Raw genomic sequence first — 115,343 nt, forward strand, 5'->3', positions numbered from 1 at the left:
CGCGGGCAGTACGCGGCCGGATGGCAGGGTTCGGAATACGTTAAGGGCCTGCGAGAAGAAGAAGGCTTCGACCCTAATTCCAGCACCGAGACGTACGCGGCCTGCACGCTGGAGGTCAATTCCCGCCGTTGGGGAGGCGTGCCGTTCTACCTACGCACCGGCAAGCGTTTGGGGCGCCGCGTCACCGAGATCGCCTTGGTATTCAAGGAAGCCCCCCATCAGCCGTTTAGCGACGGCCAGACCGGCGCACTTGGCCAAAATGCCGTGGTCATCCGCGTCCAACCCGATGAGGGCGTAACCATGCGCTTTGGCTCAAAGGTGCCCGGCTCCGCGATGGAGGTCCGCGATGTAAATATGGACTTTGCGTACACGGAGGCGTTCACGGAGGAATCCCCGGAGGCCTACGAGCGCCTGATCTTGGATGCCCTATTGGATGAGTCTTCACTCTTCCCCACCAACGAAGAGGTAGAACAGTCCTGGGCAATCCTGGACCCAATCATCAAGTACTGGGCCAGCGCCGGCCAGCCGGAAGAATACCCGGCCGGTACGTGGGGCCCAGAGTCCGCCGACAAGATGCTGCGCCGCCGTGGACACACGTGGCGCCGCCCCTAGGAATGAACAGGAGAATTTACCACCGTGATTATTCCTTTACCGCAGACCAACACGCGGACCATCGTCAAAGAGCTCACTTCGGCGCAGGAACATTACACCCATGCCACCGGACGCGTGCTCACGCTCATCGTGGTCGCCTCGGCCTCCGATGATATCGATAACATCCTCGACTCCGTGCGTACCGCGTCCCACGAGCACCCATCGCGCGTCTTGGTAGTCATCGCCAACCCGGATAACCCGCAAACCTCCATCGATGCCGAATTGCGCGTGGGCGGTGAGGCTGGCTCGTCAGAGATTGTGGTCATGCAGCTCCATGGCGCGCTGGCCGGTCAGGCTGAGGCCGTGGTGACTCCGCTGCTCCTGCCCGATACACCTATCGTCGCGTGGTGGCCTACCCGCGCCCCGCATAACCCGGCACAGGACCCCATCGGCCGCATCGCCCAACGCAGAATTACCAACGTCCTGCATGAGGCGTCCAGCGGCCGGGAGGCCCTGCAGAGCGTGGCATCGGGATACTCCCCGGGCGATTCCGATATGGCGTGGGCCGCTATCACCCTGTGGCGGGGCATCGTCGCCTCGGCTTTAGATCGCTACCCGCAGGAGCCGGTCATCTCGGCCACGATTGCGGGTCCTGCGGCGGCCCCCGCAGTGGATATCGCCGCGGGTTGGTTAGCGGACCGCCTGGGTGTGGAGGTTAACCGTGAGTACCGCGAGGCTACCGCCGGGCGCCAGGGTTTTCCCATCGAAGGCCTGCACTTTGAGCGCGATTCGTCCAACGTCACCATCAAGGTCGTAGACAACGATACCGTCAAGGTCTCAGTGCCGGGTTCCCCAGCCTCGCTGGTGGCGCTTAACGTGCGCACCCAGGCCGAAATGCTCTCCGAGGAACTGCGCCATCTCGATACGGACCATGCCTACGCGCATGCCCTGCGAGCCCTCGGGCGAGTCACCTATGGAGAAAGTTAATTACCGTGGTAAACATCATTCGAGTCCGTGACCAAAAAGAGCTCATCAACACCGCGGCGCTGCGGTTTACCGATGCCATTGTCGCCGCCCAGAATCCCGGTGGCGGGGTTCACGGTGACGGCGTAGCCCGAGTAGTCCTCACCGGCGGCGGGGCCGGGATAGGCCTTTTGCGTCAGCTCGCAGACCTTGACTACGCGGCACGGCGGCAGGGGGACCAATTCCCCGCTTTAAGCGTCGATTGGTCCCGGGTACACGTATTTTTCGGCGATGAGCGCAACGTGCCGGTAGACCATCCGGACTCCAACGAGGGGCAGGCCCGCGAGGCGCTGCTCAATCACGTGGGTATTCCGGAGGCCAACATCCATGGTTATGGACTGGGCGCCTTGCCGATGGAAGAAGCGGCCCGCGCCTATGCGGAGACGCTTAGCGAACACGCGCCGCACGGGTTCGATCTCCATCTCCTAGGCATGGGTGGTGAAGGCCACATCAACTCCCTGTTCCCACACTCCGCCGCAACCGCCGAGGCGGAACGCCTCGTGACGGTAGTCAACGATTCGCCCAAGCCGCCGGCTGAACGGCTTACCTTAACGTTGCCTGCAATCCGCCGCGCGAAGAGGGTCTGGCTACTCGTCTCTGGAGCCGAAAAGGCTGAGGCTGCCAAGCATGTTGCTGACGGTTCGCCCGCTGCAGACTGGCCTGCCTCCGGCGCGCAGGGCGCGGAGGAGACGCTGCTCTTCCTCGCCGAAGACGCCGCGGCCCTACTATAGCCCTTCCCTTTAACTTCCTAGCGCGGGCTAGACAGCAAAAGGCGCCGGCGACCATACGGTGACCGGCGCCTTTTCGCTAGTAGCTTAGACTGTGAAAGCCTCGATCAGGTTCAGGCCCACGATGCAGGCCAGCCAGATGATCACCATGAAAATGGTGACACGATCCAAGTTCTTTTCCACCACGGTGGAACCGGACAGATTAGACTGCACACCGCCGCCAAAGAGGCTAGACAGTCCGCCGCCTTTACCCTTGTGCAGCAGGACAAAGATAGTCATGAGGACAGCGGAGGCTACGAGAAAAATCTCGAGTGCGAGAACCATTCTGGGCTTCCTTACAAAAGTCTGATTGGGGTTAAAAAATTTGCGGGGCAATGAGCCAGATTCGAAACTGCATTGCCACGTTCTCTTATTCGATTGTCGCAGGTGATTCAACGCCGCGAGTGCTCGGACCAATGCTACACCATCGCGGCCGCAAAAAGCATTTATACCCTCCGCGTCGCCCGCGATGGCGCAGCTGACACTACTGCCGAAGTACCGGCCGATTAGCTCACCGCGTTGGCGGCGTTGGCGGCCAGCTTAGCGAAGTCCTCGCCAACAAGGGAGGCGCCACCGATGAGGCCGCCGTCGACGTCCGGCTTGCCAACAATCTCGCCGACCGAATCGACCTTGACGGAGCCACCGTAGAGTATGCGGATGCCCTCTGCTACCTCTTCTCCGGCGAGCTCCTTTACCAATTCACGGATAGCGGCGCATACTTCCTGCGCATCCTCAGCGGAAGCTACCTTGCCCGTGCCGATTGCCCATACGGGCTCATAGGCGATAACGGTCTTGGAGAGGTCTTCTGCGGACAAACCGGCAAGGGACGCGCGGGTCTGTTCCACCACGTAATCAACATGGGTACCAGCCTCGCGAATTTCCAAAGGCTCGCCTACGCAGACGATCGGGGAAATGCCGTTCTTCAATGCCGCGGCAGCCTTAGCTGCCACGACCTCATCAGTTTCTCCGTGGTACTCGCGACGCTCGGAGTGACCCACGATAGCCCAGGTGCAGCCGAGTTTAGCCAGCATCTGCCCTGAGACTTCACCGGTGTATGCGCCCGAATCGTGCTGGGAGATGTCCTGTGCGCCGTAGGTTATCTTGAGCTTGTCCCCCTCAACCAGAGTCTGGGCGGTACGAATATCGGTAAACGGTACGATAAACGCAACGTCAACCTTCTCGTAGTACTCCTTCGGCAGGGAGAAATCGAATTTCTGGATGGTGCCCACGGTCTGCATGTGATCGTGGTTCATCTTCCAGTTACCCGCAATGAATGGGGTACGTGCCATAGGTGGCACTCCTTTCAAGTAGTGAAAAGTCTTTACTAGGCCTCGAGTACCGCCACGCCGGGGAGCTCCTTGCCCTCGAGGAATTCGAGGGAAGCTCCGCCGCCGGTGGAAATGTGGGAGAAGCCTTCTTCATCCAGGCCAAGCACGCGAACGGACGCGGCGGAATCGCCGCCACCCACGACGGTGAAAGAACCGTTCTTAGCGGTTGCGTCAATAATCGCCTGAGCTACGCCTGCGGTGCCCTTGGAGAATGGTTCCATCTCGAATACGCCCATTGGGCCGTTCCAGAACACGGTCTTGGATTCAGCGAGGATGCCTGCGAATTTCTCGACGGACTTAGGGCCGATATCGGTAGAAAGCCAGCCCTCTGGGATTCCGTCCAGCTCCACGGTCTTAACCTCAGCGTCGGCCGAGAACTCGGAAGCCGCGACCAGGTCAACCGGGAGTACCAACTTGTCACCGAAGCGCTCAAGCAGGCCCTTGCACGTGTCGATCATTTCCTCTTGCAGGAGGGACTTCTGCACGTCGTAGCCCTGTGCTGCCAGGAAGGTGTAGCACATTCCGCCGCCAATGATGACGTGGTCAGCCTTGTCTGCCAGCGCCTCGATAACGCCTAGCTTGTCGGACACCTTGGAACCACCCAGCACTACCACGTATGGGTGCTCAGGTTCCTTGGCCACTGAGGACAGAACGTCCAGCTCTTTTTGTACCAACTTGCCAGCGTAAGCGGGCAAACGCGTGGCTACGTCATACACGGAGGTCTGGGCGCGGTGTACAACGCCGAAGCCGTCGGAAACAAATGCGCCGTTATCGGCGGCCAGGGCCACGAGCTCGTCGGCGAATGCGCCGCGCTCGGACTCGTCCTTAGAGGTCTCGCGTGGATCGAAACGTACATTTTCGATGAGCATGACGTCACCATCGTTGAGGCCGTTTGCCCGCTCGTGGGCATCCTCACCGGATACATCGCCGGCAAGCGCTACGTACTGGCCCAAGGCCTCGGACAGGGCTTCGGCAACCGGGGCCAGGGAATACTTCTCATTGACCTCGCCCTTCGGGCGGCCCAGGTGGGCGGACAAGATGACCTTTGCGCCGCCTTCGACCAGGGCCTTAATCGTTGGCAGGGAGGCTGTAATACGGCCTGGGTCCGTGATATTTCCCTCATCGTCTAGCGGGACGTTGAAATCGGACCTAACCAGAATGTGGCGGGACTCCACACCCTCAGCAAGCAGATCATCAAGGGTCTTAAAAGCCATGTCTTCTCCTTCGAAGAAAAATATACAGATACCTAAAACAATACCGGCCCACGCGAACCCTTGCTGGGCACTCTCGTGAGCCGGTGACTAATCACAATCGGTGATTAACGTGTGGTGGACACTTACGCTTCTACAGCGCGCCGCCAACCTGCTTGGTCAGGCGCAGGAGCTGGGAGGTGTAGCCCCACTCGTTGTCATACCAGCCCAGGACCTTGACCAGGTTGCCGTTGGAGACCTTGGTCATGCCGGCGTCGAAGATGCAGCCGTGAGGATCGGTGATGATGTCAGTGGAAACCAGTGGGTCCTCGGTGTAGCCAAGGGTTTCGCCGAACTCGCCGGAAGCGGCCTCCTTGATGGCGGCGTTGATCTCCTCGACGGTAACCTCGCGGGAAGCGGTGAAGGTCAGATCGGTCGCGGAGCCGGTGATGGTAGGAACGCGCATTGCGTAACCGTCCAGCTTGCCCTCGAGCTCAGGCAGAACCAAGGAAACGGCCTTGGCAGCGCCGGTGGAGGTAGGAACCATGTTGACCGCGGCCGCACGTGCGCGACGCAGATCCCTGTGAGGAGCGTCCTGGATGCGCTGGTCACCGGTGTAGGCGTGGATGGTGGTCATCAGGCCCTTCTCGATGCCGAACTTCTCGTGGAGGACCTTAGCCATCGGTGCCAGGCAGTTGGTGGTGCAGGAAGCTGCAGAGATGATGTTGTGGTTCTCTGGGTCGTAATCCTCAGAGTTTACGTTGTATACGAAGGTCGCATCGACGTTCTTGCCTGGGGCGGAGATGATGACCTTCTTGGCGCCAGCCTCGATGTGGGCCTTTGCGCCGTTTGCGTCGGTGTAGAAACCGGTGGACTCGATGACGATATCCACGTTAAGCTCAGCCCAGTTGAGCTTGGAAGGATCCTTCTCGTCGGTAGCCTGGATCTTCTTTCCGTCAACGGTGATGGACTCCTCGTCGGAGTCAACCTCAGCACCGAAACGGCCCAGTACGGAGTCATACTTCAGCAGGGTTGCCAGGGTCTTGTTGTCAGTCAGGTCATTGATGGCAACGATCTCGAGGTCGCCTGGGTTCTCGGTAACAGCGCGGAAGAAGTTACGGCCGATGCGGCCAAAGCCGTTAATAGCTACGCGGATGGTCACAGTGTGTCTCCTCAAATTCGGGAAATGTTTCATGGACTTCCCAACACGGGTTACCGTGTGAAATCCAACAATGTTCATGTTACCCATCCGGAGAGGAATCCGCAGGTTTAAGTCAACATTACGGACATGATCCCACAGAATCAGACATGAACAGAGCGGGAAGTACCTTCCATTCCCGGCCTTCTACCTGCGAATTCGGCTTGTTTTGGTTTCACAACTGGCCAATCGGTTTGTCTCAGAGCAAATTTTGAGATATCCGTCACCATCGCTGGCGCATCGAAAAGCCCAACCTTACCCGGCGCATGGTTGGGCGTTTGTAGCAAGATTGAAAGGAAAACCTGCCGGTCGGCGGCCGTCATAGCCCCCTACTGCTCGTCGAAGAGCTCCTCCGATACGGACTCGTTGGTATCCGGGATTTCCAATTCCTGAGCGCGCTTATCCGCCATTGACAGCAATCGACGGATGCGCCCCGCAACCGCATCCTTAGTCATTGGTGGATCGGCCAGGCGGCCCAACTCCTCCAGGGACGCCTGCCGGTGTTTGACGCGAAGGTGACCGGCGTCGGCCAGATGCTCTGGAACATCATCGCCAAGGATTTCCATGGCGCGCTCGACGCGCGCGGCCGCGGTCACCGCAGCCCGCGCCGAACGGCGCAGATTCGCGTCATCGAAATTCTGAAGCCGCGAACCCGTGACGCGGGCCTCATTCAGCAAGCGCTTAGACTCCCAGTCCAAACGGGTGGTCTGGGCCCCCATGCGCGTGAGCAACGCGCCAATAGCGTCTCCGTCGCGCACCACAACGCGGTCAGCGCCTCGGGTCTCTTTGGTTTTGGCAACTATGCCCAGGCGCCGCGCGCAACCAACTAGCGCAAGCGCGGCCTCTTGGCACGGACACGTGACATCGAGAGAAGATGAGCGCCCGGGTTCGGTCAGAGAACCCGCAACCATGAACGCGCCCCTCCAAGCCGCCTCATTATCGGCGATGGTCCCGGAAATCACCTGCGGAGGCAGGCCCACAACTGCATGCCCGGAGCGGGTCACCAGGCCTAAGCGCCGCATGAGTTCCTTCACGCCCTGGGTCAAGCGCACTTGGATTCGCGGTTTTCGGGAAGCGCTTCCGGGGCCCACCAAGTGGGTAGCCGCCTTAATATCGTAGAGCTCTTCCAGGCTGGCAACCACTCGTTGGGCGACTAGTTGGTCCTCCAACTCAATCTCTAAGACCGCGGACTCTCCCACTACTGATATCTCACCGGCGAAGCGAATAATCGCCGCCAGCTCGGCAGCCTTTGCAGACTGCCGAGGAACGTTCACAGCAGTGAGTTCTTTGACTACCCTTTCGGTAAGAGTCACTAGTACTTCCTACGCTTTCTCGCAAAGTTGCTTGTGCCTAACCCGGCTATGCAAGGCGCCGGGTTTCGGAGTTGACCAATGTAGCGGAAGCCCCCGCTACATCCACGAACAGATGTTCTTTAAAGCCCCTGACAGTTTAGACGGGCTGTGTAGATTTGTTGACAGTCCATTGTCATCTATTTCATGGACGTCTTCAAATACAACGCTGGCGCCGAGGCTTTGAGCCGCACGCTGAAGGTAGCCCCTTTCGCTTTCCGACAGGTTGGATGAATCGTCAACCACAACCCTGTCAATGCGGAGGTTGGGCGCGTGCTGGGCCAGAACATGAAGGTGTCTTTCCGCGGAAAAACCCTGGGTTTCTCCCGGTTCCGCAGAAAGGTTCAGGATCACTACACGCATAGCCTCGGATCGCGCGATGGTATCTACTATCTCCGGCACCAAAACATGGGGCAGTACCGAGGAAAACCACGAGCCAGGGCCAAGGGTAATAAGGTCCGCGTCCTCCAGCGCCTCGATAGCCTTGGGGTTTGCGGTGGGTGACTCCGGAATCACCCGTACCCGGCGAACCTGGCCAGGCGTCGAGGCCACGGCTACTTGGCCGCGAACCGAGCGTATAAGCCGCGGGTCATCATCAAGCCCAGCAACATCGGCTTCGATATCCAACGGCTGATTTACCACCGGGTACACGCGCCCCCGGGAATGCGTAAGCTCGGCAACCATATCCAGGGCGGCCTGCATGTCCCCGAAGACCTCTGTAAGGCCGGCGATGAGAAGATTGCCCACCGCATGTCCCGCCAGCGCGCCGTTACCGCCGAAGCGGTGCTGCAGAGCGGTGGCCCACACGTCATCCCCGTGGTGATCACCTGCCAGGGCGGCCAGCGCCATACGCAGATCCCCCGGGGGAATGATGTCCAGCTCGCGGCGCAGGCGTCCTGAAGACCCACCGTCATCGGCGACGGTTACGATGGCTGAGATTCTCTCCGCCTTGAACTCCTGCGCAGCCAGTAACGTTTGATAAAGGCCGTGGCCGCCGCCGAGGCAGGCCATGTGCCGAGGAAAAGACATATCCAACCCCACAACCTAATCCCGTGCTATGTCGCGGTGAAGCACGCTGGCTTTGACCTTCCCCGCGGCATTAAGACGCCTAGTAATCTCTTCGGAAACCGCAACCGAGCGGTGATGCCCACCGGTGCAGCCCACGCCCACCGTGATAAAGTCCTTGCCCTCGTGGCGGTAGCCCGCAACCATGGAATCGAACATTTCCATGAACTTATCTATGAATTCTCCGGCGGAAGGCTGCCCCAGTACGTAATCACTGACTGGTTTATCGGTGCCGCGGTAGGCACGCAGTTCGGGGACCCAGTATGGGTTCGGCAAGAAGCGCACATCAACAATAAGATCAGCATCACGAGGGGATCCGTGCTTGAAACCGAAGGACTCGACGGTTACGTGCTGCTTTTCCGCGTCCATGGATCCAAACGAGGCCTCGATGGCGCGACGCAGGTCATGGACGGACAAATTCGTCGTGTCGATAATGATGTCTGCGCGCGCACGTACTGGCGCGATGACCTCCCGCTCGCGGCGAATCCCGTGCTTGAGTGTCTCAGACTCCTGCAGAGGGTGGGTTCGGCGCACCGAATCAAATCGCCGGATGAGTACATCGTCACGGGCGTCCATGAATAGCACCGTGGGCGCCATGCCGAGTTCGGTGAGTTTATCAATCGTCTCGATGAGCGAACCCGGGAACATGCGGGTTCGCACATCGGTCACCACGGCAACCTTGGATACAGGGGAATCCTCCTGTGCGCACAGCTGCAGCAGCTCCACGATGATTTGCGGCGGCAGGTTATGGGCCACGTAATAGCCCTTATCCTCTAGGACCTTGGATGCGGAGGATAATCCGCCACCGGACATACCGGTCAACAAGACGGGCGGTTGTTCAAACTTGGTCATGAAGGCTAGTTTACGTGGCCCAGGTAAACCAGAGCCGCGCATTGGAAAATTCTTCGGTAAATCTAGTGAGCCTGAAGGTGCTCGACAATAGTCTCAGCCAGCTTGGAGCCAAAGCCCTTGAGAGACGCAATCTCTTCTACAGTGGCTTCCTTGAGTTTCTTCACCGATCCAAACTGCTTGACCAGGTCCGCCCTGCGGGCGGGGCCAAGCCCTGGAATGCCATCGAGCGCGGAGGACCGCATCCGTTTCGAACGCTGCTGCCGGTGGTAGGAGATGGCGAAACGGTGGGCTTCATCGCGAATCTGCTGCAGCAAGTACAGGGCCTGGGAATTACGCGGCAAAATGACCGGTTCATCGTCTCCGGGTACCCAGATTTCCTCCAAGCGTTTCGCGAGTCCAACAAGGGTCACGTCCACGATCCCCAGCTCGTCGAAAACTTCCTGCGCGGCTTTGACCTGTGGGGCGCCGCCATCGACTATGAACAGCTGGGGCGGATAAGCAAATTTGCGCCCCGCCTCAGCCGATTCCTCGGTGACCTTGTCTTCTTCAAAGCTCGTTGCCTCGAGTTCCTCGTCGGGATTGGCCAGCCTGTCCTCTAGGTGCCGCTTGAACCGCCGACGGGTCACCTCGGCAATCGAGCCCACGTCATTTGAGTGACCATCCCCCGCCGCTTCCTTGATGCGATAACGGCGGTAATCGGACTTTTTCGGCAACCCATCTTCAAAGACCACGAGAGAGGCCACAACGTCCGTGCCCTGTATGTGGGAGATGTCCGTACACTCGATACGCAGCGGGGCGGTTTCCATGCCCAGGGCCTCTTGAATATCTTGCAGCGCGGCCGAGCGGGCCGTCAGGTCACCTACCCGCTTGAGCTTGTGCTGACGAAGGGCATCCTTGGCGTTTCGTTCCACCGTCTGCATCAGCGCACGCTTATCCCCGCGCTGCGGGACGCGGATATCGACGTTTGCCCCTTTGAGTTCGTTGAGCAATGTGCCCACCTGCTGGGCTTCGGCCGGCATACCTTGAACCAGAATCTCACGTGGAATCACCGTTACGGCGCGGGATTGCCCGTGGGACTCTTGGTCCACTCCCCTTCGCCTCACACGCGCATTGATTGCCGCGTCCTCCGCCGCCTCATGTTCCTCTCGCTCAACCGCGTCGGAGTAGAACTGGATGAGAAAGTTTTGCATCAGCTCCGGAAGCGCCGGATCCGGCTGCCCCGGCTCGATTGGTTCGGTGGTGGCCTGATCTCCGGCGCGCTCTACCACCCAGCCCCGTTGGCCGCGGATGCGCCCGTCACGCACGTGGAAGATTTGCACCGCCGCTTCGAGCTCATCGGAGCAAAAGGCAATCAGATCCGCATCCGTGCCATCACCGAGCACCACGGACTGCTGCTCCATAATCTTGGATACGGCACCAATGTCATCGCGCAGGCGTGCGGCCTTTTCGAACTCGAGGTCCTCTGCCGCTTGCTCCATCTCTTTCTGAAGGCGGCGCGTAACCTCCTTGGTATTGCCATTCATGAAAGAAACCAGCCCGTTGACGGTCTCGCGGTGTTCTTCCTCGCTCACGCGTCCGATGCATGGTGCATCGCACTTTCCGATGTATCCCAAAAGGCACGGCCGGCCGAGGTTCTCATGCCGGTTAAACACGCCTTTAGAGCACGTCCGCATGGGAAAGACACGGGTGAGCAGGTCAAGGGTTTCGCGCACGGCCCAGGCGTGCGAGTACGGGCCAAAGTAACGCACTCCCTTGCGGCGAGGTCCGCGGTAGAAAAACGCTCGCGGATAGCGCTCTCCCACGCTGACAGCCAACATGGGGTACGACTTATCATCGCGGTACATCACGTTGAACCGCGGGTCGAATCGTTTGATCCAGGTGTATTCCAGCTGGAGCGCCTCAACCTCGCTTGCCACAACCGTCCATTCCACGTGGGCGGCGGTAAGCACCATCTGACGAGTGCGCGGATGCAGCTGGGTAATGTCTTGGAAATAGTTGGATAACCGCGCGCGCAGGTTCTTCGCCTTGCCAACGTAGATGACGCGCTGGTTTTCGTCACGGAATTTATAAACGCCCGGGTCCGTGGGAATGGTCCCCGGCGCCGGGCGATACGTGGTGGGATCAGCCACTAGTTCACAGTCCTCAGAGGGTTATTGCTTTTATCGGTTAGTCCTGCGGCATGTACTTGGCTTCGAGCTCGCGGAATTGGCGCACGGACTTGATGACCTTCGCCTTATCAGCCGACTGGAATGCCCACAGGGTCACGTACTCGAACTCGGGAAGCTCCAGCCGAGCCATCTTCTCGCCTTCCGGGAATGACAGCCCGTAGATTACCTGCCAGGGGTAAAAACGCGTGCCCACAATGTTGCGCACCTCCACGCCATCGGAGTTGGCGCGCACGCGTGGGCGGGTAAAGATCAGCCACAATAGAACGGACAGAATGACGCCAACCAGCGGGTACGCCCAGCGGTCGATCGTGGTAACGGCCGCGCCGGTGTACTCGAGGCCAACGGTCACGCCCATGAAAATGTGCCAAGCCATGCAGACGAGCACCGCGGCAATAGCAACCTTCTTCAGGAAGGGTGAACTTACCGTGAGCTCCCACGGTTTGTTTGAGGTCAATGCGAAGGGGTCCGCATTGGTGTAACGGGCCACATCCAGTTCAGACATCTGGGAACTGGAAGCCGCTTCCTGTTGGGGCTGCTGGGTCGGGCCGTGTGATTCAGTCATGAATACGCTCAATCTCCTAAGGGTGCACCGCCGTTGGAACGGTCGATTCTATGCGGTGTGGTTCAACTAACCTATCTTACGCAACTTGGCCACAGTGTCGAGAGCGGCCACCATCGCCTCCGCCCCTTTATCCTCAACGGAGCCCTCAAAGCCGGCCCGGTCCCGCGCCTGCTGCGCATCATTGGTTGTCAGAACCCCATTGGCGACCGGGGTGGATTCATCAAGGGCTATCCGGGTGAGCCCTTGGGTGACCGAGTCACATACGTAGTCAAAGTGCGGGGTCCCACCGCGGATAACGCAGCCCAGGGCCACCACCGCATCGTATTTCCGCGCCGCCGCCTGGGCGACCACGGGAATCTCCAGCGCACCTACCACCCGAATTCCCGTTGCCTCCGCCCCGCATTCTTTTGCGGTATCCATGGCGCGCCTATGCAGCTGGTCGCAAATCTCCTCATTCCAGGTCGCGGTGACAACGGCAACCGTAATGCCGGTGCCGTCCACGGTGCCGGCATCAATGGTGGGCAAGCCTTCTTTACTCAATTTTCCTCCTTGGATGGCTAAAGTTCGGCGCTAGTCGTGTGCATTAACGTTCAGGTTTCCGTTGCGCACCCGGTCGCTGTCCGCGTGGAGTCTGTCCCATTGCTCGACGCTGGGCAGGTCGTGATGCATGCGGTCCCGCTTGGTCCTTAAATAATCAATGTTGTGCTGGTTGGGCTCTGTGCTTAGCCCCACCACCCTAGCTATATCTACGCCGTTGCCTTCCAGTTCGTGCGATTTATGCGGATTATTGGTGACCAGGTCAACGGATTCTATGCCTAGGTCGCGAATGATTTGTGCGGCAACGGAGTACTCCCGAGCATCCTCCGGCAGGCCTTGGCGCAGGTTAGCATCGACCGTGTCCAAACCCTGGTCCTGCAGCTTGTAGGCCTTGAGTTTGGGGATCAATCCAACTCCGCGCCCCTCTTGACCGCGCAGGTAGATGACCACGCCTTGACCTAAGGAATTAATCAGTTGAAGGGAAGCGTCGAGTTGGGGACCGCAATCGCAGCGTCGGGAGCCAAAAGCGTCTCCGGTAAGGCACTCGGAGTGCACACGCACCGCCACATCACGGGCGCCGCGCAGCGTCTCGACATCGCCGGCAACAAGGGCCACGTGTTCGCTACCGTCCACCACGCTGCGGTAGCCCACCGCGCGAAACTCGCCATGAACGGTGGGCAGCCTTGTCTCAACTTCCCGGCTCACCAAGGTCTCATTGGCTCTGCGGAAAGCGATAAGTTGCTCGATTGAAATCATGGACAGCTCGTGGGAATCCGCGAACTCACGCAACTCGGGGCCGCGTGCCATATCGGTGGGGTCCTGCTCGGAAACCACCTCGCACAGCACGCCGGCCGGGCGCAACCCCGCTAGGCGAGCCAAATCCACCGAGGCCTCGGTGTGGCCATCGCGTTCCAGGACCCCGTGAGGGCGCGCCCGCAACGGCACCACGTGGCCCGGGCGAGTGAAATCCTCCTGCGTGCGCTCCGGATCGGCCAAGCGGCGAAGCGTTTCAGCACGGGAAGCTGCGGAAATTCCGGTGCTGCCCGTGTTGGCGTCCACCGTCACCGCGTACGCGGTGTGACGCGCGTCTTCATTGATGGCCACCATTGGCGGGAGATTCAGGCGGTCGCAATCTTCAGGCACGAGCGCCGCACAAATGTACCCAGAGGAATAGCGAACCATGAAGGCCACCAGCTCTGGGGTCGCCCGTTCCGCGGCGAAGATGAGGTCACCTTCATTCTCACGGTCTTCATTATCCACCACCACCACGGCTTTTCCGGCCGCGATATCGGCGATCGCCTGCTCAACTGAATCCAAACGAACTGTAGACATATTCCTATCCTTATTCACCAATCCCCGAGTCACTTCAGTGCTGCGAGCTTCTCCACGTACTTGGCGAGTACATCCACTTCGACGTTCACAATGTCCCCGCCGGTGAGCTGGCCGTGGGTGGTCTCACGCAACGTGGTGGGGATGAAGGAGACCTCGAACCAGTCATTTCCCACTGCGGCAACGGTCAAGGACGTCCCATTGAGCGCGATAGACCCCTTCTCCACCACGTACGCCGAAATCTCTTTCGGCAGGCTAAAGCGCACTATCTCCCAGTGCTCCGATACCGTGCGGCTTTGCACTTCTGCCACTCCGTCAACGTGCCCCTGCACGATGTGCCCGCCCAGGCGCGTGGTGGGCAATACCGCGCGCTCGAGGTTGACCGGACTTCCCTGTTCCAGGCGGGACAAGGACGTACGGTTGAGAGTCTCCTGCATTACGTCGACATAGAACGCGCCGTCACTGATATCCGTCACGGTCAGACACACGCCATTGACCGCGATAGAGTCCCCTAGCCGCGTCCCTTCTAGCACTGCGCTGGCGCTAATCCCCAGGCGTAGTGCGTCCCGCTGCGGCTGTGACCCCGAAATTGTGCCGATTTCCTCGATAAGTCCGGTAAACATAGGCGTCCTTTTCGTCTTTTCATCATTTCTCACAGGTGAGTTCACAAGGCGCTCAGCACCACTGTTCCGGGCCTCGAATGGACCGTGCGAAACTGGTGCGGGGTGAATGTGAGCTAAGAGTTTATTGGCGCGGCGACTGCAGTTGCGGCGCCGGCCTCAGTCGGTTGGGCAGGCCCAACGCCCTCGCGCTTTTGTATGCGGAGCCAGGAGACGAATCCACACGTGACAAAGACTCCGTACACCAGGTAAAGGGCTGCCGATGGGTAGTAGCCGGCGACAAAAAGCAGCGGTACCCCAACGAGATCGACAGCGATCCAGATAAGCCAAAACTCGGTCCAGCCACGCGCCATCCCCCAGGTGGCTAGCATGGATCCTACGAAGATCCATGCGTCGGCCCAGGGCCCCCATGAACCCAGCGCTTTGAAGATATACGCGCACGCCAGCGTGCCAATCACAGCGAGTAGCAGGAGAATAAGGCGTTCGCGCCCCGTAGCCCAGCGCGGCTGAACCGCAACGCTGTCATCGCCCTGATGCTTGGTGCGGGACCACTGCCACCAGCCGTATATGGAGACCGCCATGAACATCACCTGGCGTCCCGCCTGGCCGTAGAGATCTAGGTTTTGTGGAGTGTGGAACACCCCGCCCAGGAATACGGTGAGAAGCAGGGCGTTTCCTACGATGCCCACCGGCCAGGCCCACACCAGGCGCTTCATACCGAAGTAGGCGCTAGCGAGGCCGAATACGTTGCCGACTATTTCGCGCACCAGGATTGGCACGCCGCCGATGGTGAGCTGAGCGGTCAAGAAACCGGTCAGCGCGGACATTACAGATTCCACGGTGAAACTCCTTCTCTCCCATCCGGACTATGACCGTCGGTCCCGGATTCCAACCGGGTCTGCTGTCCTTCCCCCACACGACCACCGTGTGACAGGAAGCGCTCGCGGACTTATTCAGCGTGAAACGAAAGTGTTCAATTAGTGCTGACATCACCGCCGGTGGGGAATTTCACCCCGCCCTGAGAATGCGAGGACCAGAGTATCACGTCTTGAACCATCAGTGGGGATTAAATAATCCCCCAGCTATGCACGCCCCGCCTGTACCACTCACCCACCACGCGCCGGCACTGGTGGTGCGCAGGAGTTATACCGTGTATTCGATGAGCATGTCTTCGCCCAGCTCAATGGAGCGCAAACGCCTAAACCGCGGGGCGTCATTGATGTTTTCGGCAAGCGGGTGCGCCAATACTCCCCTGCCCTCACCGAAGAGAGTGGGTGAGATATAGGCCTGGATTGCATCGACATACCCGAGTTTGAAGAAGGAGCTCGCAAGCCCGGCTCCTCCTTCTACCAGCACATCGCGTGCGCCCTCCTCGTACAGCTGCGCGAGGGCTTCCTCGATGGTTTCATACTGGTCGTAGCCCAGGTCCCGCAGGTTGCGGGAGGCTTCACCGGTGGCCTGCAAGTCGCGGCTACCAATGACAACGCGACGCGGCTGGTGTTCGCGAAGCGACCCGTCTGGATAACGTGCTGTAAGCGATGGATTATCCGCGAGTGCGGTACCGGTACCAATAAGGATTGCATCGCGATGAGCGCGATCTTCGTGCGCATAGTTTCGGGCGATCTCTCCGGTGATCCACTGACTGGAACCGTCCGGCGCGGCCGTGAAACCGTCCAGGGTCTGTGCGAATTTAACGGTCACGTGCGGGCGCTGTGAACTCACCGCAACCAACCAAGGGATCAGCACGTCCAGCGGCGCGCCCACCCCTGCGGGCCCATCCAGGCTGAGTTTTTCTACTCGAACTCCCTTGTCCCGCAGGTACGCAGCGCCGCCTGCGGCCTCAGGGTTAGGATCGTCGTGTAGGTAGAACACGGCGCCAATCCCGGCACTAATGAGTCCCTCCACGCATGGACCCGTGCGTCCCGTATGGTTGCATGGCTCGAGCGTCACCACGGCGCTGCCGCCACGAGCCGCTTCGCCTGCGGCTTCCAGCGCCTTGATTTCCGCGTGCGCACCGCCAGTTGGTTGCGTGGCACCGACGGCCACCACCTCCCCATCGGCGGACAGGATAACGGCTCCCACCGGTGGGTTGGGGCTAGTGGTTCCGCGCACGTTCGCACCGGCACGCATAGCGCGATGCAGGGCCGCGATTACTTGTGGCGAGGTCGCGGTCAGGTGCTCAGGGCTCACTTGCATCCATCCTTACGTGAAGAGTTAGAGGTAACAGCGCAGTTTTATTATCTGCTAGATTGTGGCGAGCCTGCGCAGTTCTTCTACCGCTGCGGCCTTATCCTCCTGCTTATAGATGGCGGAACCCGCCACGAACGCATCGCAGCCCGCCTCCGCCGCAGAGGCAATGGTCTCTGCGGAGATCCCGCCATCAATCTCGATGAGGGTATCCAAGCCGGCCTCGTCGATAGCCGCGCGCAGCTTGCGGACCTTGTCCAGCTGCTCCGGCATGAATTTCTGGCCGCCAAAACCTGGCTCAACGCTCATCACGAGGGCCAGATCAAAATGGTTGAGTTTGTCGAGCCATGGCTCGATCGGCGTACCAGGCTTGATGGAGAAACCAGCGCGGACGCCTAGGTCGCGAATCTTTTGCGCTAGGTCTAAAGCAGCGTTCTCATCCGCGACGGCCTCTACATGGAAGATGATGCAGTCCGCTCCGGCCTTTGCGTAGGTTTCCACCCAGTTTTCCGGCTCTTCGATCATCAGATGCACGTCCAAGACCTGGTTGGTCACGCCGTCTACCTGCTTCGTGATATCGGGGCCAAAGGATAGGTTCGGAACGAAGTGGCCATCCATGATGTCAACGTGAATCCAATCAGCATTGGCCACGGCGCGGACATCGTCACCGAGCTTCGTGAAATCGGCAGCGAGGATGGATGGGGAGATGATGGGGGCTTCAAACGTTCCAGACATGCGTCTATCCTATCGTGATTTGGGGTATGCGGGACAATGGCTTTTCAAGGCGCTGGCGGAAAGCTAGCTCGCCGGCTTGGATAGCACAGCGAAAAACATTGCGTCGGTTCCGTGGCGGTGCGGCCACATCTGAGCGGAAAGCTCGTTGCCGAGATCCGGCATCTCCGGCAAAAATCGTCGGGCATCGAGCTCAACTACGCCCAGCTCCTTGACCGCACGGTCCACAACAAAGCGGGTTTCCCGCAAATCCGGCGAGCAGGTGGAATAGACCACCACGCCCCCAGGACGGACGAGTTTCACGGCGGACTCCAGCAGTTCGAATTGCAACGGGGCCAGCTCAGCTATGTCTTCCTCCCGCTTGCGCCAGCGTGCCTCGGGGCGGCGGCGCAGCGCGCCGAGGCCGGAACATGGAGCATCCACAAGGATGCGGTCATAGCCCGCTTCCAACCCGGGATTGCGCCCATCGGCGACGTGTACGGTAACCGGAAGGTCACGCACGAGCTTAGAAATTAACTCCGCACGGTGAGGTGCCACCTCGACCGCATCCACGGTGGCGCCGTCGATGCGCGCAAGCGCACCCAGCAGCGCGGCCTTTCCGCCCGGCCCGGCGCACAGATCGAGCCAACGCCCGGAATCGGCACCGTCAAGCGGAACTTCAGTAAGCGCTCGGGCAATGAGCTGCGAGCCCTCATCCTGCACGCCGGCCAGCCCATCCCGGACGGGCTCGAGCTGTCCTGGGTCGCCGCTATCCATGTAGACCGCGTAGGGGGAATATTTGCCTTGCTCGAATCCTGTCATCAGCGCCAGTTCCTCTGCGCTGATCTCACCGGGCCGCGCAACCAAGTGAACCGTGGGGCGCGCGGAATCCCCGGCCAGCGCAGCCTCCAGTTCGGCCAGGCCCACTACCCGGCTAAAGGAATGAGCAATCCACTCTGGATGGGCGTGCTTGAAGGCTAGCGCCGCCACCTCTCCTTCGGGAGAGAGCTTGCTAAACCACGTCTCTACTGGGGTGCGGGTGATGGCACGCATTACCGCATTCGCAAAACCCTTAGCCTTGTCCTGGCCGGACATTTCCACGAGACGCACGGTGGTATCAACGGCCGCGTGGGCTTCGACCCGGGTGTAGAGGAGCTGATAAGCCCCCAAACGCAGCGCGCATAGCACCCTCGGATCCAAGGTAGACAGTTCACGGGAGGAGCATCGGGAGATGACCGCGTCGAGGACCCCCTCGGCCCGTAGCGCGCCGTAGGCAAGCTCCGTGGCAAAGGCAGCGTCGCGCCCCTCAACACTATGGACCCGCAGTGCCTTCGGGAGAATGAGGTTAGCGAAAGCCTCATCCTGCTCGACCCGAACCAGCGTATCGAAGGCAATAACCCGCGGTAGATCCACGCCGAAGCGCTCCGCATCCGCGCGCAGGTTTACTCCCTGGCGAGGTGCGCCGCCGCGCGCTTTGCCATTGGAATTACCTCGCGCGATCTTGCCGCCCTTATTACCCCTATCCTTGCCACGGGCCTGCCCGGAGCGGGAACCGCCACCGTGTGCATCAGTTAATTTGCGGCCGCGAGCATCGCGCTGTGAACCGCGCTCACCACTGCCGCCCGTGGGTTTCTTGCTTGACCGCGAACGGAAACCGCCGCTCATTGGAATACTCCCTTGCTCGCTTCGCTTACGGATTTATCTGCGGAGCCGCCGGCCAGTCCCCGGGCCCAGTCGGCGGCGTTCATCATCTTTTTGCCTGGCGGCTGCAGCTGGCCCAGGCGAACCGGTTCGGTAGAGGTGCCCACGAACACGGCCTTTTTAGTTACCACAATCTCACCCGGCGCGATTGTGTCCACCTCTGCCCCGGCTGTGCGCACTTCCTCGAGGGATACGGGGGTGGCCGGGCCGATTTTGACGCGTTGGCCCTCGAGTTCGGTCCAGGCGCCCGGGCCAGGGGTGTGGGCGCGAATGTGGCGGTCCACGTTGAAGGCTGGGCTTGACCACGTTATGCGGGCGTCCTCAGTGGTGATCTTGTGCGCGTACGTTGGCTCGCCCTGCTGGGGCTGGCCCACCAGGTCGCCGCGCTCGAGCCCATCCATGGTTGCCACTAGGAGTTCTGCCCCTGAGTAGGCCAGGCGGGTGAGCAGATCATCGGCAGTGTCGGTGGGTCTTATCGCTTCCGTGAGGGTGCCAAAGACCACACCGGTGTCTAGTCCTTCATCGATGCGGAACGTTGACGCGCCGGTGATGTCATCGCCGTGGGCGATGGCAGCCTGCACCGGTGCCGCCCCGCGCCATGCCGGCAAAAGTGAAAAATGAAGGTTGACCCAGCCGTGTGGGGCTATATCGAGCAAGTCTGGGGTGATGAGGTTGCCGTATGCAACCACGGGTAGGGCCTCAGGCTTAAGCTCGGCGAGCCGGGTGCGCAGCGCTTCGCCGTCTTCGGTGCCTGGCTTGAGAGTAGATGGGGTTAGTACTTCGATGCCGTGTTCTTCCGCCAGTGCCTTAACGGGGCTGGGGTGCAAGGTGCGGCCGCGTCCGCGGCGCGCGTCCGGGCGGGTGATTACCGCTACTACCTCATGGTGGGAATCTAAGAGCTTTTGGAGTGCAACTACTGCGGGTTCGGGTGTCCCGGCGAATACTAGGCGCATGTGTTCTTTCTGTCTCCTGGCGGGGATGGTTTATCAGCAGGGCGTGCGGTGCTTGAGATGGGAGCTAGTGGCTTTTAAGCGTTGAACCAGTCGGATTCGCGGACCTGGGCCATGGCGTGCTTGTACTCTTCCGGCTCTAGCCTCTGCAGGAAGAGCACGCCATCCAGGTGATCGGTTTCATGTTGGATGCAGCGAGCCATCAAATCTGAGGCAACCATGGCCACCGGGCGTCCGTAGACATCCTGGCCGGTCACTTTGACTTGGTAGTAGCGCTGTGTTCGCGCGGAGATATTGGGGATCGAAAGGCAGCCTTCCGCCCCAATCTGGCCTAAGTTCCCTACGGGTTCCCATACTGGGTTTACAATCGCCCCGCGCATGCCGGCTTGATAGTGGGAGCAATCGTAGACAAAGATGCGTTTGGTCAAGCCAATCTGGTTGGCCGCTAACCCTACGCCGCCGGCGGCGTCCATGGTCTCCAGCATGTCCCGCGCCAGCTTCTCCAGATTGGCATCGAAGGTATCAATTTCTGTGGCTTCGGTAGTAAGTACCGGATCGCCGTAGTAACGCAGTTCGCGGATGGCCATGGGGCGGTTTTATACCTTTCTCGTTGAATGTGCGGCGCATATCAAGGACTACGCAGTGGCATCCTGGCCCGCGGGAACCTATGGGCCTTAGCCGCTGCGCGTAGAGACTAAACTCTGCGGCTGATTGTACGTGGCTTGAGCTTAAGATTCTCAACCCACTTGGCTGGCCCGGCTTTAGCCCACGTTGACCGGATCGACTTGTATCCGCAGCGGCAGCTCATCTTTGCGGGTACTGCGCGCCGCGTTAGCCTGCCGCAAAGCTTTGCCCAATTCCGAACGCGGTCCGAGCGGCGTGCGCACCACGATGCGCTGTGGCGGTCCGAAACGTGCAGAGTCATAGTCACCGGGCAGGCTTACGCCAGGTGGTAGCGGGACCGGGCCTAATACTTCGGCATGGCGAGGCAGCTCCGCTAATTCCAGGAACATGTCAATGGATGCGTCGGCACCGTCGATCGCGGCGAAGTGAACCGCAGGCGGAAGGCGCACCTGCCTGCGGGCGGCTAGCTCTGTCTGAGCGGCGCCCACCACATCCCATGTGGTCATGAAATTGATCACCGGCAGCTCCGGGTCCGCGGCAATTACTACCTCACCGCCCTTGGGGCCCGGTTTAACCTGTGCCGCGGCCTTGATCCACGTTGCAAACGCCCGCTCTGTAGCGCGCAGATCCTGCCGGGATAGTAAAGCTCCCGTATCCAAAATCACCGCTGCCCCATAAAGGCCGCCGTCTACATCCGGTTCCGCCCCCGGCGTGGCAATGACCAGCGCGGCCTTATGCGGCACCAGGGGCACCACCTTGTTGCCGCCCGAGATGATCACGCGCACGGATGGAAACGCGCGGCCCAACTCCTCGGCGGTGCGTTCCGAGCCCAGCACCACGGCACGCAGGCGCGTGGAGCCACACTCGGTGCAGGAATGGCGGGCCTCGATGTGTCCACACCAGCCGCATTGTGGTGCGGAACCCACCTCGTTGCCCTGCGGCAAGGTCAAGGGCCCGTTGCATCGCCTGCAGCGCGCCGCCGCCCTGCAGTGGCCGCAGGCTAGCGTGGGCACGTAGCCCTTTCTAGGGTTGAGAACCAACACCGGTTCATCGCTGTCCAATGCGGCGCGAATTGCCTGATACGCAGAAGAATGCATTGAGGTGCTAGCGGCTGCCTCCCGCGCCAGGTTCAATCCATACGTGCCCACCGGTGTTACCACTGGTGCGCGCTTTGCCAACACGCCGCCCGACGCCACCAAGTCATGCATCCATCCGCTATCTACCAGTAACTGGGTTTCGGAAGTCCGGGCGTAGCTCGCGATGATAAGCGAGCAGCCTTCCTGCGCGCTTCGGGTGGTAAGCACCTCACGGGCATGGACGTAAGGCTTTAAGTTGTCCACAAGGTTGTCATCGCCATCATGCAGGACCACCGCCAGGCGCAGGTTTTCTACCGGGGCAAACGCGGCAGAGCGCGTACCGATGACTATCCTCGCCTGCCCCTCGGCCACGCTCAGGTAGCGCCTGTAGCGCGCCTGCGGGCCGAGGGAATTGGTCAAAACAGTAACCTGCTTGGCTGCGACCAGATCGCGCAGCGCCGCCTCGAGCTTGTCCAAATCCCGCTGATGCGGGACAACGATTAAACTTCCCCCGCCGTCGCGGGCCACCTTGACTGCCAGTGCGGCGAGGCACCAGGCCCAATCCTCCCCCGGCGTGATCTGCCATGCCGCGCGCGCCGGGTTGCCGGAAAGGACGAAGTCTACGAAGGACTCACCGTGCTGGTAACTCGACCACCCGGACAGATCTGGTTCGCTGCTTTCCCCCAGGTCCTCCCAGGGCGTGGCGAAATCAGATTCCTCGGCCTTGGCGTGCCGCGGGGGTATGGCCGTTCGAATGATGTCCGAGCGGTTCCCGCCGTAGCGGTCGGCGAGCGCGTCCACCAGGTTGGCTGTGCGCTCCGGATACACCACAAACGGCGAGATGACGCGGTCTATGAATTTCAACGAGCCGTCAAAATCACTGTCGCTCAGGCGTGCAAGGACCACAGCGTCTACCAACTGCGCGTGGAAACGCACGCGCACTCGCGTACCCGGCTGGCATGCGCTAGAGCTTTCCTCATCCACCAGGTAGTCAAACGCCCTATCGAGGTGGCTGACGCCCAATAACGGCAACACCCGCACAACAGGCTTGCTGATGGCGGGTGTTTTCTTAGGCATAGAAGCGCATTTTACAGGGCTAGTGCGGCGCGTAGGGCATCCGCACGGTCGATCCGCTCCCAAGGCAGGTCAATGTCCGTGCGGCCAAAGTGGCCATAGGCCGCGGTCTGGCGGTAGATAGGGCGCAGAAGGTCAAGTTCCCGGATGATAACCCCCGGGCGCAAGTCGAACACCTCGTTGACCGCCGCCTGAATCTGACCATCGCTTAGGCCATGCTTTGCGGTGCCGAAGGTCTCCACGTATAGGCCTACCGGGTTAGAGCGACCAATCGCGTAGGCCACCTGGACCTCAGCGCGATCAGCTAAATCGGCCGCCACAATGTTCTTCGCGACCCACCGCATCGCGTACGCGGCGGAGCGGTCCACCTTTGATGGATCCTTGCCTGAGAAAGCGCCTCCACCATGGCGGGCCATACCGCCGTACGTGTCCACAATGATTTTGCGGCCGGTAAGTCCCGCATCCCCCATGGGGCCGCCGAGGATGAACGAACCGGATGGGTTAACCAAAATCTTGGTGTTGTCCGTGTAGAACTTGTCCAGGCCGGCATCGCGGATAACCCACTCTATGACGTGCTCACGCAACTGCTCCTTGAGCCATTCCTGGCTAAACTCCGTGCCATCCGCGAACTCGGGGTCATGCTGGGTAGAGATGACCACCGTATCCAGGTATACGGGTTCGTTGCCCTCATACGCAAAGGTCACCTGGGTTTTACCATCCGGACGCAGGTGAGGGACAATGCCCTGCTTGCGAACCTCCGTGAGGCGCCGCGAGAGGCGGTGAGCCAGAGCGATCGGCAGCGGCATAAACTCTTCGGTCTCATTGGTGGCATAGCCAAACATCAGGCCCTGGTCGCCGGCGCCGTTTTGGTCATCCTCGTTAGAGCTCTGCCCCTGTCGAACCTCCTCGGAGGTATCAACACCGGCGCCGATCTCCTCGGACTGCTCGCCTATCGCGATATTGACTCCACATGTTTTACCGTCGAAGCCCACGGCCGAAGACGTAAAACCTATTTCTAGCAGGGTCTTGCGCACCAGCTGCGGGATCTCTACGTAGCAGTCTGTGCGCACCTCTCCCACGACGTGCACCTGGCCGGTCGTAACTAGGGTCTCCACCGCGACGCGGGCATGCGGGTCTTTTTCCAACAAGGCATCCAAAATGGTGTCAGAGATGGCGTCGCAGATTTTGTCCGGATGACCCTCGGTCACAGACTCGCTAGTAAAAAGGCGCACGGCCTCAGGATTACGGGTTCCCACTTGGTGTTTTGTCCTTACGCTTCAGGCATCGAATCTTTTAATTGCGTACCGTTTGCACCCATGCAGGCACATTTGCGAGCCGAAGGCCAAGCGCGTGCCGGTACATGAGTGCAGTGCGTTGTGATCCGCGCGGTACGGTGACGTTGACCAATCCTAGACCAAGCGGTCTATTTAAGCAATTGGCGCGGTCTATTTGGGCATAATTCGATTCACTGCGTCCAGAATCTGCGCGGCGACCTCGAACTTCGTTCCGGACGGGACGGCCTGGGGTTCGGCCCCTTTAGCCAAGAGCCACCCTTCATTGGTCTTTTGCCCAAACACCTTGCCCTCGCCTACTTCATTGGCCATGAGAATATCGCAACCCTTGCGCTCAAACTTGGACAAGGCGTAATCGAGTGCGGAGCCCGCAGCATCCCCGGTCTCGGCCGCGAAACCCACGATGATAGCGCCGTCTTTAAGCTCACCGCGGTCCCGACGATTGACTAGCCCCTTTAAGATATCCGGGTTTTCAACGAGATGGATGGTGGACAGAGCGTCCTCATCCGCGCCCTTCTTCAATTTAGAATCAGCCTGCGAATCCGGGCGGAAATCCGCGACCGCCGCGGACATAACGATCACGTCCGCGCCCGCGCCGTATTCAGCCATAGCCGCCTCCATCTCACGAGTGGATCCCACGCGCACAACCGTAGTGCCGCAAGGAACCGGCAGACTATCTGTGCTGGCAGCCACGAGGGTTACTTCGGCGCCACGCTGCGCCGCCAACTCGGCGATAGCAAACCCCTGCCTGCCCGAGGAACGGTTCCCAATGTAGCGGACCGGGTCGATGTTTTCCTGAGTTCCACCCGCGCTAATGACCACGCGTTTGCCCACCCAATCATGGTGTGCACCATGACCGGCAACAATGGTGCGGGCGAAATCAGCTATCTGGACGGGTTCAGGCAGCCGCCCCGGCCCGGTGTCCTTGCCCGTTAGGCGCCCGTGCGCCGGCTCCATGACCACTATTCCGCGGCGGCGAAGCGTGGCAACATTATCCTGCGTGGCGGGGTTTAACCACATTTCCGTGTGCATGGCCGGCACTACGACGACGGGACAGGTGGCGACCAGTACGGTCGCCGTGAGCAAATCATCCGCGCGCCCCGCCACTAGGCGTGCAATCAGGTCCGCGGTAGCGGGGGCGATGACTACCAGGTCAGCCTCTTGGCCCACCTGCACATGCTGGACCTCATCGACCGCATCGAACACGGTGGTAGACACCGGGTTGCCGGATAAGGCCTCGAACGTGGCGGCACCCACGAAATTCAAAGCGGCTTGGGTGGGAACCACGCGTACATCATCGCCGTGCTCAGTGAACTCCCGGACTAGATGGCAGGCCTTGTAAGCCGCAATCCCGCCACCGACGCCCACCACAATATTGCGCGGCATTCGCGGCTGCGCGGCGGAGACCCCGCCGGCCGGGGTGTTCTCTGACGGTTCAACAGCATTAATGTCCATGGGTGCCCATATTACCTGCCCATTCGCCTTCACCGGCGGATTCTCAGGCCACAGCCTTTATGGGGTTCACGCGACGGGGCCGCTCGCATAGGAAAACTGCCCCAGAGACCCCAAGAACGAAAAACGAGCTCACCCCGCCGAAACACTAGATGCGTCCCAGCGGGGTGAATGCCGCAAGATTTTTTACTTGCCTTCCTCATGGTCGAGTAGGCCAGCATCGATCTCACGCAGAGCGATAGACAGTGGCTTCTCGCCGGGCTCTGGGGTCACCAGAGGGCCAATAAATTCGAAGACGCCTTCATCCTGCTCCTGATAGTAGGAGTTGATCTGACGCGCGCGCTTCGCGGCGAAAATCACCAGGGCATACTTGGAAGATACCCTGTCTAGCAGCTCATCGATCGGCGGAGAGGTAATTCCTTCCGGCGTGTCGAACACTGGCTCGGGCTTACGGGCCTCTGCATTAGCGGTGGTGTTCACGTTAGTCACATGCACCCTCTCATCGATGGTTGCGGGTTAAAAAATAATCTTAGGACTGTCCCTGCAAGATTGCGGTGATGGCGGCCACTGCGTCGTCAAGATTCTCATTGACTACCACATGGTCGAACTCATCTTTGGCCGCAAGCTCATTGCGAGCAGTTTCCAACCTGCGCTCAATAACCTCTTGCGACTCCGTTCCTCGCCCAGTCAAGCGCTCCACAAGCACGTCCCAGGAAGGTGGAGCCAAGAATACAGTTTCAGCCTCAGGAAGGGAAGCCTTAACATTGCGCGCGCCCACCAAGTCTACCTCGACTAGTACTGGGCGGCCCGCGTCTAGGGCTTCGACAACCGGCTGCGCCGGAGTTCCAGAACGCTGCAATCCTCCGTGAATGTCTGCCCACTCGAGCATTTCGCCGGCGTCGATTCGGTTCTGGAAGTCCTCCGGGCTGACGAAGAAATAGTCCACCCCGTCCGTTTCCCCGGGACGGGGTTGACGCGTCGTCATGGAAACGCTGAAGTACATGCCCTCAACGTCGGTGCGCAGGCGCGAAACAATGGTGGATTTGCCCACGGCGGAAGGGCCGGCAAGAACTACCAGCTTTCCGCGTTGATTAGCGCCAGCCATGAGGATTATTAAGCCTCGAAGCCGAAGCGCTCCAGCAGAGCACGACGCTGGCGGTCACCCAGACCGCGCAGACGACGAGTCTGTGCAATCTCGAGATCCTCCATGATCTCCTTAGCCTTGACCTTGCCAACCTTAGGCAGTGCCTCCAGAAGGGCGGAGACCTTGGTCTTGCCGATGATTTCATCAGACTCAGCCTTAGCCAGAACGTCCTTCAGGTTGGTGTCGCCGCGCTTCAGAGCAGCCTTCAGCTCTGCGCGAGCCTTACGAGCCTCTGCAGCCTTTGCGAGGGCTTCCTTGCGCTGCTCGTCGGTCAACTTTGGAAGGGCCACGGGTTTCCTCCGATTTCGTTAGATGATAAGTAATTACGTCCAGCGCCACTACACGCGCCAGGACACGGCACACACGGAGCGAAAGCTACATGTCTGTTGCAGACAAGCTTCGACGCTTCTGCGGTCCGACTTCTGGCAATAGTAGCATTGGATGAATCGAGATAACGCATTCACGTACATTTATGTCACGTTTAAGCACGTCATCGCGGTGCAAAGAACAAAATACCAGCTCGCGGCCCTATTAGATAATTAGGGCCGCAGAAGCTGGCATTTTCGCTCTGCTAGCTGGGATTATGGGGCCAAAAAGGGCCCTTCCCAGAATTCGTCAGCCGTGCGGATGACAGCCTCCCGGAGAGCGGAAACATCCGGCCCCTGGGACAAAATCGCCCGCGAGACGTTAGCGAAACCTAGCTGGGGTTGCTGCTTCATCAGCTCCGCCACATCGCCTGCGGTTGCACCCTGGGCGCCCACGCCCGGCAATAACACGGGACCGTTTAGCTCATGGATGCGCGGTGGCTCGGTCACCGTCGCCCCCAGAACGATTCCAATATCGCCGGGCTTTCCGTCTCCGCGCCTGTTTAGTTCGGCGCATTCATCGACCACATGCTGGGCTACCGAGGGCGCAGCGTCGGTGGAAAGGCGCGCGTTCTGCAGGCGGCGCGCCTCCGGGTTGGAGGTGGCTGCCAGGACAAACACACCCTTGCCCGTGGCCTGGGCCGCGTCAAAGACAGGCCGCAAGGCCCCTACGCCCAGGTATGGCGTTACGGTAACCGAATCAGCGCACAGGGCCGATGACTCATCCAGCCACGCCTCGGCGTATCCCTGCATCGTGGAGCCAATATCGCCGCGTTTGGCATCGGCTACAGTCAGGCAACCGGCGCTCCGCAGGTCCGCCAACGTTTCCTCAAGGACTGCAAACCCCCGCGAACCGAAACGCTCATAGAAGGCCACCTGGGGTTTGACCAGCGCAGCGGAATCCGCGAAGGCTTCCACGCAGGTGCGCGAGAAGCTACGCAGGCCGTCAACGGTGTCCTCAAGACCCCACGCCCGGAGAAGGTGCGCATGCGGATCGATGCCCACGCACAGGCGGCCGCGTATCCTGCCCGCCGCCACTAGGCGTTCGCCAAAGCCCGCAGGGGCTTGTTCCGCCCTGTTGGCCCCGGGGTTTCTATTCTGCTGGGGCATGTTCGAGCTCCTGGAGCGCACGGACGCCGAATCCGCCACGGTGTACTGCTTCGAGCGCTTGGATGCCCGCGGTTACTCCCTGCACGGAAGAGATGAGCGGAACGCCCTTTTCCACCGCCGCGGCACGAATCTCGTACCCATCGTGGCGCGCCCCGGAAGAACCCGCAGGGGTATTGATGATGAGATCCACCTCGTGGTTGAAAATCTTGTCCAGCACGGACTCACCCTCAGCCCCCGCTCGCACCTGGGAGGATTTAAGTACGGTCTCGCATGGCACGCCATTGCGCTGCAGGATGGACGCGGTGCCTGCCGTAGCAAGCAGCTTGTAGCCCAGAGAATGCAGGCGCTGGATTGGGAAAATGAGGGTACGCTTGTCGCGGTTCGCTACGGACACGAATACGGTTCCGGTGGCAGGTAGCTCGGCGAACGCCCCAAACTCCGCTTTGTAGTACGCCGCCCCGAAGTTGTTCGCTAGACCCATAACCTCACCGGTGGACTTCATCTCTGGAGTCAGCAGGGTGTCCAGCATCGCGCCATCAGGTCGGCGGAATCGATTAAACGGAAGCACGGCCTCCTTCACGGCAATCGGGTGATTCGCGGGCAGCGAGCCACCGTCATAATTATCCGGCAGCATTCCCTCCGCCTTCAATTCCTGAATCGAGGCACCCAGCATGATGCGCGCGGCGGCCTTTGCGACCGGCACGCCAGTGGCCTTAGATACAAACGGAACGGTGCGGGATGCTCGGGGGTTGGCCTCAATCACGTACAAAGTGTTGCCCTTGAGCGCGAACTGGACGTTCATCAAGCCCTGGACACCAATGCCCTTTGCTAGAGCCTCGGTAGAACGACGAACCTTTTCAATGTCCTCGGGCCCAAGGGTCATGGGCGGCAAGGAACATGCCGAGTCACCGGAGTGGATACCGGCCTCCTCAATATGCTCCATGACACCGGCAAGGTAGACCTCTTCCCCATCGCACAGGGCATCCACGTCAATCTCAATAGCGGAATCTAGGAAGCGGTCAACAAGCACGGGGCGGTCAGTATTGATGTCAGTTGCGCGGCTGATGTAATCCTCAAGCGCCGCTTCGTCATAGACGATCTCCATACCTCGGCCGCCCAGCACATAGGACGGACGAACGAGCACTGGGTAACCGATGCCCGCGGCTACTTCCTTGGCTTCGTCGAAGGACGTAACGGTGCCGAATGCAGGCGCAGGCAAGTTGGCCGCTTCTAGCACCTTGCCAAACTCACCGCGGTCCTCGGCCAGGTCAATGGCCTTAGGGGAGGTGCCCACTACCGGAACGCCTGCCTCAGCGAGTCGCTCCGCAAGCCCCAGAGGGGTCTGGCCGCCCAGCTGAACGATCACTCCGGCGACGTTGCCCGACTGGGATTCCGCGTGGTAAACCTCCAGCACGTCCTCGAAGGTCAGCGGCTCGAAGTACAGGCGATCGGCGGTGTCATAGTCGGTAGAAACCGTCTCAGGATTGCAGTTGACCATGACCGTCTCGTATCCCACGCGGGATAGCTCTAGCGCCGCGTGGACGCAGGAATAGTCAAACTCAATGCCCTGACCAATGCGGTTTGGCCCGGAACCCAGGATGATTACCTTGTCCTTCTCGCGCTGCTCTGCAACCTCGGACTCCGCCGCCGGGTCAAGCTCGTAAGCGGAATAGTGATAAGGCGTCTGCGCCTCAAACTCGCCGGCGCACGTGTCGACCGTCTTGAAAACCGGGCGAACGCCAAGCGACCAGCGCAGGCGGCGCACTCCATCCTCGCCCGCTAGCTCTGGGCGCAGGTGAGCAATCTGGGTATCGGACAGGCCGAAGTACTTAGCCTCCCGCAGCAGGGGTTCGTCCAAAACCGGCGCGTCGATGAGGCGCTGGCGGAAGTGGACCAGTGCCTCAAGCTCCGCCAGGAACCATGGGTCGATCTCGGACGCCTCGTGCAGCTCCTCCACCGTTGCGCCCAAGCGCATTGCCATCTCCACGTCATACATGCGGCCTTCGGTTGGGCGCTTGAGATCCTCGAGGATTGCGTCCTTGTCGCCTGCGCGCTCTCCGGCGATGTACTCATCGCTAGCGGTCCAGAACCCTGCAGGCTTGGTCTCCAAGGAGCGCATGACCTTATTCAGGCCCGCGATGTAATTGCGGCCAATGCCCATGGCCTCGCCCACGGACTTCATGGTGGTAGTCAAGGTATCATCAGAGCCCGGGAATTTTTCGAAGGCAAAGCGTGGGGCCTTGACGATGACGTAATCCAAGGTCGGCTCGAAGGCCGCCGGGGTCACGCCGGTGATGTCATTGGTGACCTCATCCAGGGTGTAGCCGATAGCCAGCTTTGCCGCCAGCTTGGCGATCGGGAAGCCCGTTGCCTTGGACGCCAGTGCCGAAGAACGCGACACGCGAGGATTCATCTCGATAACGATGATGCGGCCGTCATCGGGGTTGATGGCAAACTGGATATTGCAGCCGCCGGTATCGACGCCCACCTCGCGAATGATGGCGATACCAATATCGCGCATCTTCTGGAACTCACGGTCGGTCAGCGTCAGCGCCGGAGCGACGGTGACAGAATCACCGGTGTGGACGCCCAGGGCATCCACGTTCTCGATGGACGCGATGACAACCACATTGTCATCACCATCGCGCATGAGCTCAAGCTCGAATTCCTTCCAGCCCAGGATGGATTCCTCGATGAGCACGTTAGCCTCGGGGGAAGCAGCCAGGCCGCCGCCCGCAATGCGGTCCAGGTCCTCCTGGTTGTAGGCCAGGCCGGAGCCCAACCCGCCCATGGTAAAGGACGGGCGCACAACTACCGGCAGCCCCAATTCCTCAACCGTCGCGTGCACCTCATCCATGTTGTGGCACACGGCGGAGCGTGCGGATTCGCCACCGACCTTGGCGACAATATCCTTGAACTTCTGGCGGTCCTCGCCGCGCTCGATGGCGTCGATGTCCGCACCGATGAGCTCGATGTCATACTTTTCGAGGATGCCCGCTCGGTCTAACTGGATAGCGGCATTGAGTGCGGTCTGGCCGCCGAGGGTCGCCAGGACGGCGTCGATCGGATTGCCCTCTTCGATTTCCTTCTGGAAAATTTTCTCGATGAACTCAGGCTCGATTGGCTCCACGTAAGTATGGTCCGCGAACTCGGGGTCCGTCATAATCGTCGCCGGGTTGGAGTTCACTAGGGTCACCCGGAGGCCTTCAGCCTTAAGGACTCGGCAGGCCTGGGTACCGGAATAGTCAAACTCACAGGCCTGACCGATGACGATTGGGCCTGAACCGATGACCAGGACGTGGTTGATATCGCTGCGCTTTGGCATAATTTCTTCTCTTTTCCTTCCCTGGTCAGACTTACTGTGCGTTCGGAGACTCGGCAGCCATCAGCTCAACGAATTGATCGAACAGCGGCTGGGCATCGTGCGGACCGGCTGCGGACTCCGGGTGGTACTGGACGGAGTACGCCAATCCGTTCTTGAGCGCCACCCCCTCAATGACGTGGTCATTCAGGCAGGTGTGTGTCACCACGGCGGTACCAAAGTCGGTCTCGAATTCCTCGCCCGCGGGATTGTCCTTGCCGGACGGGCTCGCCAGGGCAAAGCCGTGGTTCTGGGCGGTGATGTCAATCTTGCCGGTGATGTGGTTTTGAACCGGCACGTTGATTCCGCGATGGCCGAACTTCAGCTTGTAGGTGTCCATTCCAAAGGCCCGGCCCAGAATCTGGTTACCGAAACAAATGCCGAAGAAGGGCACCTTGGCCGCCAATACGTCGCGCACGATGGCTACGGCATCGTCCGCAGTGGCTGGATCGCCGGGGCCGTTCGAGACGAATACTCCGTCCGGGTTGTACTGCTTAATGGCCTCATAGGGGGTGCCGGCCGGGACAACTATGGTCTCAATTCCGCGCTTCGCGAAGTTCGCAGGCGTAGCGGTCTTAATGCCCATGTCGTAGGCGACTACGGTAAACCGCTTCTCCCCTTCGGCCTCAACGGTGTAGATTTCGTCCGCGGAGACTTCAGAGGATAGGTCCGCCCCCTTCATGGAGGCTTGGCCCGCAACTTCCTCAATTAGTTCCTCCAGGGGGCGCTTTGCAGCCTCTCCGGAGAAGATTCCAGCGGCGATGGAGCCATGGTTACGCAGGTGACGCACCAGGGCGCGGGTATCGATCCCGCGGATGCCAACAACGCCCTGGTTTTCCATTTCTTCGGACAAGCTTCGGGCCGCGCGCCAATTGGACACTCGGTGGGCCAGGTCCCGGATCACCAGGCCGGCGACCCAGATCTTGCTGCCCCTCGACTCGTTGTCCTCATCGTTCCACCCGGTATTGCCGATCTGCGGAGCGGTGGCAACCACAATCTGACGGTGATAGGACGGATCCGTCATGGTCTCCTGGTAGCCGGTCATACCGGTGGTAAATACTGCCTCGCCGAGGCTGGTGCCGGTGGCACCGAAGCCGAAGCCTTTGTAGGTGCGACCATCCGCAAGCACGAGTACCGCCGGGATAGAAGCATTGGTGGACTGGGGATTAGCGTCCGTCACGTTCGCGCCTTTCTGCTTAAGACCGTGAGAATTAAATGTATCGTTCTGCATAATATAAACTCGTGTGCCCTACTTTTCCACTTCCATCTCGGCAGCGGCGCCGGATTCGGCGCGTTGGTAAGTCACGCGGCCGCGAAGGATTGTGTGCGTGACCTGTGCGCCAAACTCTTCACCATTGAACGGATTATTGGAAGCCTTAGATTCCAGGGAATCGTTATCGGAAACCCACGCCGCCTCGGGATCCACGATGGTCAGGTTCGCGGGCTCCCCCACGGCGATTGGGCGCCCATGATCCGGCAGCTGCGTGATCTCCGCCGGGCGCTCAGACATGACCCGCGCGATGAAACGCCAATCAGCCAGGCCTGATGCCACAAAGATGCGGGCGATGACCGCCAGCGACGTCTCCAGTCCCAGCATGCCCGGCTTCGCGTTTTCAAACTCCACGCACTTATCCTCGGAGCCGTGCGGTGCATGATCGGTAGCCACGCAGTCAATGGTTCCATCGAGCAGCGCATCGCGCAGCGCGAGCGTGTCATGCTCCTCTCGCAGCGGAGGATTCACCCTGAACACCCCGTCGTAGGTCCTGAGCTTGTCGTCGGTAAGCAGCAGGTGATGCGGGGTTACCTCCGCGGTAAGCGGAATTCCCTGGGCCTTCGCCCATTTAAGCAACTCCACGGTGCCGGTAGTCGAGGCGTGGCAGATGTGCACGCGGTTGCCGTAATCACGGGCCAACAGCGCGTCGCGAGCAACGATCGATTCCTCGGCAACCCTCGGCCAGCCGCGCAGACCTAGCTTTGCGGCAGTCTCACCCTCGTGCGCAACAGCGCCGTCGGTAAGACGCGGCTCCTCGGCGTGCTGAGCCAGCAGCACATTCAGCCCCTTGGCGTACTCGAGCGCACGGCGCATTAGCTGCGGGTCTGACACGCACTTTCCATCGTCAGAAAACATGCGCACCCTGGCGTCGCTGCGGGCCATCATGCCAAATTCGGTCAGCGTCTTTCCCTCTAGGCCCTTAGAGATAGAGCCCACTGGGTGGACGTCACACAGGCCCAAGGCCTGGGATTTCAACCATACGGACTCGGCGATAATCGGCTGGTCCGTCACCGGCGAGGTATTAGCCATGGTAAACACAGCCGTGAAACCGCCCTTAGCCGCGGCCCTTGAACCCGTCTCGATGGTTTCCGTATCCTCGCGTCCGGGCTCGCGCAGGTGAACGTGCATGTCCACCAGCCCTGGGAGCAGAACGTGCCCGCCGGCGTCAATGACCCTATCTGCCTCATGGTCGCCCCCGATGGCCGCAATGACACCGTCCTTGATAAGGACTGTGGTCGGATCGCCCTCTCCGTAGGGCCGGACATTATCTATTAGAACTGTGCCGGCGGCTGGGGCGGATACGCGGCCGGTCTCTGGGAATCCTGTCATCATCAATCTCTCCCTCTTAGAATCCGGCATTCTCGCCGCCGACGAGCAACGTGAAAAGCACGGCCATCCGCAGATGCACACCGTTGTTCACCTGCTGCAACACCGCCGCCTCATCCAAATCGGCCACTGCGTAGTTGATCTCCATGCCGCGCAGCATGGGACCTGGGTGCATGATGATGGCATCCTTACGCATCCGCGATGCTCGCTCCTTGGACAGTCCATACAGGGTGGCATACTCCCGGTGGGACGGGAAGAACCCACCGTTCATGCGCTCTTGCTGCACCCGCAGCATCATGACCACATCCGCGTCGCTAATCTCTGCGTCAAAATCGTAGGAGATCTTGACCGGCCAGTTCTCCACACCGAACGGCAACAAGGTAGGCGGAGCCACGAGTGTCACCTCCGCCCCTAGGGTGGACAGTAGGTCTACATTGGAGCGCACCACGCGAGAATGCAGACAGTCGCCCACGATTTTGACCTTGAGGCCGTCAAAATTACCGCCACTTATGCCCAGGCGCTGGCGCATAGTCACGGCATCCAGCAAGCCTTGAGTTGGGTGCTGATGTGCCCCGTCGCCGGCGTTGATTACGGACGGCCCTTGGCCATCGGGGCAAACCCATTGCGCGACCTGCTGCGCCGCACCTGAGGAAGGGTGGCGCATAATGATGGCATCGGCCCCAATGGCCGCAAGGGTAAGCGAGGTGTCCTTAAGGGACTCCCCCTTCTTAACCGAGGACGTTGAAGCCGAAAGGTTAATAACGTCCGCGCTCATCCACTTACCCGCCGTCTCGAATGAGGAACGGGTGCGGGTGGAATTCTCATAGAACAGCGTGTAGATGGTGCGGCCACGCAGCGTGGGAAGCTTCTTCATCTCGCGGCCGTCTAGGGCCTCGCGGAAACGGTCCGCTTCATCCAGCAGGCCAACTATTTCGTCGCGGTTGAGATCCGCGATATCCAAAAGGTGCTTCACAGTTTATGCCCCCTCAGCTTCACGAATTAAGACCACGCCATCTTTGCCGTCAAGTTCCGCGATCTGGACCTCGATTCCCTCATCGCGTGAGGTGGGCACGTTCTTGCCCACATAATCGGCGCGGATTGGGACCTGGCGGTGCCCACGATCAACAAGGACCGCCAGCTGAATAACCTCAGGGCGGCCAAAATCGGAAATAGCGTCCAGTGCAGCGCGAATGGTGCGACCGGAATAGAGAACATCGTCAACCAAAATCACGGTGGCGCCGTTGAGACCCCCGGCCGGGATGGTGGTGGGCTGTAACGCGCGGTGCGGCCTATTGCGCAGGTCATCGCGGTAGAGCGTGATATCCAGGGAGCCGTGCAGAACCGGGCAACCCGAAAACTCTTCAATCCTGGCCGCAAGACGCCCAGCCAAAGGCACGCCACCAGAGGGAATGCCAAGCAGGACAACGCGGGGTGCGTCATCGGAATCTAACGCCGTTTTTTCAATAATCTGGTGCGCGATGCGTGCGACGGTACGCGAAACATCATCGGAGCTAAGCAGCTCCGTGACGGTAGCGTTATTGCCGTGTTCACTCATCGTGACCTCCTTCCCCGCCTCACAGTGCGGTCCTTTAAAGGAAATCTTTCATGGTGGTTGCTCCGGGCCATTCGGCGGAAGCGGATCGCACCGCGTTCCTTGGCCCAGATGCTGCCCTCACTGTAGCACCCCTTTCCCACTACCGCAGAGGTTTGCCTCAGGCAATGGGAAGCAAATCTCGCCGGATGCTTCCCGCACCGCCGGCCGGGCGGTTTATGTAGAATTGGCCCCCACTACTAAACGCGGTGAGGAACCCGAGCCACGCGGGGCTTTGCAGCCCCCTATTCGGCCGCGGCCCCAAGCTAAAGCACCGCACCTATAGGAGGTACATCGTGGGATTTAGCGCGACGCATGAGGTTCCAGCCTCCCGCGAGGAGGTTTGGGATTGGCACACACGCGTAGGTGCGGTGGCGCGGTTGACTCCTCCCTTCGTGCCGATGACACCCGTCCAGCAGGCCAACCGGCTATCTGACGGCACGACGATCTTCAGTCTGCCCGCGGGACTTCGCTGGACCGCTCGGCACGACCTATCCCGCTACCGGGCCGGCTATGCATTTACCGACGTCTGCATCGATGCCCCGATGAGGAAACTCGCCCACTGGCGCCATGACCACCGTTTCGCCGACTCGGGCAACGGCAATTGTTTGGTGACCGATACCCTGCACTCCCGCGTGCCCTCTAGGTTGGTGGAAGGCGTGTTTGCCTACCGCCAAAAGCAGCTCATTGAGGACATTTCATTCCTCAATCGCCTGCGCGAGGCCGGGCTCCATGGCGAAGGCGACAAGCTTACGGTGGCCATCACGGGTTCACGCGGCGGCGTGGGCCGCAACCTAAGCGCACAGCTGACCACCGCCGGCCATAGGGTCATCCAGCTGGTTCGTTCCAACCCGAAGCCCAGCCAGCGCTTGTGGAACCCAGCGCGACCTTCCGAGGATCTCCTAGAGGGCGTGGATGTACTGGTGCACCTAGCGGGTGAACCGATATTCGGCCGCTTCAATGAGGCCCACAAGAAGGCCCTTCGCGACTCGCGAATCGCTCCTACCACTAGGCTCGCGGAGTTGGTAGCAAACAGCCCCTCGGTGAGCACCATGGTCTCAGCTTCCGCCATCGGTTTTTATGGGTCCGACCGCGGTGATGAGGAACTCCACGAGGGCTCCGCAGCCGGCACCGGTTTCCTCGCCGACTTGGTCCAGGACTGGGAGGACGCCACCGCCCCGGCCGCGAATGCGGGAAAGCGGGTGGTCAATGTCCGCACCGGCGTGGTCCTCGCCGGCAATTCGGGCATGCTTCCCGTTCTTCGAACCCTGTTTTCCACCGGGCTTGGCGGTTCCTTCGGCGATGGCGAATTCTGGTTTAGCTGGATCGCCATGGATGACCTGACGGACATTTACATGCTTTCCATTCTCGATTCCCGCCTCGAAGGACCTATCAACGCCGCGGCGCCTCACCCGGTCACCAACAAACACATGTCCCAGGCTCTGGGTAAAGCCCTGCACCGCCCGGTGGTTGTGCCTATTCCCGCGCTAGGCCCCCGCATACTGCTCGGCAAGGAGGGCGCCCAGGAATTGGCCCTCGCGGACCAAAAGGTAATACCCGCGATGCTGGCAGGCCGCGGGCATACATTCCGTTTCCCCACCATCGAGCAGGCGCTAGCCCACGAACTGGGCGGCGAGGAGCTTCAACGCGCTTAAGGCTAACCGCCTACCGGCGGATGCGCTCAGGAGTAGACAGACCCATTTCCTGACCTCAGTGATGATGTTCGTTATGCTGGGTCGAGTACGAAATGTCATCCGTCAATAGAATTGGAAACCTCTTACGTGACTAACCCACCCATCCCAGAGCCGACCGACGACGGGGTCTACCCAGACTCCCCGGTAGCCGAGCTAACACTCGAGCGCATCGGCTCAATCTTGGACTCCGAGAACCTGCAGTACCGCATCGAAAGCCACGACGCCGGCGAAGAGTCCGTCACGGTGCTGCGAACCGGTTTCTCCAACACCGCAATCTTCATGCAGCTGCGCGGTGAGACCCTAATCATTGATTCCATTTGGCGCGGCGTAGTCCCTAAGTCTGAAGGGCCCAAGGTCCTTCAGCTGACCAACCAGTGGAACACCGAAAATTACACGCCCACCCTGCGCTTCCTGGAATCCGGCAATGAAGGCCTCGCCGTCTCCGCAGTACGCGAGGTCCACGTTGGTAACGGAATGAGCCGCAATCAAATTGGCGCCTTTACCATGTCCACCCTGGACGCCATCATGCAGGCCTATACCTACATCGAGTCCCAGTATCCGCAGCTCGTGACTTGGGAGGAGCACAACCATGACGCATAATGACGCGCAACTAGACGCATCCAACGCTCTGCCACGCGTGACCATCGAGCGGGTGAGCGAGGCGATGAAAAGCTTCGACGTGGAACTAGACACCACCGAGGAATCGCAGATGGCCACGTGCAACCTCAACGGCCTTCCAGTCATCTTCGCAGTACTGGAATCCGCAATCATCGTCCGTTGCGACGTGGCGACCGATGCCTCGTACTCTCAGGCGGACGCCGGCCTGTTCCTAGCTGCCCACCAAATCAACTCCGTTCTTATGGGGGCACGGGCCGCGATTGCTGATTACGAGGACACCCTCATCGTGCGTACCGAGCGTGAGATCCCTTGCGCGGCCGGCCTCAACGATGAGCAGCTTTCCTCCGCGCTGAAGGCCGCGGTCGATGGCGTCATCGGCGCACAAAACGCCATGGTGGCCACCGCGGAAGAAATGGCCAAGATGGGCTCCCAGACCTCGGCCGATGAAACCGGCGGCCCAGACTCTGCCTACGCGCCGGCAGACGGCTAAAAGGCCCACCCAGCGGCAGGGGACCACGGGCGAGATCCTCGGACTAGCGCCGAGGTTCTCGCCTTTGCGCTACCTATGGCGAAAAGCCCCGAAGGCGTTACCCCGCACGTGGATTCTTACTTGCCTGTCACGGACTTCGCGTGACAGAAGATTGTTGGGTGACAGGAGATTTTAGTCAAGCGCCTTGAGCCTTGCCAGTTCGGCCTCAGGATCGAAGTCCGCCTCTGGCCAATCAAGGTCCAGCCCACGCAAGGTATTGAGCAGCAGCAGGGCTAGTACTAAACGCGCGTAGCGCTTGTTATCCGTTGGAATGGCGAACCACGGCGCATGGTCCTCGTCAGTGCGACGGATGGCATCTTCGTAGGCGTGCATGTAGTCATCCCAGTACCCACGTTCCGCCACATCGGCCGGGTCATACTTCCAATGCTTATCCGGGCGCTCTACGCGTTCAATAAGGTTCTTTTTCTGAAATTCTTTGGAAATGTGGAAAAAGACCTTGATGATGCGCGTCCCGCCATCCGCTAATTCTTTCTCATAATCGCGGATGGCAGCGAAGCGCCGATCAATTTCTTCTTCGTCGACCCACTCGTGAACGCGCTGGATTAATACGTCCTCATAGTGGGAGCGGTCAAAGGCTACGATGCGTCCCGGCTCCGGATCGTGCTTACGGATGCGCCACAGGAAATCATGTTTCCTTTCCTCTTCCGTAGGTGAGCCAAATCCCACTGTGTCCACGCCCTGTGGGTCAAACATGGAAAAGACATGGCGGATTGCCCCGCCCTTGCCAGAGGTATCCATGCCTTGCAAGACCACAAGCACGGACGGGGCCCGGTCACCGTCGGCAGCTACGCGGGCCGTGGCGAAAAGCTTTTCCTGAAGCTCGCCAATTTCATCCGCGAGTTCATCGAGCGCGTTATCGAGCTTCTTTTTACCGCCATCAAACCCCGGCGTGTCAGTTGGATCAAGGCTGGCGATCTCAAAATCCTTGCCCGCCCGCAACTTAAGCGCGTCTTCTACATCGAAAGATGTCATGGAAAATCCCCTACTGGACCACTTGCACCGGCGTATTACTTCTTGCGGTTCTTCAACCAGATGGCCCCAGTCAAAACGGTGGCAAAGCCCGTCCATGCGGCGTATGGGGCCAGCCACCAGCCGCGTTTGGGCTTAACCTCCACGCATCGGCGCACTAGGTCCGCGCTTGAAGCCGCGAGAGCCGCTGCCTCAGCGGTAGCCAACGCCGGTTTCTTGCCCCGGAAAAAGAGGAAACACCAACCGGTATTCAGAGCAAGGTTCAGGCCCAAGGCTCCTGCCAGCCGCTTAAATTCCTCTTCCTTGCCCTGTTCCTTCAGCTCTACCAGGGTGGTCCCGGTTACCGCCGCAATGTCTACGTATAGCGCGGTCCATGCGACCGGAAACAGCCATGCGGGAGGCTGGAAAGCAGGCTTCCTACGGGTGAGATACCACAAGGAATCCGTCTTCGTGGCAACGGATCCAGCGGCGGCGCTAGCACCCACGGCCGCGGCCGTGGCGGTGAGTATTTCTGTCTTGTTCTGCATTCCACCACCTTACGCGAATTCTTACCACCCTAGGTGAATGCACGCGATGACCACCGCATGGCCAGCCGACCCCTTCGCTTAGGGCCTGGCAAATGGCTCAACCCACCGGCACATACACCGGTGGGTTGAGCAAACATCTTGTTCTAAAGCTGCGGGATTAACTACTCGCCCTGAGGTGGTAGATCCGTTCTAGTGGCGGCTTCACTTTCCCCGGACTCATCAGGCACAGCTACCTCTGGCGCCTCATCCGAGTCATCCGCGGCGGCATCGACCATGGGGTTGCCTGCGGATGTGGCCTGAGCCACGTCATCTAACACCGCGTGGATGTATGGGGCCGCAGCGTCAGTGGAATACTCGCTGGCAAGCTCTACTCCCTCCACTACCGCGGTCACCTTGGGCACGTCGGGGTTAAACAGCAACTCCCATACGCCAACGCGCAGGATCGCGCGATCCACTGCGGGGATGCGGAACAACTCCCAATCCTCCGAAAGGTAACGCTCGATGGTTTCATCGATGACATCGAGTTCCTCTGCTGCGCCCGCGACGATTTGCTGCGTGTATTCGGCGATCGGGGCCACGCCGTGCTCATTATCGCGTGCTAGGGCGACGCGATCTTGGACGATAGCCACCGGGTCTACATCCCGGCTTTCTGCTTCGTACAGGATGTCAGCCGCGCGGCGCCGCGCGCGGTAGCGCGCCGTATGCCGCTTGAACTTATCCTTGGATTCCGATTTGGATTCAGACACTGTACGCGTAAGCCCTAGTTGTTCACGCGGGACAGGTAAGAACCGTTGCGGGTGTCAACCTTTACGACGTTACCGGTCTCAATGAACAGTGGGACCTGGATCTCCGCGCCGGTTTCCAGGGTTGCAGGCTTGGTGCCGCCGTTGGAGCGGTCACCCTGCAGGCCAGGCTCGGTGTGGGAGATGGTCAGATCGACGTTGATCGGCAGCTCGGCGAACAGGGCCTCACCCTCGTGGAAAGAAACCTGGACGCGCATGTTTTCGAGGAGGAACTTTGCGGCGTCACCGAACTTGTCCTCGGACAGCTCTACCTGCTCGAAGTCCTTGTCATCCATGCAGACGTAGTTCGTACCGTCGTTGTAGAGGTAGGTCATGTCGCGGCGGTCAACGGTAGCGGTCTCTACCTTGGCGCCTGCATTCCAGGTCTTGTCAGTTACTTTGCCGGTAACAACGTCCTTGAGCTTAGTACGCACGAAGGCTGGGCCCTTACCCGGCTTCACGTGCTGGAACTCAACGATCTGCTGCAGCTTGTTATCGATCTTCAGTACAAGACCGTTCTTGAATGCGGTGGTATCAGCCACGGATCAAACTCCCATTGGATTGACATCTATAAGTTTCGAATGGACAGTGTACTACTGTCCCCCACAATCAAGCGAATGACCGGCTGAAATGTGAGGGACCGGAGCAGATTAGAAAGACACCAGTTCCTTGGTGTAATTCGTGATGATCTTTGGCGCGCCCTCAGTAATGATGAGCGTATCTTCGATACGCACGCCCCCCTTGCCTGGGACATAAATACCCGGCTCGATGGTCAAGGTCATTCCGGGAGCCAGCTGGCCGGGTGCATTGCGCGCCGCAGCCGGACGCTCGTGGACCTCGAGTCCCACGCCGTGACCGGTGGAATGCACAAAGTATTGACCGTAGCCGGCCTCCTCAATCACGTCGCGGCAGGCCTTGTCTACGTCAGCCAGCCGGGCCCCCGGGACCGAAGCCCTAACGCCCGCTTCCTGCGCGCGTTTGACGATCTGATAGATCTCAGAGGCAAACTCGCCCGGTGTCCCGATAACGAAGGTGCGAGTCATATCGGAATTAAAGCCTGCCCGGTGGGCGCCAAAATCAATGGTGACCAAGTCTCCATCTTCGAGGACGCGGTCGCCCGCCTGATAGTGCGGAAGCGCGGAATTTGGACCGGAGGCCACAATAGTGTCGAAGCTCGGGCGATCGGCTCCGGCGATACGCATGCGGAATTCCAGATCCGCCGCCACCTCGCGCTCGGTGCGGCCGGCAGCCAATTCGCCAGCCTCAAGCATGCCCACCAGCGCCTTGGTCGCCAGCTCGGCGATATCTGTGAGCTTTTCCAGCTCGGTCGCGTCCTTGATGATTCGAATGTCTTCGATGACACCGGTAATGGGGACCAGCGTAACCCCCTCCGGCAGCGCCTTTTCCAAAGCCTCACGCTCGCTGACTGAGATGTATTCAGCCTCAAAGCCCACACGGGCTGGGCCCTCTACGCGGGACAAAAGTGCCGGCCCCACGGCGCGCTCAATGATTGCCTCCACATCGGGCACCTGCTGGGCGATTTGCGTGGTGTACCGGCCATCCGTGGCAACCTTTGCGTTCAACGCCTTATCTATGTAGAGCGCTCCGTTGGAGCCGGAAAATCCGGTGAGGTACTGCATGTGGGTGAGATTCGTTACCACCATGCCATCCACGCGCTTGCCAGCAAGCTTGGAAGCAAGCTTGCGGCGGCGGTCACTGTAACGAGTATCGGCTAAAGACATCTATTCCTCCTTGCACGAGCCTATCCGGGGCACACCCAAAGGCGGGCTTTTACCGATTCTATAGGTTTTGGACCGTGGGTTAGCGCGCACCCTTGTTATCCCCCGAGTTATCCCTGCCGTTCTGTGTTGTGCGCCGGCCGCTACCTAAGCACGCGCAGGTGGTCGAGGTGCTTTATTGCCGCGTGAGGCGAGCATTAAGGCTAGCTTTGTTCCGCGAAATACCCCAGCGCCGCGCGGTATCCGTAAGTACCAAGACCCGCGATGACTCCCCGGGCAATGGGGCTTAGGTAGGAATGCTGCCGGAAAGTCTCGCGGGCGTGGACGTTGGATATGTGCACCTCGACGAATCCGGCCCCATCGGCAATCTCGGCCAGTGCATCGCGGAGGGCCACGGAGGTGTGAGTGAATCCACCGGGGTTGATGATGACGCCCAGCCGCTCATCGGCCGCGCGATGCACCGCTTCAATGAGTTCCCCCTCATGGTTGGACTGGAAAAACTCTATCGCCAACCCAAGGCGCTCTGCCTCGGCCCGCACCTCATTGTTGACGTCTTCTAGGGTGGTGGAACCGTAGATCTCGGGTTGGCGTTTGCCTAAACGGTTTAAGTTCGGCCCGTTGAGAACAAGAATTTTCACGGATCAGTCCTTTTAAGCGAGAGTGGAAGATAAGCGATACGAAGCGGCGGCTAAGCCGAAATCGCCTCATAGGCGGCGCGTAGCTCATCCATGCCGGGGCCTTCGATTCGGGTGGTGCTGCCAACCCCGGTAAGCGCAACGAAGCGGATATTGCCGTCCCGGTTTTTCTTGTCACGGGTCATCCCTTCGTACAGCTCCTCGAAATGCCCGCCCTCATACGTCGTGGGCAGGCCTACCGAATCCAGAATGAGCCTGTGCTTCGCCAGCAGGTCGTCATCGATGAGCCCCCGCGCGTGCGAAAGATGGGCGATAAACATCATTCCTACCGCCACCGCGTTCCCGTGGCGCCACGTATAGTTCTCTCGCAGCTCCACGGAATGGCCGAAGGTGTGCCCGTAGTTAAGGGTCTCGCGCAGGCCGGCCTCCTTGAGATCCTCGCCAACTACGCGCGCTTTGACCGCAACGGAGCGAGCGATGAGCTCAGGAAGGATACCCTCCGGGTCAAGGGCACCGGCTGGATCCGCCAGGTAGTGGTCAATGATGACCGGATCATGAATAAACCCTGTCTTGATGATCTCCGCCGATCCGGCAATGATTTCCTCCTCCGGTAGCGTGCGGAGGCGGTCCAAGTCGATAAACACCGAGTCAGGTTCGTGGAACGAACCAACCAAGTTCTTTCCCGCGGCGGTGTTGATGCCTGTCTTTCCGCCTACCGCCGCATCGACCATCGCCAACAGCGTTGTGGGAACCTGGATTACCTTGATACCGCGCATCCACGTAGCGGCGACGAAACCGGCCAAATCGGTAGTGGCTCCGCCGCCTAGGCCGATAATTGCGTCCTTTCGTCCAAACCCGGCATCACCAAGCCGGTCCCACAGGTTCGCCACGACGTCCAGGGACTTGCAGGCCTCCGCATCGGGTACGCTCAGCAATTCAACATGGATGTTGCGCACCTCGCACTCTTTGGCGATTTGGCGGGCGGGCGCAGCCAAAACAGGCTGGTGGACAATCCCAACCTTGGATATTCCAAGTGAGGCTACCCGCTCGACGATGGATTCAGTTAAACCTCTACCGATAGTGACTTCATACGGCGCCGGACCATTGACGGCAATGACGGTTGACATGGGCACTACTCCTCTAGTTACAGGGTTTCTAAGAATCCCAGAATGTCCGCTACCACCTGCTGCGGACTGCGGCCATCCGTGCGGGCGCGGTAATCTGCCACCTCGCGGTAGAAAGGCGCGCGTTCCTCAATAAGCGCCGCGTAATGCGTTAGGGGATCCGCCGAGGCCAGCACCGGGCGGGTGTTTTCCTCTGCGGTGCGGCGGACGCCTTCTTCGGCGGACACATCGATGAGCACCACTGTATGGTGGTGCAGCAGGTCGCGCGTGGACTCAGTAAGAACCGCCCCTCCCCCGAGACTCACCACGCCGTCAGACTGCAGGGCAAGGGCGACGTGGTTAGCCTCGATCTCACGGAATCGAGGCTCTCCTTCCTGGGAGAAGACCTCACCGCACGTGCGGCCCTCCGCTTCCTCGATCAACTGGTCTGAATCAACCAAGCCGCAGTTTAGGGCGCGCGAAAGCCTGCGCCCGATGGTGGACTTACCCGCACCCGGAGGGCCAACCAGGACCACTCGGGGGCGGGATACGCGCTTGACGGGGTCCTGCGATGCCACGGCGTCTGGAGCGGTCATGACCTATTCCTCCTCAGCAGCGTCCGCGAAAGCCAAACGCTGCGCTACGTACTCCTTGTAAGCAGCAATGTTGCGCTTAGTTTCTTCAATGTTATCCCCACCGAACTTCTCGAGCACGGCACGCGCCAGTACCAAGGCGACCATGGCTTCGGCTACAACGCCTGCGGCGGGAACCGCACACACGTCGGAACGCTGGTGGATGGCGGTGGCCGGCTTGCCTGAGACCATATCAACGGTCTTCAGCGCGCGTGGGACCGTGGAAATTGGTTTCATAGCGGCACGGACAATCAGGGGCTGACCATTGGTCATGCCGCCCTCTACGCCGCCGGCGCGATTCGTAAGGCGAGCAACACCGTCTTCGGAGCGAACCATTTCATCGTGGGCTTCACTGCCGCGGCGGCGGGCCTCTTTGAAGCCGTCACCGATCTCAACCCCCTTGATGGCTTGGATTCCCATGACGGCGGCCGCCAACTGGGCGTCCAGGCGGTCCTCGCCCGAGGTGTGGGAGCCCAAACCGACTGGAAGGCCCTCGACCACAACCTCGACTACGCCACCGAGGGTGTCCCCCTGCTTCTTGGCAGCCTCGATTTCAGCGATCATGGAATCCTCTGCGGCCTTATCGCAGGCTCGCACCGGGGATTCATCAATCCGGTCGAGATCCGAAAAATCGGGGGTTGGGCCCGCATAAGGCTCAGAGGCCCCAATGGAAACGACGTGCGAGAAGACCTCGACGCCCAGGACCTCACGCAGGAAGTTGCGGGCGACCGTAGCCGCGGCAACCCGAGCGGCGGTCTCCCGGGCGGAGGACCGTTCCAGGATCGGGCGGGCCTCATCGTGGCCAAACTTCACCATACCCGCAAAATCCGCGTGACCAGGGCGCGGACGGGTAAGGGCTGCGCCGCGGCCGGAGGCCATGGCTTTAGCGGTTTCCTCATCTTCCCAATCCAGGGGATCCGGGGACATGATAGTGGTCCACTTTGGCCACTCGGTGTTGCCGATCATGATGGCGATAGGGCTACCTAGCGTGTATCCATGACGGATTCCGGAAAGCAGGGTTAGCTCATCGGCCTCAAACTTCATGCGCGCGCCACGCCCGTATCCAAGGCGGCGGCGGGCAAGCTGGTAAGCAATGTCTTTTTGGGTGACGGGAACCCCCGCTGGCATGTGCTCAATCATTGCTATGAGCGCCTGGCCGTGGGATTCTCCTGCAGTGGTCCAACGAAGCATGCCCGTTATTATTTCATGCTTCTCCCCCATCACGTGGCCGGGTGGCCCGTTAGGGGGTAAAACCACCCCAGGCCCACCGGAAACTGGCCCAACCTGGTCCGGGTTTTTAAGCAACGACGCAGCTCAGCACGGAAATCAGCGCGCCGCCAAACATGCTGGGGCCGTGCGGGCAATCCCGTATCCTTAAGGCGCTAAGTATCGCCGCGGTTATTAACGAGGCAGCACACATAGCGACAAACACGGCCACGACGCCGTTGCACCACGCGCAGGCTATTCCAAGCGGTACCGCCAACTTGATGTCTCCACCACCCAGCCCACCGCCGTTGGCCGCGGTAAATAGGTACGTCGCCGGCCAGACTAGGCCCCACAACGCCATGGGCTGGATAAGGACACCGGCAATTAGCAGCCCCACGGCAGGCGGAACGGTCAGCGAGTCCGGCAGGCGTCTAAATTTCACATCCCACCAGCACAGCATCGCAATCCATGCCGCAATAGCTACGCCCGCTAACACGGAAATTGACCAGGAAAATTCCCCCACGTGTATTACTCCCCCCGAGTTCAAGTCCTATGCACTCGAGCAAAGCACGTGGGGTACCGCTTCGTCGAGCCTTATGGAGCGGCCTGTGGATAACCCTTAGCGGGTGCGTCCAAGCGCATTTCGAAGCGCGTCGAACATCGCCGCGCGCGGCGCTTCATGGCCCGTGAATTGCTCGAATTGGCTAAACGCCTGGCAGGCCAGCATGACATGCCCACCTACGGTACGGTACCCGTCGGCCGCTGCCGCGGTGATGAGCCTCGTTGGCCACGGGTCATAGATGACGTCAAGCACCGGCGCCTGGGCAAGGTCTTCTTCAAACCCGTCCAGGGCCGCAGACGGCACCGTTGAAATAACTACATCCGCCTTGCGTGCGAGGGCTTTGAGATTGTCGCGATACGTCGCCGGTTCCACGTGAATCCCCAAGGTTCCGGTCAGGTTGGAAAGCTCAGCGCGGCGGTCCCTTCGATTGAGCAAATCGATGTGTGCCACTCCGCGCTGACCAAGCGCCCAAATCGCCGGACGGGCCGTTCCCCCGGAGCCAATCACCATCGCCCGGTCGATGCTGCGGTCCCCCAGTAGCTCTTCTAAAGCTCCCGCAACCCCCTCTGTATCCGTATTATCCGCACGCCATCCGTTCTCCAGGCGTACCAAGGTGTTTGCTGAGCCCATGAGACGCGCGCGGTCGGTGACCTCGGTGCCGTACTCCAGGGCGGCGAACTTGCCCGGCATAGTCACGGAGAAACCCACGAAATCCTCTTCCGCCCGGTCGACTAACTCTGGAAGCTGCGCGGCCTCGCATTCAAAGCGGGTGTAGGACCAATCCTCAAGGCCCAAGGCTTGGTATCCAGCGTTGTGCAAGACGGGCGATAATGAATGCTCAATGGGTGAGCCCAAAACGGCTGCGCGTGGCAATGGATTCTCCTGAAGCTATTAGAACGAACTGCTAACTTTTATGCCTCCACGCTACTATTACCCGCCCCAAAGCCCGGCATGGGCCGCTGCTTTTCTTTCTCTCGCTAAAGCTCGAATGCTTCAAGAACCTAGGGCGAATGTTCAATGGCAAGACGAATCCCCGCCGCGCCAATGATTTTCGGCGAAGTCACCGCCACGCATACACAAGGCCCCAAGCCTCCACAAAGAAGGCCCGGGGCCAAGAGGTCCTGGTAACAGTTAGGACAGCCGGCGCCGCCTAGCGTTGGGTATCGAGGATGCCCGAGTTGAGAGCCTCATCGACGTAGCGGAGGTGTTCCTCGTAAGTGTTGGTGAACACGGTACGTCCATCGGCAGCGACGGTGACGAAGAACAGCCATTCTCCATCCGCCGGGTTTTCCATGGCAGCGATTGCCTCATCGGACGGCGAGGCGATTGGGGTATCGGGCAGGCCATCCTTAGCATAGGTATTCCACGGCGTTACCGTGGCGCGATCCTCGTCGGTAGTAGCCAACTCCACGTCAGGCAGGCCATAGTTCACGGTGGAGTCAAACTCCAAACGCATGGGCTCTTCGAGGCGGTTGAGGATAACCCGAGCAACCTTGTCAAAATCCCCCGCGGGCGCCTCACGCTCAACCAAAGAAGCCGCAACAAGCAATTCGTAGGGAGAAAGCCCAATAGCCTGGGCCCGGTTCACGATATCCGTCTCGTTGTATCGCTGCGTGGAACGCGTGATGAGATCCGTAAGGATTTCCTGCGCGCTCATGTTTGGGTCCAGCACGTACTGGCCAGGGGCAATCAGCCCCTCCAACCGCTTAGGGTCATTGCCACGAGCGCGGACCGCATCCACGGCCCACTCCGGTGCACCCAGTTCTACCGGGTCGACGGTGGCCGCCACATTTTCCAGATCGGCTACCTCAACGCACTCCCCATCGTTGCACGTCACCTGGTTAATAAGGGAGAAGACACCATAGCGCACGTCGCCGCCCACTACATTGACGTCCGTGAGCGTAAGCCCCCCGGGAACGTCCAGCATGTCGACCTTATTGTCTGGGTTAAGCAAGGCGGCCACGGCTGATTCGGCGCTCATTTCCTGCTGGAGGCGGTAGAAACCAGGCTGAATCGCGGCCGCGTCAGGGTTGTTAGCCGCCGCCGTTTGGAAGGCGCCGTCAGATTTTACGATTCCTTTATCGACCAGGCCGGGCCCCAATTGGGACATCGAAGAGCCTTCAGCAACCTGCACCAGTTCCACGGTCCCGTTGCCCTCGCCTTCATAATCGGCACCTGCTTGCGTGTCGCCGCCCCGCAGGTTCTGGAAAGCGATATACCCCACCGCGCCAACAATCAGGATGATGGAGGCGATGAAGACCGCCAATCCGCGCTGGCGGCGCTTGACGTACACAGGCTCCATGCGCTTATCAACGCGAGAGGTATTACGGCTCACTGAAGTCTCGTCTCCTGCAGGTATCGGTTCAACAAAATGTGGTCTTCTTAGCCCTCGCGGCTAGATAGTGCATTGGCACGGGCGTCTAACCACGATTGCAAGATTTCCACCGCTGCCGCTTGGTCGATAACTGAACGACCCTTCCTCTCGCTAACCCCGGAAGCCCTCAGGGCTGCCGTAGCCGCGACGGTAGTCAAGCGTTCATCCGCCATGCGTACAGGTGGTGGATTATTACCAAAGATTACATTTTGATTAAGCCGCCTGCGAATGCGAAACGCAATTTCCTTGGCATGCTTCACGCTCTTAGACCCATTACCCTGCAGGTCTCGAGGCAATCCCACCACAATCTCAACGGCCTGATAATCCTCGATGAGCTGCAGCAACCGGTCAATATCACCCTTGTCGGGATCCTTGAAGCCGGTCTCACGTTGAATCGTTTCCACGGGGGTGGCCAGGCGCGCATCCCGGTCCGAGGATGCTACCCCAATCCGGACGGTGCCTACGTCAATTCCTATACGGCGGCCCGGGCCTGGATCATCCACGCCCGGGGCGTCAGGTTGTACCTTCGCCATGACCCGTGCCGGTTTACAGGGCAGCCAGCTCGTCGAGCACGGCGTTGATACCAGCCTCCACGCCCTCCGCCTTGGAGCCGGAACCCTGTGCCATGTCCGGCTTACCGCCGCCCCGGCCATCTACGTACTGACCGAAGGATTTGACGATCTCGCCGGCCTTCACGCCGCGGGCCACTGCGGATTTCGTGGCCGCCGCGATGAACGGAACCTTACCGTTATCCTCGCTGGCAAAGACAACAACAGCGTCCTCTTGGGCCAGTTTTCCGCGAACGTCACTGGCCAGAGTGCGCAGATCGCCCGCGGCAACACCGGCCGGAAGCCGAACCGCAACAACTTTAAACCCGTTAACATCCTTGGCCTGCGCCACGTACTCTCCCGACCGGGACAGCAGCTGTGCCTTGTGCAGGTTTTCAATCTCCTTCTCGGCGGCCTTGAGCTTCTCGGTCAGGGTTGCGATGCGCTCAGGCAGCTGCTCCGGCTGAACCTTCAGCTCGCGGGACACGCCCTCGATCAGGGCCGCTTCCTTGGAGTAATACTTGAAAGCATCCAAGCCGGAGTACGCCTCGATTCGGCGGGCTCCGGAGCCTACAGAGGACTCGCCAAGAACAGAAACTGGGCCGATCTCCGCGGAGTTAGCCACATGGGTGCCACCACACAGCTCGATGGAGAACGGGCCTCCGATTTCCACGACCCTAACCTGGGAACCATAGTTCTCACCGAACAGTGCCATAGCCCCCATCTGCTTCGCCTTGTCCAAGGACGTCTCGATGGTGTTGACGGCGAAGTTGGCGTCAATGGCCTGGTTGGTAATCAGTGCGATCTCCTCCAACTGGGCCTGGCTGAGCTGCTCGGTGAAGTTGAAGTCAAAGCGCAGGTATCCCGGTCGGTTCAGGGAACCAGCCTGGACTGCGGTGGGACCAAGCACCTGCCGCAGCGCCGCGTGAATGAGGTGGGTTGCCGTGTGCGCCTGGGTAGCGCCATGGCGCCAGTTCGGGTCAACCTCCGCGGTGACCGTGGTCCCCAGATCAAGGCCTCCCGCGGTCACTGTAGCCTTGTGTACCCAGAGCTTCTTTCCGATTTTCTGAACGTCGTCAATCTGCAGAAGCGTGTCTCCTGCAATTAGGCGGCCACGGTCGGCGGTCTGGCCGCCGGATTCCGCGTACAGCGGGGACTGATCGAGGATTACCTCTACGGTGTCCCCTACCTCCACCTCGTTAACCTTTTGCCCATCACGGACCAGGCCAATGACCTTCGCGTCGGAGACTAGTTCCTCGTAACCGGTGAACACGGTCGCGTTGTTATCAACCCATTCGCGGTACAGGGATTCGTCCGCGTGGCCATGCTTCTTCGCCTTGTTGTCAGCCTTCGCGCGCGCACGTTGTTCGGCCATGGCGGCGTTGAAGGCATCCATATCGACGCTCAATCCAGCCTCAGAAGCCATCTCAAGCGTCAGGTCGATGGGGAATCCATAGGTGTCATGCAGGGCGAAGGCCTCGTCGCCGGACAGCGTTGTGGCGCCGGCAGACTTAACGGCAGCGGCCGCCTCATCGAAACGGTGGGTGCCGGATTCCAGGGTCTTCAGGAAGGCCTTTTCCTCATTGACGGCGACCCGCAGAATTCGCTCGCGGTTCTCGGCAATTTCAGGGTAGGACGGGCTCATCGTGTCCATGATGGTATTCATGAAACGCTCAAGAGTACCGCCCTTGGCGCCCAGCAGGCGCGCCGAGCGGATGATTCGGCGCAGCAACCGGCGGAGGATATATCCGCGTCCCTCATTGGACGGGGTAACGCCGTCAAGAATCAGCATCATGCCGGTGCGCGAGTGATCCGCCACGACGCGGAAGCGCACGTCATCTTCCTGCTTGGAGCCGTATGCGGCGCCCGTGAGCTCCTCTGCGGCGTCAATGACCGGGCGCAGCAAATCGGTCTCATAGACGTTATCCACGTTCTGGAGGATGCAGGCAACGCGCTCCACGCCCATGCCAGTATCAATGTTCTTCTGAGGCAGTTCGCCGAGGATCGGGAAGTTACCCTTCTTATCCCCTGCGCCGCGCTCAAACTGCATGAACACAAGGTTCCAGATTTCCATATAGCGGTTATCGTCGGCCACTGGGCCGCCTTCTACGCCGTATTCCGGGCCACGGTCGTAGTAGATCTCTGAACACGGACCGCAAGGCCCTGGGATACCCATGGACCAGTAGTTATCCTCCATGCCCATGCGCTGGATGCGCTCGGTTGGAACGCCCACCTGGTTGTGCCAAATTTCGGCAGCCTCATCATCGGTTTCGAAAACCGTGACCCATAGGCGCTCAGGGTCTAGACCGTAGCCGCCGTCCTCTACGGAGTTAGTCAGCAGCGACCACGCGTGTTTAATGGCGCCTTCCTTGAAGTATTGACCAAAGGAAAAATTACCGGCCATCTGGAAGAAGGTGTTGTGCCGCGTGGTTATACCCACTTCCTCGATGTCCAGCGTGCGCACGCACTTCTGAATTGAGGTGGCCGTGCCGTTTGCAAAAGGTGGAGTCTGCTGACCCAGGAAGTAAGGCTTGAAAGGTACCATTCCCGCGTTGACGAACAGCAGGTTTGGGTCATCCAGGATCAGGGACGCGCTAGGCACGGCCTCGTGGCCGGCGTTAACGTAGTGCTGGGTAAAGCGTTCCCGAATCTCATGAGTCTGCACGAGCAAAATCCTTTGTGTGAGGCAGTTTTCCGTATCGGGCTCACTTTACCCGCGCAGGGACCCCAAATGCACGTCAGGGCTCGCCTTGTCCCCGCATCTACCCGTTGACTTTAGCGGCGCCTGCCACGGCTCCGCTATTTTCGAGGTTTCAAGCCGCGAACAATTTCCCGTAGTCGCGGTAGAAAGTCGCGGATACGCTTTTCGGCGCCATGATCCGTGGGCCGGTAATACACCGCTTCTTTTAACTCGTCCGGAAGATATTGCTGGGCCACGACGCCTCGCGGATCGTCATGCGGGAACTTATAGCCCACCGCTGAGCCGATGCGCTTGGCCCCCTCGTAATGCCCGTCCCGCAAATGCGGCGGCACGTGCCCAATCCGGCCCGAGGCCACATCTGCCTGAGCGGCGGAGATTGCCTGCATCACCGCGTTCGATTTGGGCGCAGTGGCCAGATGGATCACCGCTTGCGCCAAGGGGATCCGTGCCTCGGGCAAGCCGATGAGCTGGGCAGCCTCCGCCGCGGCCACCGCCGTAGGCAAGGCGGTAGGGTCCGCCATACCGATGTCCTCCGACGCATGCACGATCAAGCGGCGCGCGATAAAGCGCGGGTCTTCCCCCGCCTCAATCATCCGCGCCAGGTAATGGAGGGCCGCGTCTACATCGGAGCCGCGGATGGACTTGATAAAAGCGCTTACAACGTCATAGTGCTGATCCCCATCACGGTCATAGCGCACCACTGCCCTATTGACGTTTTCTTTGATGGTTTCTACCGTAATTTCTCCGCCGTCGGGCACTGCCTCGGCCGCAGCCTCCAGATAGGTCAAGGTACGGCGGGCATCGCCGCCGGCGAGGAGCACGAGCTGATCCAGTGCGGACTCGGAAGCGCTCACGCGCCCACCCAAACCCCGCGGATCTTCCAGGGCGCGGTGGGCCACGCGCTTAAGGTCGTCCGCCTCTAGTGGCTTGAGCTGAAGCAAAAGCGACCGGGACAGTAACGGAGATACCACCGAAAAGGAGGGATTCTCAGTGGTCGCCGCCACCAGCAGGACCGTCCGGTTTTCCACGGCGGCGAGCAAAGCATCTTGTTGGGTTTTGGAAAAGCGATGAACTTCGTCGATAAACAGCACGGTGCGCACGCCACGCGCGGCATCATGCCTGGCATGGGTGATAACCTCCCGAACTTGCTTAACCCCAGAGTCCAGCGCCGATAGTCCCACAAACTGCTGGCCCATGGCCGCCGCAATAAGCGAGGCGATGGTGGTTTTGCCCGTGCCCGGCGGGCCGTACAAAATCACGCTGGCCTCTCCAGAGCCCTCAACGAGCCGGCGCAGCGGCTTGCCCTCGTCCAGCAGGTGGGATTGGCCAACTACCTCGTCAAGGCTGCGTGGGCGCATACGCGCAGCCAGAGGCGATCCCGCGTGGGTGGCGAACATCTCTTGACCGCGCCCGCGCAGACCACCGGAGGCAGCTTCGCTGGATGCCCTCGCGCCAAACAGTGAGTCCTGACTCATGGCGTGTGCGGCCCTAAGCGGATGGCCATTTCTTGGGCGAAGGATGATACCCCTTCGCTTTCCGGATCCCCCCAGTGCCCCGCGAAACGCATGAGGGCCTCGAAGGTCTCATACAAATCACGGCGGATGAGCTTGTCTTCCTCGGTAAAGGGACCGCGGTCCGGGGAACGCAGGAATGAGGCCCCGGCGCTGCCGTACTCCTCGCGCGCACCCTGCGCCAGGTCCACAACCCCGTCGAGGCTTCCGGCAAACATGGTGGCCACTGACGAAAATGCCCAACCGATCATGCAGGCAACCACCAGGCGGTCCTGCACGTGCTTATCCGCGAGTCCAGGCCACACGCCCCGTACCTCGCGCGCCCACGCAGCCTGGAAGGCCGCGGCCTCTGCGTCGGAGATGGACCGGGCGAAAAGGAATTGGGGGAAGCCCGCGACTACGCACGCAACATCGAAGCACACGTTGCGGAAGCCCGCCCACTCGTAATCCAGGAAGTGAACGCGCTTGCCCACAATCACGTTGTCCGGCGACAGGTCAAAGGGGGTAAACGCCAACTCGTGACCAGATTGCAAAGTCTCCTGCGCGGTGATGGCCAAGCGGCGAACCTCATCGGGGACCACCACCCCAGCCTCGGCAATCAAGTCAGCGCCAATGGCAATGGAGGCTCGGAGGGAATCGTCACGCAATTTCTGCATCTCACCGAATTCGGGATACTGGCGCAGCATGCGATTGAGAAGCGCGTTGTAATCCGATTCCCGCCCCGCGGTGCCCGCGTGCATCTGGCCCAGTTCCGTGCCCAGGGACCGCAAAACATTGAGGCGCTGTTCGTCACCAGCCCGCGTCAGCAAGTCGATCAGCGTATCGGAATCGCCAGCATCGGAGAGAACCAGGATGCGCTGCCCCATATCGTAGGCCAGAAGAACCGGGCCGGGGCGTACCTCTTCCGGCAGGGACGTGGTGAACTGGTACGCCACCACCTCGCGCAGCAGTGCTGCATCATCAATCAGGTTGCCGGAGACCGGCGTGTACTTAATGACCACCGACCGGTGGGGCAAGAACGCCGAAGGCGCAACCTTAGCCCGCACTACCGTGGCTTGACCCGAACCGCTCAATACGGTGACGTCACTCAGCTCTGGAGCGCCTCCGTATCGAGAAGTGAGCAGATCGTAAGCGATCTCCACGACTTGGTCTACGTTCAGTTCCACGAAATCTGTCCTTGCAGGGTTGCTTCCAGCGCCCTATCCGGGCGCCTCTTGACAATGCCCACCGGCCGCTGGCCCTGTATAGCTAATTCCTACTGGGCTCGAAACGGCGCGATGGGCGATAGTCTACCGCCGCTATAAAGCCGGCGGGTCGGGTGCATGTAAACGCGCACGTCTGCACCCGATTCAGGTAATGACGGACCGAGCGGCTACTTAGCCTTCTGGGCCTTGGAATCCTTGCCGTCCTTGGCCTTCTCTGGCTTGAAGTCCACGCCAGTTTCCTTGCGCTGCGCCGCTGGAATTGGGGCTGGAGCATCGGTGAGCGGATCCACGCCGCCACCGGACTTGGGGAACGCGATGACGTCACGAATGGATTCAAAACCGCCGAGCAGGGAGACAATACGGTCCCAGCCAAAGGCGATACCGCCGTGTGGTGGGGCGCCGTAGGAGAACGCGTCCAGCAAGAATCCGAACTTCTCCTGGGCCTCGTCCTCGCCGATGCCCATCACATCGAAGACGCGCTTTTGCACATCCTGCTGGTGAATACGGATGGAGCCGCCGCCAATTTCGTTGCCGTTGCAGACGATGTCATAGGCGTAGGCCGTGGCCTCACCCGGATTCTGGTCGAAGCTGTCCAGCCACTCTGGCTTCGGAGAGGTAAAGGCGTGGTGAACGGCGGTCCACTTGGAGTGGCCCAGTGCCACGTCGCCGGACGCGGTTGCGTCCGCGGCCGGCTCGAACAACGGAGCGTCGACGACCCAAGTAAAGGCCCAGTCGCCCTCCTTGATAAGCCCCAGCTTCTCGGCGATTTCACCGCGGGCGGCGCCCAGCAGGGCGCGGGAGGACTTGGTATCGCCAGCGGCGAAGAAGATGCAGTCACCGGGTTTAGCGCCGACGTGGGAAGCAATTCCCTCACGCTCTGCGTCGGTGATGTTCTTGGCCACAGGTCCGCCAAGCTCTCCGTCTTCACCTACGAGGATGTAGGCCAATCCCTTGGCACCACGCTGCTTCGCCCACTCCTGCCAAGCGTCGAGCTGGCGGCGCGGCTGGGATGCGCCACCCTCCATTACTACCGCGCCAACGTACTCATTCTGGAATACGCGGAACGTGGTGTCCTTGAAGAAATCCGTACACTCCACAATCTCAATATCGAAACGCAGATCGGGCTTGTCGGAGCCGTACTTCTTCATGGCCTCCGCGTAAGTCATGCGAGGAATTGGAGTGGTGATCTCATAGCCGATGAGCTTCCACAGTTCTGCGACGATCTCTTCCGCGAGGGCGATAACGTCCTCTTGGTCAACGAAAGACATCTCGATATCGAGCTGGGTGAACTCCGGCTGGCGGTCAGCGCGGAAATCCTCATCGCGGTAGCAGCGAGCGATCTGGTAGTAGCGTTCCATGCCCGCCACCATGAGCAACTGCTTAAACAGCTGTGGGGACTGCGGCAGCGCGTACCACGAACCCGGCTTCAGGCGCGCGGGTACTAGGAAGTCGCGGGCGCCCTCTGGAGTGGAACGGGTCAGGGTCGGAGTCTCAATCTCCGTAAATTCATGCTTGTCCAGTACCTTGCGGGCCGCACGATTGGCGGCCGAGCGCAGACGCAGTGCATCGCCCTGGGTCTTGCGGCGCAGATCCAGGTAGCGGTAGCGCAGGCGCGCCTCTTCTCCTACCTCACCTGAGGAGGATGGGTCATCAATCTGGAATGGCAGGGCCGCGGACTTGTTGAGGACCTCGAGGTCGGTGACGTTGACCTCGATCTCACCCGACGGCAGGTTAGGGTTTTCCGAGCCCTCCGGGCGCGGTTCAACTACACCAGTTACCTTGACACAGAACTCGGAACGCAGGTCATGGGCGCGCTCTGCTACCTCGGACTCGCGGAACACTACCTGAGCGATGCCGGAACGGTCACGCAGGTCGATGAAGATCACACCACCGTGGTCACGGCGGCGAGAAACCCAACCAGTCAGGGTTACGGTCTGCCCAGCGATGTCCTTGCGGAGTTCGCCTGCCAAATGGGTACGCAGCACTTTGAAGCCTCAACTTCCACTAATAACTTGTCTTCTTTTCACTCCTACTAGTCCGCTGCCCATACTCGGATATAAGCCAGAGCATGCCAAAGCAGCGACCACCCAAGAGTCACAACGGGACAAAGTCTACATTGTTTGGCCCGTAAAGCCCGCACTAGGTGGAATCTAGCGCGAATAATGTTTCGTAACCGCTAGCGCGCCGGCGCTGAGTGGGGCCTTCGCAGTCACGTTTGAATTGCGGCTGGGTGCTACCCAAAACTGAAAGCCTGGAAGACTTTTGGTGAAAATTTCTCCTCCAAAGGCCGCAATCCGGAGCCCGTGTGGCAATATCAAGCCATGACATTTCGCAAAGGAGCTGACTACAGCGCACGTTCAAATACACGTACCGGTGGCGGCGGCCGCGGTGGAACTATCGCCGCCGGCGGCGGCATTGGCTCGCTACTGCTCATTGGCCTGTTCCTATTGATGGGCGGCAATCCAGGGGACCTGGGCGGCCTCGTGGGCGGCGGCCAATCCAACCAGGGACAGGTTGAGTCCGCGCAGGATTCTGATGCCTTGGCGCACTGCAATTCCGCGGAGTCTGCCAATAAGTATGCCGAGTGTCGCGTGCAATTTGCCGCCAAGTCCGTCGATGACGTGTGGACCAACGTACTGCCCGCCGAGGCCGGAATTGACTACGTGCAGGGCGGTCTGGTGATTTTCCAAGACACTACCCAGTCCGGCTGTGGTTATGCATCCGCGCAGACCGGCCCGTTCTACTGCCCCGCGGACCAGAGCTCTTATTTCGATGTGTCCTTCTTTAATCAGCTAGAGCAGATGGGCGGCGATAACGCTCCTTTGGCACAGATGTACATCGTCGCACATGAGTTTGGCCACCACATCCAGCAACTCGAGGGAACGCTGAGCCTCTCTAACTACAACGAGCCGGGAGAGGATTCCAATGCTGTGAAAATTGAGCTCCAGGCCGATTGCTATGCCGGCTTGTGGGCGCATCATGCCGACGAAGGCGAGGATGCCTTCCTCGAGAAGATCACAGATGAGCAGGTGCGTTCGGCAATCGATACCGCCCGCGCGGTGGGTGACGATAATATCCAGCGCCGCTCCGGCGGGGAGGTTCGACCGGACCAGTGGACCCACGGTTCTTCAGAGCAGCGCCAGAATGCGTTCCTGACTGGCTACCGTGAGGGCACCATGGCCTCCTGTGACACCCTCGAGCGTGGCGTGTACAACTCCTAAAACATGCTTTTGCGTCCCCTGATTGCCCACTGCCGATGCAGCCGGGAAGTCAGGGGTTTGCGCTGAGACCAGACTGCCTCCTATCCCTAGCACGTGACCACCGCGTTCATTAGAGTCGAGGGCATGAATGACTCTTCGAAGGCGCATACCTCACGTGCTATCCCCTTCCTTGCGGCTTTCAACAACATTGAGTCGCACCTGCGCGCGGTGCTAAACGCCAAGCGTTCTGACTCGTTTTGGTGGATGGTTGACCGGGCCCGCGACCACCACATGCTCAGCGCGCGTCAGGCCGAGGTTCTCAAGGACTACGGGAATCTCCGAAACGCTATCTCGCACGGCCGTTACAATGACGGGCAAACTATTGCGGAACCGCACCCGCAGGTGGTCAAGGAGATTGAGAACCTCGAACGGCTGCTTACCAATCCCCCGGCGGCCCTCGATATCCTGGGGCAAGCGCGCGTGGAAACCCTTGCTTCCAACGACTCAATCAACTCCGCTCTGAAGCTCATCCGGACAAAGGGCTATTCGCAAATCCCGATTTACGACGCTGGCAATTTCACCGCGTTGTTGACCACGAATGTCATCACCCACTGGGTTGCCGCCGACCTTGCCGATAACAATCACCTGGATGCCCGCACAGTGGGTGAGGTCTTGAGATTCGGCGAGCCCGTCGACCGTGCGGTGTTTCTGCCGCGCAACGCCAGCGCGCAGGAGGCCTTAGACGCAGCACTGGATCCGGGCAAAGATGGAACTCATGCTTTTGCGGTTATCCTGACTGAAACGGGCAAACCCAATCAAACTCCGCTGCGCATAATAACCTCATCTGACCTGGCCGCGCTCCTAGAGGCCGTTGAATGGGAATAAAACCTCCTATCAATGTAGAGTTATTTTTAACCGGAGACCCCTTGTCTCACATCTAAGACAAGCCAGACGAGGGCTTGCCTTTAATGATGCCTGCACGGCGCGCTACCATGGATAAGGCATGACACGGAAGAAATAAGAATTGGCCTCGATTCGCCAAGACCTCGTGGTGAACTTACCTCCGTTGCCGCTCATCCCTTACTTGAAGTCAAGTGAGCAGGCAGCAAGAAACAATTTTCCGAAGGAGCTAATTACGTGGCAATTAGTGTGACTGAAATCTTTTCCATTGGTATTGGCCCATCCTCCTCGCACACAGTGGGCCCAATGCGCGCGGCCAAGGTTTTTGCCGAGTCGCTGCCCCAATACCCGGCAAAGGTTCACACCGAATTACGGGGGTCCTTGGCCGCGACCGGCAAGGGGCACGCCACGGATCGAGCGGTAATCCTCGGATTAGCCGGATGGGATCCGCTAAGCGTTCCATTGGATGCAGAACCCCAGGCGGGCAGCATCATCCCCTCTACAGGGTCAATAACTGGCCCTAATGGCACGGTGGAATTCTCCATCGCTTTCAACAGCACTCCTGTAGCGCAGCATCCGAACTGCCTAATCTTTTCCGCGTGGGATGCGGATGGCAACGAGTTAGCCACTAACGCGCACTACTTTTCGGTCGGTGGCGGGTTCATCCTCTCCGAGGAAGAACTCAACGAGGAGCTAGGGGCCAACGATGAGGTTCCCGCCGGCCTGGCCGCGGGCCCCACCACCGAGGAGGTTCCATACCCCTTTTCTACCGGTGCCGAATTGCTAGCAATATGCAAGGAGCAGGACCTGGCCATCTGGGAGGTCGTGCTGGCTAACCAGTCTCATATCCATGCAGCGGATGGCGGCGCCGATTTCGTCCACGCCCACCTGGATCTGTGCTGGGAGATTATGCGCGAGTGCGTCACGGCCGGAATTTCAACCACCGGTATCTTGCCCGGCGGGTTGAATGTGACCCGCCGCGCACCGCAGATGTACAAGCGCCTCATCAATGAGCATATGGAGGAAAATTGGGGCCTGTCCGCCATGGACTGGGTAAACCTCTACGCGCTGGCCGTCAATGAGCAAAATGCTGCCGGCGGCCGTGTCATTACCGCCCCCACCAATGGTGCCTGCGGAATTATCCCCGCCGTACTCCACTACGCGCGTGACTTCATGGCTGATTTCACCCGAAATGACGCTCGCCGTTTCCTGCTAACTGCCGCCGCGATTGCCCTGATCATCAAGATTAACGCCTCGATTTCCGGCGCCGAGGTGGGCTGCCAAGGCGAGGTGGGTTCCGCTTCTTCAATGGCGGCCGCCGGCATGGCGGAGCTGCTCGGGGCGACCCCGGTCCAGGTCGAAAATGCCGCTGAAATCGCGCTCGAGCATAACCTTGGCCTCACGTGCGACCCGGTAGGTGGTTTGGTACAGATTCCTTGCATTGAGCGCAACGCTATCGGCGCGGTTAAGTCCATCAATGCGGCCCGGCTCGCCCGTATGGGTGAGGGCACCAACCGCGTCAGCCTGGACGATGCAGTGCACACGATGGCGGAAACCGGCCGGGACATGCTGGTCAAGTACAAGGAGACCTCCGTTGGCGGCCTGGCTAAAACCATGGGATTCTCCGTCTCCCAGGTGGAGTGCTAGGGCTTAGCGTTCCAACCCACCGGGCCCGGTAACCCCAGCAAATAAGCAAGGGCGCGGCACCGGGTAGAAGCCAAAGAGAAGCTCCCCTCCGCCCGTTGACTTCGAACCGTCGCGGGTGGAAGGGAGCTTTTCGCGATCCTTTACGTGGCTAGCCGAGCTTGCCGGCTACAACCCGAGCAATATCGGCCAAGGGGACATCGGTCTGCTCGTGCGCCTCCAGGTCTTTGAGGGCCACGGTGCCATTGTCCAATTCCTGGTCGCCTAGGACTAGAGCGAAGCGAGCGCCAGCCCTATCCGCGCCCTTCATGGCGCCCTTGAGGCCACGGTCGCCGAAAGACATATCGGAAGAAATACCGGCCTTACGCAGTTCATTGATAACAACCGTCATTGCCTTTTTCGCCTCGAGGCCCAGAGCTACGCCGAACACGTCCACGCGGCGGTCAACCCCATCGAGGGTGATCTCCTCAGCCTCCAGCGCGAGGACCGCGCGGTCTACGCCCAGGCCGTAGCCAATTCCGGACAGATCCTGGCCTCCGAGCTGAGCCATTAGGCCGTCATATCGGCCGCCGCCGCCGATGCCGGACTGGGCACCCAGGCCATCATGAACAAACTCGAAGCAGGTCTTGGTGTAATAATCCAACCCACGAACCATACGGGGGTTGACGACGTAATCTACGCCCATGTCTGCCAGCAATCCGGTGACGGTCTCAAAATGCTCCCGGCACTCTGGAGACAGGTAATCCAGCATCAACGGTGCGTCGGCGGTGGCTTCTTGCATTTCGGGGCGCTTATCGTCAAGCACGCGCAGAGGATTAATCTCCGCTCGGCGACGCGTCTCCTCATCCAAATCGAGCTTGAATAGGAATTCCTGAAGCTTATCGCGGTACTCAGGGCGGCACGTGTTATCGCCCAAGCTCGTGACCTCGAGGCGGTATCCGCTCAGGCCAAGAGCCTTGTATGTGCGGTCCGCGAGTGCAATTACCTCAGCATCAAGGGCCGGGTCATCCACACCAATCGCCTCAACGCCCACCTGCTGCAGCTGGCGGTAGCGGCCGGCCTGTGGTCGCTCGTAGCGGAAAAACGGCCCGTAGTACGCAAGCTTGACCGGCAATTGGCCGCGATCCAAGTTGTGCTGGATCACAGACCGCATTACGCCAGCGGTTCCTTCCGGGCGCAGCGTAACAGAGCGGTCACCACGATCCGCGAAGGTGTACATTTCCTTGCTGACCACGTCCGTGGACTCACCCACTCCGCGTGCAAAAAGTGTGGTGTCCTCAAAAATTGGCAGCTCAATATGCTGGAAACCAGACAAATGCGCCTGCTCCACCATTGTTTGGCGAACCTTGTAGAACGTCGCCGATGACGGTGGGATGTATTCCGGCACGCCCTTCGGGGCGGCCAATGCCTTGAACTTCTTTGAATCACTCACAGCGATTAAATTACCTCACGGATAGTACGAAGGAATGGATTGGTAGCACGTTCCACACGCATGGTCGTGGTGGGACCGTGCCCGGGCAGCAGCGTGAGGGCATCGTCCATGGCCCACACTGGCCCGGCTAATGTGCGCTTCATAGCCGCGTCGTCAGAATGCTCCAAATCGGTTCGCCCAATGGAACCGCGAAAGATGACGTCCCCAACGAGAGCGAACTCTTCTGTTACAAGCAACACGGACCCTGGTGAATGCCCCGGGGCGTGGCGAACCTCGAAGCTCAGCCCGCATGATTCAAACGTGCCGCCATCCTCAAGGTAACGCACGTCATCGATTGCCACCATGTCCTTGGCGTTGAACAACAGCTGGGACTCCGGCGAGACGCCAGCCCCGTCCTCCAGCATGAACTCGTCATTACGGTGAATGTAGACCGGCAGGCTTTTCAACCTGGCTAAGTCACCGGCCTCACGGGTGTGGTCAAGGTGCCCGTGGGTCAGCACGATGGCGTCAATGGTTAGCCGCTTTTCTTCTACGAGTTCAAGCACCCTGCCCATTGCGTGCATCCCCGGGTCAACCACGAAGCAGTGCCCCTCGTTGGCCACAACGAAGGTATTCGTTTTGTACGGTCCAGCCGCAAAACCCATAATCTCCATGCCCCTACCCTATCCCTAGCTCAACAGCGGTGAGTAGCTAAAGGGGTGGGGATTAGAAAACCGGCGCCACATTGCACCATGCAACGCGGCACCGGTTTAACTGGAACCAGAAGACTGGGGTTTAGTTCAGGGCGGCGAGTGCGGCCTCGTAGTCAGGCTCGGTGGTGATTTCGTCAACGAGCTCAGTGTAGATGACCTTCTGCTCCTCATCAGTGACGATGACGGCGCGGGCGAGCAGGCCCTTGAGAGGGGAATCGGCCAGGGTCAGGCCGAAGTCCTCATCGGCGCGAAACGCGGATGCGTTCACGACGTTTTCGATGCCCTCTGCCGCGCAGAAGCGCTCCTGAGCGAAGGGCAGGTCCTTGGACACGGAGAGAACCACGGTGTTATCCAGGGCTGCGGCCTTCTCATTGAAGGTGCGCAGAGCCTGGGCGCACACGCCGGTGTCAACGGATGGGAAAAGGGAGATAACAAGGCGCTTGCCGGCGAAGTCCTCCGCGGTAATATCTGCGAGATCCGAGCCTACGAAGGAGAAAGCAGGAAGCTTATCACCCACGGCTGGAAGTTCGCCGTTGGTCTGTGCTGGGTTACCTTTGAAAGTTACGTTAGCCATGCCCACGAAGATACCCGTGATCCACGCCTGTTCGCCACGTTTTCTTTTCAACTACCTTTTCCTTACCCTTTTCCTTCCTCCCGGCCTTTTGGCTACAATCAACCCTGAATTTTCCACCGTCAACGAGGAAAAGTAGAAAAGGGAAACCACTAGTGCCGAATAATAAAAAGCGTGGCGAGGACGCGCTCAGCCACCTTGAACGTGAACTGAAATCTCGGGAGCGCAAGGAAAAGACCCGTCCGTTGGGCGTCGTTCTCGCCTCCGCTGTTGTCATCTTGGCCGTAGTCGGCGGCATCTTCTTTATGGCGACGCGTGACTCCGAAGAGCAGGTCGTTGCTGAGGATCAGGCAACGTCATCGGAGTCAGCAGGCGCCGAGCAGATGCCCGAGGCAACCGCCCTGAGTTTGGCCCGCAATGAGGCTCTGCCTGCCACCGTCACCTGCGAATACACCCCAGACGGCCAAGACGCCGGGGTGCAAGCCCCTAACGGCACTAACGTTTCCACCGAGGGCGTGGTTAACGCTTCCCTTGAGACTAACCAGGGACCGATTGGCCTCGAGCTCGACCGAGCGGTTGCACCCTGCGCCGTCAATTCGATGGAACACCTCATTAATGAGGGCTTTTACGATGACACCGTCTGCCACCGCCTAACCTCCTCAGGTATCTTTGTCCTCCAGTGCGGCGACCCTAACGCAGTAGGCGGGGGCGCCCAGGGCGATGGCATGGGTGGCCCAGGCTACGGCTTTGCAACTGAGTACCCATACGACGAGAAGGGCGATGACGCCGCTGCAACCGTTATCTACCCTAAGGGCACCATCGCCATGGCGCGTGCTCAGGACCCGAACTCGAACGGTTCCCAGTTCTTCCTAAATTACGAGGATTCCACTCTGCCGCCTGACTACACCTATTTCGGCAAGATTAACGAAGAGGGCATGGAAACCCTGGCCAAGGTCGCCGAAATCGGAGTCGCCGGCGGCCAGCCCGACGGCGCCCCTGCGGAAGAGATCAAAATCGAAACGGCCTCCGTTCAGTAGACTTTTAGCCTTTGCGGGTTAAAACCGCGATAGCTTTCACCAATGGCCTTGGTTGCATTGCGCGCAACCAAGGCCATTCGCGATCGCGGCCATTGGTGCCATTGCGTTTGCCCCATCGAAACGCCCCCACGGCTGCTTTGAGACATGGGAAGCCCCCACTTGGTCGCGGAAGTTGGCCCATAAAATTGAGGTAGTTTAGGAGAAAATTACCCCTTGAAATTGTTTATACTGGCGGCTAATCTCTTGCAGTAAGCTAAAATCCTCTCGAGCTAAGGACACATTTTATGAAGCTTCGTAAGTCCATCGCTGCAGGCGTAGCCGCAGTTGCTATGACCTTCGCCTCCACCTCCGTTGCTACTGCACAGGAGACGGCCACCCCGGTCGTAGATAACGCGGTAGCAAACTTCCAGAACACCGACGAGTCAACCACCCCTGAGGCTCAGAGCTCTTCCGACGTTGACTCCAAGGAAATCCTCGGTTGGATCTCCGTGGCCACCGCCGCTATTGGCGCGCTGGGCACCCTCATTACTTTCGTACAGAAGTTCATCGTCAAGTAAGCAGCGGCGTACAGCGCAACTTGATCGAGGTTAAAGGCCGGTACCTTGCGGTACCGGCCTTTTGCTTTCCGTTATGCCTTGGCCGGCCTATCCTTCGATAGCTCTTTGGAGCTTTTCGGCACCTAGGACGTCGGAAAAGACCGCGGGATCTAGGGGCTGGCCCGTGCGGATGATCGATATCTGCCCGGTAGGCTCGAGAATCATTACCTGGACATCCTCAGCCCTAGCTATACCCGCCTTGCGTATCGCGGAATGGATGTCCCCCTGGCTGACGTGAGAAAAATGCATATTCTCTTTCAACGGCTCGCCGCGATACATCAGGAGAACCGGCCGACGATCGATGAATTTGGACCAACCAACGAAGCGGCGCAAAGTCCCAAACGCGGCCTCAAGGAGCATCAGCACCGTAAGGCCAATGATTCCGGTCATGAGCGTCGGCGGATGGCCAAGGATGACTCGTCCCGCAACCGCGCCGAACATGATGATGATGACCGCGTCAGATGCCGTCATCGATGTCAGCACACGGGAACCAAAGATCTTTACCAAGACCATGAAGGCTATGTAGATGCCGACCGTGGAGACAATAACTACCGGTACGCGATAGGGCTCCAAGAGCAGCTGTTGACGCAGGGATTCCATGAATAACTCAGACCAGTCCACTACGCGTCACTCCCCTCGTCCTTCCTAGTCATAGCGTCATCAAGTCTTAAGCCGTCACACGGTACACGTCGAAGACGCCCTCCGTGTTGCGCAGGGAGGTCATAAGCTGCCCCAGCTGCTTGGTGTCCGAAATAGAGAACGTGAAGCGTACCGTTGCGATGTGGTCATCGCCGCGGTTGGAATTCATGGCCAAAACGTTGAGGTTCTGATCGCTAAATACCCTGGTGAGCTCGAAGAGCAGGCCCTGCCGGTCAAGGGCCTCAAGTTGCAGGGTGGCGGCAAACGCCCCGGAGGAGGCATTGCCATTGGACCATGCAACGTTCATCATGCGCTCGGGCTCAGACTTAAGCTTTTCGGCATTAGTGCAATCAGTACGGTGAACTGAAACGCCGCCACCACGGGTAACGAATCCAAAGATCTCATCGCCGGGAACCGGCTGGCAGCACTTCGCCAGCTTAGCCATCACATCGGGGCTGCCCTCGACCAGGATTCCGGTACCCGTGGAAGAGTCCTTGGTGTGCTGGATGCGGGACTGCTCGAGCTCAGAGAACGGAGTGCGGGAAGCCAGCGCATCTACGGCATCATCGGTGTCCCCAAACAAGGAGACAAGCTGGTGAGCGACGTGCTGGGCAGAAACGTGCCCAGCCCCGATGGCGGTGTAGAGTGCGTCCACATCGGGGTAATGCAGCTGCTCGGCTACCTGTTTCATCGAGGAAGCCGTAAACAGCCTATGCATCGGCAGGCCGCCCCGCTGGACCTCCGCGGCGAGCGCGTCACGGCCAGCCTCCAGGTGCTCCTCACGGCGCTCTTTGGCGAACCATTGCCGTACCTTCGCCTTGGCGCGCGGGCTGACCAGGAATTCTTGCCAGTCGCGGGACGGGCCAGCATTCTGGTCCTTAGACGTGAAGATCTCCACGCGATCACCGGATTTGAGTTTCGATTCCAGGGCCACAAGTTTGCCGTTGACCTTGGCACCGATGCAGCGGTACCCCACCTCCGTGTGGACCGCGAAGGCAAAATCGACCGGGGTGGAGCCCGCGGGTAGGTTCACCACGTCACCCTTAGGGGTAAATGCAAAGATCTGCTTCGACGTAAGGTCGTAGCGCAGGGAATCCAAGAACTCGTTAGGATCCGCGGCTTCCTTCTGCCAGTCCAACAGCTGGCGCATCCACGCCATCTGGTCTACTTCCTCGGAATTGGAGGAGTTCTTGCCCTTAAGCTCCTTGTACCGCCAGTGCGCAGCGACGCCGTACTCGGCGTTGTAATGCATCTCATGGGTGCGTACCTGAACCTCAAGCGTACTTCCCCCAGCCGCCAGCACGGTAGTGTGCAGTGACTGGTAGACGCCAAAGCGAGGCGAGGAAATATAGTCCTTAAAACGGCCCGGTAGGGCTGCGTACAGCGAGTGCACCACGCCGATTGCCGCGTAACAACTATTGATGTCATCGACGAGGACGCGAATGCCCACAAGGTCGAAGATTTCTGCAAAGTCCCGGCCTCGGACAATCATCTTTTGATAGATCGACCAGTAGTGCTTAGGCCTACCCATGACCTCTGCATCGATGCCGTTTTCCTTCAAAGCGGCGGTGGTCTGGTTGATGATCTCCTTTAAGGCCTTGTCCCTCGAAGGCGCCCGATCGGCGACCATGCGGACAATCTCGTCGTATTTCTTTGGGTACAAAATAGCGAAGGAGAGGTCCTCTAGCTCCCATTTGACGCTTGCCATACCCAGGCGGTGGGCTAACGGCGCTATGACGTCAAGCGTCTGCCGCGCCTTCTTGGCCTGCTTTTCCGGTTTAAGGAAGCGCATCGTGCGCATGTTGTGGAGGCGGTCTGCCACCTTGATGACCAAGACACGTGGATCCTGCGCCATAGCCACGATCATTTTGCGAATGGTTTCAGCCTCTGCCGCGGCACCAAGCGCGACTTTATCGAGCTTGGTCACGCCATCGACAAGGCGCGCCACCTCGGGGCCAAAGTCATTGGTGAGATCCTCGAGTGAGTAGTCTGTATCCTCCACCGTGTCGTGGAGCAGCGCCGCCACGATGGTTGTAGTGTCCATGCCGATTTCTGCGGCGATGGTCGCAACGGCTAACGGGTGCGTGATGTAAGGGTCGCCGGATTTACGGAATACTCCCTCGTGCAGACGCTCGGCGGTGGCATAGGCGGCGTTCAGGGTCTCCACGTCGGCGCGCGGGTGGAACTGCCTGTGTATGGAAAGCAGGGGATCAAGGACCGGATTAACCTTGACCCTGCCACCGGTGAGCGAACGTGCCAGGCGGGCTGACATGCTTCTCATCGAACCACCAGGAGGGCGTTTGGTAGGTCTATCGTTAGTCACGGTAAGCCCCTTTCAGGAACCTTGAAAACTTTGAAAAGGCCCGCTCTCTACACCTTAGTCGCGAAGTGAGCGAGCCTTTCGTAACCCGTTGCCGAGTTACCTCGCTACATACGGGCTTATTCTACTGCGTGTGAATCAGGCTGTGCGTTAAATCGTTGATGTCTGAACTAATTAGGCTTCATCGGCAGGTTTAAGCACGATCAATGGCGGCCCCTGAAGCCGCTCACGCCCGCCGAGCCCTTCAACCTCAATGACTACGACGTTGCCGGCCACCTCAGCACCCGCCGATTCAAGCAGAAGACGAGCGCCCCATAAAGTACCTCCGGTAGCCAAGACGTCATCGACCAGAACAATCTTCTTGCCCTTGATATCTGCCCCATCGGCCGGAATCTCGAGCGCGGCGCTACCGTATTCAAGCTCGTAGTCTTGACGAAGGACCGGAGGCGGGAGTTTACCGGCCTTGCGAATAGCTAGTATGCCGAGGCCTAGCTTGTAAGCGACGGCGGAGCCGAGGAGGAATCCTCGCGCGTCCAGACCGCCGATCATGTCAGCGCCTAGCCTCTCGCAAGCGTCGGCAAGGCCATCCACAACGGCCGCAAAAGCATCGGCGTCAGCTAGGACCGGAGTGAGATCTTCAAACAGCACTCCTTTTTCCGGGAAGTCCTGGACTAGACGGATCTTGTCCGCGAGGGCTTCGGCAGTATTAGCGTACTTATTGCTCACTTGTTTCCTCACTTGTTGCGGTGACTTGTCCTGCGAGTTCTTCATTGATATTCCAGCGATCCATATTCCAGCCAATGCCAGACAGACCGGTATAAGGCACCACGTTCTCTACTGACCTATCAAGGATAAAGGTTCTTGGTTGAGCTGACACTGGAATGTCATAAAGATCTTCCCAGAGCTTCTCCTCCGCGACCCGCAAGGCGGAGACGTTCTGAATCAGGGCTTCCGGGCCACCATATTCATACATTGGATCCACGGGCCCCAGAAAAGCGTCAATGGTGGGCAGACCCGTTTCCGGGTCAATCTCCAGGTGAATTTGGGACATGTGCTCCGCAGCAACATCTTCAACCGTCACCCCGGCGGCTTCGCAGGATTCCTTGATGGCCTGAACCATAGCGGCCAGACGCTCATCGGGTCCAAGATAGCCAATACGAATAGTTTGGCCGGCCAACTGCCCGGCGAGCTCCATGTCGGTCTTCTTGTGTGGGTTGGTTACGGGATCCAGGCGCGGAATCAAGGGATCTGAATGGCGGAGCACGTGAACGTAAGCCGGGGCCACCTCCGTGCCAGATTTCTCCGAGCTGACCTGGGCCAGGCGCCCTTGATCGACACACGCAGCGAATGCCTGGCGTGCCCACTGCTGCGAAAACAAGCCATAACCGGATAGGACCAATGTGTCCGTCAGGTCTCCCGGCTGGGATTGGAGCGTGAACGGGTTGGTCTCAGAATCGCGGTCATACCACGTTGGATTCGCAGTGGAAGAGTCCAGCACTTGCAAAGCCCCATCCTCTACCAAGCGTTGCGTATCTGCAGAGCGCGGCCATACTACTAGCTGTTCTAGCGCCGGCGCATCGCCAAAGTAGTCCTCGTTAGCCTTAAGGATGACCTCTCCGTCTGGGCCAACTCGGTCGATGACAAATGGCCCGTAGCTCAGCTGCAAATCGGGGTCAAATTCCGTCACGCTAAAGCCGTAACGCCACAGGCGGGCAACCTCCTGTAATTGGTAAGGGTCCTCCGCGTAGAGGGCTCCAACCAATTCCTCCTGCGTCAACCCCGCCTTTTGAGCGATGGCGTGGGACGGCATCACCGTTCCGGGGCCGAAGAGGTAACGCCAGCGTTCGCCCTGACCGGGATTGAATGTGACAACAAATTGCTTGAAGCCGGCGGCACACTGGAGGTTGCTAATTTCATTGGCCAGCGGCTTTTGGGAGCCAAAAAGCTCTCGCATCTTTCCAGCCTTGTAGGCCAGCAGGAAATCCTCGCAAGTTACATCCTCACCATCGGAGAAACGTGCCTGATCGGATATCGTGTACAAAATCTTGCGCGGGGCATCTGGGGAGGGCTCGGTAATCTCCTGGGTCGTCACCAGATCAGAATTCGGAATGAGCTGGCCGCCCGGTCCCGGCACAAACGCTGCCGGATAAAGACGGCTCGCGAGCAGCTCTGCGTTAGTGGCGGCGCCGAAAGCCGTGCCGGCATTAGTGGTCACGAGACGCGAATTGGTCTGGTAACCGAAGAAATCGGTGGATGGAGGAGTACCCTGCTGCTCCCCCATTCCCGCACCTTCTTCACCGGCGCTGCATGAAACAAGCGTTACAGCCAACGCAGTTGTTAACGCCACCACGGCCTTTCGGCCGCGTCGCAATGCTGACATAGACATCAGTGATAGTCCTTATTGTTTCCTGCCTGCGGCTAACGGTTAGGGCGCCATGATGCGCCGCCATTAAAACCGGTATCACCTTTAGGGTTGCTTGCTTCCTCAGCCCGCTCGCCGTAGCCAGCCGGGGAAACCACGGTGCGCTTGGGCGCAGCCTTGACGGACCCGCGCACGTCATCATCGTCGCCATCGGCAAGCTCGCCGGAATCCGCACCGGACGTCGAGCGGTACTCCGCCACGACCTTGTTATGCTGCTTGATCTTCTTGGTACGGTTCGCCAAGGAAACGGCCAGTGGCGTGGCCAGGAAGATTGAGGAGAAAATACCTTCCACAACGCCGATCAGCTGGATTAGAGCCAGATCCCGCAGGGTGCCAATACCCATGAGCCAAACGGCCACGATAAACAGGGCGATGATCGGGAGCGCAGAGATCACGGACGTAGAAATTGAGCGCATTACCGTCTGGTTAATCGCCACATTGGCTTGTTCGCCGTAGGTGTACCTTCGCTGGCCTTCGATTCCTTCGGTATTTTCATTGACCTTGTCGAAGACGATCACTGAGTCGTAGATGGAGAAGGTCAACACCGTGAGCAGGCCGATGATTACCGCAGGAGAAACCTCCAGGCCGAACAGGGCGTAAATGCCGAGGATCAGGATGCCGTCGGCAATCAGCGCGATGATGGCAGCGAAAGCCATGTTGCGTTGCAAGCGGAGCGCTACGTACAGCGTTGCCGCCGCGAGGAAGACCAGCATTGCGATAATCATGCGCTCGGTAATCGCGGAGCCCCAAGACTCAGACACTGTGGAGGAACCAATTGCATCTGGGGACGGCTTACCTGATTCATCTAGGGGTTGATGAGCTTCGTAGATTGCCTGACGCGCGGAATCAACCTGTTCCTGGCTGAGGCGCTCGGTATTGATTTCGAGGGTTTCGGAAGCTCCGGAACCGACAATTTGAACGATCTCAGGGGTAATTCCGGTTGCCTCGGTAAAGGTCTCCTCGACCTGTTCTACCTGCAGCTCACCGGCGGGCATCGAGAGTTTCGTGCCGCCCTCAAAATCGAGCGAGAGGTTGAAACCGCGGAATAATATCGCAGCGATGGAAACCACGAGCAGGCCAATGGTGATGCCGTACCAAAGCTTAGATCGGCCAACGAAGTCAAAGCCGCCTTCGTCCGTATATAGGCGGTCGATGCGGGAAATTTTTACAGCGGAAGCCATGTCTTACTTCTCCTCTTCCTCACCCAAGGTTTCAACCTCGGAGCGTGGTTCGTCCTTGGAGTCATCCCCTGATGAGCCTGATCCATCGGTGCGGGTTTGTGTAACGACTGCCGCCCCGGTGACCGCGGCGGAAGACTTGTGCGAAGGCTTCTCGGTGCGGGCGGTATCCCTCGCCGGCTTGGCGTAATGGCCGTGGCTGCGGCGCTCTTCAACCAAGGAGAAGATACCTCCCAGGCCATTCATGGATGGCTTGGCCCAGCGCGGGCGGCGCGCGGCAAGCTGCATGAGAGGCGCCATAATCAGGAAAGAAACAACCAAGTCGAATACCGTGGTGAGTCCAAGGGTAAAGGCGAAGCCCTTTACCTCACCGATGGCCAAGAAGTAGACGATAACGGATCCGATAAGGGTCACCGCGTTGCCGGTGACAATGGTGCCGCGAGCGCGTTCCCACGCCTTGGTCGTTGCGGAGCGGAAGGTCCGCCCCTCCAGTAGCTCGTCCTTGATGCGTTCGTAGTAGACCACAAAGGAGTCCGCGGTTGCACCCACGCCGATAACAAGGCCCGCTATGCCGGACAAATCCAGGGAGTAGCCAATCCAGCGCCCAAGCAAGACGATGGAGCCGTACGTTAGTACACCCGCGCCCACCAGGGTGACCAGGGATACCAGGCCAAACGCGCGGAAGTAGAACAGGGCGTAAGCCGCTACAAGAACTAGACCTACCAGCCCTGCGATAAGGCCTGCCTGTAGCGCTGCCTTACCCAATGTCGGTGGGACAACCTCTGTGGTTCCACCGGGTTCGCCGTTCTCACCGGTAAAAGACAGCGGCAGTGCGCCGTACTTTAAGTTGTTGGCGAGGCTGGTTGCTTCCTCCTGGGTGAAATCACCCGTAATGGAGGTCGCGGCGCCGTACGGGGTAGCACCCTGAATGACTGGCGCGGAAATGATGGACGAGTCTAGCGTGATCGCCACCTGCTGCTGCAGGTTGTCCTGGGTCAGTTTTGCCCACGTTGCGGAGCCGTTAGGACCATCACCGGTCTTGAAGGCGAAGGCGATTTCCATCTGGCCGGTCTGTGGATTCAGCCCACCGGTGATTGGCGATTCGGTATCGATCTCATTACCCGTCAAACGGGTGCCCGCCGGGTCATCAATTCCCTCGAGTAGCGGCGCGGGGTCCAGCACGTAGGCCTGGCCGGTCGAAAGGTCACAGGTTGCAAATACCTTGGCCGGATCATCTAAACCAGCCACGGGATCGACGGTGGTGGATCCGGGCATGCACTGCAAAAGGCCAGAAGCGGCTGCGATGGTGGTTGGGTCATCGGATTGGCGATCAGCCAGCAGCATCTCGATTGTCTCATCGCGGAATTGACCCTGGGCAATGGAATTGTCCGGCTCAGGCTTAGGGGTAGCGCTGACCGTAGGCACCTTGAGCGGCTCCCCACCGGTGCCCATCTGCTGGCTCTGCATGTTTACGCCATCCACAAAACGCTTGAGGGATTCGTTAGCCTGCTCAGGGGTAAGCACACGGTATTCAACCCAGCGATTAGCCATGTCCTCCAGAGTCTCCGGCAATGCGGCCACGTCTGGAATCATGGTGGTATTTACAGGGCGGAACAGCAGTTTAGAGGTCTGCCCCACGGCCTGAGCCTGTGCAGTATCCTCGCCGGGGACGGTGATAACAAGGGTGTTTCCGTTGATTACAACCTCGGATCCTGAAACACCCATGCCGTTTACGCGCTGTTCCAGGATGGTACGAGCCTGCTGGAGCTGGTCCTGCGTTGGTTCTTGCCCCTGAGGCACTAGAGTCACGCGGGTGCCGCCTTGAAGATCTATGCCCAGCTTCGGGCTGATGCTCTTTGGTCCGGTGAAAAGTACTAGCGCGTAAAGTACAACGACGAGCAGTAAAAACAGCGCCAAGGCCCGCTTTGGCCACGTTCTGCTCGAGTTATTCAGAGCGCCGCGAGTTGTAGTGGACAAAAATTTTCTCCTGTGTGGTGATCTAACAGGGTTAGAAGGCTAAGTAAATCACCGCTATGGGCAGTGAGCACGATCCCCAATCGTACGTCATGAGACCTAATAATCTTTAAAAGGGGCCCTGTGAAAGGCCCCTAAAGAGGTAGGTTCAAGCAGATTTTTCCATCGGGGTTACTTCTAAACCCCGATGGTCTACGACCCGCGGTTAGAGCGGTAATCCTTACCGGTCACGCTGGGCATCGTCCGGATGGGCGGCATTATGGCCGGATTCGTATCCGGGCTCAAACTCGCCCGCGCGGTAGCCATCAGCATCACCTGGTGCTGGCTCCGCGTTAGCCTGGCGTGCGGCAGTAGCGCCATTGAGGGAGTCGGCGGTGCCCGCCGCGCGGACAATCGCGATCTTTTCGAAGGTAACGATGGTACCGGATGCGATCTCCAGGTCTACTTCCGTATCGCGGACCGCAGTGACGGTGCCGTGAATACCAGCGGCGGTCACCACGCGCTTGCCAGGAGCCAGGGAGGCCTGGAAGGCCAGGATTTCCTTCTGATGCTTCTGCTGCCTCCGTACGGCAAAGAAGGTAGGAAGCAAGAAAAGGGCTAGGAGAATTAAGAGAAAAATAAGTTCCATGCAGGCCAGTGTGCCAGAATGCCCCTCAATCGCGCCACCTGCACCTTCCCGCGGCCTAGCAGCCAGTCAGATGCTCACATCCTTGTGCCCGCAGCCCCAACACCCCTTGAGCGCTGGGGATACGCATCCTTGGCCGCGACCAAGCGCCTAAAACAATCCCAATGTACCGTCGGGTGGCGTGAGCCCTAGGTGCTGCCAGGCCGCCGCGGTTGCCACGCGCCCACGCCCAGTACGGGCAATCATCCCCGCGCGTACTAGGTACGGCTCGCAGACCTCCTCAACCGTGGATGGCTCTTCGCCCACCGCGATGGCCAGCGTGTTAACTCCCACGGGGCCACCACCGTGCCCCTTAATTAGAGCAGTAAGCACTTCCCTATCTAGGCGGTCTAGGCCGATGTGATCCACATCGAATACCTCGAGCGCGCCCTGCGCGGCGGCCATGTCGATGCGCCCATCTCCGTGGACCTCTGCGAAGTCACGTACTCGGCGCAGAAGGCGGTTAGCGATACGCGGCGTGCCACGCGAGCGTGAGCCAATTTCAACGGCAGCGTCATGGTCGATGTGCACGTCTAAAATCCTGGCGGCGCGGGTAACCACCTTGGTGAGATCCGCCGTGCCGTAATACTCCATCTGTGCGGTGAAGCCAAAGCGGTCACGCAGCGGCCCGGTCAGCATTCCGGCCCGGGTTGTGGCTCCAACCAGAGTAAACGGTGGGATTTCCAATGGAATGGACGTGGCACCTGGGCCCTTGCCGACGATCACGTCGATGCGGAAATCCTCCATCGCCATATACAGCATTTCCTCCGCTGGACGCGCGATGCGGTGAATCTCATCGATAAAGAGGACATCACCCTCCATGAGATTGGAGAGCATCGCGGCCAAGTCCCCAGCCCTTTCAAGAGCGGGGCCGGATGTCATACGGAGGCTGGTTCCCAACTCTTGAGCGATAATCATCGCCATGGTTGTCTTGCCCAAGCCTGGAGGTCCGGAAAGCAGGACATGGTCCGGGGTCACGCCACGGTTGCGGGCACCAGTAAGCACCAAGGATAACTGTTCACGTACCTTAGGCTGGCCGATAAACTCATCGATGCTCTTGGGCCGTAACGAACGCTCAATGTCATGCTCGCCCACCTGGGCCTCGGCTTCAACGGCATTATTGCGTTGCAGGCCACCGCTTGACTGGGAACCGCCGGGCGCTGCCATCGACTCCGGAAGCTGAAACTCAGTGCGCTCTACGTCAGACATCTACATCTCCACGCTTTCTACTTTTTCCGGCTCAATTGGACCAGCGAAGCGCGCAGGATTGCCGAGGTATCCAGATCCGCATTATCGGCAGCGATGGCCTCGACCACCGGGCGCGCAAGCTTATCGGTGAAGCCAAGACCAATAAGCGCCTCAATGACTTGCTCAACAACCGGGCCACCGACAGGGTGCGGCGTAGCCTCCGCAGGGGCCTGGCCGCCAGCCGCCACGAAGCCTGAGACCTTATCCTTGAGTTCCAGCGCAAGGCGCTCAGCTACCCGTTTGCCGACGCCGGGAATGGACTGCAAGCGCTTCGCATCGCCGGAGGAGATGGCGGCAGCCAGCTCTTCCGCGCCCATGACCGACAGAGCGGCCAGGGCCAATTTGGCTCCCACACCGGATACAGACTGAAGGACGTGGAACATTTCGCGGTCCTCTGCGCTGGTGAAACCGTAGAGGGTTTGAGAGTCCTCCTTGACCACGAAAGCGGTGAGCACGAAGGCCTCTTCTCCGCGGATCAGGGTCCCTAGCATGGACGGGGTGGCTTTAACCTGATAGCCCACTCCGGCACATTCGATGACCGCATGGTCCAATCCAATGGAGATAACTGTTCCTCGAAGGGATGCAATCATAAATCCCTAGTGTCCTTTCGCTTCCTCACGAGCTTGTTTCACCCTGGCCCTCAACGCAGACTGAGCCTTTGCTTGGGCGGCCGCCACCGCCTCTGTACGCGCGATTACCGGGGCCCGCCAGCAGTGGCACACCGCTAAAGCTAAAGCATCAGCAGCATCGGCTGGTTTGGGTGGTTCGTTGAGTCCAAGGATACGGGTAATCATGGACGTCATCTGCTTCTTATCTGCGCGCCCATTGCCAGAAATTGCCTTCTTCACCTCAGACGGAGTGTACATGTGTACAGGGATACTCCGCTCCGCGGCGGCGAGCACTAGGACGCCCACCGCATGGGCGGTCTGCATGACCGTGGAGACCTCACCCCGCTCGAAGACGCGTTCAATAGCCACGACATCTGGCTTGTAATCATCCATCCACTCGCGCACGGCGACCGACAAGCGCAGCAAGCGTTCCGTAAGTTCGCTGTGGGCAGGGGTGCGCACTACCCCCACTGAGATAGGCAGCACGGCACGGCCACGACCTGCCTGGACTACCGAAAGTCCGCATCGAGTAAGGCCAGGGTCGATGCCCATTACCCGTAGCCCTTCGAGATTCATCGTTGCCCCTTCGTAATTCGGATACGTCAGCCGTACTAGTCCTGCCCGGGCCTGCAGCCGCCGCAGACGGGCACGGTATTTACACACATATGTTCTATCATACGGATATTAAAAAGGGAGGCGACCTGCGCGTGGTCCCCTCCCGGCTGGCTATTAAAGCTCTTAGGCGCAGGCCTACTCGGCTTCGAGCTCAGCGAGTACCTCTTCCGATAGGTCCATATTGGTGTAGACATTCTGGACGTCATCGGATTCCTCGAGAGCATCGATCAGACGGAAGATCTTCTTCGCATCCGCGGCATTGAGGGACACCTCGACGGACGCGCGGAAATCCTGATCCGCGTCTTCCACGTCAATCCCGGCCTCACCAAGCGCAGCCTTGACCGCCGCGAGATCAGACGGTGCGCAAACCACCTCGAAGGTCTCGCCAAGGTCATTTACTTCCTCGGCACCGGCATCAAGTACAGCCATGAGAACGTCATCCTCGGTCAGTTCGCCCTTGAGCACCTGAACAATGCCGGTGCGGGAGAACATGTAGGAAACGGACCCGGATTCACCCAGGTTGCCGCCATTTTTAGACATCGCGGTACGAACTTCAGTAGCGGCGCGGTTGCGGTTGTCCGTCAGACACTCGATGAGGATTGCCACGCCGTTCGGGCCATAACCCTCATACATGATGGTTTCCCAGTCAGCACCGCCGGCTTCCTCACCTGAGCCTCGCTTGCGCGCGCGCTCAATGTTGTCATTGGGAACGGACGCCTTCTTGGCCTTCCGGATCATGTCATCGAGGGTCGGGTTAGCCGCAGGGTCACCGCCACCGGTACGGGCCGCAACTTCGATGTTCTTAATCAGCTTGGCAAATTCCTTGCCACGCTTTGCATCGTTCGCAGCCTTCTTATGCTTGGTAGTTGCCCATTTAGAGTGGCCTGACATATTCGTGCCTTTCTTGTTGGCTTATCGCTGGCAAAGATTATACGGAAAGAAGCGATCCGGAAAGTATTTAGCCCCTCATTTCGTTACTCTCAGCTCCCGTAGTGATGCGCGGTTACCGGCTCATGGGCTACTTGTTCTCGCGATAGGTGCGGGTAAGACCTTCTTGCATCACCGTGGCTACTAAGCGCCCATTGATATCGAAGACCGTGCCGCGGGTTAGCGCTACCCCGTTGCCGGCAGACGGCGAGTGCTGCACGTAGAGCAGCCAGTCATTAACGCTTAGTGGGCGATGGAACCACACGGCATGGTCCAAACTGGCCAACTGGACCTTCACGCCGGGATGCGGGATCAAGGACGAGTAAATCAGCGTCATGTCAGACATGTATGTCAAAGCCGCCTGGTGAAAATTTAAATCTTTGGGCAGCTGGCCTTTGTTGCGGAACCAAATGTGGCGGTAGCCCGAAATTTCCCTCTCCTCGTGCCGGCTCGGCTCGCGATCGGCCTCAGGGACTAGGCGGATGTCCCAGTCATTCCATTCGCCCATCAATATGCGGGTGCTCGGCGGGTCGGCGCGGTGCAGGTGAATGACCTCTTCAGGCCCCGGGACCTGGGGCATCGGGTCTTGGTGCCCAGGGCCTTCATCATCCACGCGGTGGAAACTAGTATCCATCACGAAGATAGTGGTGCCGCCCTGCCTAGCCCTTACTTGGCGGGTGGCAAAGGAACGGCCATCGCGTAAGTGTTCTACTTCAAAATCGATGGGCTCGGTGGAATCCCCAGGAGCAATGAAGTAACCGTGCAGTGAATTGGCAACGAGCCCCTCGACAGTACGCTGCGCGGCGCACAGCGCTTGGGAGGCAACCTGCCCACCAAAAGTCCTCGACATCTCTGATGGTATAGCGGGTCCGCGGAAGATGTCTGGGCCCTGTTGGTCCATTGCGAAGACGTCAGAAACTGACATTGTTGAGTACTTTCTTAAGATCGAATGCGAAACTACGGCAGCCGACGCCGCATCAGCCGTTGGCGGTCAACCCCGGCATCGACGGGCCCCAGAACGCCCGGTCCAACGAACACGGCCTTAAGCCATGTTAATCGGCAATGATGCCAACGGTGCACGGGTTAACCAATGTATTTCCATTATGTCTAAAATGCTACCCATGTCTCCCCACAAGTTACACCGCACAGCGGCCTGCATCGAGATGGTCACGTGGTCTCTCATTATTATCGGGATGATCCTAAAGTATTCCAATACCACCGAGGCCTTGATGCCAATCTTCGGCGGTATTCACGGCTTTGGTTTCTTGTGTTTCGTAGCCATGACCATCCTTGTCTGGGCAAACGACCGCTGGCCGGCGTGGTTGGGCATTGCGGGGCTAGCGGTTTCCGCGATCCCCTTCGCCGCGTTGCCCTTTGCCATGTGGGTCGGCAAGAAGGGTTTCCTGGGGCGTCGCTGGCGCTTCGGCAATGGCGATGATGCCCAGCCGGAGACCTTTACCGACCGAGCGCTGGCAACCGTGGTCCGCAAACCGGCACGAAGCGCCGCGGTCTGCCTCGCGATAATCATTGTGGTGTTCGCCGTTCTTCTATACCTGGGCCCTCCGGTCGACGTTGAATCCGTAATCCGATCTTAAGTGTGTCTATCCCCGCCTATTCCACCCTTTCGCCGCCAAACGCCCTGATTGGAATCTTGCGTGCCCATGCTAAGCAAACTTTCATCGATCCCCGCACTTATCCTTGGATGGTTGGTCCTGCGCGGTGTTCTCATCGCATTATGCGTGATCGATAGCAGCCCTCGTGGCGATGTGGCTTACTACTTCAGCGGAATATATGGGGACAATCCCGATGCCATGACGGAATATCCACACCCGGGGGTCTGGCCGACCCAGCTCATAGGCCTGATTACTGGGCCTAACCCGGACTCATTTTTTGTGTGGTTCAGCGCCATGTGCTTAGCCCTAGACCTATTTTTCCTTCTGGGCCTGCGGCGCTTTGGGCGCGATAACCCTGTCGGCGTGACCTACGCATGTTGGTTCTGGATTTTCTTCGGCACCGCGGCGGGCCAAGTGTTTATTATGCGCCTCGACTTGTTCCCGGCTGTGGCAGTAGCCATCGCCGCGATGCTGCTATTCCGCGTGCCGACTCTGGGCGCCGCCTTCCTCGCGCTAGCAACCACCATGAAGCTGTGGCCCGGAGTGCTGGCCGCGGGATTGGTAGGGCGTTGGAACCAGACAGCGACGTGGCTGCGTGTGGGCTCATTTGTCCTGACCGCCGTTGCACTGTGTGGCGTTACCGTAGCGACCGAGGGCGTAGGGCGCCTTCTCAGTCCATTGACGTACCAGGGGGAACGGGGCCTGCAAATCGAATCCATTCCCGCAACCCCGTTTATCTATAGCGCCTTCCACTCCCCTTCGGACTGGACCGTGGATTACGCCCCGTCAAAGTCCTTTGAGATTGCCGGCCCCGGTGTGGATTCCATGGTCACGGCGTCGACGGTGATCATGGTCATCGTAGTTCTAGCCATGGCCGCATGGGCGCTGAGCAGGCTGCATAGCTGCCGGTGGGACGCTTACACCTCGGTGGCGTTTTTCGTCGCCGGCATCCTGGGCCTCATCGTGTCCAACAAAGTTTTCTCACCCCAATACATCGTGTGGCTAGCCCCGGTACTTGCGGTGGCGATGTGCGCTCCCCGGTCTTACCCTACTGCGCCAGCACGCGGGCGCAGGGCGGAGAAGGCGATGCTTGCTGTACTAGGCCTAAGTTGCCTCATCGCGGCCGCCTTAGGCACTTTTATCTACCCGTTTAACTACTCATTCCTTATCTCCGAGCTGGGTACGGACTACACCACGGTCATCATCCTTGCGGTGCGCAATGCGCTGGTCCTCGTCATGTTTGCTTTATCCCTCGCGTGGCTGTACCTCGTCAACCGCAGCACAGCCGGCCACAGCGAGACTAAGCAAGCGCAGCCCCAGCCCTTAGGCCTTCCCCATACTCAAGACGCGACGCCCCAAACGCCGGCAGCCCAGAGCTAAGCCTGGAGCTCGAAAAAATCAGGCAGTGGTGCGGTTCCTCCCAGGCGCAGGAAGCGGACGACGGGGCGCAGCCTCAAGGCGCGGGTGTCAGAAACCGCCTCATTGTAGAAGCGGTGGGCGAGCTTGACGCGCACGTCGGCGTCTATCAGGTTGGCTGGAACTCCGGCTAAGCCGTCCGCCACGGCTGCGGACAAGCGCGCCTCGGCCTGGGCTCGGCGCTCGATATCGCCCTGTTTGAGCGCAATGGCCTCCACCTGGCGCGCAAGGCCGGCATGGGCGGGAAACAAGGCGGCAGTCACCGCCGCCCTGCGGTTAAGTGCGGACTCGAGGGCCGCGAGGGCGGCGTCGGTACGGATGTGCAGAGAATTGAGTCGCTGCGCCGTAAAGTACGCCCACAGGACGACGCACGTGAGCGCCACGCACGCGATGACGATAAGGGCAGTGGTCATGGCGGGGCAATCCTCCCTGAATGCGTGATCAATGTTTCTTCTTCAGCCTGCGCGAACGCCCGCCAGCTACGGTAACCTTCGTTCCGTCCGCGACGGTATCGTAGACCTGCAGCACGGATTGGGCTACGAAATCCCAATCATAGGTGCGTGCCCGGGCAATTCCCGCCTCCACCAGGGCCTGCCTCTCCTGCGTGTTTTCGATAAGGAAATTCAACTCCGCGGCCAATGATGAGGGGTCACCGTTGCGGAACAGCCTCCCTGCGGGGGCGCGGGAATCCACGTCACACACGGCGGCGAAGGCTTCCAAGTCGCTGGCTACTACCGCACACCCAGCGGCCATCGCCTCAACCAAGACGATTCCAAAGGATTCACCGCCGCGGTTGGGGGCCACGTAAATATCGGCGCGGCCTAAGATCGAGGCCTTATCCGCATCGCTGACGCGCCCCGTAAATTCCACACCGGGGATTTCACGAGCATCGCCGCCTCCCATCACCGTCACCTTAACCGGATGGTTTACCTCATCGAGCGCCTCAAGCAAGACATCGAGCCCCTTGCGCGGCTCATCCAGGCGCCCGAGGAACACTATCTCCACCGGTTCCCGCGGGTCTTTGTCGCCCGCGGGCACGCGAGCCTGCGCGTAGACGGACGTGTCCACCCCGTTGGGGATGAGGACCGGGTCGCCGCCGAGCTGCTCAACCTGCCAGCGCCGCGCCATCTCAGAAACCGCTATCCCCCCGCGAATCTTGTCTAGCAGCGGGCGCAGAAAAGGCCGCGCGAGCCGTAGCGCCAGGGAGTTGGAGGCGGAGGCATGGTAGGTAGCCACGATGGGCCCAGAGGCTAACTTGAGCGCCGCCATGGAATAACTCGGCGAATTAGGCTCATGCAGGTGAAGTACGTCAAACCGGCCTTCTTCTATAAAGCGCTTGAGGTTTGAACTAACGTGCGGGCCAAAGGATAGACGCGCCACCGAGCCGTTGTAGGCGATGGGGATGCTCCGGCCGCCCTTGGTCACGAAATCCGGAAGTTGGGTCTCCTGTGCCGCTGGGCCCAAGACGCGGACCACATGGCCTTGATCAATCAGGACGCTGGCAAGCTCGATGATGTGGGCCTGGACGCCTCCTGGTTCGTCGAAGGAATAGGGGCAGACGATGCCGATTCGCATTGCCCTAATCCTCCTTTCCGGCCGCGCTGGGATGGTTGGGGCGCCTTTTGCCGCGGGCCCGAGCGGCGCGCTCCGCCCGGCGCTCTTCCACGTCGCTATTCCACTGCGGCTGCAGCATATGCCAATCGGCGGGGTGCCGCGCGATGGCTTCCTCGAAGCGATCCGCCAGGCGCTGGGTAGTTTCCTCGACGGTAGTAACCTCTATCGGCACCGAAACGGATTTGCCCCACCGCGGGGTTCCGTCCTCCGCCTTTTCAAACCAGAGGTGAACCGCACACAAGGCCGCCCCCGTTTGCTGCGCTAGGAGCGCCGGGCCTGCGGCCATATTTGCGGGCTCCCCGAAAAATTCGACACTTACCCCGGTACGGGACAGGTCCCGCTCGGAAAGCAGGGCAATCACCTTGCCCTCTTTTAGACGGGCCTTGAGCGTGTCGAAGGGCTGCGCCCCTCCGGTTAGCGGGAGGACTTCAAAGCCCAGGCTTTCGCGGAAATCGACGAAAGCCTGGTACAGGCTCTCGGGCTTTAAACGTTCGGCGACGGTAGTGAACCCACCCACGTGCCCAACGAGGAAAGCGCCGGCCATGTCCCAGTTCCCGGTATGGGGAAGCGCGAGGATGACCCCTTTTCCACGAGCATAAGCCGCTTCGAAATTCTCTAGCCCCTCGATTCCGGCCTTCAGTTGTTCATGAAACCCGGGGCGGCGGTGGATGGCTGGAAGCCGAAAGGCCTCACACCAATAGCGCATGTAGGAGCGCATGGAATCCCGGACGAGGGCGCGAGTGACGTTTTCAGGCCCTACTACCCTGCCTAGGTTTTTCCGCAACTGTTCGGGGCCCCTGCCGCCTTTGGAGGCGATATCCGCTCCGAGCTCGAAAAGTTTGTATGCCACCGATTCCGGCAGCATACGCACAAACCGCCAACCAGCCATGTAACCGGCCGCGGCGAGGTCATCTTTCGATGGCCACACTGACATCTACTTCACCTTCTGATTGGCGGCCATGTGCAGCCGCTGGGCCACAGTAAAAAGCGAACCAATAGCCAAAATCCATAGGGAAACGGCCAGCGCATGGGGCACGCCCAGGCCTTCAAGCCCCACGCCCACCAGCGATATAATTAGACGCTCCGGGCGCTCGATGAGCCCGCCCACCATCCTCAGGCCACTGGCCTCACCACGGGCCTTGATATAGCTAATCACCTGGGAGGACACCAGTGTTACCAGCGCGGCGACCACGGTGACCGGATGGCTATCCATTGTGTAAATCAGGTACCACAGGATCGCGGCAAACAGCGCCCCGTCCGTAATGCGATCACAGGAGGCATCGAGCGTGGCGCCGAAGGCGGTACCACCGCCCCGCATCCTAGCCATGGTGCCGTCAACCATGTCGAAGGCCGCAAACAACCCGGATAGCACCGCGGCCAAAAAGAGGTGGCCCGTGGGAATCAGGGTCACTGCCACCGCAATGGTGACCACCGTGCCAATAATCGTCACCTTGTTCGGCGTAAGTCCCAGCTTCATCGCGGCCTTAGCGATGGGCTCAACCACGACAGCGGCAGGCTTGCGGCCGTGCACACTAAGCACGAGCATCCTCCTTGTCGATGTCAATCCATGCTTCAGTCAGAATCGACCGGGTGTCTTTAAGCAATTGGGGCAGCACTTTCGTACCGTCCACGATGGTCATGAAATTAGCATCCCCGGGCCAGCGTGGCACGACATGCATATGCAGATGGTCTCCTACCGAGCCACCAGATGCGCGGCCCAGATTGAACCCTACATTAATAGCTTCCGGACGTGACACCCTTTTTAAGACCCTGATGGCCTTCTTACAAAAGACCATCATCTCCGCCGTTTCCTCCTCAGTCAGGTCCTCTAGCTGGGATTCCTTGCGGTACGGCACCACCATGAGGTGGCCCGCGTTATAGGGAAAAAGGTTCAGCAAGGCGTAGACCGTCTTACCACGGGCGATGATCAACCCGTCCTCATCGCTGCCCTTAGGGGCTTCAACGAAGGGATCCTTAGAACGCTTGGTGATGTAAGCCATCCGGTACGGGGCCCACAACCGCTCTAGGCGATCGTCAAGGCCGGCACCGGAGTCTACATACGCGTCCTGGCCTGAGTCCCGATTGGATATCTCCATGACTGAACCAGTCCCCACTCCTAGCGCTTAACGCAGCGCGTTGATCTCATCCTGATTTGGCTGCTTATTGTTGCGGCTCGCAATCCAAGAGGAAATGATATCCACAGCCTCGTCAACGGGTACGCCGTTGACCTGCGAACCATCCAGGAAGCGGAAGGATACGGCGTCCGCGTCCACGTCCCGCGCGCCTGCAAGCAGCATGAACGGGACGCGGGCCTGGGTGTGATTACGGATCTTTTTCTGCATGCGATCATCGGAGGTATCCACGTCGGCGCGGATGCCCTTTTCACGCAGCTTCTTGGCGATTGCCTCCAAGTGGTAGGAGAAATCATCTGCCACCGGAATGCCAACGACCTGGTGTGGGGCTAGCCAAGCCGGGAATGCACCCGCATAGTGCTCGAGCAGCACGCCGAAGAAGCGCTCAATGGATCCGAACAGCGCACGGTGGATCATGATTGGACGCTTCTTGGTTCCATCAGGCGCGGTGTACTCCAGCTCGAAACGCTCGGGCAGGTTGAAATCCAGCTGCACCGTGGACATCTGCCAGGTACGGCCAATCGCGTCACGCGCCTGAACGGAGATCTTCGGTCCGTAGAACGCGGCACCCGCTGGATCCGGCACCAGTTCCAGACCGGAGTTGGTTGCCACGCGCTCGAGGATGGCGGTGGAACGCTCCCAGATCTCATCGGAACCCACGAACTTATTTGGGTCCTTGGTGGACAGCTCCAGATAGAAGTCATCTAAGCCATAGTCCTGCAGCAAGGAAATGATAAATTCCAGTACCTTGGTCAGCTCATCTTCTAGCTGATCCTCAGTGCAGTAGATGTGCGCGTCATCCTGGGTAAACCCTCGTGCTCGGGTCAGGCCGTGGACCACACCAGATTTCTCATAGCGGTAGACCGTGCCAAACTCGAACAGGCGCAGCGGCAGCTCGCGGTAGGAGCGTCCGCGGGAAGCGAAGATGAGGTTGTGGAACGGGCAGTTCATTGGCTTGGCGTAGTAATCCTGAGGCTGCTTGGTGCAGTTACCCTCATCGTCATACTCGCCGTCCAACTGCATTGGCGGGAACATGCCGTCCGCGTAGAAATCTAGGTGGCCGGACTTCTTAAACAGGTCTCCCTTGGTGATGTGTGGGGTGTTGACAAAGGAGTAACCGTCAGCGATGTGGCGGCGGCGGGAATGCTCCTCCATTTCCATGCGCACGGTGGCACCGTTTGGATGGAATACCGGGAAGCCGGAGCCAATCTCATCCGGGAAGGAAAACAGGTCAAGCTCGGCACCCAGGCGGCGGTGGTCACGTTTTTCCGCCTCTTCCATCATGTGCTGGTACGCCTCGAGGGCCTCCTTGGATTCCCAGGCCGTGCCGTAGATGCGCTGCAGGCCGGCCTTGGACTGGTCGCCGCGCCAGTACGCAGCGGAGGAACGGGTCAGCGTGAATGCCGGAATGTACTTGGTCGTTGGCAGGTGCGGACCGCGGCAAAGATCGAACCACTCCACCTCGTTGGTGCGTGGGTTCACATTGTCGTAGTAGGTCAGCTCGCCGGCTCCAACCTCGGTTGCCTCGTCGGAATCGGGATCGACGTTTCCCTTATCCTGAATCAATTCAAGCTTAAAGGGCTCATCCTTGAGCGCTTCTTCGGCCTGCTCATTGGAAGCAAAGACCCCACGTTCAAAGCGCTGACCAGACTTGATGATCTTCTTCATGCGCTTTTCAATTGCCTTAAGATCCTCGGGCGTGAAGGGCTCTTGCGACTGGAAGTCATAGTAGAACCCGTTCTCAATCGCGGGGCCGATGCCCAGCTTGGTGCCCGGGAACTCGGCCTGCACGGCCTGCGCAAGAACGTGCGCACAGGAGTGGCGGATCACGGCGCGGCCGTCTTCCTCACACGCTGCTACAGGCGTAAAGGTGGCTTCAGTCTCAGGGGTGTGGGACAGGTCCTTGAGTTCGCCATTTTCATCGCGAACCACCACTACTGCCTCTGGGCCCTTATTGGGCAAGCCCAATTCTTTCATCGCCGCACCAACTGGGGTGCCAGCCGGAACAGTGAATGGCTCGTAGCCTACGTGTACGGCTGCGATAGCTTCGGCCATGATTCTGCGCTCCTTTTGCGCTCATGCGGTGGCGGCATACCTGGCCGCCCCGCGGGAAACAGGAAAGATCACTCAACTTCGCTCCCGCCGCGGTTATGCTAGCGGCTCATGCTGCATCGGCATGCAGGGAAAAGTTGCTCCGGAACATACTACTCTGCATACCCCTCTTAGAGCCATTTGGCGACCGCGCGGACGGTGCCGCGGGGCGCAAGGGCGCCCACTTGCGATTCGCCAGCCCTAAGTCAGCAAACGCTCGCCCCAGAACGCGTCGGGTTCGGAACCGTCTGCGCTGACGCCTGGGGGAATGAAAAACACAGAGGAACCAATGTGTGTGATCCACTCATTCAGCCGGTCCTGTTCATCCAGGCGAGTTTGAATTGGGGTGAATTGCTTATCGGGATCTTTTTGGAAGCAGATGAAGATAAGCCCGGAATTAGACAGTTGATCGCTGCCCGGCTCCGGCGGCAAGTCGTAGCTGTAGGGCCTGCGCAGTAGAGCCTGTTCTGGGTGCTCACGGGTGGGGCGCGCACGCGCCATGTGAGATGCGGGATCAATCAACGGTAATCCGTACTTGTCCGTGGCCGAAAAATCCGCAATGGTGTGCTCTTCCCCGCCGCTCAGCGGGGCACCTTTGGCCAGATCGCGACCAATTGTCTGTTCCCGCGAACCGCGATCCAGCATTTCCCATGTATCGACGTTCATGCGGATGCGGCGGACAACCATCGCTGAGCCGCCGAGGGCCCATTCCTCCCCCTCATCGATCCACACCTGGTAATCGAAATCCTCGGGGGTTTTTGGATTGACGGTTCCATCCACCTGGCCGAAAAGATTGCGCGCCGTTTGATCCGGCGCCTTGGCCCCGTCCGCATTGGCAAAGCCCTGCTGCATCCAGGCGGTCTTCACGTACCAGCTCGAGGAACGAATCATGTGGCGAACCGCATGGGCGAGGGTGAGGGAATCATCGCAACAAATCTGAAGGACGATATCCGTTTGCCCCCATGCGGGATCCAGCTGGTCGCGCGTGAACTTCGGGATGGGGCGCAGCCATTCTGGACGCAGTTCCCCTTTACCCGCGATATCGAAAACCTTGGGGCCGAAACCGCACGTAATGGTGAGGTTAGCAGGGGTGACGGCCATTTCCGGTTCCAAGCTGCCCACCGGCGCCTGTCCCGAGCACAAGCGTCGGGCGTCTTCGGTCCAGGAACGCATCAAATTAACCAGCTTGGTCTTGTCCATGTCCTCGACGAAGTTAAAACCGACCAGATTCACTAATGCCTGGCCCGGTGTAGCGATGCCGGCCTGGTGCTGACCGTCGAAGCTGACGGTTTGGTTTTTCAACCGGACCTCGACTTCCTCCGGGCTTAGGGCGCCATTCCCCCCTTCCCCTGCGGTAGAGCACGCCGCCAACGCTGATGTTCCAGCCGTTACGGCGGCACCTGAAAGAAATCCTCGACGAGACAGCTTTCTCATCTTCATCAACTCTCTTGGGTTCAAGCGGGATTAGGCGCAGCGATGCTGCGCTTGAGCGGGGGAAGGCAGACAGGGAGGGTAAGTGGACCTTTAGTGATCGTGGCCCTCATGATCGTGGCCGGAATGGTCCATCGAATCGGATGGCTCATCAGCAGCGCCCATGCCGCCGTGGCCTTGGAGCTCGCCATCCTCGCCGTAGCTCTCGTCGCCGGAGCCGACCTGACGAACAGCCAGGCCTTCCGCCTCGACGGTAGATCCGTCCGCGGTAGTGATAGTCAAATTGACGGTGGCACCAGGCAAGATTTCCTCGTCATAATCCATGATCATCATGTGGTCGCCACCGGGGGCCAGTTCGTGGCTTTCCCCGGCCGGGATTTCAAACCCGCCCTCCTTCATCTGCATTTGACCGTCAACTACCTCATGCAGTTCGGTGCGCTCTGGCTGGGTGTTATTTCCCACGATTTCTGCCGTGAAACCGGTGATAGTAACCGCCGCATCGGTGTTATTCACGACGGAGCCGAAGATGCCGGTCATGGGGCGGCCATCCTCAGCGTCGGCGGCTGGTTTGGCCTTGACGTAACCATCAACGAAGGAGATAGGCGCAGCGGTATCGGCGGCCGTGGTGCCCGCGGCTGCGCTTTGCTGTTCGGTTGCCGGCGCCGTGGAATCATTCTCATTCTGCGGTGAACAAGCCGCTAGAGCCAGCGCGGAAACCGCCGCTACGGTTGCGAGAACCTGGGAGTACTTCTTCATGGTCTTACTGCCCTTCTCCAAGCGTACGACGCTTGGCAATCATTACGGCTGCCACGGCGATAAGCGCAAGGACTCCTCCCGCGGCAGCGATCCATTTCACGGGCCCTTGGAGCCCATCGTCAGTGGAAGAGGCCTCAGTCTCACCGGGCGAATCCGCCGCTGTATCCGTGGAACCGCCTGCGGTAGCGTCCTCGGACGAGGCCGCGCCCGCACCCGCTTCTTCACCGCCCGCGATGCTGAACGGGACCGCCCCTCTGGTGGCGTGACCATCGGAGGAGGTGATGGAAAACCCAACCTGGTATTGACCCGGCCCTGCCTCAGTCCCCTCCGGCACCTCGATGCTTAGGTTGCGGCCATCGAGGCTTGGTTCGGCGGAAAAAAGCACCTCACCGGTGTCCACGTTGGACACCGCGATGGTGTTAAAACCTTCCTGAGGAATGCCGGAGAACTCCAGGGTGATTACATCGGGCAGCGCTTCAACAACCTCATCGGTCTCAATCGAACCGCCAATAACTGAATCGTGGGCTTGGGCCACAGGTGCCGCAAGCCACGCTCCCGGAGCTACGGCAAGCATTCCGCCGGCTAAGACCGCCGCAGCCCAAGCCTTGGACCGTAGGCGGATCGCAGTCAACGGAGTGTTCATAGGACTATCCCTTCCAGTGGATTGCATCTAGTGAATCTGAAGCCAAAACTACACCCGCACAGTGCGGGCATATCCAACGCTCCCATCGTAACGCCAATAGCACCCGCCGCTGGCATGGAACTCTGCGACCAGCGCAATTGACCACGGGGCAAGGCGTACGCCGGAGCGTTACAGATGTAGTCGCAATTGATCCCCCATTAGTTCCCGCGAATAGGAATTATCTATAGCTTTCTGATGAATGGACTATTCGTGCAGCTGCGGTACGCGAGCACTGCGCCTTAATATGCGAAAAGCGCCATCTTTCGATGACGCTTCATGCTTGGAGCGGATGACGAGACTCGAACTCGCGACCCTCACCTTGGCAAGGTGATGCGCTACCAACTGCGCTACATCCGCACGTGAAATCCGTGGATTCCAAACTTGATGAAAGACCCCATAGAGTCTTCGAGGTGGAAACGGGAATCGAACCCGTGTGCACGGTTTTGCAGACCGTTGCCTCACCACTCGGCCATTCCACCGTGGCGTTTACCGCCTCTGTATCAACTTTGCCTCAAATCGATACTGGAGCGGATGACGAGACTCGAACTCGCGACCCTCACCTTGGCAAGGTGATGCGCTACCAACTGCGCTACATCCGCATTCGAAACCAGGCCCGGTTTCTAGGCATTCACATTACATGAATTCCTTGTGCGCGATACTGGGATTGAACCAGTGACCTCTTCCGTGTCAGGGAAGCGCTCTCCCGCTGAGCTAATCGCGCGGGACCGTTTCACCACGAGGGGAAACTGGAGCGGATGACGAGACTCGAACTCGCGACCCTCACCTTGGCAAGGTGATGCGCTACCAACTGCGCTACATCCGCACTGCTAACCAGGCCGGGGCTGTACTTACTGTGCAATCCGCACGCCTTGTTGCGAGTAGAAACATTATCGTGCAACCCCTAAAGACTCCAAATCGCGAGGTCATCGCGGCCTTAAGCACGCCGAACTAAGTTATTGAATTCATCCCGCAAGCCTTTAACATCACGGGCCTGTTATCACCCACCGCTTTGCCGATAATGCCCTCCCGACGGGCTAGATCCCCCGCTGACACTTCGGCCTAAACGCCCGGCCGGTAGCATCGACACAATGAACTCCCCATCACACAACGAGGATCTGCAAGCCCCATCGCAGCGGCAAGAGCCCCAGATCAAGGAACTAATCGGCCCCAGCTCCCCCGCCGGCCAGCCATGGGTCCGCATGGTTGCCGTAACCACCGTCCACGGGTCAGCGACTCTGGAGGGCAACTCGGGCGCGATTGGCAACGACCTGGATTCCCAACTACTCGCGGGGCTACGGGACTGGGCTGACGCGGTGCTGGTCGGCTCGGCCACGGTCAAGGCCGAGGGGTACGGCGGCATCCCGGCAACCGCCAGCCGCCCCAGCCCCGCCCCCTTCGCCGTACTCAGCTCCTCCCTCGACCTGGATCCCACGAGCCGGTTTTTCACTCAGGCCGTGACCCCGCCGCTCATAGTCACCCCCACTTCTTCCCTGGACGATCCGGCACTGGATTCGACCCGGCGCGCCTTAGACGCCGCCGGCGCGCGGTTGGTGGACGGTGGTGACGGTTCGGTTGAAAGTGCGATTCGGGCGTTAAACGATCTGGGCTATGCCAAGGTTTCCTGTGAGGGCGGGCCGCGGGTGTATTCCGGTGCGCTCAGCTCCGGTTTGCTCAATCAGCTTTACCTCACCGTCGATCCGCATGTATCCCCGTTGGTGGAAAAGACGCTGGTTCCTCAGCGGGAGCCCGGCCAACCAAATCAGGTTCAGCGGCTTGAGTTGGAGCATTGCGCGGTGTCGGCCGATTCAACCGTGTTTCTGCGCTATGGCGTAGCGCGCACACATTAGGATGGACGCCGTGAACATCTCCTTAGATCGTGTGTTTGTTGCCCCACGTCCTTTGCTAGCGCGCGGCAGCGCCCGCGGTGAAGCTGACGGATTGACGCGGGATGATGCGGTTTTGCGGGTATCGCGAATCGCGCGGGGCGCCGCGTGGCCCCTAGCCGTGTTGTTGGTCATACACCGCGTAGTCATCGTTGCGTTCAATGGTAATACCACCGATGATTTCACCACGGTTTATTCCGCTGTGCGCCGCTTCATCGATGGAGTGCCCGTGTACGAGCAGGCGTATAACCATGTGGATCCGCTATACCTGTACAACCCCGGCGCAACCTTGCTGCTGGCCCCATTGGGTGCTTCGGGCAACCTTGAGCTCATGCGCGCGGCGTTCATCGTGGCCAACGCCACGGCTATTATCGGCGCCTTAGCCGTTTTGACCCGGCTGATGGGCCACCGCCTCGGCGGGGCCCTGTTCCCTGTATCCATAGCGGCCGCATTCGCTACTGAAGCCGTGACCAACACGCTGGCCTTTGCGAATATCAACGGCCTGCTACTTTTAGCTTTGAGCGTGTTTCTGTGGGCCCTTGTCCGCGGGTTGGGTGAGTCCTCCCCTTCGCAGCCGAACCGCTTAGATGCCTCCCCCGAACGCCTCCCGGGGCATAAGAACACCGGCCTGCTGTGGCTGGCCGGCATCGCCATTGGTTTGGCCATTGTAGTCAAACCTCAGTTTGCACCCCTCCTATTCCTGCCCTTGACGCGCCTTGAGTGGCGCCCTATCGCCGCGGGCTTGGCCATCCCCCTGGCGCTCAACGCGATCGCCTGGCCCATGGTTCCCGGCGCGGCGGATTACATCAACAAGTTAGTTCCATATCTTGGGATCACCCGCGACTATGCCAATGCATCCCTGCCAGGCATGCAGGCTTATTTTGGCTTACCGGACGCGGCCTTCTATCCCGTATGGTTGGCATGCGCCCTGTGTGTTGCGGTTGGCGTCATTGTGTTGCTGCGTTGGCGCCTCACGGATGTGACCGTGTGGGCCACTACCACTTCGAGCCTGCTTCTGGTGGGCGTGTTTCTCCTATCCTCGCTTGGCCAGCAGTACTACTCCATGTGGCTATTTCCCACGTTGTTTACCGCCGTGTTGGCCCGCAGCGTCTTCCATAGTTGGCCGGCTTGGCTTGCCGCAGCCTCATTCTTGATGCCCGTTACGTGGTATTCGTCCCACTGGCCCAACGCCGGCCGCTGGCTCAGCGTGTGTATGTGCACCTTCGGCTGGCTGCTCTTGACCGTCACCATTACTTTTACCGCCCTGGGTTGGTGGGTATCGCAACGGCACTCGCGGCCGCGTCCCGAGGTAGATACGTCAGCATCGCCGGACAATCTGTAGACTGCGACCATGGCCAATTCAGATAAATCTTCAGGAAACCAGACGGACTTTAAACTCATCGCCGATTCCCAGTGGCGTGAGCGCCTCACCGCTGAGGAATACCACGTCCTGCGCGAGGCGGGCACCGAGCGCCCGTTTGTTGGCAAGTACACCGATACGGAAACAGAGGGTGTGTACTCGTGCAAGGCCTGCGGCACCGAGCTTTTCCGGTCCACCGAAAAGTTTCATTCCCACTGCGGCTGGCCCTCTTTCTTCTCTCCGTTGGCAGGAGACAAGATTATCGAGCGCGAGGACCGCTCCTTAGGCCAGGTTCGCACCGAGGTTTTGTGCGCCAACTGCGAGTCGCACCTGGGCCACGTCTTCGCCGGCGAGGGGTATGACACTCCGACCGATCTTCGGTACTGCATCAACTCCATATGCCTAGAACTAGAGGAAAAGCCGGTAGAAGATTAAGCCTCCAGCCATGCGCGCGGCCCGCTCAATCACCCGTAATACCTCACCGAAGTGGGGGCGTGGTGAATGAGCGGGCCGTTGAAGATCCCATTTGAGCCTGCGTTGCCGCAGCCAGGCTCACATTAAGGGAGAATGGATACTAGTTCCTCGAGGTTCTTGACGCGGCGGCCGGTGTGGAACGGCACCTCCTCGCGGACGTGGAGACGAGCCTCGGTGTAGCGCATCACATACATCAGGTCGACAATGCGGTGAAGCTCTGGGGCCTCGAAGGCCAGGATCCACTCGTAGTCCCCCAAAGCGAAGGATGGGACGGTGTTTGCACGCACGTCTGGGTAATCACGCCCAGCCAATCCATGCTCCATCAGGATCCGGCGGCGCTTGGCTTCATCCATGATGTACCAGTCGTAGGAGCGCACGAACGGGTAGACCGCAATCCAGTCCCCCGGTTCCTCGCCCATGATGAAGGACGGCAGGTGCGACTTGTTGAACTCCGCCGGGCGGTGAAGCGCGTTACCGATCCAGGTCACCTCAGAAACCTGGCCCAAGACGGTAGTCCGGCGGAAGTCAGAAAACACCTTCTGCAGGTCCGTAAACTCCTCTGCGTGCCACCAAATCATGTAGTCAGCTCCCGCACGCATGGAGGACAGGTCATAGACGCCACGCACAGTAACCTTGCCTTCTTCGGCGATCTTGTCGAAGAACGCCTGCGCTTCGGCAATGATATCTGCCCGCTCAGTGCCTAGGGCGCCTGGGGTGACGCTAAACACTGCGTGCTGGGAATACTGCTGCATGGCGTTCAAAGCTGCGTAATCAAGCTTCGACATTAGGTGTCCCTCATTTCCTTGGAATGTAGTTCTGGGAGGCTTTCCTATCCATCATAAGTTGTATACGGCCGCTGCGTAACAATCACCCCCGGCGCGCCTCCCACGCCAACCGGCCGCAAAACTATAGCTTGAAGGTCGTGAACAATTCCGACGTCCCTTCGCAGCCGCAGGCCGTGAACCCTGCCGCTAACCCTCCTAGCAGTTCCCTGACGAATCTCCGCTCCCGCGGCGTCCAGGGCGATACGGAGAGTTCCGACGAGCCGCAAACCCCTTCCGCGTTCACGGAAGCCGTGGAATCGATGCACTCTGCCAAGCTTCGCAAGGAAATAACACTGGGCACCATTCGCCCTCCGCAGCGCCTCGCCCCGTTCAGCCATGCGGTGGGCCTTGAAGTGGGCAGTAGCGAAGACGTAGATGAGCTTATTCCCACCGATTCTGAAGGCGACGCGTTTGGGCGCCTCATCCTGCTTCATGACCCGGGTGCGGAAGAAGCGTGGGAAGGCAAGATGCGCCTCGTGGCCTATATTCAGGCGGACATGGATTCTGACGTGGCACGCGATCCGCTTCTGCCCGACGTCGCCTGGGAATGGCTTACCGAAGGCCTCGAGGCGTGCAACGCTGGCCATACGAACCTTGGCGGCACGGTCACCTCGACCTCATCCGTCCGTTTCGGCGAGATTGGCGGCCCGCCGCGCGCCTATCAGCTTGAGATGCGCGCATCCTGGACGGCGGAGGGCCTTGACTTGGCCCCGCATGTCGAGGCTTTTGCGCAGGTGCTTTCCAATGTCGCTGGCCTACCACCTGAGGGCGTGTCCCAGCTGGGCCAGTGATCCCGGCGCATTGATTTAGATAGTGAGGGAAGAAAGGCTCTTTCGTGGTGAGGCTTAACGCTCCGGCCCGTGGAATTCCCCCCGCGCTCTATACCCCTGATGAGTTTCAGGCGGCGGCGGACGCGCTGGCGGCCGGCACGGGCCCCATTGCCATTGATACGGAACGCGCGGGTAACTACCGCTATGATGACCGAGCCTTCCTCCTCCAGCTTCGCCGCGCCGATACGGATACTTTCCTCATCGCCCCGGAAGGCCATAGGGATGCGGTCGCAAAAATCCTTGGTCCGGTCATCAATGGCAAGCAGTGGATCCTTCACTCCGCACGCAATGACCTTCCGTGCCTGGCCTGGCTGGGCCTGCACCCCGGCGAGCTCTTTGATACCGAAGTAGCCTCGCGCCTGGCCGGGTTTCGGCGCCCTAGCCTGCTCAACATGATGGACCAGCTACTGGATCTGCAGATAGACAAGGCCCACTCCATGGCTAACTGGTCCGCCTATCCTTTGCCCAAATCGTGGTTGGCGTACGCCGCCCTCGACGTAGAGCACCTCATCGAGTTAGCCGAGGAGCTGGAATTCCTCCTTGAGGAAGACGGGTATTTGGAATGGGCAGAGGAGGAATTCCGCCACATCGTTGAGCTGTTCAAGGGCCCCTGCGAGCCGGAGGAGGGCAACTGGCGCTCCACCAAGGGGATGGGTTCCCTGCGCTCCTCGCAGCAGCTCGCGGTGGCCCGCGCGCTGTGGTTTGACCGCGACGAATCGGCCAAGGCCATGGATGCCTCACCCTTTGCGATCCTGCCGAACAAAACCCTCATTGAGGCGGCGCGCACCCTGCCGGATTCCTATCGCGATGTCACCCGCCTACCCCAGTTTCCGCGCGATAGGCCCGGCGCCGCCGAACACATTCTTAAGGTCATCGACAACGCGTTGGACACGGACCCTACTACCTGGCCCGATCTGCACGGCCCGGCACCGTCAAGCCTGCCTAAGCAACTGTGGAAAAATAACTTCAGCAACAGCTGGAGCTCCTACCAAAACGTGCGGGATGAAATAGCCGGAGAGGCCGAGGAGCTGGATCTGCAGGTGGATCTGGTCATAGAGCCGCACGCGCTCACCGATGTTTTCTGGGCCTTTGTTCATTCGGCCTTGACCCACCCCGGGGTGGAAGCGAAAGATTCGGTCAACACCAGCACCCGCAAGCTTATCGACCGCGTGGAACCCCTAAGCCTGTCGTGGCTAAGCCCCACCGATATTGAGCCGGCGCTGGCCACCGCCGGCGTGCGCCCGTGGCAACGCCGGATTGTTACCCCTATCCTTCGGCGCCGCCTCTTCCCGTAGTCCGCCGCCCATTGGCCGCACCCTTGTAAACACGATCGAGCAAGCCCCGGCCAAAAAGCACGGGTCTGCTTTGGGCCGGGGCTGCGACGGTATACGAAGGCTTTACTCCGCGGCTTCTTCCTCACCGTGGGTATCCATACCGAAGCGCTCTTCCAAGTTGTCGAGCCAACCGATGATGGAGGCAGAGATCCCGTCGGCGTCGAGGCCTACTTCGGCGAGCAACTCGCCGCGGGAGGAATGAACCGGGAAGACACTTGGGAAGGCCAGACGCCTAAACGGCGTATCGACCTCCGAGGCCGTCAGGGCTTCATTAATCAGGGAACCAATACCACCACGCATCACTCCGTCCTCAACCACGACCACCAAGTCGTGGTCATCGGCCAACGCGATGATGGATTGTTTCACCGGCGCTACCCACCGCGGGTCAATGACGGTGACGTTAACTCCCTCTTCCTCAAGTAGTTCCGTGGCGGCCAGTGCACGCGCACACATAGCGCCAATGGAGACTATGAGCACGCTCGGCGCGTTCTCTCCCGCATCGTCAGAGTAATGCAGGATATCCACCCCATCCGCCAGGGTGTCCACCGCCTCGGTGTCTTCCAGCAGGTTGCCCTTCGGGAAGCGAACCACTGACGGACCGTTGTCAATTTCCAGCGACTCGTTGAATAGCTCGCGCAGGCGCTGCCCGTCGCGCGGCGCGGCTATATGGATCCCCGGCACGATTGAGGTCAACGCCATATCCCAGACGCCGTTGTGGCTTGGGCCGTCCGTGCCCGTCACGCCGGCGCGGTCCAAGACTATAGTCACTGGCTGATCGATCAACGCAACATCCATGAGCAACTGATCAAACGCGCGGTTGAGGAATGTGGAGTAGATGGCCACCACGGGGTGGTAACCACCAAGCGCCAACCCAGCCGCGGAGGCCAAGGCGTGCTGCTCGGCGATGCCCACGTCAAAGAACCTCTCCGGAAAGCGCTCGGAGAAAGGAACCAACCCGGTGGGCCCGGCCATGGCTGCGGTAATAGCCACGATGTCTTCGCGGCGTTCGCCCGCCTTGACCAGCTCCTCGGAGAAGGCGGCGGTCCAACCTGGTTGGCTTTTCGCCATGGATTTTCCGGTGACCGGATCAATAACGCCGGTAGAGTGCATCTGGTCGTTAGGCTCATTGACCGCTGGGAGGAAGCCATGGCCCTTCTCAGTGACCACATGGACGATGATTGGGCCTTCAAAATCCCGCGCGTACGTAAACGCGCGCTCCAAAGCCTGTAAATCATGCCCAGAGACTGGACCCACGTACTTCATGCCCAATTCTGGGAACATCTCAGTTGGCAGGACGGTGGACTTTACGCCCTCCTTGAACGCGTGGAGGGCACGGAATGTGTGCTCGCCAACCCATCCCATGGACTTGAGCGTTTTCTTGCCGGTCTCCATCAGCTCGTCGTAGCCGTGCTGCGCGCGAATGCGTCCCAAGTTCTCCGCCAGGCCGCCGATGGTTGGCGAATAGGAACGGCCGTTGTCATTGACCACAATGACCGCGTTGCGTGATTTGTCGCTGGCAATGTTGTTGAGGGCTTCCCAACACATGCCTCCGGTGAGCGCGCCGTCTCCAACCACCGCGATGGCGTGACGGTCTTTGTCGCCGGCCAGCATGAACGCCTTAGACAGGCCGTCCACAACGGATAGAGCCGCCGAAGCATGCGATGACTCAGTCCAATCGTGTTCGGATTCGCCACGGTCCGTGTATCCGGACAGTCCACCCTTCTGGCGCAGCGTATCGAATTTGTCCACCCTGCCGGTGAGCATCTTGTGCACGTAGGACTGATGGGAGGTGTCAAAAACCACGGCGTCCCGCGGTGAATCGAAAACCTTGTGGAGGGCAATGGTTAGCTCAACCACGCCCAGGTTGGGGCCCAAGTGCCCACCAGTGGCGGCCACTTTCTCAATGAGGGTCTGGCGTACCTCATCGGCAAGTGCCTCGAGCTCCTGCCGGCTCAGGCCGTTAAGATCCTGGGGAGAGGCGATAGATTCAAGGAGTGACATATAGGTCTCTCAGACTCCCTTACTTGAAATAAGATTCATAGAAATTCTTCCCTCTACCGTACCCGCTTGTATCCACGAAGCGAGAAAATAGTGGGACTACCTGCAAGTTGTACCCACGCGGAGCGTGTCAGCTGGCTGGTACCAGGCGCGCAAGCGTTTCAAAATGGGACGTTCCGGGAAACGCGTTGACCATAACCAAATCGTTGACCTCGTAACCATGCGCGCCCCAGTAGGCCACGTCCCTAGCGAAGGTGGCGGGATCGCAGCCGATGTGCACGATTCGAGCCGGCCCAGCGGCGGCAACCGTGGAGATTACTTCCTTACCCGCGCCCGTACGCGGCGGATCCAGCACCACTGCGGTAGGCGCAATCAACTGATCTGCCACCTTTTCCACCTTGTTGGTGATGACCTCAACATCGTAGGCAGACAGACCCGGCTGTTCCGCGGCGGTCGCGGCGGGGGAATAATCCACAGAGATGACCTTTGTCGGCGCACTCTCGCCACGGTTGACGGCACGGGCGGCGTCTTCAAGGGATTCGGCCAGCGCCGGGACAAAAAGTCCTACTCCGCCGTACAGGTCCCAACCCACTGGCGGCTGCCCCGCGCGGACGGTGCCGGCGAGCATGCGGCGAACGATCTCCGCGTACTCATCCGGTGCCGCGCCATGCGCCTGCCAAAAAGCCGTTGCCGGGAAACTGAAATCAATGTCATCCGCGGTCTCGACCACCGTGCCCGAGCCCTCGATGACCTGGGTGATGGTTTCCACGCGGCGGCCCCGGGAGGCCTTTCTGCTTTCTACTACGTGACGCTTATCCTGGGAATCGAGAACCACAATGACCTCTGAGCCCGGGGTAAACCTGCGGGCACCTTCCCCCACGATTCCATCCACCAAGCCGTCGACCAGTTGGGTGCACACTTCGTCGGTGACGAGCTCATGGGAGCCCTTCTTGCGCAGCCCCGCACGCCCCTGTGAGTCAACGCCCAGGCGCACCCGCGTGCGCCAGTGGCGGTGCGGCAAAAGGTCTACTACGTGAATCGCCGGGATTTCCTCTAATTTTGCCACCCGGCCTAATTGGTCGCGCAGCACGCTAGCTTTAAGCTCGGGTTCCTTTTCCGGCACGACGAAGGAAAAATCGCAGCACCCTGCGCCCGCGTCCGCAGCCGGGCAGGAGGATTCAGTGCGGTACTCTCCGGCCTCGACGACGGAGGCTACCTCGGCGAACGCCATAGACTTTTTAACCTTGGTTAGGGTCGCGGTCACCGTATCTCCGGGCGCGGCCCCGCGGACGAAAACGATGCGTCCGTCCTCGGCTTTGCCAATGCCTTCGCCCCCGTGGGCCATGCGGTCCACGCGAATTTGGATAGATTGGCCTTTTTCTAACTGCTTTGTCATTGCTTCCGTTCTTCTGGAGGATTAATCACAGCCCCGGGCTGGGCTTCTTTAACCTGCCGCGGATCCGCTGGGCTGGGAATATCGGCCGGTTGCGCGTTGGTTGCGGCCGCTTGGGCGTCCATCACCGCCGGGATTTGCCCGGCCTCCGCGGCCTCCACCGCCTTATCAGCCTTGCGCACCATCCATACTGTCAGCGCGGTAACCAGGCCGGTAAGCGGCCACCCCATGAGGATCCGAACCACGCCGAGGGTGGTTGTTGAATCGTCCGAGTTGTAGATGTTGTTCTGCACAAGGAAGCGGGCTAAGAATACCGCACACCATCCCAGGGTGGCGTACGTGTACGCGCGAAGCGCCTGCGGCACATGGCGCCAGGCCATCTCTTCGCCATTAATCCCCTTCCAGATGACACCTACCGCCGGCCACCTGAACAGTACGGATGCGAACGCCGCGGCGAAAAGCACCAACGAAGCCCAAATGCCGTAGAGGAAGTATCCCTTCGCATCGCCGGTAAACCACGCAATCGCCGCGCAGAGGGCCACCCCCAGTAGGCCGGATATTGCGGGCTGGATGGTCTCCTTGCACAGTAGGCGCCAGACCATGATGAGCGCGGCCGCGCCGACAGCGGCTATCAGCGCTGGGGTTAGCCCCCACAGGCTATTGACGGGGATGAGAACCAGCACCGGAAGGGTGGCTGATACAAGGCCGGTAATCCCGCCCATCTGCTCAAGCAGGGTCTGCTCTTCTAAGGGCTTACGCTCTAGCCGCTGCGGCTGGTTATCATCTGCCACGTGTGTGCATATCCTCTTCTGTGAGTTATGAATAGTAACTGGCACCGGCAGCCTAGGGCTTACCCCGCGTATCAACCCGCGATCGTGCCAAGAGTATCGGTTTAGCGCTCCGGCTCGTTGCCTTGCCCCTGTTCATCACGCAGCTCGCGCAACTGGGAAGCGGCTTCATCTTCCGCACTGTTACGTTCGGGCGCGGCCTGCGCGCGCTGGGCCTCCTGCTGGGCCTGCGATTGGCGCTGTTCCATCGCCTGGCGGACCTGCTCTACCAGCTGCTGCGGCATGGTCACCGGCAGCGAGTTTCCGGCCAGGATTGGGGATTCGCCACGGTAGACGAAGGTCCGCGCGATGACCTCACGCGCTAAGTCCGCCAAGTCACCTTCCATGCCTTGGGGGGCGGCGAGCGTCATGCGCAACATCCATCGTGGTCCTTCAACGCCAATGATGCGAATGGTGCCATTGGGATTCGTGCCCACGATTTCAGTGCCCCACGGTCCGTCTTCGAGGTGGGCCTGAAGGCCGTCCCGTTCAATCCCTTGGACTAATTCACCGGCGGCACTAGCCCACTGTCCCGCGCTGCGCGGTGCCGCAAAGGCCACCGGAGTGATGCGGCCCACCTTAGTGACAATGTGGAGCATCTTTGGGCCATTCTCGCCCATCTCGACCTGGACCTGCGAGCCTTTTGGCAAAGCGATCTTCATCGATCCTAGGTCAAGGATTCCCACCGAAAAGTCGGAGAAATCAAAGTCCGTGATGTCTACAGAGTCACCATCGAACGGACCAGAGTTTCCATTAACGGCATCATGCGCAACGGCCTTGACGCTCATTTCAGATGGTTTTTCCTGTGGCGCTGCATCAGCCGAGGAATCCGCCGCCTCAGCTTCGTGAGCGACCCCGAATTCCGCGGTGGCGGCGCCCGCGTTGCCATCCTGCCCCGAGCCGGAGCTCTGTGAGGGGCTCGCGTCCAGCGCCTCCGTTACTGGGTCAGCTTCGGTGTCTTTGTCTTTCTTTCCAAACGGCCACAGTGCCATATCGCGTCAATCCTTAGGTTCGTTATTTCTACAGGTTCCTGTTTTTCCAGCCAAGCAATCAGGTTACCCAGATTCCGCCTGACGTATACGTGCGTTGCGCTTTCCATGCCGGTCCACTAGCTAGAGCGACCTACGGCGTAAATACCTCTATCCCGCGCGAACCACCAAGCAGGCGAAGCCCCCAGCGGCGGGGTACACCGCCTGGCCGCTACACACCAGTCGAGCCGTGACCGCCGGCGCCGCGAACGGTGCTATCTAGCTCGTCGACCTCTGCAAAGCCCACTAGTTCCACGCGTTGGATCACCAGTTGCGCGATGCGCATCCCGCGGGCGATCTCGATCGAGTTGTGCAGGTCATGATTGATGAGGCATACCTTGATTTCACCGCGATAGTCTGCATCTACCGTGCCTGGAGTGTTAACCACGCTCAATCCCTGCTTGGCGGCCAAACCGGAGCGCGGGTGAATCAGCCCAACGGTGCCCAAAGGCAAAGCGATGGCGATGCCTGTACCAATTAATGCCCGTTCACCTGGGGCTAAGGTAACGTCTTCTGCTGCGTACAGGTCGGCGCCCGCATCACCACGGTGCGCGCGTCGCGGCAGGGGGAGGTCCTTGTCGAGGCGCTTGACCAAGACATCGCCATAGGGGCTCAGCGGCTCTGTAGCCGGATAGGCTGAGCCTCCGCAGAAATTGTCGTAGCTATTTTCGTCATGCTTACTCACGCCCCACAGCCTACCGCCCTTAGCGGTAATCGGTCAGTTGCGGTCTACAATGGTTAACCGTGACTAATAAGGACGAAGAATCTTTCCCACTCCCAGATTCCACTCAAACCCCCGCTCAGGGTAGTTCCACCGTGCTGTACAGCGAGCGGCACTGGGTGCCCTGGCATTTTTGGCCCCTGGCCTTGATAGTGGTCATCATCACCACGGGTTCCCTGGGCCTAAACCGCTCCATCGCCTGGGGCGTGGGGGCCTTCATCATCACCAGCATTATCGCCATCTGGATTCTGCTGGCATGGTCTAAAACCACCGTCAGCGTGGAACAAGACCCTGACGGCACCCGCTGGCTGATCGCCGGTGACGCCCAGCTGCCGCACGATGTAGTTGCGCGCAGCCTGGCAGTGCCCGCTTCCGCTCGCCGTGCGGCCCTTGGACCACAGTTAGATCCAGCCGCGTTCCTGGTGACCCGCCCATGGGTCAAGCAATTGGCGATGTTCGTCCTGGATGACCCGGAGGATTCGACTCCGTACTGGCTGGTGGCGGCTAAGAACCCAGAGGCTTTGCTGGAGGCATTCGTACCGCAGCAATTGGACGAGGCCCTAACCCCGCTCCGTAAGAAATAGACGCGAAAACCGAGTATCCCGCATTCACCTAACACCAGCCCCAAGCGGAAGTTGCGGCGGCGCCCCTAGGATGGGGAGCACGCCGTAGCGGGCGGACTGGGCGTAAGATTTTCGCTCTTACGCGGTGAATGCGGGATTGTTGCCTTTTCGCGTTCGCGGCGGCTTCTAGGCGCAGTCGAGGCAGACCGGCTGTCCGCCTTCCTCGTGGGAGAAGCGCTTGTTGGACTGGACCAGGAAGCAGTAGGAACAGGTGAACTCGTTTTCCTTACGAGGAATGACGGTTACATTGAGCTCTTCGCCCGTGTAGTCATCTGACGGCGGCTCGAATGCCTCGACAATCTCCCCGTCATCGTCCATGCCGTTATTCTCAGCTTCCGCGGCCTTGAGCCCCTCGAGAGAGTCGGTCTCAATTTCGTCTTCAGCGCGTCGACGTGGTGCGTCGTAATCAGTTGCCATTGATGCTCTTCCTTTTCGGCGAGTACACAGGGACAGTCCTTTTATCGATCGCGAATACTAAAACACGGATCAGGATCTGTCATACTCCCCCACGCCCTGGCTTCCCCCGCCGCCCGAAACACGCCCTAGCACTGCGGCTTCAGGCAGCATTTACCTGCAATAACGCTAGAATTTTTGAGGTGTATCACAATACCTACGGGGGTGAATTTTAACCACTCTTGCTACCCCCGCCACCGGCCGGATAGAGCCGGTTTCATTCCGCGGCCGAGGCGCGCAAGACCCAACCATTCGAATAAGCGGCCGGCCGTTAATGGCCCCTGCCGAGCCGCCACGCAGCTACGAACCAGGGATGGGCTCAAGACCCCCGCAACCTTTAAGAATTTCCTCGAAGTTGTGGGCCAGTTCACCCGACGCCGCCCACGTCACCATCCCCTCCTTGCCCGCCGTGGCGATGCCCGGCTCATGGACTATGGCCCCTGCTTCACGGGCGATAACCGCTCCGGCGGCATAGTCCCATGCATTAATGCCGTGTTCGTAATACGCATCCACGGTCCCCTCCGCCACCCGACACAAGTCAAGGGCCGCGGCACCCATCCGGCGAATATCGCGGACCTGTGGTAACACACGGGTCAACACTTGAGCCTGCAGCGCACGCCGCTGGGCGGAATAACTAAACCCCGTAGCAACCAACGCCAGGGCGGGATCCTTTTCCTCCCGGCAATGTAGTTCGCGGATGACATGACGGTCACGAATGAGCTGGGCGCCATGCCCTCGTGCAGCCCGGTAGAGCGTCGCCCTAGCCGCGTTGGCCACAACCCCCACGGCCAACTGACCGTCTACTACCGCCCCGACCGAAACGGCATACTCTTCCAGTCCGTAAAGGAAATTGACGGTGCCATCGATGGGGTCCACGATCCAAGTCACCCCGGAGCTCCCCTCAATTGAGGCACCTTCCTCCCCCAGGACTCCATCACCCGGGCGGGCACGAAGTAAAGTATCCACAATAAACCTCTCTGAGGCGGTGTCCACCTCGGTAACCGGGTCTACCTCAGAGGATTTGGTGGTCGAATGCGCCCCGAGCCCCTCGGCACGCTCGAACCGTGACCGCATGGAACCAATCAGGTCCACGGCTTCTAACACCACCGAGGATGCCAAATCCCGCAGTTCCACTAGGTCCACGGAAAATGGCATAGAAGGCGTTTCACGCTTCGCGCGCTCTTTGGGTTGAGGATTCTCCATACCTCCATCATGCCTTTTCTCTACACTTGGTGCCTATGAGTACAACCAATGCGCCTCAGCCATCGACCGCACGCGTAGACAAAGCGGACCAAGCGGACATGTTGTCCTTCGGAATCGATATCGGCGGGTCCGGTATTAAGGGCGCCGTGGTCAATTTGGCCAGCGGCGCATTTGAGGGCGAACGCCTGAAGATTAAAACCCCTCAGCCAGCCACTCCCGAAGCGGTTGCCGAAACCGTAGCAGCCATTGTCGAGGAGAAGGACTGGGACGGCCCGGTGGGCATCACCGTCCCCGCGGTGGTGAGGAACCAAGTCATCCAGTCCGCCGCCAATATCGACAAAAGTTGGATCGGGGTGGACGCAGAAGAACTCTTCGGCCAGCATCTCGGGCAGCGCCCGTTTACCGTCCTTAACGACGCGGACGCCGCGGGCCTGGCTGAGGTCGCCTACGGAAATCAGATCACCCGCCGGGGCCCGGTGGTATTCCTCACCCTCGGCACCGGCATCGGATCCGCGTTATTTATCAATGGCCAGCTCTACCCCAACTCTGAGCTGGGGCACATTACCGTCGGAAAGAAGAGTGCGGAAAAGCAAGCCTCCTCGGCGGTTCGCGAGCGCAAGGAACTGAGCTACGAGCAGTGGGTTGAACGCCTCAACCGCGTTCTTGCCGAATATGAAAAGCTCTTTAGCCCCGCAGCGTTCGTCATTGGCGGCGGAATCTCGCGGAAGTTCGACAAGTGGGGACATTACCTAGACGTCGAAACCCCCGTGTTGCCAGCACAATTGCGCAACACCGCGGGTATCGTGGGCGCTGCGATGGCCGTCGAGGACGGCCTTCGGCCTTAAAGGTTCATCGCCATAAGGCCTCCCCTGACGTAAAGAACCGGACCGTTTAAGCGGCCCGGTTCAACACGATGGGGCAAAGATCATCTATACTGGACGGTCGATCATTAAATGAATATCCCCCGCCGCCCGAAATAAGGAGCTTAAGCACTATTTCCTCCCCCGTAGTTTTTGCGGGGCTCGAGGAGATAACTGCGTGGGTTTTGGGCGTTATGCGGGGGACCTAGTCAACATTTTCACAGGCGAAAGGGCGTACGTGGCAGCCACTGATTCTTCAGATAAGGCACTCGATGAGGGCGTAGAAGGTACTACCCCTGCGCGAAAGACTGCCAAGAAGACGGCAAAGAAGTCCGCCAGGAAAACTGCAAAGAAGACGACGCGCAAGACCGCCAAGAAGTCTGCGCGTAAGTCCGCTAAGAAGACGGCGAAGAAGACCACCCGCAAGTCCGCGGCGAAGAAGGACACGTCCCCTGCCGCGTCTCAAGAGTCTGTCAAGGATGAGGAGGAGCTGGAGAACCAGGACGTGGATCCTTCCCTCGATGACTCCGACGAGGAACCTGACTTCGATCCGGATAACGCCGATCTCGAGGATGAGTTCGAGGACGAGGAAGGTGACATCACCGACGCGGACGAGGAAGACGAAGAAGAGGTTTCCTCGGTCTGGGATGAGGAAGAGTCCGCCGCCCTGCGCCAGGCGCGCAAGGATGCGCAGCTGACCGCCTCTGCCGACTCCGTACGCGCCTACCTCAAGCAAATCGGCAAGGTTGCGCTGCTCAACGCTGAGCAGGAGGTCTCCCTAGCCAAGCGCATCGAAGCCGGTCTCTACGCCCAGCACTTGATGGATGAGATGCAGGCGGCCGTTGACTCCGGCGATGCCAGCGCCAAGTTCACCCCTACCAAGAAGCGTGACTACCGCGCCATCGCCCGCGATGGCCGCAAGGCAAAGAACCACCTCTTGGAAGCAAACTTGCGTCTGGTTGTCTCCCTCGCAAAGCGCTACACCGGACGAGGCATGGCCTTTTTGGATCTGATCCAAGAAGGAAATTTGGGCCTCATCCGCGCGGTCGAAAAGTTTGATTACACCAAGGGTTACAAATTCTCTACCTACGCTACGTGGTGGATCCGCCAGGCCATCACCCGCGCTATGGCCGACCAGGCCCGCACCATCCGCATCCCGGTCCACATGGTCGAGGTCATCAACAAGCTCGGTCGCATTCAGCGTGAGCTGCTGCAGGACTTGGGCCGCGAGCCAACCCCGCAGGAGCTGGCTAAGGAAATGGACATCACCGAGGAGAAGGTGCTGGAGATCCAGCAGTACGCTCGTGAGCCAATTTCCCTGGACCAGACCATCGGCGATGAGGGTGATTCCCAGCTGGGTGACTTCATCGAGGACTCCGAGGCGGTAATCGCGGTCGACGCAGTGTCCTTCACCTTGCTGCAGGATCAGCTCCAGGACGTGCTGACCACCCTGTCCGAACGCGAGGCTGGCGTAGTTCGCCTGCGCTTTGGCCTGACCGATGGCATGCCGCGCACGCTGGATGAGATTGGCCAGGTATATGGCGTCACGCGTGAGCGCATCCGCCAGATTGAGTCGAAGACCATGTCTAAGCTGCGCCACCCATCGCGCTCCCAGGTGCTGCGCGACTACCTCGATTAGTCAGCGACCTTTCGTTAAAGCCCCGCCCATCCGATTGGATCGGCGGGGCTTTGCGCTGCGTACGGCTTTATCCCCCCGCCCTCCGCTACCCTGCCGGCTGGGCTAGGCGGGCGGCGGACTGGCTGCCAGTGCAAAAGGCCCACCCCGGTAAGACATGCCCGCGGTGATGGGGCACACCTTGCCGGTGTGGGCCTTAGGGTATGAAATCCGACCTGAAGCGGCTAGCCAGCTTGATTCTGAAGGCTTACTGCCAATTCATTCAGGCAAGCCTCGACCTGGTCCGGGTTGCGCACTTGTCCGGCCGGATCGTAGAGGCAGCCCTGCACCTCGGGAGAATTGATAAATAGGCTAAAGATGAAGACGGACAGGCCAATGCCAATAATGGACAGGATGATGCCCACTACCGTCATCCACGTGCGGCGAGCCTTACCCACCTTCTTACGGTTGCGCACCAGGGCGATAAGCCCCAAGAGGACGCCTACGAGGCCGGTGATGAAACCGAAGAGGATAAAGCCTAGGAAGAGGCTAACCACGCCCACTAGGAGAACTATCACCGCCAGGATGGAGGGCTTATTTAGCTTGGGGTCTTCCTGCTGGATCGCCTCTTGGCCCGCAGGATCAAGCTCGTAGCCTTCGTAACCGGCTCCCGCAGCAAATGGTTCTGCTCCCGGGTGGCTCACAGCCCCGCCGGTTTCTGGGTACTGAGGTGCTGCGTTGTCCCCATTGTCGGAATCGCCGTAGCTGGGAAGACGTCTATCTGCATCTCCGTATGGGTTTTGAGGGGTGGTCATAAGTAATAGCCTTCCTAAAGTTGCTAATCGTTCGGTTGAGTGGATACTACATACGGCACCGTTGCCCCGGTTGTGTCCGCCGCTAGGCGCGTCGCCGGGTACCGCACAGCACGCATGCCGCCGCAGCGGCCAGCATACAGCCCCAATCTAGCTTCGTGCAGGCGCCTACCCTACCAAGCGCGCAGGTATTCGATGCGCTCGCGGAGCTGATCGGCATTGCACAGCGCGGTAGGCGGGCCGCCACACGCCTTGCGCGCCTCCGTGTGGATAGCGCCATGGGGCCTTCCGGTCCTGCCCGCAGTGATGGAGACAACCGTATTCAGCTCTTTGCGCAGCTCGGTTATTTCATCGAGGACTACCCCTGAGTCTTTAGACCCGGCCCCCGTGCGCTTGGGCGCGGATGGCATGCCGTATATTTTGCGGCGGTTTTCCTCGGCGGCTTCAGCGGCCCTGCGGGCCTTTTCCTCGGCCGCGCGGGCGTCCATTTCCTCTTCCTGTTTCTTGCGCAGCAGGTCTTTTACCTGGTCAGCATCCAGCAAACCGGGAATGCCTAGGAAGTCTGCGTCCTCATCGTCGATGGCGGCGGTATTGAAGGATGAGCCGTCGAAGATGAGGGAGGAAAACTCCGCTTCGGCCCCGAGGGACTCGTAGGACTTAGCTTCATCCGGTTCGCTCTGCTTTTTGTTGGCCTGCTCAAGCAGGTCATCATCCCAACCATCCTTTGGCCGATCCGGCTTTCCCAGGACATGGTCGCGGGACTTTTCCATATTCTCCGCCAAGCTGAGCAATACCGGAACGGAGGGCAGGAACACGCTTGCGGTCTCACCCGGCATACGGGAGCGGACGAAGCGGCCGATAGCCTGGGCGAAGAACAGCGGCGTGGAAGACGATGTGGCATACACGCCAACGGCAAGGCGGGGGACGTCGACTCCCTCTGACACCATGCGGACGGCCACCATCCACTCATCCGTATTATTGGAAAATTCATTGATGCGCTCGGAAGAACCTGGCTCATCGGACAGGATGACCGATACCGGCGTGGAGGATAATTCCTTCAGGATCTTGGCGTAGGCGCGGGCGGTTTGCGTGTCGGTAGCAATGACCAGGCCGCCGGCGTCTGGCATGTTGCGGCGCATCTGTTTCAGGCGCGTATGGGCGGCGGCGAGAACGGACGGGATCCAGTCACCCTTGGGATCAAGTGCTGTGCGCCAGGCGCGGGCGGTTTGCTCCGGGTTCATGATATCCCCCAGCCGCGCCGCGTACTCCTCGCCGGCCGAGTCACGCCAACGCGCCTCGCCAGAATAGGTCAAGAAGACGACCGGGCGCACCACACCGTCGGCTAGCGCGTGCCCATAGTTATAAGCGTGATCGGACTGTGAGACTTGATGGCCTTCCCCGTCCTCCTCGTAACGCACGAATGGAATTGGGGAATCATCGGAACGGAAAGGGGTACCGGTAAGAGCCAAGCGATGCTCGGCATCGCCATACGCCTCACGGACGCCATCACCCCAACTCTTCGAGTCGCCGGCGTGGTGTATCTCATCAAGGATGACCAAGGTACGCCTCGCTGAGGTCACCGCGCGGTGCTTATAGGGATGCATACCCACCTGGGCATACGTAACCACCACGCCGTCAAATGCTGGGTTTACGGCAGAGGAATTGGTGAAATGCGGATCCAGGGAAAGCCCAACACGCGCCGCAGCCTCAGACCACTGGACTTTAAGGTGCTCGGTGGGGACCACAACGATCACGCGCTCAACGGTGCGGTCCTCAACCAATTCGGTTGCGACCCTCAGGGCGAAGGTGGTCTTACCTGCACCTGGGGTTGCCACCGCCATGAAATCCTGCGGCTTGGTCTTGAGGAACTTGTCCAGCGCCGCTTGCTGCCACGCGCGGAGCTTTCCTTTGTTGTTGAGTTTCTTTGGGCTCACTTGCGGCGCAGACCCTTATAAATGCGCTCGCAGTCAGGGCAAACCGGGGAGCCCGGCTTAGCCTGCTTAGTGACGGGGAAGGTTTCACCGCACAGGGCAACGACCATCTTGCCGTTGACCGCGGAATCAACAATCTGATCCTTCTTTACGTAGTGGAAGAACTTGGGAGTATCCCCGTCGCCGGTAGATGTCTGTTCCCGAATATCTGGCCGCTCAATAGTTTTAGTAGTGGTACTCACGCCCCCATCTTGCCCCAAAAGTGTCCCATTCGGCCAGTCAGGTCTAGTCTAATAAACCATGGACTCCAGAAACCCTGACACCGGCACTGGCGATGCCCCACGTAGGGATAATTCGGCGAAAGGCTTTCTTCCGCTCCGACGCAAAGAGGTAACTCTTATCACGGATGCAGAGGAAGCACCCGGACAATCCCGCCGCAGGCGCGAGCTGGTCTACGGCGTTTTGCAGTTCATACGCATCCCATCTCTGCTCTTAGCCTTCTACCTTATATACGCCCATCAGGCATGGCTATGGGCCGCTTTGGTAGTCGCCGTCACCCTGCCGTTACCGTGGGTCGCGGTGGTGCAGGCTAATGACCACGGCAAAAAGCAAAGCAAGCGCGAACGCAACGTGTACAAACCGGCCATAGCCCGCCAAATGCAGGCCCAGTACGAGGCAGAATTGGAAGCCCAGCGCCGCGCGGCGCTGGAGGCTAATACTCAGGACGAAGCGCAGGCCCCGGGTTCGCCTGAGTCCAGAGGCGGCGGTTCCCGCGCGGATTCGAGCGCGGACGTCATCGACCACGAGGAACCTTCCGCTCGCGATAGCGGCCCTACGAGCGGAGACCGTTAGGTCCCGCCGAATTCCCCGGCCTGTAGACCGGAACCTGTAATTTGGACCAGGCAAGCATCCGCGCTCGCGCGGTGTTAAATATTTTTTAAACGCGTTGCATTAAGAAAGCAGGCCGAACCATGAGTAAGGACCCCTCTTTTTGTCCCAGCCTCTCCCCCGATCATCCAGTTGCCGAGTTAGCGCCAGAGCTCATCGAACTCTTTGAGGATGCTGGCTTTACCGCCGATGGCATCGCTGGGCACTTGGGCCCGGAGTATTACGAGGCGCTTCATCGGGGCGAGCCCGCTGCGGTAGCGCTCGGCGCCTCCGGTGACAGTCCACTCGACCGGCTGATTCGGCTTTTCATCCTGCACGATGAAGTCCCGGCAACCGTACTCGCCGACGTTGTGGGCGCGCGGCTTGCCACACAATTACTTGACTCCGGGGTGGCCATCGTCGATGGGAACGGGAGCGTCCGCATTGGGCTAGATATTCGCCCCCACGTCGTCATGGGAGCCAACCGATGGATCTTTTCGGACGTCGATGCATCCCTTATCAGCCACGTACCGGGCTCCGAGCACGTCTTAGGCGTGGGTTCCGCGAGCCTCTCCCTGCTGCAGTCCACCTCGGTATCCCCAGTGAATACGGTGCTCGATTTGGGCACCGGCTCCGGCATCCAGATACTTGGGCAGTTAAGCTGCGCCGAGTCCATCACGGCAACGGATATCCATGCCAGGGCGCTGGAGTTGGCCCGGGCGACCGTTGCCGCAGCCGGTGCGGATGCGCAGGTGGAGTTTCTACAGGGACCGTGGTTCGAACCGGTCCGGGACCGGACCTTCGACCGCGTGGTGGCTAACCCGCCATTCGTGGTGGGTTTGCCGGAGGTGGGCCATGTCTACCGAGATTCCGGATTGAACCTCGATGAGGCCAGCAGGCTGGTAATTTCCACGGCTCCTCGCCACCTCACCCCGGCAGGCACTGCTCATATCCTCGCCGCGTGGGTCCATGGTGGTGATGAATCGTGGCAGCAACGCGTGGCGAGCTGGTTACCGGACAAGGGCGTCGCGGCATGGATTATTCAGCGCGACGTAGCGGATCCCGCGCTGTACGTTTCGACCTGGCTCAAGGACGAATCCGTCGATGTGCGTACCCCTGAGGGTCGCTCCCGCTCCCAGGCGTGGCTGGAGCACTTCGCCGATAATGACGTTACGGGCATAGGCTTTGGATTCGTGGCCATCCAAAACATCGGTGATGACCAGCCCTCGGACATCCTTGCCGAGGAGATGCCGCAGCGTTTCGAGGACCCACTCGGCCCAGAGGTTGAGGAATACTTTGCACGTGTCGCGTGGCTCCGCTCCCTAGTCCCGGGCGAGTTGGAACATAAACACTTTGCCGTCCGGCCGGCTCTCGCAAAAGAAGACGTCAGCCTTCCCGACACGGAACTTGGCCAAGGGTTTAGCCGGGCCGCTCTACGCCTGACGCGTACCGACGGCCCCCGCTGGTCCCATCAGGTAGACGAGCACTTGGCGGCCATAGTCGCCGGGCTAAATCCACAGGGCCTCAGCCTTGCCGAGACTGTCGAGTTATACGCAACGCTCCACGGCTTCGACGAGGAAGAATTGCTGGCATCCGCAGTCCCCGCGGTCGTGGACTTGGTTCGCCACGGGTTGATAATCCCTGCGGAACTCTTGGAGGTTTAAGGCAGATGAAGGCAGTACTGACCCGCGTATCTAGCGCATCGGTCACGGTAGATGGAGAGACCGTGGGCAGCATCGAGGCGCCCGAGACCGGCGGCCTACTAGCGCTCGTGGGGGTAGCCCGCGACGATGAAGCCGACGCGGACGCTAAGGCGGAAACCATGGCGCGCAAGATAGCGGAGCTGCGCATCCTCGACGGCGAGGTTTCCGTCGAGGATGCTGGCGCCCCGATCCTCCTTGTCTCACAGTTCACGTTGTACGGTCGCACCGCCAAAGGCCGCCGCCCATCATGGTCCGATGCCGCGCCGGGTGAGGTAGCCGAACCGATCATCAACAAGGTTGCCTCCCTGCTTCGCGGGCGCGGACTCACCGTCGAGGAAGGCAGATTCGGCGCAATGATGCGCGTGTCCTCCGTCAACGAGGGGCCATTCACCGTGCTTGTGGAGGTCTAAAAGCCACGCAGGCCTGGGCACCTAGTTGGTTACGCCGAACACGATCGGCTGGAACCTTCGTATTCTCGCAGCTCAGCACACCTCTCCTACCCCCATTTGGCGCAGTTTCACTGTGATCTGACACGTTTTTGTGGCGCCGGGAACTAAAAGCGCCTACCGGCCGTTGGACTAGGTGTACAGGCGAAAAGCTAAGGGATATCCCATCCAGGGTTGGCCCTTTTAAAGCCCAAAAGGAGGCCGTAAGTGACTAGCGCATCTACGACGAAGGCCACAACACTAACTGAGGAAGAAGAAAAAGAGATTGACCGCGGTTCGCGCCGCGGCCATACCAATGACAATCCCTCCGCTGACCTAGTCCGTGTTTACCTCAACGGTATTGGTAAAACCGCACTCCTCTCCGCTGAGGATGAGGTTGAACTGGCTCAGCGCATCGAGGTTGGTTTGTATGCGGAGTACAAGCTCAACAATGCCGAAAAACTGACTCGCGCCGAAAAACGTGACCTGAAGATTCTGGTCAAGGATGGCAAGAAGGCGCGCTCCCATCTCTTGGAAGCAAACCTCCGCCTGGTGGTCTCTTTGGCTAAGCGTTACACGGGCCGCGGGATGCCGCTGTTGGATCTCATCCAGGAGGGGAACCTGGGACTAATCCGCGCGATGGAGAAGTTCGATTACGCTAAGGGGTTCAAGTTCTCCACTTACGCCACGTGGTGGATTCGCCAGGCAATTACCCGCGGCATGGCGGATCAATCACGCACCATCCGCCTCCCGGTGCACCTGGTTGAGCAGGTCAACAAGCTCTCCCGCATTAAGAGGGAGATGTACCAGTCGTTGGGCCGCGAGGCAACCAATGAGGAGCTGGCGGAGGAATCCGGCATCGATGAGGACAAGATTGAGATGTTGCTTCGCCAGTCCCGCGATCCGGTCTCGCTGGACATGCCGGTGGGCGCCGATGAAGAGGCCCCGCTTGGTGACTTTATCGAGGATGCCGAGGCGACCGATGCTGAAACCGCGGTAGTCGCGTCCATGCGCCACTACGATATTCGCGATGTCATTGGCACCCTAGAGCAGCGCGAGCAGGACGTCATCCGCCTGCGTTACGGCTTGGATGACGGAGTCCCACGCACGCTGGACCAGATTGGGCGCAAGTTCGGCCTCTCCCGCGAGCGCGTACGCCAGATTGAGCGCGAAGTTATGGCCAAGCTGCGTGATGGCAACCGCGCTGACCGCCTGCGCGAATATGCCCTTTAGCTAACGTGAAAGGCGTGGCTAAGCCCGTCCCAACCTTGCGCCCCCTTGACTCGGTATCTCGACCCGTTGAGGGGGTTGCAGCATATCTACGGAACGACCGGGCGTGTGTCGCGCGCCACCGCCCGTCCTACCAGTTAACCCTTCTCACCAACGGCGCACCCGTTGCACTACACGCAAGTGCGCTAATGTGTGTAGGTAAATTAGTTGAAGCATTTTGACTTAAGAAAGGCGTGTCCACGTGAAGGACCTTGTCGATACCACTGAAATGTATCTGCGCACCGTTTACGAACTTGAAGAAGAGGGCATCACGCCGCTTCGCGCGCGTATCGCGGAACGCCTTGAGCAGTCAGGCCCTACCGTGTCCCAGACAGTGGCACGCATGGAACGCGATGGGCTTTTAATTGTCCGCCCCGATAGGAGCTTGGAATTAACCGCGGAGGGGCGCGAATTAGCCACGGCGGTTATGCGCAAGCACCGCTTGGCTGAACGCCTATTGACGGACATCCTGGGGCTCGATATTCATCAGGTCCATGAGGAGGCCTGCCGCTGGGAGCATGTGATGAGTGAGGACGTGGAGCGCCGCATGGTTGCTGTACTTGATGACCCATCTCGCAGCCCTTTCGGCAACCCGATTCCTGCGTTGGACGAATTGGGATACAAGACCTTGGATACAAAGGTCGGTACGCGAGCTATTGATCTGCCTACTGCCAAGGAAGTCCAGGCAAAAGTTGTGCAAATCAATGAGATCCTGCAGGTGGATCCGGCACAATTTCGCCAGCTTGAGTCCGCGGGAATTCGCGTCGGCAGCATGGTCACGGTGCTAAATAGCAAAGGAACTGTGACTATTACTTCAGAGTCTGGCCACGAAGTGGAGCTCGATGATGACTTGGCCCACGCAATTCGAGTCGAGGAGAACTAACAATCAATGAAGCTTCTAGTTACCGGTGGAGCCGGTTATGTTGGCAGCGTATGCGCGGCTGTTCTCATTGAGGCTGGCCATGACGTGACCATCATCGATAATTTCACCACCGGCAACCGTGAGGCTGTGCACCCTCAAGCTCGTCTGGTCGAGGGGGACGTGCGCGACAAGGCCGCCGAGGTCCTCAGCGAAGGCGGATTCCAGGGAGTGGTCCACTTCGCGGCACGCTCGCTGGTTGGCGAATCCATGGAGGTTCCCGCCGAGTATTGGCAGCACAACGTGGTGACCACCTTGGCGCTGCTCGATGCGATGCGGGCGCATGACGTTAAGAGTTTGGTCTTTTCTTCCACCGCCGCGACCTACGGCGAGCCAGAAACGGTCCCGATCACGGAGGACATGCCAACCAGGCCAACGAACCCGTATGGCGCATCGAAGCTGGCTATTGACTATGCC

The 115,343-nt window shown here is 59.7% G+C and carries 109 protein-coding genes, 5 tRNA genes and 1 riboswitch (2 of these 115 cut by a window edge); of the genes, 27 read left to right on the forward strand and 87 right to left on the reverse strand.

What is annotated here, in order from left to right:
* The 3 genes in view from zwf to pgl are tightly spaced (at most 24 nt apart) and all read left to right on the forward strand, a layout consistent with a single transcriptional unit that may run on beyond the window.
* Nucleotides 1–612 carry the 3' end of a glucose-6-phosphate dehydrogenase gene (gene zwf / locus CENDO_RS05940; protein WP_136141216.1) on the forward strand. The gene continues 921 nt to the left of window position 1, outside the view, so 612 of the gene's 1,533 nt are visible here — the last part of the coding sequence; its start codon lies off the left edge, out of view; the stop codon is at nt 610–612.
* A 24-nt stretch (nt 613–636) separates the two neighbouring features.
* Nucleotides 637–1,578: a glucose-6-phosphate dehydrogenase assembly protein OpcA gene (locus tag CENDO_RS05945; protein WP_136141217.1), complete on the forward strand. Its 942-nt coding sequence runs from the start codon at nt 637–639 to the stop codon at nt 1,576–1,578.
* A gap of 5 nt (nt 1,579–1,583) precedes the next feature.
* Complete coding sequence (gene pgl, locus CENDO_RS05950) at nt 1,584–2,345, forward strand: 6-phosphogluconolactonase (RefSeq protein WP_136141218.1); 762 nt, start codon at nt 1,584–1,586, stop codon at nt 2,343–2,345.
* An 84-nt stretch (nt 2,346–2,429) separates the two neighbouring features.
* On the opposite strand, the gene secG is transcribed toward pgl, so the two are convergent.
* The 30 genes from secG to pyrR form a co-directional block, all read right to left on the reverse strand.
* A complete protein-coding gene (gene secG / locus CENDO_RS05955; RefSeq protein ID WP_136141219.1) occupies nt 2,430–2,666 on the reverse strand; it encodes a preprotein translocase subunit SecG in 237 nt (78 codons plus the stop codon).
* 221 nt (nt 2,667–2,887) lie between these two features.
* Nucleotides 2,888–3,670 carry a triose-phosphate isomerase gene (tpiA, locus tag CENDO_RS05960; RefSeq protein ID WP_136141220.1) on the reverse strand — a complete coding sequence of 261 codons (783 nt, stop codon included), beginning with the start codon at nt 3,668–3,670 and terminating at the stop codon, nt 2,888–2,890.
* A gap of 35 nt (nt 3,671–3,705) precedes the next feature.
* Entirely contained in the window at nt 3,706–4,923 is a 1,218-nt protein-coding gene (locus CENDO_RS05965) for a phosphoglycerate kinase (RefSeq protein WP_136141221.1), read from the reverse strand.
* 130 nt (nt 4,924–5,053) lie between these two features.
* The gene (gene gap, locus CENDO_RS05970; protein WP_136141222.1) at nt 5,054–6,061 is read right to left on the reverse strand and encodes a type I glyceraldehyde-3-phosphate dehydrogenase; all 1,008 of its coding nucleotides are present in this window, start codon (nt 6,059–6,061) and stop codon (nt 5,054–5,056) included.
* A 365-nt stretch (nt 6,062–6,426) separates the two neighbouring features.
* The gene (gene whiA / locus CENDO_RS05975) at nt 6,427–7,410 is read right to left on the reverse strand and encodes a DNA-binding protein WhiA (protein WP_136141223.1); all 984 of its coding nucleotides are present in this window, start codon (nt 7,408–7,410) and stop codon (nt 6,427–6,429) included.
* A 96-nt stretch (nt 7,411–7,506) separates the two neighbouring features.
* Nucleotides 7,507–8,475 carry a gluconeogenesis factor YvcK family protein gene (locus CENDO_RS05980; RefSeq protein WP_136141224.1) on the reverse strand — a complete coding sequence of 323 codons (969 nt, stop codon included), beginning with the start codon at nt 8,473–8,475 and terminating at the stop codon, nt 7,507–7,509.
* A 15-nt stretch (nt 8,476–8,490) separates the two neighbouring features.
* On the reverse strand, nt 8,491–9,363 hold the full coding sequence (gene rapZ, locus CENDO_RS05985) for an RNase adapter RapZ (protein WP_136141225.1): 873 nt from the start codon (nt 9,361–9,363) through the stop codon (nt 8,491–8,493).
* Nucleotides 9,364–9,425: 62 nt separating this feature from the next.
* Nucleotides 9,426–11,492 carry an excinuclease ABC subunit UvrC gene (gene uvrC / locus CENDO_RS05990; RefSeq protein WP_136141226.1) on the reverse strand — a complete coding sequence of 689 codons (2,067 nt, stop codon included), beginning with the start codon at nt 11,490–11,492 and terminating at the stop codon, nt 9,426–9,428.
* Between the two features lie 37 nt (nt 11,493–11,529).
* The gene (locus CENDO_RS05995; protein WP_136141227.1) at nt 11,530–12,093 is read right to left on the reverse strand and encodes a PH domain-containing protein; all 564 of its coding nucleotides are present in this window, start codon (nt 12,091–12,093) and stop codon (nt 11,530–11,532) included.
* Between the two features lie 66 nt (nt 12,094–12,159).
* Nucleotides 12,160–12,633 carry a 6,7-dimethyl-8-ribityllumazine synthase gene (gene ribH / locus CENDO_RS06000; RefSeq protein ID WP_136141228.1) on the reverse strand — a complete coding sequence of 158 codons (474 nt, stop codon included), beginning with the start codon at nt 12,631–12,633 and terminating at the stop codon, nt 12,160–12,162.
* Between the two features lie 30 nt (nt 12,634–12,663).
* Entirely contained in the window at nt 12,664–13,962 is a 1,299-nt protein-coding gene (locus CENDO_RS06005) for a bifunctional 3,4-dihydroxy-2-butanone-4-phosphate synthase/GTP cyclohydrolase II (protein ID WP_136141229.1), read from the reverse strand.
* A 29-nt stretch (nt 13,963–13,991) separates the two neighbouring features.
* Nucleotides 13,992–14,582: a riboflavin synthase gene (locus CENDO_RS06010; protein WP_136141230.1), complete on the reverse strand. Its 591-nt coding sequence runs from the start codon at nt 14,580–14,582 to the stop codon at nt 13,992–13,994.
* A 113-nt stretch (nt 14,583–14,695) separates the two neighbouring features.
* Nucleotides 14,696–15,406, reverse strand: a complete 711-nt coding sequence (gene pnuC, locus CENDO_RS06015; protein ID WP_136142170.1) for a nicotinamide riboside transporter PnuC — start codon at nt 15,404–15,406, stop codon at nt 14,696–14,698.
* An 18-nt stretch (nt 15,407–15,424) separates the two neighbouring features.
* Nucleotides 15,425–15,609: riboswitch (FMN riboswitch) on the reverse strand.
* 113 nt (nt 15,610–15,722) lie between these two features.
* Nucleotides 15,723–16,775 (reverse strand): bifunctional diaminohydroxyphosphoribosylaminopyrimidine deaminase/5-amino-6-(5-phosphoribosylamino)uracil reductase RibD, encoded by a 1,053-nt coding sequence (gene ribD / locus CENDO_RS06020; RefSeq protein ID WP_136141231.1) that lies wholly within the window; start codon nt 16,773–16,775, stop codon nt 15,723–15,725.
* 48 nt (nt 16,776–16,823) lie between these two features.
* Nucleotides 16,824–17,501, reverse strand: a complete 678-nt coding sequence (rpe, locus tag CENDO_RS06025) for a ribulose-phosphate 3-epimerase (RefSeq protein ID WP_136141232.1) — start codon at nt 17,499–17,501, stop codon at nt 16,824–16,826.
* A 63-nt stretch (nt 17,502–17,564) separates the two neighbouring features.
* Nucleotides 17,565–19,142 carry an RsmB/NOP family class I SAM-dependent RNA methyltransferase gene (locus tag CENDO_RS06030; RefSeq protein ID WP_136141233.1) on the reverse strand — a complete coding sequence of 526 codons (1,578 nt, stop codon included), beginning with the start codon at nt 19,140–19,142 and terminating at the stop codon, nt 17,565–17,567.
* Nucleotides 19,139–20,131, reverse strand: a complete 993-nt coding sequence (gene fmt / locus CENDO_RS06035) for a methionyl-tRNA formyltransferase (RefSeq protein ID WP_136141234.1) — start codon at nt 20,129–20,131, stop codon at nt 19,139–19,141. Before fmt ends, CENDO_RS06030 begins: the two co-directional genes overlap by 4 nt.
* 74 nt (nt 20,132–20,205) lie before the next feature.
* Nucleotides 20,206–20,715 (reverse strand): peptide deformylase, encoded by a 510-nt coding sequence (gene def / locus CENDO_RS06040; RefSeq protein ID WP_136141235.1) that lies wholly within the window; start codon nt 20,713–20,715, stop codon nt 20,206–20,208.
* A gap of 174 nt (nt 20,716–20,889) precedes the next feature.
* Nucleotides 20,890–22,905, reverse strand: coding sequence for a primosomal protein N' (locus CENDO_RS06045; protein WP_136141236.1), 2,016 nt, complete (start codon nt 22,903–22,905; stop codon nt 20,890–20,892).
* Nucleotides 22,906–22,916: 11 nt separating this feature from the next.
* Nucleotides 22,917–24,158 carry a methionine adenosyltransferase gene (metK, locus tag CENDO_RS06050; RefSeq protein WP_136141237.1) on the reverse strand — a complete coding sequence of 414 codons (1,242 nt, stop codon included), beginning with the start codon at nt 24,156–24,158 and terminating at the stop codon, nt 22,917–22,919.
* 189 nt (nt 24,159–24,347) lie between these two features.
* On the reverse strand, nt 24,348–25,580 hold the full coding sequence (coaBC, locus tag CENDO_RS06055; RefSeq protein ID WP_136142171.1) for a bifunctional phosphopantothenoylcysteine decarboxylase/phosphopantothenate--cysteine ligase CoaBC: 1,233 nt from the start codon (nt 25,578–25,580) through the stop codon (nt 24,348–24,350).
* Nucleotides 25,581–25,832: 252 nt separating this feature from the next.
* Complete coding sequence (gene rpoZ / locus CENDO_RS06060) at nt 25,833–26,135, reverse strand: DNA-directed RNA polymerase subunit omega (RefSeq protein WP_136141238.1); 303 nt, start codon at nt 26,133–26,135, stop codon at nt 25,833–25,835.
* A gap of 40 nt (nt 26,136–26,175) precedes the next feature.
* Entirely contained in the window at nt 26,176–26,751 is a 576-nt protein-coding gene (gmk, locus tag CENDO_RS06065) for a guanylate kinase (RefSeq protein WP_136141239.1), read from the reverse strand.
* Nucleotides 26,752–26,759: 8 nt separating this feature from the next.
* Nucleotides 26,760–27,080 carry an integration host factor, actinobacterial type gene (mihF, locus tag CENDO_RS06070; protein WP_136141240.1) on the reverse strand — a complete coding sequence of 107 codons (321 nt, stop codon included), beginning with the start codon at nt 27,078–27,080 and terminating at the stop codon, nt 26,760–26,762.
* Between the two features lie 291 nt (nt 27,081–27,371).
* Nucleotides 27,372–28,265 (reverse strand): orotidine-5'-phosphate decarboxylase, encoded by an 894-nt coding sequence (gene pyrF, locus CENDO_RS06075; protein ID WP_136141241.1) that lies wholly within the window; start codon nt 28,263–28,265, stop codon nt 27,372–27,374.
* A complete protein-coding gene (gene carB / locus CENDO_RS06080; RefSeq protein ID WP_136141242.1) occupies nt 28,249–31,590 on the reverse strand; it encodes a carbamoyl-phosphate synthase large subunit in 3,342 nt (1,113 codons plus the stop codon). Before carB ends, pyrF begins: the two co-directional genes overlap by 17 nt.
* A gap of 31 nt (nt 31,591–31,621) precedes the next feature.
* Nucleotides 31,622–32,857, reverse strand: coding sequence for a glutamine-hydrolyzing carbamoyl-phosphate synthase small subunit (gene carA, locus CENDO_RS06085; protein WP_136141243.1), 1,236 nt, complete (start codon nt 32,855–32,857; stop codon nt 31,622–31,624).
* 18 nt (nt 32,858–32,875) lie between these two features.
* Entirely contained in the window at nt 32,876–34,228 is a 1,353-nt protein-coding gene (locus tag CENDO_RS06090; protein ID WP_136142172.1) for a dihydroorotase, read from the reverse strand.
* Nucleotides 34,229–34,244: 16 nt separating this feature from the next.
* Complete coding sequence (locus CENDO_RS06095; RefSeq protein ID WP_136141244.1) at nt 34,245–35,198, reverse strand: aspartate carbamoyltransferase catalytic subunit; 954 nt, start codon at nt 35,196–35,198, stop codon at nt 34,245–34,247.
* A 3-nt stretch (nt 35,199–35,201) separates the two neighbouring features.
* Nucleotides 35,202–35,780 carry a bifunctional pyr operon transcriptional regulator/uracil phosphoribosyltransferase PyrR gene (gene pyrR / locus CENDO_RS06100; RefSeq protein WP_136141245.1) on the reverse strand — a complete coding sequence of 193 codons (579 nt, stop codon included), beginning with the start codon at nt 35,778–35,780 and terminating at the stop codon, nt 35,202–35,204.
* A gap of 332 nt (nt 35,781–36,112) precedes the next feature.
* Between pyrR and CENDO_RS06105 the strand changes: the two genes are divergently transcribed.
* The 3 genes from CENDO_RS06105 to CENDO_RS06115 all read left to right on the forward strand — a co-directional run bounded on the left by CENDO_RS06105 (nt 36,113) and on the right by CENDO_RS06115 (nt 38,618).
* Entirely contained in the window at nt 36,113–37,471 is a 1,359-nt protein-coding gene (locus CENDO_RS06105) for a TIGR01777 family oxidoreductase (RefSeq protein ID WP_136141246.1), read from the forward strand.
* 126 nt (nt 37,472–37,597) lie between these two features.
* Nucleotides 37,598–38,110, forward strand: a complete 513-nt coding sequence (locus CENDO_RS06110) for a YbjN domain-containing protein (RefSeq protein ID WP_136141247.1) — start codon at nt 37,598–37,600, stop codon at nt 38,108–38,110.
* Nucleotides 38,100–38,618 carry a YbjN domain-containing protein gene (locus CENDO_RS06115; protein ID WP_136141248.1) on the forward strand — a complete coding sequence of 173 codons (519 nt, stop codon included), beginning with the start codon at nt 38,100–38,102 and terminating at the stop codon, nt 38,616–38,618. The genes CENDO_RS06110 and CENDO_RS06115 overlap by 11 nt, the downstream gene beginning before the upstream one ends.
* A 171-nt stretch (nt 38,619–38,789) precedes the next feature.
* On the opposite strand, the gene CENDO_RS06120 is transcribed toward CENDO_RS06115, so the two are convergent.
* From CENDO_RS06120 to aspS, 17 genes are all read right to left on the reverse strand, one after another.
* Nucleotides 38,790–39,650, reverse strand: coding sequence for a PPK2 family polyphosphate kinase (locus CENDO_RS06120; RefSeq protein WP_136141249.1), 861 nt, complete (start codon nt 39,648–39,650; stop codon nt 38,790–38,792).
* 35 nt (nt 39,651–39,685) lie between these two features.
* On the reverse strand, nt 39,686–40,174 hold the full coding sequence (locus CENDO_RS06125) for a TspO/MBR family protein (protein ID WP_136141250.1): 489 nt from the start codon (nt 40,172–40,174) through the stop codon (nt 39,686–39,688).
* Between the two features lie 161 nt (nt 40,175–40,335).
* Nucleotides 40,336–40,920 (reverse strand): transcription antitermination factor NusB, encoded by a 585-nt coding sequence (nusB, locus tag CENDO_RS06130; RefSeq protein ID WP_136141251.1) that lies wholly within the window; start codon nt 40,918–40,920, stop codon nt 40,336–40,338.
* A 14-nt stretch (nt 40,921–40,934) separates the two neighbouring features.
* The gene (gene efp, locus CENDO_RS06135) at nt 40,935–41,498 is read right to left on the reverse strand and encodes an elongation factor P (RefSeq protein ID WP_136141252.1); all 564 of its coding nucleotides are present in this window, start codon (nt 41,496–41,498) and stop codon (nt 40,935–40,937) included.
* Between the two features lie 108 nt (nt 41,499–41,606).
* Entirely contained in the window at nt 41,607–42,698 is a 1,092-nt protein-coding gene (locus CENDO_RS06140) for a M24 family metallopeptidase (protein ID WP_136141253.1), read from the reverse strand.
* 200 nt (nt 42,699–42,898) lie between these two features.
* Nucleotides 42,899–43,333: a type II 3-dehydroquinate dehydratase gene (gene aroQ / locus CENDO_RS06145; RefSeq protein WP_136141254.1), complete on the reverse strand. Its 435-nt coding sequence runs from the start codon at nt 43,331–43,333 to the stop codon at nt 42,899–42,901.
* Between the two features lie 50 nt (nt 43,334–43,383).
* On the reverse strand, nt 43,384–44,457 hold the full coding sequence (aroB, locus tag CENDO_RS06150; protein ID WP_136141255.1) for a 3-dehydroquinate synthase: 1,074 nt from the start codon (nt 44,455–44,457) through the stop codon (nt 43,384–43,386).
* A 17-nt stretch (nt 44,458–44,474) separates the two neighbouring features.
* Complete coding sequence (locus tag CENDO_RS06155) at nt 44,475–45,029, reverse strand: shikimate kinase (protein WP_136141256.1); 555 nt, start codon at nt 45,027–45,029, stop codon at nt 44,475–44,477.
* 3 nt (nt 45,030–45,032) lie between these two features.
* Nucleotides 45,033–46,256: a chorismate synthase gene (gene aroC, locus CENDO_RS06160; RefSeq protein WP_136141257.1), complete on the reverse strand. Its 1,224-nt coding sequence runs from the start codon at nt 46,254–46,256 to the stop codon at nt 45,033–45,035.
* A gap of 106 nt (nt 46,257–46,362) precedes the next feature.
* Complete coding sequence (locus CENDO_RS06165; RefSeq protein ID WP_342773396.1) at nt 46,363–46,794, reverse strand: prepilin peptidase; 432 nt, start codon at nt 46,792–46,794, stop codon at nt 46,363–46,365.
* Nucleotides 46,795–46,890: 96 nt separating this feature from the next.
* Nucleotides 46,891–47,706: a shikimate dehydrogenase gene (locus tag CENDO_RS06170; RefSeq protein WP_136141258.1), complete on the reverse strand. Its 816-nt coding sequence runs from the start codon at nt 47,704–47,706 to the stop codon at nt 46,891–46,893.
* A 277-nt stretch (nt 47,707–47,983) separates the two neighbouring features.
* Nucleotides 47,984–49,135 (reverse strand): endolytic transglycosylase MltG, encoded by a 1,152-nt coding sequence (gene mltG / locus CENDO_RS06175; protein WP_136142174.1) that lies wholly within the window; start codon nt 49,133–49,135, stop codon nt 47,984–47,986.
* Nucleotides 49,136–49,215: 80 nt separating this feature from the next.
* The gene (gene ruvX / locus CENDO_RS06180) at nt 49,216–49,740 is read right to left on the reverse strand and encodes a Holliday junction resolvase RuvX (RefSeq protein ID WP_136141259.1); all 525 of its coding nucleotides are present in this window, start codon (nt 49,738–49,740) and stop codon (nt 49,216–49,218) included.
* A gap of 13 nt (nt 49,741–49,753) precedes the next feature.
* Nucleotides 49,754–52,420, reverse strand: a complete 2,667-nt coding sequence (gene alaS, locus CENDO_RS06185; protein ID WP_136141260.1) for an alanine--tRNA ligase — start codon at nt 52,418–52,420, stop codon at nt 49,754–49,756.
* 134 nt (nt 52,421–52,554) lie between these two features.
* Nucleotides 52,555–53,931 (reverse strand): replication-associated recombination protein A, encoded by a 1,377-nt coding sequence (locus tag CENDO_RS06190; protein ID WP_136141261.1) that lies wholly within the window; start codon nt 53,929–53,931, stop codon nt 52,555–52,557.
* Nucleotides 53,928–55,133, reverse strand: a complete 1,206-nt coding sequence (locus tag CENDO_RS06195) for a protein kinase family protein (protein WP_136141262.1) — start codon at nt 55,131–55,133, stop codon at nt 53,928–53,930. The genes CENDO_RS06190 and CENDO_RS06195 overlap by 4 nt, the downstream gene beginning before the upstream one ends.
* Nucleotides 55,134–55,339: 206 nt before the next feature.
* On the reverse strand, nt 55,340–57,157 hold the full coding sequence (aspS, locus tag CENDO_RS06200; protein ID WP_136141263.1) for an aspartate--tRNA ligase: 1,818 nt from the start codon (nt 57,155–57,157) through the stop codon (nt 55,340–55,342).
* A 336-nt stretch (nt 57,158–57,493) separates the two neighbouring features.
* Between aspS and ypfJ the strand changes: the two genes are divergently transcribed.
* The 3 genes from ypfJ to CENDO_RS06215 all read left to right on the forward strand — a co-directional run bounded on the left by ypfJ (nt 57,494) and on the right by CENDO_RS06215 (nt 60,919).
* Nucleotides 57,494–58,393, forward strand: a complete 900-nt coding sequence (gene ypfJ, locus CENDO_RS06205) for a KPN_02809 family neutral zinc metallopeptidase (protein WP_136141264.1) — start codon at nt 57,494–57,496, stop codon at nt 58,391–58,393.
* 123 nt (nt 58,394–58,516) lie between these two features.
* Nucleotides 58,517–59,257: a CBS domain-containing protein gene (locus CENDO_RS06210; RefSeq protein ID WP_136141265.1), complete on the forward strand. Its 741-nt coding sequence runs from the start codon at nt 58,517–58,519 to the stop codon at nt 59,255–59,257.
* 252 nt (nt 59,258–59,509) lie between these two features.
* Entirely contained in the window at nt 59,510–60,919 is a 1,410-nt protein-coding gene (locus CENDO_RS06215; RefSeq protein WP_136141266.1) for an L-serine ammonia-lyase, read from the forward strand.
* Between the two features lie 148 nt (nt 60,920–61,067).
* Here the strand turns inward: CENDO_RS06215 and hisS are convergent, their stop codons facing one another.
* The 3 genes from hisS to tpx form a co-directional block, all read right to left on the reverse strand.
* Entirely contained in the window at nt 61,068–62,348 is a 1,281-nt protein-coding gene (gene hisS / locus CENDO_RS06220; protein ID WP_136141267.1) for a histidine--tRNA ligase, read from the reverse strand.
* 5 nt (nt 62,349–62,353) lie between these two features.
* Nucleotides 62,354–63,001, reverse strand: a complete 648-nt coding sequence (locus tag CENDO_RS06225; RefSeq protein WP_136141268.1) for an MBL fold metallo-hydrolase — start codon at nt 62,999–63,001, stop codon at nt 62,354–62,356.
* A 121-nt stretch (nt 63,002–63,122) separates the two neighbouring features.
* On the reverse strand, nt 63,123–63,614 hold the full coding sequence (tpx, locus tag CENDO_RS06230) for a thiol peroxidase (protein ID WP_136142175.1): 492 nt from the start codon (nt 63,612–63,614) through the stop codon (nt 63,123–63,125).
* Nucleotides 63,615–63,766: 152 nt separating this feature from the next.
* Here tpx and CENDO_RS06235 point away from each other — a divergent pair, with 152 nt between their 5' ends.
* Nucleotides 63,767–64,648 (forward strand): peptidylprolyl isomerase, encoded by an 882-nt coding sequence (locus CENDO_RS06235; protein WP_136141269.1) that lies wholly within the window; start codon nt 63,767–63,769, stop codon nt 64,646–64,648.
* Between the two features lie 284 nt (nt 64,649–64,932).
* On the forward strand, nt 64,933–65,205 hold the full coding sequence (locus tag CENDO_RS06240) for a hypothetical protein (protein ID WP_136141270.1): 273 nt from the start codon (nt 64,933–64,935) through the stop codon (nt 65,203–65,205).
* A gap of 87 nt (nt 65,206–65,292) precedes the next feature.
* Here CENDO_RS06240 and CENDO_RS06245 read toward each other — a convergent pair whose 3' ends face one another.
* The 12 genes from CENDO_RS06245 to CENDO_RS06300 form a co-directional block, all read right to left on the reverse strand.
* Entirely contained in the window at nt 65,293–65,844 is a 552-nt protein-coding gene (locus tag CENDO_RS06245; RefSeq protein ID WP_168707177.1) for a DUF421 domain-containing protein, read from the reverse strand.
* Nucleotides 65,845–65,911: 67 nt separating this feature from the next.
* On the reverse strand, nt 65,912–68,164 hold the full coding sequence (locus tag CENDO_RS06250; protein WP_136141271.1) for a RelA/SpoT family protein: 2,253 nt from the start codon (nt 68,162–68,164) through the stop codon (nt 65,912–65,914).
* 213 nt (nt 68,165–68,377) lie between these two features.
* The gene (locus CENDO_RS06255; RefSeq protein WP_246014187.1) at nt 68,378–68,929 is read right to left on the reverse strand and encodes an adenine phosphoribosyltransferase; all 552 of its coding nucleotides are present in this window, start codon (nt 68,927–68,929) and stop codon (nt 68,378–68,380) included.
* Nucleotides 68,919–70,484 carry an ABC transporter substrate-binding protein gene (locus tag CENDO_RS06260; protein ID WP_246014189.1) on the reverse strand — a complete coding sequence of 522 codons (1,566 nt, stop codon included), beginning with the start codon at nt 70,482–70,484 and terminating at the stop codon, nt 68,919–68,921. Before CENDO_RS06260 ends, CENDO_RS06255 begins: the two co-directional genes overlap by 11 nt.
* A gap of 137 nt (nt 70,485–70,621) precedes the next feature.
* Nucleotides 70,622–71,806, reverse strand: a complete 1,185-nt coding sequence (gene secF, locus CENDO_RS06265) for a protein translocase subunit SecF (RefSeq protein ID WP_136141273.1) — start codon at nt 71,804–71,806, stop codon at nt 70,622–70,624.
* Nucleotides 71,807–71,809: 3 nt separating this feature from the next.
* On the reverse strand, nt 71,810–73,780 hold the full coding sequence (gene secD, locus CENDO_RS06270) for a protein translocase subunit SecD (protein WP_136141274.1): 1,971 nt from the start codon (nt 73,778–73,780) through the stop codon (nt 71,810–71,812).
* Nucleotides 73,781–73,997: 217 nt separating this feature from the next.
* The gene (yajC, locus tag CENDO_RS06275; RefSeq protein ID WP_136141275.1) at nt 73,998–74,405 is read right to left on the reverse strand and encodes a preprotein translocase subunit YajC; all 408 of its coding nucleotides are present in this window, start codon (nt 74,403–74,405) and stop codon (nt 73,998–74,000) included.
* Between the two features lie 147 nt (nt 74,406–74,552).
* Nucleotides 74,553–75,650, reverse strand: a complete 1,098-nt coding sequence (ruvB, locus tag CENDO_RS06280; RefSeq protein WP_136141276.1) for a Holliday junction branch migration DNA helicase RuvB — start codon at nt 75,648–75,650, stop codon at nt 74,553–74,555.
* Between the two features lie 17 nt (nt 75,651–75,667).
* Nucleotides 75,668–76,279 carry a Holliday junction branch migration protein RuvA gene (gene ruvA / locus CENDO_RS06285; protein ID WP_136141277.1) on the reverse strand — a complete coding sequence of 204 codons (612 nt, stop codon included), beginning with the start codon at nt 76,277–76,279 and terminating at the stop codon, nt 75,668–75,670.
* 6 nt (nt 76,280–76,285) lie between these two features.
* Complete coding sequence (gene ruvC, locus CENDO_RS06290; RefSeq protein ID WP_210726518.1) at nt 76,286–76,873, reverse strand: crossover junction endodeoxyribonuclease RuvC; 588 nt, start codon at nt 76,871–76,873, stop codon at nt 76,286–76,288.
* A gap of 174 nt (nt 76,874–77,047) precedes the next feature.
* A complete protein-coding gene (locus CENDO_RS06295) occupies nt 77,048–77,803 on the reverse strand; it encodes a YebC/PmpR family DNA-binding transcriptional regulator (RefSeq protein ID WP_136141278.1) in 756 nt (251 codons plus the stop codon).
* A 127-nt stretch (nt 77,804–77,930) separates the two neighbouring features.
* Nucleotides 77,931–78,689, reverse strand: a complete 759-nt coding sequence (locus CENDO_RS06300; protein WP_342773397.1) for an acyl-CoA thioesterase — start codon at nt 78,687–78,689, stop codon at nt 77,931–77,933.
* A 271-nt stretch (nt 78,690–78,960) separates the two neighbouring features.
* Here CENDO_RS06300 and CENDO_RS06305 point away from each other — a divergent pair, with 271 nt between their 5' ends.
* Both CENDO_RS06305 and CENDO_RS06310 read left to right on the forward strand, forming a co-directional pair.
* Entirely contained in the window at nt 78,961–79,434 is a 474-nt protein-coding gene (locus tag CENDO_RS06305) for a DUF3817 domain-containing protein (protein WP_136141280.1), read from the forward strand.
* 66 nt (nt 79,435–79,500) lie between these two features.
* Nucleotides 79,501–80,832 (forward strand): glycosyltransferase 87 family protein, encoded by a 1,332-nt coding sequence (locus CENDO_RS06310; RefSeq protein ID WP_136141281.1) that lies wholly within the window; start codon nt 79,501–79,503, stop codon nt 80,830–80,832.
* Here the strand turns inward: CENDO_RS06310 and CENDO_RS06315 are convergent.
* The 14 genes from CENDO_RS06315 to CENDO_RS06380 all read right to left on the reverse strand — a co-directional run bounded on the left by CENDO_RS06315 (nt 80,829) and on the right by CENDO_RS06380 (nt 90,397).
* Nucleotides 80,829–81,281, reverse strand: a complete 453-nt coding sequence (locus CENDO_RS06315; RefSeq protein WP_136141282.1) for a hypothetical protein — start codon at nt 81,279–81,281, stop codon at nt 80,829–80,831. The genes CENDO_RS06310 and CENDO_RS06315 overlap by 4 nt on opposite strands.
* Nucleotides 81,282–81,309: 28 nt before the next feature.
* A complete protein-coding gene (locus tag CENDO_RS06320) occupies nt 81,310–82,443 on the reverse strand; it encodes a glycosyltransferase family 4 protein (RefSeq protein ID WP_136141283.1) in 1,134 nt (377 codons plus the stop codon).
* 4 nt (nt 82,444–82,447) lie between these two features.
* Nucleotides 82,448–83,416: a phosphatidylinositol mannoside acyltransferase gene (locus tag CENDO_RS06325; protein WP_210726519.1), complete on the reverse strand. Its 969-nt coding sequence runs from the start codon at nt 83,414–83,416 to the stop codon at nt 82,448–82,450.
* Nucleotides 83,417–84,022, reverse strand: coding sequence for a phosphatidylinositol phosphate synthase (pgsA, locus tag CENDO_RS06330; RefSeq protein ID WP_136141284.1), 606 nt, complete (start codon nt 84,020–84,022; stop codon nt 83,417–83,419).
* Nucleotides 84,015–84,578 (reverse strand): HIT family protein, encoded by a 564-nt coding sequence (locus CENDO_RS06335; protein WP_136141285.1) that lies wholly within the window; start codon nt 84,576–84,578, stop codon nt 84,015–84,017. The genes pgsA and CENDO_RS06335 overlap by 8 nt, the downstream gene beginning before the upstream one ends.
* 27 nt (nt 84,579–84,605) lie before the next feature.
* Nucleotides 84,606–86,669: a threonine--tRNA ligase gene (thrS, locus tag CENDO_RS06340; RefSeq protein ID WP_136141286.1), complete on the reverse strand. Its 2,064-nt coding sequence runs from the start codon at nt 86,667–86,669 to the stop codon at nt 84,606–84,608.
* A gap of 237 nt (nt 86,670–86,906) precedes the next feature.
* Complete coding sequence (locus CENDO_RS06345; RefSeq protein ID WP_136141287.1) at nt 86,907–88,139, reverse strand: Dyp-type peroxidase; 1,233 nt, start codon at nt 88,137–88,139, stop codon at nt 86,907–86,909.
* A 90-nt stretch (nt 88,140–88,229) separates the two neighbouring features.
* Nucleotides 88,230–88,913 carry a copper chaperone PCu(A)C gene (locus tag CENDO_RS06350; RefSeq protein WP_246014190.1) on the reverse strand — a complete coding sequence of 228 codons (684 nt, stop codon included), beginning with the start codon at nt 88,911–88,913 and terminating at the stop codon, nt 88,230–88,232.
* Complete coding sequence (locus tag CENDO_RS06355; RefSeq protein WP_246014192.1) at nt 88,897–89,535, reverse strand: copper resistance CopC family protein; 639 nt, start codon at nt 89,533–89,535, stop codon at nt 88,897–88,899. Before CENDO_RS06355 ends, CENDO_RS06350 begins: the two co-directional genes overlap by 17 nt.
* A 320-nt stretch (nt 89,536–89,855) precedes the next feature.
* Nucleotides 89,856–89,931: transfer RNA gene (locus CENDO_RS06360), tRNA-Gly, on the reverse strand.
* Between the two features lie 51 nt (nt 89,932–89,982).
* Nucleotides 89,983–90,053 (reverse strand) — tRNA-Cys (locus CENDO_RS06365).
* Between the two features lie 44 nt (nt 90,054–90,097).
* Nucleotides 90,098–90,173, reverse strand: a tRNA-Gly gene (locus CENDO_RS06370).
* Nucleotides 90,174–90,223: 50 nt separating this feature from the next.
* Nucleotides 90,224–90,295: transfer RNA gene (locus tag CENDO_RS06375), tRNA-Val, on the reverse strand.
* Nucleotides 90,296–90,321: 26 nt separating this feature from the next.
* Nucleotides 90,322–90,397 (reverse strand) — tRNA-Gly (locus CENDO_RS06380).
* A gap of 265 nt (nt 90,398–90,662) precedes the next feature.
* Here CENDO_RS06380 and CENDO_RS06385 point away from each other — a divergent pair.
* The 3 genes from CENDO_RS06385 (at nt 90,663) to msrB (ending at nt 93,252) form a co-directional block, all read left to right on the forward strand.
* Nucleotides 90,663–91,421: a pyrimidine reductase family protein gene (locus CENDO_RS06385; RefSeq protein WP_136141288.1), complete on the forward strand. Its 759-nt coding sequence runs from the start codon at nt 90,663–90,665 to the stop codon at nt 91,419–91,421.
* A gap of 112 nt (nt 91,422–91,533) precedes the next feature.
* On the forward strand, nt 91,534–92,799 hold the full coding sequence (locus tag CENDO_RS06390; protein WP_425456217.1) for a glycosyltransferase family 87 protein: 1,266 nt from the start codon (nt 91,534–91,536) through the stop codon (nt 92,797–92,799).
* A 9-nt stretch (nt 92,800–92,808) separates the two neighbouring features.
* The gene (gene msrB, locus CENDO_RS06395) at nt 92,809–93,252 is read left to right on the forward strand and encodes a peptide-methionine (R)-S-oxide reductase MsrB (RefSeq protein WP_136141290.1); all 444 of its coding nucleotides are present in this window, start codon (nt 92,809–92,811) and stop codon (nt 93,250–93,252) included.
* Nucleotides 93,253–93,374: 122 nt separating this feature from the next.
* On the opposite strand, the gene hemQ is transcribed toward msrB, so the two are convergent.
* Nucleotides 93,375–94,076 carry a hydrogen peroxide-dependent heme synthase gene (gene hemQ, locus CENDO_RS06400; protein ID WP_136141291.1) on the reverse strand — a complete coding sequence of 234 codons (702 nt, stop codon included), beginning with the start codon at nt 94,074–94,076 and terminating at the stop codon, nt 93,375–93,377.
* A gap of 206 nt (nt 94,077–94,282) precedes the next feature.
* Between hemQ and CENDO_RS06405 the strand changes: the two genes are divergently transcribed.
* Together CENDO_RS06405 and CENDO_RS06410 are read left to right on the forward strand one after the other, a co-directional pair.
* A complete protein-coding gene (locus CENDO_RS06405; protein WP_246014438.1) occupies nt 94,283–94,906 on the forward strand; it encodes a DUF3000 domain-containing protein in 624 nt (207 codons plus the stop codon).
* 47 nt (nt 94,907–94,953) lie between these two features.
* The gene (locus tag CENDO_RS06410; protein ID WP_168707178.1) at nt 94,954–96,240 is read left to right on the forward strand and encodes an HRDC domain-containing protein; all 1,287 of its coding nucleotides are present in this window, start codon (nt 94,954–94,956) and stop codon (nt 96,238–96,240) included.
* Nucleotides 96,241–96,342: 102 nt separating this feature from the next.
* Here the strand turns inward: CENDO_RS06410 and dxs are convergent, their stop codons facing one another.
* The 5 genes from dxs to dut form a co-directional block, all read right to left on the reverse strand.
* Nucleotides 96,343–98,280, reverse strand: coding sequence for a 1-deoxy-D-xylulose-5-phosphate synthase (gene dxs, locus CENDO_RS06415; protein ID WP_136141294.1), 1,938 nt, complete (start codon nt 98,278–98,280; stop codon nt 96,343–96,345).
* Between the two features lie 127 nt (nt 98,281–98,407).
* On the reverse strand, nt 98,408–99,673 hold the full coding sequence (locus CENDO_RS06420) for a class I SAM-dependent RNA methyltransferase (RefSeq protein ID WP_136141295.1): 1,266 nt from the start codon (nt 99,671–99,673) through the stop codon (nt 98,408–98,410).
* Complete coding sequence (locus tag CENDO_RS06425) at nt 99,670–100,392, reverse strand: DUF3159 domain-containing protein (RefSeq protein ID WP_136142181.1); 723 nt, start codon at nt 100,390–100,392, stop codon at nt 99,670–99,672. The genes CENDO_RS06420 and CENDO_RS06425 overlap by 4 nt, the downstream gene beginning before the upstream one ends.
* A 170-nt stretch (nt 100,393–100,562) precedes the next feature.
* A complete protein-coding gene (locus tag CENDO_RS06430) occupies nt 100,563–101,489 on the reverse strand; it encodes a DUF3710 domain-containing protein (RefSeq protein ID WP_136141296.1) in 927 nt (308 codons plus the stop codon).
* 208 nt (nt 101,490–101,697) lie between these two features.
* Nucleotides 101,698–102,141: a dUTP diphosphatase gene (dut, locus tag CENDO_RS06435; protein WP_210726589.1), complete on the reverse strand. Its 444-nt coding sequence runs from the start codon at nt 102,139–102,141 to the stop codon at nt 101,698–101,700.
* Between the two features lie 128 nt (nt 102,142–102,269).
* Between dut and CENDO_RS06440 the strand changes: the two genes are divergently transcribed.
* A complete protein-coding gene (locus tag CENDO_RS06440; protein ID WP_342773398.1) occupies nt 102,270–102,830 on the forward strand; it encodes a DUF3093 domain-containing protein in 561 nt (186 codons plus the stop codon).
* Between the two features lie 165 nt (nt 102,831–102,995).
* Here CENDO_RS06440 and CENDO_RS06445 read toward each other — a convergent pair whose 3' ends face one another.
* The gene (locus CENDO_RS06445; RefSeq protein ID WP_136141298.1) at nt 102,996–103,286 is read right to left on the reverse strand and encodes a DUF4193 domain-containing protein; all 291 of its coding nucleotides are present in this window, start codon (nt 103,284–103,286) and stop codon (nt 102,996–102,998) included.
* A 336-nt stretch (nt 103,287–103,622) separates the two neighbouring features.
* On the reverse strand, nt 103,623–104,525 hold the full coding sequence (locus tag CENDO_RS06450) for an inositol monophosphatase family protein (RefSeq protein ID WP_246014196.1): 903 nt from the start codon (nt 104,523–104,525) through the stop codon (nt 103,623–103,625).
* A gap of 98 nt (nt 104,526–104,623) precedes the next feature.
* On the opposite strand from CENDO_RS06450, the gene ppgK reads away from it, so the two are divergent.
* Nucleotides 104,624–105,370 carry a polyphosphate--glucose phosphotransferase gene (gene ppgK, locus CENDO_RS06455; RefSeq protein WP_136142184.1) on the forward strand — a complete coding sequence of 249 codons (747 nt, stop codon included), beginning with the start codon at nt 104,624–104,626 and terminating at the stop codon, nt 105,368–105,370.
* 253 nt (nt 105,371–105,623) lie between these two features.
* The gene (locus CENDO_RS06460; RefSeq protein WP_136141299.1) at nt 105,624–107,024 is read left to right on the forward strand and encodes an RNA polymerase sigma factor; all 1,401 of its coding nucleotides are present in this window, start codon (nt 105,624–105,626) and stop codon (nt 107,022–107,024) included.
* A 221-nt stretch (nt 107,025–107,245) separates the two neighbouring features.
* Here the strand turns inward: CENDO_RS06460 and CENDO_RS06465 are convergent, their stop codons facing one another.
* The 3 genes from CENDO_RS06465 to CENDO_RS06475 form a co-directional block, all read right to left on the reverse strand.
* Nucleotides 107,246–107,815, reverse strand: coding sequence for a hypothetical protein (locus tag CENDO_RS06465; RefSeq protein ID WP_136141300.1), 570 nt, complete (start codon nt 107,813–107,815; stop codon nt 107,246–107,248).
* A 170-nt stretch (nt 107,816–107,985) separates the two neighbouring features.
* Nucleotides 107,986–109,746, reverse strand: a complete 1,761-nt coding sequence (locus tag CENDO_RS06470) for a DEAD/DEAH box helicase (protein WP_136141301.1) — start codon at nt 109,744–109,746, stop codon at nt 107,986–107,988.
* Complete coding sequence (locus CENDO_RS06475) at nt 109,743–109,985, reverse strand: DUF3039 domain-containing protein (RefSeq protein ID WP_136141302.1); 243 nt, start codon at nt 109,983–109,985, stop codon at nt 109,743–109,745. Before CENDO_RS06475 ends, CENDO_RS06470 begins: the two co-directional genes overlap by 4 nt.
* A 58-nt stretch (nt 109,986–110,043) precedes the next feature.
* Between CENDO_RS06475 and CENDO_RS06480 the strand changes: the two genes are divergently transcribed.
* The 6 genes from CENDO_RS06480 to galE form a co-directional block, all read left to right on the forward strand.
* Nucleotides 110,044–110,595 carry a DUF3099 domain-containing protein gene (locus CENDO_RS06480; RefSeq protein WP_136141303.1) on the forward strand — a complete coding sequence of 184 codons (552 nt, stop codon included), beginning with the start codon at nt 110,044–110,046 and terminating at the stop codon, nt 110,593–110,595.
* Nucleotides 110,596–110,714: 119 nt separating this feature from the next.
* Nucleotides 110,715–112,274, forward strand: a complete 1,560-nt coding sequence (locus tag CENDO_RS06485) for a DUF7782 domain-containing protein (RefSeq protein WP_136141304.1) — start codon at nt 110,715–110,717, stop codon at nt 112,272–112,274.
* A gap of 5 nt (nt 112,275–112,279) precedes the next feature.
* Nucleotides 112,280–112,723 carry a D-aminoacyl-tRNA deacylase gene (gene dtd, locus CENDO_RS06490; RefSeq protein WP_136141305.1) on the forward strand — a complete coding sequence of 148 codons (444 nt, stop codon included), beginning with the start codon at nt 112,280–112,282 and terminating at the stop codon, nt 112,721–112,723.
* Nucleotides 112,724–112,966: 243 nt separating this feature from the next.
* Nucleotides 112,967–113,971, forward strand: a complete 1,005-nt coding sequence (locus CENDO_RS06495) for a sigma-70 family RNA polymerase sigma factor (RefSeq protein WP_136141306.1) — start codon at nt 112,967–112,969, stop codon at nt 113,969–113,971.
* A gap of 238 nt (nt 113,972–114,209) precedes the next feature.
* On the forward strand, nt 114,210–114,890 hold the full coding sequence (locus CENDO_RS06500) for an iron-dependent transcriptional repressor DtxR (RefSeq protein WP_136141307.1): 681 nt from the start codon (nt 114,210–114,212) through the stop codon (nt 114,888–114,890).
* 6 nt (nt 114,891–114,896) lie between these two features.
* On the forward strand, nt 114,897–115,343 hold the start of the coding sequence (gene galE, locus CENDO_RS06505) for a UDP-glucose 4-epimerase GalE (RefSeq protein WP_136141308.1). The gene runs 543 nt beyond the window's last position; the window shows 447 of its 990 coding nt (coding positions 1–447); its start codon is at nt 114,897–114,899; its stop codon lies beyond the right edge, outside the window.

The sequence above is a fragment of the Corynebacterium endometrii genome (assembly GCF_004795735.1).
Lineage (GTDB): Bacteria > Actinomycetota > Actinomycetes > Mycobacteriales > Mycobacteriaceae > Corynebacterium > Corynebacterium endometrii.

Bases quoted from the DNA above. Each gene is read 5' to 3' on its own strand.
- secG (WP_136141219.1), bottom strand. From the start codon at position 2,666: ATGGTTCTCGCACTCGAGATTTTTCTCGTAGCCTCCGCTGTCCTCATG.
- tpiA (WP_136141220.1), bottom strand. From the start codon at position 3,670: ATGGCACGTACCCCATTCATTGCGGGTAACTGGAAGATGAACCACGAT.
- CENDO_RS05965 (WP_136141221.1), bottom strand. From the start codon at position 4,923: ATGGCTTTTAAGACCCTTGATGATCTGCTTGCTGAGGGTGTGGAGTCC.
- CENDO_RS05980 (WP_136141224.1), bottom strand. From the start codon at position 8,475: ATGTCTTTTCCTCGGCACATGGCCTGCCTCGGCGGCGGCCACGGCCTT.
- rapZ (WP_136141225.1), bottom strand. From the start codon at position 9,363: ATGACCAAGTTTGAACAACCGCCCGTCTTGTTGACCGGTATGTCCGGT.
- CENDO_RS05995 (WP_136141227.1), bottom strand. From the start codon at position 12,093: ATGACTGAATCACACGGCCCGACCCAGCAGCCCCAACAGGAAGCGGCT.
- CENDO_RS06005 (WP_136141229.1), bottom strand. From the start codon at position 13,962: ATGTCTACAGTTCGTTTGGATTCAGTTGAGCAGGCGATCGCCGATATC.
- CENDO_RS06010 (WP_136141230.1), bottom strand. From the start codon at position 14,582: ATGTTTACCGGACTTATCGAGGAAATCGGCACAATTTCGGGGTCACAG.
- pnuC (WP_136142170.1), bottom strand. From the start codon at position 15,406: ATGTCCGCGCTGACCGGTTTCTTGACCGCTCAGCTCACCATCGGCGGC.
- ribD (WP_136141231.1), bottom strand. From the start codon at position 16,775: ATGCAAGTGAGCCCTGAGCACCTGACCGCGACCTCGCCACAAGTAATC.
- rpe (WP_136141232.1), bottom strand. From the start codon at position 17,501: ATGTCTGGAACGTTTGAAGCCCCCATCATCTCCCCATCCATCCTCGCT.
- CENDO_RS06030 (WP_136141233.1), bottom strand. From the start codon at position 19,142: ATGAGCGGCGGTTTCCGTTCGCGGTCAAGCAAGAAACCCACGGGCGGC.
- fmt (WP_136141234.1), bottom strand. From the start codon at position 20,131: ATGCGCCTAGTATTCGCCGGGACACCCGAACCCGCAGTAGTTGCACTC.
- def (WP_136141235.1), bottom strand. From the start codon at position 20,715: ATGGCCATCCGCGAACTGCGTTACTACGGCGATCCGGTACTTACTACC.
- CENDO_RS06045 (WP_136141236.1), bottom strand. From the start codon at position 22,905: ATGCCTAAGAAAACACCCGCCATCAGCAAGCCTGTTGTGCGGGTGTTG.
- coaBC (WP_136142171.1), bottom strand. From the start codon at position 25,580: ATGCCGCGCAATATTGTGGTGGGCGTCGGTGGCGGGATTGCGGCTTAC.
- gmk (WP_136141239.1), bottom strand. From the start codon at position 26,751: ATGGCTGGCGCTAATCAACGCGGAAAGCTGGTAGTTCTTGCCGGCCCT.
- pyrF (WP_136141241.1), bottom strand. From the start codon at position 28,265: ATGCCCCAGCAGAATAGAAACCCCGGGGCCAACAGGGCGGAACAAGCC.
- carB (WP_136141242.1), bottom strand. From the start codon at position 31,590: ATGCCAAAGCGCAGCGATATCAACCACGTCCTGGTCATCGGTTCAGGC.
- carA (WP_136141243.1), bottom strand. From the start codon at position 32,857: ATGCAGAACGATACATTTAATTCTCACGGTCTTAAGCAGAAAGGCGCG.
- CENDO_RS06090 (WP_136142172.1), bottom strand. From the start codon at position 34,228: ATGACAGGATTCCCAGAGACCGGCCGCGTATCCGCCCCAGCCGCCGGC.
- pyrR (WP_136141245.1), bottom strand. From the start codon at position 35,780: ATGAGTGAACACGGCAATAACGCTACCGTCACGGAGCTGCTTAGCTCC.
- CENDO_RS06115 (WP_136141248.1), top strand. From the start codon at position 38,100: ATGACGCATAATGACGCGCAACTAGACGCATCCAACGCTCTGCCACGC.
- CENDO_RS06120 (WP_136141249.1), bottom strand. From the start codon at position 39,650: ATGACATCTTTCGATGTAGAAGACGCGCTTAAGTTGCGGGCGGGCAAG.
- CENDO_RS06125 (WP_136141250.1), bottom strand. From the start codon at position 40,174: ATGCAGAACAAGACAGAAATACTCACCGCCACGGCCGCGGCCGTGGGT.
- CENDO_RS06140 (WP_136141253.1), bottom strand. From the start codon at position 42,698: ATGTCTTTAGCCGATACTCGTTACAGTGACCGCCGCCGCAAGCTTGCT.
- aroB (WP_136141255.1), bottom strand. From the start codon at position 44,457: ATGTCAACCGTCATTGCCGTCAATGGTCCGGCGCCGTATGAAGTCACT.
- CENDO_RS06155 (WP_136141256.1), bottom strand. From the start codon at position 45,029: ATGACCGCTCCAGACGCCGTGGCATCGCAGGACCCCGTCAAGCGCGTA.
- aroC (WP_136141257.1), bottom strand. From the start codon at position 46,256: ATGCTTCGTTGGACCACTGCAGGAGAATCCCACGGCCAGGCGCTCATA.
- mltG (WP_136142174.1), bottom strand. From the start codon at position 49,135: ATGGAGCCTGTGTACGTCAAGCGCCGCCAGCGCGGATTGGCGGTCTTC.
- ruvX (WP_136141259.1), bottom strand. From the start codon at position 49,740: ATGGCGAAGGTACAACCTGACGCCCCGGGCGTGGATGATCCAGGCCCG.
- CENDO_RS06190 (WP_136141261.1), bottom strand. From the start codon at position 53,931: ATGAGTCAGGACTCACTGTTTGGCGCGAGGGCATCCAGCGAAGCTGCC.
- ypfJ (WP_136141264.1), top strand. From the start codon at position 57,494: ATGACATTTCGCAAAGGAGCTGACTACAGCGCACGTTCAAATACACGT.
- CENDO_RS06210 (WP_136141265.1), top strand. From the start codon at position 58,517: ATGAATGACTCTTCGAAGGCGCATACCTCACGTGCTATCCCCTTCCTT.
- CENDO_RS06225 (WP_136141268.1), bottom strand. From the start codon at position 63,001: ATGGAGATTATGGGTTTTGCGGCTGGACCGTACAAAACGAATACCTTC.
- tpx (WP_136142175.1), bottom strand. From the start codon at position 63,614: ATGGCTAACGTAACTTTCAAAGGTAACCCAGCACAGACCAACGGCGAA.
- CENDO_RS06240 (WP_136141270.1), top strand. From the start codon at position 64,933: ATGAAGCTTCGTAAGTCCATCGCTGCAGGCGTAGCCGCAGTTGCTATG.
- CENDO_RS06245 (WP_168707177.1), bottom strand. From the start codon at position 65,844: ATGGAATCCCTGCGTCAACAGCTGCTCTTGGAGCCCTATCGCGTACCG.
- CENDO_RS06250 (WP_136141271.1), bottom strand. From the start codon at position 68,164: ATGAGAAGCATGTCAGCCCGCCTGGCACGTTCGCTCACCGGTGGCAGG.
- CENDO_RS06260 (WP_246014189.1), bottom strand. From the start codon at position 70,484: ATGGGGGAGCAGCAGGGTACTCCTCCATCCACCGATTTCTTCGGTTAC.
- secF (WP_136141273.1), bottom strand. From the start codon at position 71,806: ATGGCTTCCGCTGTAAAAATTTCCCGCATCGACCGCCTATATACGGAC.
- yajC (WP_136141275.1), bottom strand. From the start codon at position 74,405: ATGGAACTTATTTTTCTCTTAATTCTCCTAGCCCTTTTCTTGCTTCCT.
- ruvB (WP_136141276.1), bottom strand. From the start codon at position 75,650: ATGTCTGACGTAGAGCGCACTGAGTTTCAGCTTCCGGAGTCGATGGCA.
- ruvA (WP_136141277.1), bottom strand. From the start codon at position 76,279: ATGATTGCATCCCTTCGAGGAACAGTTATCTCCATTGGATTGGACCAT.
- ruvC (WP_210726518.1), bottom strand. From the start codon at position 76,873: ATGAATCTCGAAGGGCTACGGGTAATGGGCATCGACCCTGGCCTTACT.
- CENDO_RS06295 (WP_136141278.1), bottom strand. From the start codon at position 77,803: ATGTCAGGCCACTCTAAATGGGCAACTACCAAGCATAAGAAGGCTGCG.
- CENDO_RS06300 (WP_342773397.1), bottom strand. From the start codon at position 78,689: ATGTCGAGGACTTTTGGTGGGCAGGTTGCCTCCCAAGCGCTGTGCGCC.
- CENDO_RS06305 (WP_136141280.1), top strand. From the start codon at position 78,961: ATGTCTCCCCACAAGTTACACCGCACAGCGGCCTGCATCGAGATGGTC.
- CENDO_RS06310 (WP_136141281.1), top strand. From the start codon at position 79,501: ATGCTAAGCAAACTTTCATCGATCCCCGCACTTATCCTTGGATGGTTG.
- CENDO_RS06315 (WP_136141282.1), bottom strand. From the start codon at position 81,281: ATGACCACTGCCCTTATCGTCATCGCGTGCGTGGCGCTCACGTGCGTC.
- CENDO_RS06320 (WP_136141283.1), bottom strand. From the start codon at position 82,443: ATGCGAATCGGCATCGTCTGCCCCTATTCCTTCGACGAACCAGGAGGC.
- CENDO_RS06325 (WP_210726519.1), bottom strand. From the start codon at position 83,416: ATGTCAGTGTGGCCATCGAAAGATGACCTCGCCGCGGCCGGTTACATG.
- CENDO_RS06335 (WP_136141285.1), bottom strand. From the start codon at position 84,578: ATGGAGATATCCAATCGGGACTCAGGCCAGGACGCGTATGTAGACTCC.
- thrS (WP_136141286.1), bottom strand. From the start codon at position 86,669: ATGGCCGAAGCTATCGCAGCCGTACACGTAGGCTACGAGCCATTCACT.
- CENDO_RS06345 (WP_136141287.1), bottom strand. From the start codon at position 88,139: ATGAGAAAGCTGTCTCGTCGAGGATTTCTTTCAGGTGCCGCCGTAACG.
- CENDO_RS06355 (WP_246014192.1), bottom strand. From the start codon at position 89,535: ATGAACACTCCGTTGACTGCGATCCGCCTACGGTCCAAGGCTTGGGCT.
- CENDO_RS06385 (WP_136141288.1), top strand. From the start codon at position 90,663: ATGAACTCCCCATCACACAACGAGGATCTGCAAGCCCCATCGCAGCGG.
- msrB (WP_136141290.1), top strand. From the start codon at position 92,809: ATGGCCAATTCAGATAAATCTTCAGGAAACCAGACGGACTTTAAACTC.
- hemQ (WP_136141291.1), bottom strand. From the start codon at position 94,076: ATGTCGAAGCTTGATTACGCAGCTTTGAACGCCATGCAGCAGTATTCC.
- dxs (WP_136141294.1), bottom strand. From the start codon at position 98,280: ATGTCACTCCTTGAATCTATCGCCTCTCCCCAGGATCTTAACGGCCTG.
- CENDO_RS06420 (WP_136141295.1), bottom strand. From the start codon at position 99,673: ATGACAAAGCAGTTAGAAAAAGGCCAATCTATCCAAATTCGCGTGGAC.
- CENDO_RS06425 (WP_136142181.1), bottom strand. From the start codon at position 100,392: ATGGGCGGGATTACCGGCCTTGTATCAGCCACCCTTCCGGTGCTGGTT.
- CENDO_RS06430 (WP_136141296.1), bottom strand. From the start codon at position 101,489: ATGGCACTGTGGCCGTTTGGAAAGAAAGACAAAGACACCGAAGCTGAC.
- CENDO_RS06445 (WP_136141298.1), bottom strand. From the start codon at position 103,286: ATGGCAACTGATTACGACGCACCACGTCGACGCGCTGAAGACGAAATT.
- CENDO_RS06450 (WP_246014196.1), bottom strand. From the start codon at position 104,525: ATGGAGAATCCTCAACCCAAAGAGCGCGCGAAGCGTGAAACGCCTTCT.
- ppgK (WP_136142184.1), top strand. From the start codon at position 104,624: ATGTTGTCCTTCGGAATCGATATCGGCGGGTCCGGTATTAAGGGCGCC.
- CENDO_RS06465 (WP_136141300.1), bottom strand. From the start codon at position 107,815: ATGACCACCCCTCAAAACCCATACGGAGATGCAGATAGACGTCTTCCC.
- CENDO_RS06480 (WP_136141303.1), top strand. From the start codon at position 110,044: ATGGACTCCAGAAACCCTGACACCGGCACTGGCGATGCCCCACGTAGG.
- CENDO_RS06485 (WP_136141304.1), top strand. From the start codon at position 110,715: ATGAGTAAGGACCCCTCTTTTTGTCCCAGCCTCTCCCCCGATCATCCA.
- dtd (WP_136141305.1), top strand. From the start codon at position 112,280: ATGAAGGCAGTACTGACCCGCGTATCTAGCGCATCGGTCACGGTAGAT.